General features: G+C 46.4%; 102 protein-coding genes, 3 tRNA genes, 1 other RNA gene, 5 pseudogenes and 1 riboswitch (1 of these 112 running past the window's edge). Of the genes and pseudogenes, 56 read left to right on the plus strand and 55 right to left on the minus strand.

Features of this window, described 5'->3' with window-relative positions:
* Positions 1-124: 124 nt before the first annotated feature.
* A pseudogene (locus ICN47_RS00005) lies at positions 125-973 on the plus strand (IS3 family transposase); the annotation flags it as partial.
* 67 nt (positions 974-1,040) lie between these two features.
* On the opposite strand, the gene ICN47_RS00010 reads toward ICN47_RS00005, so the two are convergent.
* From ICN47_RS00010 to tsaE, 9 genes and pseudogenes are all read right to left on the minus strand, one after another.
* A complete protein-coding gene (locus ICN47_RS00010; RefSeq protein ID WP_216217883.1) occupies positions 1,041-1,859 on the minus strand; it encodes a hypothetical protein in 819 nt (272 codons plus the stop codon).
* A gap of 25 nt (positions 1,860-1,884) precedes the next feature.
* Positions 1,885-2,376, minus strand: coding sequence for a hypothetical protein (locus ICN47_RS00015; RefSeq protein WP_216217884.1), 492 nt, complete (start codon positions 2,374-2,376; stop codon positions 1,885-1,887).
* A 146-nt stretch (positions 2,377-2,522) separates the two neighbouring features.
* Positions 2,523-3,017 (minus strand): hypothetical protein, encoded by a 495-nt coding sequence (locus tag ICN47_RS00020; protein ID WP_216217885.1) that lies wholly within the window; start codon positions 3,015-3,017, stop codon positions 2,523-2,525.
* 18 nt (positions 3,018-3,035) lie between these two features.
* The gene (locus tag ICN47_RS00025) at positions 3,036-3,326 is read right to left on the minus strand and encodes a hypothetical protein (RefSeq protein ID WP_216217886.1); all 291 of its coding nucleotides are present in this window, start codon (positions 3,324-3,326) and stop codon (positions 3,036-3,038) included.
* Positions 3,327-3,674: 348 nt separating this feature from the next.
* Positions 3,675-4,387, minus strand: a pseudogene (locus ICN47_RS00030) (transposase); the annotation flags it as partial.
* A 58-nt stretch (positions 4,388-4,445) separates the two neighbouring features.
* Positions 4,446-4,787, minus strand: a complete 342-nt coding sequence (locus tag ICN47_RS00035) for a hypothetical protein (protein ID WP_216217887.1) — start codon at positions 4,785-4,787, stop codon at positions 4,446-4,448.
* 112 nt (positions 4,788-4,899) lie between these two features.
* Positions 4,900-4,975: transfer RNA gene (locus tag ICN47_RS00040), tRNA-Lys, on the minus strand.
* Between the two features lie 86 nt (positions 4,976-5,061).
* Positions 5,062-6,405: an N-acetylmuramoyl-L-alanine amidase gene (locus ICN47_RS00045; protein ID WP_216217888.1), complete on the minus strand. Its 1,344-nt coding sequence runs from the start codon at positions 6,403-6,405 to the stop codon at positions 5,062-5,064.
* 14 nt (positions 6,406-6,419) lie between these two features.
* Positions 6,420-6,935 (minus strand): tRNA (adenosine(37)-N6)-threonylcarbamoyltransferase complex ATPase subunit type 1 TsaE, encoded by a 516-nt coding sequence (gene tsaE / locus ICN47_RS00050; RefSeq protein ID WP_216217889.1) that lies wholly within the window; start codon positions 6,933-6,935, stop codon positions 6,420-6,422.
* A 43-nt stretch (positions 6,936-6,978) separates the two neighbouring features.
* Between tsaE and queG the strand changes: the two genes are divergently transcribed.
* The 3 genes from queG to ICN47_RS00065 are packed head-to-tail and all read left to right on the plus strand — an operon-like array spanning position 6,979 to position 9,253.
* The gene (gene queG / locus ICN47_RS00055) at positions 6,979-8,082 is read left to right on the plus strand and encodes a tRNA epoxyqueuosine(34) reductase QueG (protein WP_216217890.1); all 1,104 of its coding nucleotides are present in this window, start codon (positions 6,979-6,981) and stop codon (positions 8,080-8,082) included.
* 33 nt (positions 8,083-8,115) lie between these two features.
* Positions 8,116-8,901 (plus strand): AzlC family ABC transporter permease, encoded by a 786-nt coding sequence (locus ICN47_RS00060; RefSeq protein ID WP_216217891.1) that lies wholly within the window; start codon positions 8,116-8,118, stop codon positions 8,899-8,901.
* 7 nt (positions 8,902-8,908) lie between these two features.
* The gene (locus ICN47_RS00065; RefSeq protein ID WP_216217892.1) at positions 8,909-9,253 is read left to right on the plus strand and encodes an AzlD domain-containing protein; all 345 of its coding nucleotides are present in this window, start codon (positions 8,909-8,911) and stop codon (positions 9,251-9,253) included.
* A 33-nt stretch (positions 9,254-9,286) separates the two neighbouring features.
* Here the strand turns inward: ICN47_RS00065 and ICN47_RS00070 are convergent, their stop codons facing one another.
* The gene (locus tag ICN47_RS00070) at positions 9,287-12,352 is read right to left on the minus strand and encodes an FAD-binding and (Fe-S)-binding domain-containing protein (protein ID WP_216217893.1); all 3,066 of its coding nucleotides are present in this window, start codon (positions 12,350-12,352) and stop codon (positions 9,287-9,289) included.
* The gene (locus ICN47_RS00075) at positions 12,349-13,035 is read right to left on the minus strand and encodes a GntR family transcriptional regulator (RefSeq protein ID WP_216217894.1); all 687 of its coding nucleotides are present in this window, start codon (positions 13,033-13,035) and stop codon (positions 12,349-12,351) included. The genes ICN47_RS00070 and ICN47_RS00075 overlap by 4 nt, the downstream gene beginning before the upstream one ends.
* Positions 13,036-13,211: 176 nt before the next feature.
* Between ICN47_RS00075 and ICN47_RS00080 the strand changes: the two genes are divergently transcribed.
* From ICN47_RS00080 to ICN47_RS00090, 3 genes are all read left to right on the plus strand, one after another.
* A complete protein-coding gene (locus ICN47_RS00080; protein ID WP_216217895.1) occupies positions 13,212-14,396 on the plus strand; it encodes an alanine--glyoxylate aminotransferase family protein in 1,185 nt (394 codons plus the stop codon).
* Positions 14,397-14,487: 91 nt separating this feature from the next.
* Positions 14,488-14,895 carry a heme-binding protein gene (locus ICN47_RS00085; protein WP_216217896.1) on the plus strand — a complete coding sequence of 136 codons (408 nt, stop codon included), beginning with the start codon at positions 14,488-14,490 and terminating at the stop codon, positions 14,893-14,895.
* A 6-nt stretch (positions 14,896-14,901) separates the two neighbouring features.
* Complete coding sequence (locus ICN47_RS00090) at positions 14,902-16,356, plus strand: DEAD/DEAH box helicase (RefSeq protein WP_216217897.1); 1,455 nt, start codon at positions 14,902-14,904, stop codon at positions 16,354-16,356.
* A 30-nt stretch (positions 16,357-16,386) separates the two neighbouring features.
* Here ICN47_RS00090 and gluQRS read toward each other — a convergent pair whose 3' ends face one another.
* Positions 16,387-17,337 (minus strand): tRNA glutamyl-Q(34) synthetase GluQRS, encoded by a 951-nt coding sequence (gluQRS, locus tag ICN47_RS00095; protein ID WP_216217898.1) that lies wholly within the window; start codon positions 17,335-17,337, stop codon positions 16,387-16,389.
* A 3-nt stretch (positions 17,338-17,340) separates the two neighbouring features.
* On the opposite strand from gluQRS, the gene dnaE reads away from it, so the two are divergent.
* The 5 genes from dnaE to ICN47_RS00120 all read left to right on the plus strand — a co-directional run bounded on the left by dnaE (position 17,341) and on the right by ICN47_RS00120 (position 23,917).
* Positions 17,341-20,958: a DNA polymerase III subunit alpha gene (gene dnaE, locus ICN47_RS00100; RefSeq protein WP_216217899.1), complete on the plus strand. Its 3,618-nt coding sequence runs from the start codon at positions 17,341-17,343 to the stop codon at positions 20,956-20,958.
* A 536-nt stretch (positions 20,959-21,494) separates the two neighbouring features.
* Entirely contained in the window at positions 21,495-21,794 is a 300-nt protein-coding gene (locus ICN47_RS00105) for a hypothetical protein (RefSeq protein WP_216217900.1), read from the plus strand.
* A 12-nt stretch (positions 21,795-21,806) separates the two neighbouring features.
* Positions 21,807-22,349: a TolC family protein gene (locus ICN47_RS00110; protein WP_370626238.1), complete on the plus strand. Its 543-nt coding sequence runs from the start codon at positions 21,807-21,809 to the stop codon at positions 22,347-22,349.
* Complete coding sequence (locus ICN47_RS00115; protein WP_216217902.1) at positions 22,346-22,828, plus strand: hypothetical protein; 483 nt, start codon at positions 22,346-22,348, stop codon at positions 22,826-22,828. The genes ICN47_RS00110 and ICN47_RS00115 overlap by 4 nt, the downstream gene beginning before the upstream one ends.
* 18 nt (positions 22,829-22,846) lie before the next feature.
* Complete coding sequence (locus ICN47_RS00120; RefSeq protein WP_216217903.1) at positions 22,847-23,917, plus strand: hypothetical protein; 1,071 nt, start codon at positions 22,847-22,849, stop codon at positions 23,915-23,917.
* A gap of 99 nt (positions 23,918-24,016) precedes the next feature.
* Here the strand turns inward: ICN47_RS00120 and ICN47_RS00125 are convergent, their stop codons facing one another.
* Genes ICN47_RS00125 through ICN47_RS00135 form a run of 3 tightly spaced genes read right to left on the minus strand, consistent with a single transcriptional unit; the run spans position 24,017 to position 26,708 of the window.
* Complete coding sequence (locus ICN47_RS00125; protein WP_216217904.1) at positions 24,017-25,165, minus strand: glycosyltransferase family 9 protein; 1,149 nt, start codon at positions 25,163-25,165, stop codon at positions 24,017-24,019.
* Between the two features lie 5 nt (positions 25,166-25,170).
* Positions 25,171-25,950 (minus strand): glycosyltransferase family 2 protein, encoded by a 780-nt coding sequence (locus ICN47_RS00130; RefSeq protein ID WP_216217905.1) that lies wholly within the window; start codon positions 25,948-25,950, stop codon positions 25,171-25,173.
* On the minus strand, positions 25,947-26,708 hold the full coding sequence (locus tag ICN47_RS00135) for a glycosyltransferase family 2 protein (protein ID WP_216217906.1): 762 nt from the start codon (positions 26,706-26,708) through the stop codon (positions 25,947-25,949). The genes ICN47_RS00130 and ICN47_RS00135 overlap by 4 nt, the downstream gene beginning before the upstream one ends.
* A gap of 10 nt (positions 26,709-26,718) precedes the next feature.
* Here ICN47_RS00135 and msbA point away from each other — a divergent pair, with 10 nt between their 5' ends.
* Positions 26,719-28,482 carry a lipid A export permease/ATP-binding protein MsbA gene (msbA, locus tag ICN47_RS00140; protein WP_216217907.1) on the plus strand — a complete coding sequence of 588 codons (1,764 nt, stop codon included), beginning with the start codon at positions 26,719-26,721 and terminating at the stop codon, positions 28,480-28,482.
* 21 nt (positions 28,483-28,503) lie between these two features.
* Here the strand turns inward: msbA and rng are convergent, their stop codons facing one another.
* The 8 genes and pseudogenes from rng to ICN47_RS00180 all read right to left on the minus strand — a co-directional run bounded on the left by rng (position 28,504) and on the right by ICN47_RS00180 (position 35,183).
* The gene (gene rng / locus ICN47_RS00145) at positions 28,504-29,967 is read right to left on the minus strand and encodes a ribonuclease G (protein WP_216217908.1); all 1,464 of its coding nucleotides are present in this window, start codon (positions 29,965-29,967) and stop codon (positions 28,504-28,506) included.
* Positions 29,964-30,590: a Maf family nucleotide pyrophosphatase gene (locus ICN47_RS00150; protein WP_216217909.1), complete on the minus strand. Its 627-nt coding sequence runs from the start codon at positions 30,588-30,590 to the stop codon at positions 29,964-29,966. The genes rng and ICN47_RS00150 overlap by 4 nt, the downstream gene beginning before the upstream one ends.
* Positions 30,583-31,026: a 23S rRNA (pseudouridine(1915)-N(3))-methyltransferase RlmH gene (rlmH, locus tag ICN47_RS00155; protein WP_216217910.1), complete on the minus strand. Its 444-nt coding sequence runs from the start codon at positions 31,024-31,026 to the stop codon at positions 30,583-30,585. The genes ICN47_RS00150 and rlmH overlap by 8 nt, the downstream gene beginning before the upstream one ends.
* 35 nt (positions 31,027-31,061) lie before the next feature.
* Positions 31,062-31,448: pseudogene (gene rsfS, locus ICN47_RS00160) on the minus strand (ribosome silencing factor); the annotation flags it as partial.
* Between the two features lie 45 nt (positions 31,449-31,493).
* Entirely contained in the window at positions 31,494-32,174 is a 681-nt protein-coding gene (locus tag ICN47_RS00165) for a nicotinate-nucleotide adenylyltransferase (protein WP_370626239.1), read from the minus strand.
* Positions 32,175-32,179: 5 nt separating this feature from the next.
* Positions 32,180-33,091: an oxygen-dependent coproporphyrinogen oxidase gene (hemF, locus tag ICN47_RS00170; RefSeq protein WP_216218266.1), complete on the minus strand. Its 912-nt coding sequence runs from the start codon at positions 33,089-33,091 to the stop codon at positions 32,180-32,182.
* A 47-nt stretch (positions 33,092-33,138) separates the two neighbouring features.
* On the minus strand, positions 33,139-34,416 hold the full coding sequence (gene purD / locus ICN47_RS00175; RefSeq protein ID WP_216217913.1) for a phosphoribosylamine--glycine ligase: 1,278 nt from the start codon (positions 34,414-34,416) through the stop codon (positions 33,139-33,141).
* Between the two features lie 47 nt (positions 34,417-34,463).
* The gene (locus ICN47_RS00180) at positions 34,464-35,183 is read right to left on the minus strand and encodes a YebC/PmpR family DNA-binding transcriptional regulator (protein WP_216217914.1); all 720 of its coding nucleotides are present in this window, start codon (positions 35,181-35,183) and stop codon (positions 34,464-34,466) included.
* 152 nt (positions 35,184-35,335) lie between these two features.
* Between ICN47_RS00180 and ICN47_RS00185 the strand changes: the two genes are divergently transcribed.
* Positions 35,336-35,420, plus strand: a tRNA-Leu gene (locus tag ICN47_RS00185).
* A gap of 37 nt (positions 35,421-35,457) precedes the next feature.
* Here the strand turns inward: ICN47_RS00185 and ICN47_RS00190 are convergent.
* The 3 genes from ICN47_RS00190 to lptF all read right to left on the minus strand — a co-directional run bounded on the left by ICN47_RS00190 (position 35,458) and on the right by lptF (position 38,740).
* The gene (locus ICN47_RS00190; protein WP_216217915.1) at positions 35,458-36,399 is read right to left on the minus strand and encodes a CysB family HTH-type transcriptional regulator; all 942 of its coding nucleotides are present in this window, start codon (positions 36,397-36,399) and stop codon (positions 35,458-35,460) included.
* Between the two features lie 62 nt (positions 36,400-36,461).
* Positions 36,462-37,616, minus strand: coding sequence for an LPS export ABC transporter permease LptG (lptG, locus tag ICN47_RS00195; protein WP_216217916.1), 1,155 nt, complete (start codon positions 37,614-37,616; stop codon positions 36,462-36,464).
* Between the two features lie 2 nt (positions 37,617-37,618).
* Positions 37,619-38,740: an LPS export ABC transporter permease LptF gene (lptF, locus tag ICN47_RS00200; RefSeq protein WP_216217917.1), complete on the minus strand. Its 1,122-nt coding sequence runs from the start codon at positions 38,738-38,740 to the stop codon at positions 37,619-37,621.
* Between the two features lie 149 nt (positions 38,741-38,889).
* Between lptF and ICN47_RS00205 the strand changes: the two genes are divergently transcribed.
* From ICN47_RS00205 to ICN47_RS00240, 8 genes are all read left to right on the plus strand, one after another.
* Entirely contained in the window at positions 38,890-40,500 is a 1,611-nt protein-coding gene (locus tag ICN47_RS00205; protein ID WP_216217918.1) for a leucyl aminopeptidase, read from the plus strand.
* 29 nt (positions 40,501-40,529) lie between these two features.
* Positions 40,530-40,994 carry a DNA polymerase III subunit chi gene (locus ICN47_RS00210; RefSeq protein WP_216217919.1) on the plus strand — a complete coding sequence of 155 codons (465 nt, stop codon included), beginning with the start codon at positions 40,530-40,532 and terminating at the stop codon, positions 40,992-40,994.
* Between the two features lie 2 nt (positions 40,995-40,996).
* Entirely contained in the window at positions 40,997-41,785 is a 789-nt protein-coding gene (gene lgt / locus ICN47_RS00215) for a prolipoprotein diacylglyceryl transferase (protein ID WP_216217920.1), read from the plus strand.
* A 146-nt stretch (positions 41,786-41,931) separates the two neighbouring features.
* Positions 41,932-43,236, plus strand: coding sequence for a malonyl-CoA decarboxylase (locus ICN47_RS00220; protein WP_216217921.1), 1,305 nt, complete (start codon positions 41,932-41,934; stop codon positions 43,234-43,236).
* 140 nt (positions 43,237-43,376) lie between these two features.
* A complete protein-coding gene (gene dctP / locus ICN47_RS00225) occupies positions 43,377-44,450 on the plus strand; it encodes a TRAP transporter substrate-binding protein DctP (protein ID WP_370626228.1) in 1,074 nt (357 codons plus the stop codon).
* A gap of 4 nt (positions 44,451-44,454) precedes the next feature.
* Complete coding sequence (locus tag ICN47_RS00230) at positions 44,455-44,961, plus strand: TRAP transporter small permease (protein WP_216217922.1); 507 nt, start codon at positions 44,455-44,457, stop codon at positions 44,959-44,961.
* 2 nt (positions 44,962-44,963) lie between these two features.
* The gene (locus ICN47_RS00235; RefSeq protein ID WP_216217923.1) at positions 44,964-46,322 is read left to right on the plus strand and encodes a TRAP transporter large permease; all 1,359 of its coding nucleotides are present in this window, start codon (positions 44,964-44,966) and stop codon (positions 46,320-46,322) included.
* A gap of 36 nt (positions 46,323-46,358) precedes the next feature.
* Positions 46,359-47,882 (plus strand): malonyl-CoA synthase, encoded by a 1,524-nt coding sequence (locus tag ICN47_RS00240; RefSeq protein ID WP_216217924.1) that lies wholly within the window; start codon positions 46,359-46,361, stop codon positions 47,880-47,882.
* A 3-nt stretch (positions 47,883-47,885) separates the two neighbouring features.
* Here the strand turns inward: ICN47_RS00240 and ICN47_RS00245 are convergent, their stop codons facing one another.
* The 8 genes and pseudogenes from ICN47_RS00245 to ICN47_RS00280 all read right to left on the minus strand — a co-directional run bounded on the left by ICN47_RS00245 (position 47,886) and on the right by ICN47_RS00280 (position 54,140).
* The gene (locus tag ICN47_RS00245; protein ID WP_216217925.1) at positions 47,886-48,704 is read right to left on the minus strand and encodes a sulfite exporter TauE/SafE family protein; all 819 of its coding nucleotides are present in this window, start codon (positions 48,702-48,704) and stop codon (positions 47,886-47,888) included.
* Positions 48,705-48,923: non-coding RNA, 6S RNA (ssrS, locus tag ICN47_RS00250), on the minus strand. It lies immediately after the preceding gene.
* Positions 48,924-49,022: 99 nt separating this feature from the next.
* Positions 49,023-49,244 (minus strand): annotated as a pseudogene (locus ICN47_RS13070) (cell division protein ZapA); the annotation flags it as partial.
* Positions 49,219-49,506 (minus strand): hypothetical protein, encoded by a 288-nt coding sequence (locus ICN47_RS00260; RefSeq protein ID WP_216217926.1) that lies wholly within the window; start codon positions 49,504-49,506, stop codon positions 49,219-49,221. The gene ICN47_RS00260 and the pseudogene ICN47_RS13070, both read right to left, overlap by 26 nt.
* Before the next feature lie 42 nt (positions 49,507-49,548).
* On the minus strand, positions 49,549-50,307 hold the full coding sequence (locus tag ICN47_RS00265; protein ID WP_216217927.1) for an ABC transporter ATP-binding protein: 759 nt from the start codon (positions 50,305-50,307) through the stop codon (positions 49,549-49,551).
* Entirely contained in the window at positions 50,304-51,224 is a 921-nt protein-coding gene (locus tag ICN47_RS00270; RefSeq protein ID WP_255538862.1) for an iron ABC transporter permease, read from the minus strand. The genes ICN47_RS00265 and ICN47_RS00270 overlap by 4 nt, the downstream gene beginning before the upstream one ends.
* Before the next feature lie 59 nt (positions 51,225-51,283).
* Entirely contained in the window at positions 51,284-52,177 is an 894-nt protein-coding gene (locus tag ICN47_RS00275; protein WP_216217929.1) for an ABC transporter substrate-binding protein, read from the minus strand.
* A 4-nt stretch (positions 52,178-52,181) separates the two neighbouring features.
* Positions 52,182-54,140, minus strand: coding sequence for a TonB-dependent receptor domain-containing protein (locus ICN47_RS00280; protein WP_216217930.1), 1,959 nt, complete (start codon positions 54,138-54,140; stop codon positions 52,182-52,184).
* A gap of 142 nt (positions 54,141-54,282) precedes the next feature.
* A riboswitch (cobalamin riboswitch) is annotated at positions 54,283-54,497 on the minus strand.
* A gap of 72 nt (positions 54,498-54,569) precedes the next feature.
* Between ICN47_RS00280 and ICN47_RS00285 the strand changes: the two genes are divergently transcribed.
* The 6 genes from ICN47_RS00285 to ICN47_RS00310 all read left to right on the plus strand — a co-directional run bounded on the left by ICN47_RS00285 (position 54,570) and on the right by ICN47_RS00310 (position 61,269).
* Positions 54,570-55,187 carry a Crp/Fnr family transcriptional regulator gene (locus ICN47_RS00285; RefSeq protein WP_216217931.1) on the plus strand — a complete coding sequence of 206 codons (618 nt, stop codon included), beginning with the start codon at positions 54,570-54,572 and terminating at the stop codon, positions 55,185-55,187.
* 202 nt (positions 55,188-55,389) lie between these two features.
* The gene (gene oxc / locus ICN47_RS00290) at positions 55,390-57,099 is read left to right on the plus strand and encodes an oxalyl-CoA decarboxylase (protein ID WP_216217932.1); all 1,710 of its coding nucleotides are present in this window, start codon (positions 55,390-55,392) and stop codon (positions 57,097-57,099) included.
* Positions 57,100-57,186: 87 nt separating this feature from the next.
* Positions 57,187-58,437 (plus strand): formyl-CoA transferase, encoded by a 1,251-nt coding sequence (gene frc / locus ICN47_RS00295; protein ID WP_216217933.1) that lies wholly within the window; start codon positions 57,187-57,189, stop codon positions 58,435-58,437.
* Between the two features lie 94 nt (positions 58,438-58,531).
* Positions 58,532-58,960 carry a PAS domain S-box protein gene (locus tag ICN47_RS00300; RefSeq protein WP_216217934.1) on the plus strand — a complete coding sequence of 143 codons (429 nt, stop codon included), beginning with the start codon at positions 58,532-58,534 and terminating at the stop codon, positions 58,958-58,960.
* A gap of 127 nt (positions 58,961-59,087) precedes the next feature.
* On the plus strand, positions 59,088-60,335 hold the full coding sequence (gene frc / locus ICN47_RS00305; protein WP_216217935.1) for a formyl-CoA transferase: 1,248 nt from the start codon (positions 59,088-59,090) through the stop codon (positions 60,333-60,335).
* 1 nt (position 60,336) lies between these two features.
* Entirely contained in the window at positions 60,337-61,269 is a 933-nt protein-coding gene (locus tag ICN47_RS00310; protein WP_216217936.1) for a methionyl-tRNA formyltransferase, read from the plus strand.
* Positions 61,270-61,280: 11 nt separating this feature from the next.
* Here ICN47_RS00310 and panC read toward each other — a convergent pair whose 3' ends face one another.
* The 4 genes and pseudogenes from panC to metG form a co-directional block, all read right to left on the minus strand.
* Positions 61,281-62,132: a pantoate--beta-alanine ligase gene (gene panC, locus ICN47_RS00315; protein ID WP_216217937.1), complete on the minus strand. Its 852-nt coding sequence runs from the start codon at positions 62,130-62,132 to the stop codon at positions 61,281-61,283.
* A complete protein-coding gene (locus tag ICN47_RS00320) occupies positions 62,129-63,004 on the minus strand; it encodes a ScpA family protein (RefSeq protein WP_216217938.1) in 876 nt (291 codons plus the stop codon). Before ICN47_RS00320 ends, panC begins: the two co-directional genes overlap by 4 nt.
* Positions 62,997-63,185 (minus strand): DUF3460 family protein, encoded by a 189-nt coding sequence (locus ICN47_RS00325; RefSeq protein ID WP_216217939.1) that lies wholly within the window; start codon positions 63,183-63,185, stop codon positions 62,997-62,999. Before ICN47_RS00325 ends, ICN47_RS00320 begins: the two co-directional genes overlap by 8 nt.
* A 109-nt stretch (positions 63,186-63,294) precedes the next feature.
* Positions 63,295-64,959, minus strand: a pseudogene (metG, locus tag ICN47_RS00330) (methionine--tRNA ligase); the annotation flags it as partial.
* A gap of 165 nt (positions 64,960-65,124) precedes the next feature.
* Between metG and ICN47_RS00335 the strand changes: the two are divergent.
* The 6 genes from ICN47_RS00335 (at position 65,125) to ICN47_RS00360 (ending at position 70,415) form a co-directional block, all read left to right on the plus strand.
* Positions 65,125-65,979, plus strand: coding sequence for a formate dehydrogenase accessory sulfurtransferase FdhD (locus ICN47_RS00335; protein WP_216217941.1), 855 nt, complete (start codon positions 65,125-65,127; stop codon positions 65,977-65,979).
* A 48-nt stretch (positions 65,980-66,027) separates the two neighbouring features.
* Positions 66,028-66,594, plus strand: coding sequence for a dCTP deaminase (gene dcd, locus ICN47_RS00340; RefSeq protein WP_071464932.1), 567 nt, complete (start codon positions 66,028-66,030; stop codon positions 66,592-66,594).
* A 13-nt stretch (positions 66,595-66,607) separates the two neighbouring features.
* On the plus strand, positions 66,608-67,549 hold the full coding sequence (locus ICN47_RS00345) for an ion channel (RefSeq protein WP_216217942.1): 942 nt from the start codon (positions 66,608-66,610) through the stop codon (positions 67,547-67,549).
* Entirely contained in the window at positions 67,518-69,785 is a 2,268-nt protein-coding gene (locus tag ICN47_RS00350) for an arginine/lysine/ornithine decarboxylase (RefSeq protein ID WP_216217943.1), read from the plus strand. The genes ICN47_RS00345 and ICN47_RS00350 overlap by 32 nt, the downstream gene beginning before the upstream one ends.
* 119 nt (positions 69,786-69,904) lie before the next feature.
* Positions 69,905-70,162 carry a type II toxin-antitoxin system Phd/YefM family antitoxin gene (locus tag ICN47_RS00355; RefSeq protein ID WP_216217944.1) on the plus strand — a complete coding sequence of 86 codons (258 nt, stop codon included), beginning with the start codon at positions 69,905-69,907 and terminating at the stop codon, positions 70,160-70,162.
* The gene (locus ICN47_RS00360; protein WP_216217945.1) at positions 70,152-70,415 is read left to right on the plus strand and encodes a Txe/YoeB family addiction module toxin; all 264 of its coding nucleotides are present in this window, start codon (positions 70,152-70,154) and stop codon (positions 70,413-70,415) included. The genes ICN47_RS00355 and ICN47_RS00360 overlap by 11 nt, the downstream gene beginning before the upstream one ends.
* Before the next feature lie 14 nt (positions 70,416-70,429).
* On the opposite strand, the gene ICN47_RS00365 is transcribed toward ICN47_RS00360, so the two are convergent.
* The 3 genes from ICN47_RS00365 to argH are packed head-to-tail and all read right to left on the minus strand — an operon-like array spanning position 70,430 to position 73,934.
* On the minus strand, positions 70,430-71,962 hold the full coding sequence (locus ICN47_RS00365; RefSeq protein ID WP_216217946.1) for a TRAP transporter large permease subunit: 1,533 nt from the start codon (positions 71,960-71,962) through the stop codon (positions 70,430-70,432).
* Entirely contained in the window at positions 71,959-72,510 is a 552-nt protein-coding gene (locus tag ICN47_RS00370; protein ID WP_216217947.1) for a TRAP transporter small permease subunit, read from the minus strand. Before ICN47_RS00370 ends, ICN47_RS00365 begins: the two co-directional genes overlap by 4 nt.
* A 5-nt stretch (positions 72,511-72,515) precedes the next feature.
* Positions 72,516-73,934, minus strand: coding sequence for an argininosuccinate lyase (argH, locus tag ICN47_RS00375; RefSeq protein WP_216217948.1), 1,419 nt, complete (start codon positions 73,932-73,934; stop codon positions 72,516-72,518).
* 43 nt (positions 73,935-73,977) lie between these two features.
* Here argH and hemC point away from each other — a divergent pair, with 43 nt between their 5' ends.
* Together hemC and ICN47_RS00385 are read left to right on the plus strand one after the other, a co-directional pair.
* The gene (gene hemC / locus ICN47_RS00380; protein WP_216217949.1) at positions 73,978-74,955 is read left to right on the plus strand and encodes a hydroxymethylbilane synthase; all 978 of its coding nucleotides are present in this window, start codon (positions 73,978-73,980) and stop codon (positions 74,953-74,955) included.
* Between the two features lie 18 nt (positions 74,956-74,973).
* Complete coding sequence (locus tag ICN47_RS00385) at positions 74,974-75,798, plus strand: uroporphyrinogen-III synthase (RefSeq protein WP_216217950.1); 825 nt, start codon at positions 74,974-74,976, stop codon at positions 75,796-75,798.
* Here the strand turns inward: ICN47_RS00385 and ICN47_RS00390 are convergent.
* From ICN47_RS00390 to ICN47_RS00400, 3 genes are all read right to left on the minus strand, one after another.
* On the minus strand, positions 75,795-76,367 hold the full coding sequence (locus ICN47_RS00390) for a chorismate lyase (RefSeq protein WP_216217951.1): 573 nt from the start codon (positions 76,365-76,367) through the stop codon (positions 75,795-75,797). The genes ICN47_RS00385 and ICN47_RS00390 overlap by 4 nt on opposite strands.
* A gap of 2 nt (positions 76,368-76,369) precedes the next feature.
* Positions 76,370-77,878 (minus strand): DEAD/DEAH box helicase, encoded by a 1,509-nt coding sequence (locus ICN47_RS00395; protein ID WP_216217952.1) that lies wholly within the window; start codon positions 77,876-77,878, stop codon positions 76,370-76,372.
* Between the two features lie 238 nt (positions 77,879-78,116).
* Positions 78,117-79,514 (minus strand): coniferyl aldehyde dehydrogenase, encoded by a 1,398-nt coding sequence (locus ICN47_RS00400; protein WP_216217953.1) that lies wholly within the window; start codon positions 79,512-79,514, stop codon positions 78,117-78,119.
* Between the two features lie 49 nt (positions 79,515-79,563).
* On the opposite strand from ICN47_RS00400, the gene msrA reads away from it, so the two are divergent.
* Positions 79,564-80,136, plus strand: a complete 573-nt coding sequence (gene msrA, locus ICN47_RS00405) for a peptide-methionine (S)-S-oxide reductase MsrA (RefSeq protein WP_216217954.1) — start codon at positions 79,564-79,566, stop codon at positions 80,134-80,136.
* Between the two features lie 17 nt (positions 80,137-80,153).
* Here msrA and pdxH read toward each other — a convergent pair whose 3' ends face one another.
* Positions 80,154-80,789 carry a pyridoxamine 5'-phosphate oxidase gene (pdxH, locus tag ICN47_RS00410; protein WP_216217955.1) on the minus strand — a complete coding sequence of 212 codons (636 nt, stop codon included), beginning with the start codon at positions 80,787-80,789 and terminating at the stop codon, positions 80,154-80,156.
* 22 nt (positions 80,790-80,811) lie between these two features.
* Between pdxH and ICN47_RS00415 the strand changes: the two genes are divergently transcribed.
* The 5 genes from ICN47_RS00415 to pepN all read left to right on the plus strand — a co-directional run bounded on the left by ICN47_RS00415 (position 80,812) and on the right by pepN (position 87,732).
* Positions 80,812-81,564: a ThiF family adenylyltransferase gene (locus tag ICN47_RS00415; protein ID WP_216217956.1), complete on the plus strand. Its 753-nt coding sequence runs from the start codon at positions 80,812-80,814 to the stop codon at positions 81,562-81,564.
* 223 nt (positions 81,565-81,787) lie between these two features.
* Positions 81,788-83,170, plus strand: a complete 1,383-nt coding sequence (locus ICN47_RS00420; protein ID WP_216217957.1) for an amino acid permease — start codon at positions 81,788-81,790, stop codon at positions 83,168-83,170.
* Positions 83,171-83,182: 12 nt separating this feature from the next.
* Entirely contained in the window at positions 83,183-84,301 is a 1,119-nt protein-coding gene (ald, locus tag ICN47_RS00425) for an alanine dehydrogenase (RefSeq protein WP_216217958.1), read from the plus strand.
* Positions 84,302-84,503: 202 nt separating this feature from the next.
* On the plus strand, positions 84,504-85,079 hold the full coding sequence (locus ICN47_RS00430) for a TMEM165/GDT1 family protein (RefSeq protein WP_216217959.1): 576 nt from the start codon (positions 84,504-84,506) through the stop codon (positions 85,077-85,079).
* Between the two features lie 43 nt (positions 85,080-85,122).
* On the plus strand, positions 85,123-87,732 hold the full coding sequence (gene pepN, locus ICN47_RS00435) for an aminopeptidase N (RefSeq protein ID WP_216217960.1): 2,610 nt from the start codon (positions 85,123-85,125) through the stop codon (positions 87,730-87,732).
* Positions 87,733-87,742: 10 nt separating this feature from the next.
* Here pepN and ICN47_RS00440 read toward each other — a convergent pair whose 3' ends face one another.
* Together ICN47_RS00440 and ICN47_RS00445 are read right to left on the minus strand one after the other, a co-directional pair.
* Complete coding sequence (locus ICN47_RS00440) at positions 87,743-88,126, minus strand: type II toxin-antitoxin system VapC family toxin (RefSeq protein WP_216217961.1); 384 nt, start codon at positions 88,124-88,126, stop codon at positions 87,743-87,745.
* A 2-nt stretch (positions 88,127-88,128) separates the two neighbouring features.
* Positions 88,129-88,332, minus strand: a complete 204-nt coding sequence (locus tag ICN47_RS00445) for a type II toxin-antitoxin system VapB family antitoxin (RefSeq protein WP_216217962.1) — start codon at positions 88,330-88,332, stop codon at positions 88,129-88,131.
* Between the two features lie 187 nt (positions 88,333-88,519).
* Here ICN47_RS00445 and ICN47_RS00450 point away from each other — a divergent pair, with 187 nt between their 5' ends.
* Positions 88,520-89,518, plus strand: a complete 999-nt coding sequence (locus tag ICN47_RS00450; protein WP_370626229.1) for a class 1 fructose-bisphosphatase — start codon at positions 88,520-88,522, stop codon at positions 89,516-89,518.
* Positions 89,519-89,603: 85 nt separating this feature from the next.
* Here ICN47_RS00450 and cphA (ICN47_RS00455) read toward each other — a convergent pair whose 3' ends face one another.
* Together cphA (ICN47_RS00455) and cphA (ICN47_RS00460) are read right to left on the minus strand one after the other, a co-directional pair.
* Positions 89,604-92,174, minus strand: coding sequence for a cyanophycin synthetase (cphA, locus tag ICN47_RS00455; protein WP_216217963.1), 2,571 nt, complete (start codon positions 92,172-92,174; stop codon positions 89,604-89,606).
* A complete protein-coding gene (gene cphA / locus ICN47_RS00460) occupies positions 92,175-94,367 on the minus strand; it encodes a cyanophycin synthetase (protein WP_216217964.1) in 2,193 nt (730 codons plus the stop codon). It lies immediately after the preceding gene.
* A 201-nt stretch (positions 94,368-94,568) separates the two neighbouring features.
* Between cphA (ICN47_RS00460) and ICN47_RS00465 the strand changes: the two genes are divergently transcribed.
* From ICN47_RS00465 to ICN47_RS00475, 3 genes are all read left to right on the plus strand, one after another.
* A complete protein-coding gene (locus ICN47_RS00465; RefSeq protein ID WP_216217965.1) occupies positions 94,569-96,902 on the plus strand; it encodes an ABC transporter ATP-binding protein in 2,334 nt (777 codons plus the stop codon).
* Complete coding sequence (locus ICN47_RS00470) at positions 96,899-97,375, plus strand: DUF1854 domain-containing protein (RefSeq protein ID WP_216217966.1); 477 nt, start codon at positions 96,899-96,901, stop codon at positions 97,373-97,375. The genes ICN47_RS00465 and ICN47_RS00470 overlap by 4 nt, the downstream gene beginning before the upstream one ends.
* Positions 97,376-97,390: 15 nt before the next feature.
* Positions 97,391-97,466, plus strand: a tRNA-Thr gene (locus ICN47_RS00475).
* A gap of 329 nt (positions 97,467-97,795) precedes the next feature.
* Here the strand turns inward: ICN47_RS00475 and ICN47_RS00480 are convergent.
* A protein-coding gene (locus ICN47_RS00480; protein WP_370626230.1) for an IS3 family transposase occupies positions 97,796-99,147 on the minus strand; the annotation gives its coding sequence in 2 pieces (ribosomal slippage) (positions 97,796-98,685 and positions 98,685-99,147; 1,353 coding nt in all).
* Between the two features lie 285 nt (positions 99,148-99,432).
* Between ICN47_RS00480 and oxlT the strand changes: the two genes are divergently transcribed.
* The 7 genes from oxlT (at position 99,433) to ICN47_RS00515 (ending at position 106,040) form a co-directional block, all read left to right on the plus strand.
* Complete coding sequence (gene oxlT / locus ICN47_RS00485; protein ID WP_216217967.1) at positions 99,433-100,695, plus strand: oxalate/formate MFS antiporter; 1,263 nt, start codon at positions 99,433-99,435, stop codon at positions 100,693-100,695.
* 97 nt (positions 100,696-100,792) lie between these two features.
* Positions 100,793-101,170, plus strand: coding sequence for a DUF2946 domain-containing protein (locus ICN47_RS00490; protein WP_370626231.1), 378 nt, complete (start codon positions 100,793-100,795; stop codon positions 101,168-101,170).
* 68 nt (positions 101,171-101,238) lie between these two features.
* Positions 101,239-103,428, plus strand: a complete 2,190-nt coding sequence (locus ICN47_RS00495; RefSeq protein WP_216217968.1) for a TonB-dependent receptor — start codon at positions 101,239-101,241, stop codon at positions 103,426-103,428.
* A gap of 2 nt (positions 103,429-103,430) precedes the next feature.
* The gene (locus ICN47_RS00500; protein WP_216217969.1) at positions 103,431-104,690 is read left to right on the plus strand and encodes a sialidase family protein; all 1,260 of its coding nucleotides are present in this window, start codon (positions 103,431-103,433) and stop codon (positions 104,688-104,690) included.
* Positions 104,687-105,166 (plus strand): TlpA disulfide reductase family protein, encoded by a 480-nt coding sequence (locus ICN47_RS00505; RefSeq protein ID WP_216217970.1) that lies wholly within the window; start codon positions 104,687-104,689, stop codon positions 105,164-105,166. The genes ICN47_RS00500 and ICN47_RS00505 overlap by 4 nt, the downstream gene beginning before the upstream one ends.
* Positions 105,167-105,175: 9 nt before the next feature.
* The gene (locus tag ICN47_RS00510; protein WP_216217971.1) at positions 105,176-105,508 is read left to right on the plus strand and encodes a hypothetical protein; all 333 of its coding nucleotides are present in this window, start codon (positions 105,176-105,178) and stop codon (positions 105,506-105,508) included.
* A gap of 55 nt (positions 105,509-105,563) precedes the next feature.
* Complete coding sequence (locus tag ICN47_RS00515; RefSeq protein ID WP_216217972.1) at positions 105,564-106,040, plus strand: copper chaperone PCu(A)C; 477 nt, start codon at positions 105,564-105,566, stop codon at positions 106,038-106,040.
* 73 nt (positions 106,041-106,113) lie between these two features.
* Here the strand turns inward: ICN47_RS00515 and ilvD are convergent, their stop codons facing one another.
* The gene (ilvD, locus tag ICN47_RS00520) at positions 106,114-107,805 is read right to left on the minus strand and encodes a dihydroxy-acid dehydratase (protein WP_216217973.1); all 1,692 of its coding nucleotides are present in this window, start codon (positions 107,803-107,805) and stop codon (positions 106,114-106,116) included.
* A gap of 227 nt (positions 107,806-108,032) precedes the next feature.
* Here ilvD and ICN47_RS00525 point away from each other — a divergent pair, with 227 nt between their 5' ends.
* Together ICN47_RS00525 and ICN47_RS00530 are read left to right on the plus strand one after the other, a co-directional pair.
* Positions 108,033-108,662, plus strand: a complete 630-nt coding sequence (locus tag ICN47_RS00525) for a response regulator transcription factor (RefSeq protein ID WP_216218270.1) — start codon at positions 108,033-108,035, stop codon at positions 108,660-108,662.
* Positions 108,663-108,739: 77 nt separating this feature from the next.
* Complete coding sequence (locus tag ICN47_RS00530) at positions 108,740-109,771, plus strand: helix-turn-helix domain-containing protein (RefSeq protein WP_216217974.1); 1,032 nt, start codon at positions 108,740-108,742, stop codon at positions 109,769-109,771.
* Positions 109,772-109,775: 4 nt separating this feature from the next.
* Here ICN47_RS00530 and ICN47_RS00535 read toward each other — a convergent pair whose 3' ends face one another.
* The 3 genes from ICN47_RS00535 to ppa all read right to left on the minus strand — a co-directional run bounded on the left by ICN47_RS00535 (position 109,776) and on the right by ppa (position 112,394).
* Positions 109,776-110,114: a P-II family nitrogen regulator gene (locus ICN47_RS00535; RefSeq protein WP_216217975.1), complete on the minus strand. Its 339-nt coding sequence runs from the start codon at positions 110,112-110,114 to the stop codon at positions 109,776-109,778.
* Positions 110,115-110,194: 80 nt separating this feature from the next.
* Positions 110,195-111,814, minus strand: a complete 1,620-nt coding sequence (locus ICN47_RS00540; RefSeq protein ID WP_216217976.1) for an NAD+ synthase — start codon at positions 111,812-111,814, stop codon at positions 110,195-110,197.
* A 43-nt stretch (positions 111,815-111,857) separates the two neighbouring features.
* Positions 111,858-112,394 carry an inorganic diphosphatase gene (gene ppa, locus ICN47_RS00545; RefSeq protein WP_216217977.1) on the minus strand — a complete coding sequence of 179 codons (537 nt, stop codon included), beginning with the start codon at positions 112,392-112,394 and terminating at the stop codon, positions 111,858-111,860.
* A gap of 171 nt (positions 112,395-112,565) precedes the next feature.
* On the opposite strand from ppa, the gene ICN47_RS00550 reads away from it, so the two are divergent.
* Positions 112,566-114,626 carry a sodium-translocating pyrophosphatase gene (locus ICN47_RS00550; protein WP_216217978.1) on the plus strand — a complete coding sequence of 687 codons (2,061 nt, stop codon included), beginning with the start codon at positions 112,566-112,568 and terminating at the stop codon, positions 114,624-114,626.
* Between the two features lie 67 nt (positions 114,627-114,693).
* Here the strand turns inward: ICN47_RS00550 and trxB are convergent, their stop codons facing one another.
* Positions 114,694-115,343, minus strand: partial view of a thioredoxin-disulfide reductase gene (trxB, locus tag ICN47_RS00555; RefSeq protein WP_216217979.1) — the 3' portion only. The gene runs 307 nt beyond the window's last position; only the last 650 of its 957 coding nucleotides appear in the window; the start codon falls outside the window, past its right edge; it ends in the stop codon at positions 114,694-114,696.

Below are 115,343 nucleotides of genomic sequence, written 5' to 3' on the forward strand. Positions count from 1 at the left end.
AAGAAGTGGACGATGCCGATACGGAACTGGCGGGCAGCACTGAATCGCTTTGATATAGAATTTGGAGAACGCATCGCTGTTCACCAATAACCCCGCGGTGAACTTACACAGAAATATTTACAGGGTCCGGCCATCTCGTAGGCGCGAGATGGCCAGCCAACAAGTTCACAGTGGCCGAATGAGTATCCGTTTAGCGTGCGATACCTTTGTCATTAGTCAGACTTGCTATCGCTATCACCCGAAGCTATCGACCGACAATGCCCTCATTGCCGATTGGCTGGTACGCCTCACCCAAAATCAACGGAACTGGGGTTTTGGGCTTTGCTTCTTGTACTTACGTAACGTCAAAGGCTTTACCTGGAACCATAAGCGGGTCTATCGCATCTACCGGGAGTTAGAGCTTAACTTACGCATCAAGCCCCATAAACGCTTGATATGCGAGAAGCCTGTGCCATTGGTAGTACCTGAAGGCATCAATCAAACCTGGTCAATCGACTTCATGCATGACCAGTTGCACGACGGCAGATCTATCCGCTTATTTAATGTGATTGATGACTTTAATCGGGAAGCCTTAGCCATCGATATTGATTTTTCTATGCCAGCAGCCAGAGTGGTTCGCTCACTCGATCAAGTGATTGAGTGGCGTGGAAAGCCCCTCAAGATACGCTGTGATAATGGTCCGGAACTCATCAGTAGCGTGCTTGTGCAATGGGCTGCGAAACATCAAATAGAGATAACTTATATCCAACCAGGTAAGCCACAACAAAATGCATACATTGAAAGATACAACCGCACCGTGCGTTACGATTGGCTTAATCAATACCTCTTTGAGTCAATTGATGAAGTTCAAGACTTTGCTACCGATTGGATGTGGACATACAATCATGAAAGACCGAACATGGGCTTAGGTGGAATTACACCAAAGCAAAAACTAGCACTTGCAGTACCAGCTTCTACTTTTAGCTTAAGTTAAAAATGGGGGGATTACCGTTCATAAAATATCTTTAAAGGATTGAGGATTCAAAATTAGGACTTTTAACTTAAAACTTAAAGGTAACGGCTAACTGAGGACCCTTGAAAGTAGCTTTTTCAGTTCCATTACCATTTTTCAAATCGTAGTAAACGTAACGATAAGCAAGTGATGCATCAATCCATTTTTCAAAGGTCTTGCCTACCCCAAGAATTCCCTGCCAAGTCATGTTGTTACTTCCTCCACCGCTTCCTATATCACCATAGAATGGAACATACCAAGTAGAATCAGCAATACGGTAGCGGCCTTTAAAACCAACAACAGGATCCGTGATAGAGGCTGCTGAGTAATCAACAATACTTTGTGAAAGGCCACCAGCAGACGCCTTCAATGAAATCGTAGTTGTTCCGGAGATATAGCGCACACCAATTAAGCCATCAACATAAGCATTTTGATTATTAAATACTGTGTAAGAAACCCCACCAGTAATTTGATTATGTTGAAGGGTAGCCTTATCAGCAATTTGTGTAGGAGTGGGGCCATATCTGGTAGCAAGCGTAACGTTAGCTCCACCCGTTTTTTGTATGGTTGCAGAAACGATATCGCCAAAAATACCCCAGCTTCCATAGTGAGCCTCAGCAGCAATCATGCCTCCGGATTTTAAATTGCTAACTAAATTTGTTTCTGTCAGTTGAGCAGTATCAATATATTGATCTTTAAAGAAAGTGCTAGCAGTTACTGCTGGCACCCATACATATGGGGTCACCTCAAAGCGCCACTCATTGGAGACTTGAGGAATTGGCGATAGATTCTCATCCGCATAGGCCACATTTGCACAAGTCAATGAGGCGAAAGCTAAAAGCAAAGAAGAAAGGATTTTCTGTTTCATAAGAGTGTCATTAATGTTGGGTGAATTAAAAGTTAGATTTGGGAATTGAATTCTTGGAAGTGTCTAAATACTTATTTAAGATGCCCACCATCGTAATCGTAGAGGACGATGCCCAGGCAAAAGAAAATAAACCTGAGAATGCTATAAAAGATGGAACCAAATGCCATCCACCAGGCAAGGTATAGGTGAAATTTCCGAGAGTAGTGTAGCTACTGGCACTTAAGCGCAATGCCGTCAACCAATTTGGGCAAATTCCAAGAATTAGGAGCGCCCCAGCCCGGATACACATTGAAGCCAATTGTGTGAGCGCCAGCATTTGAATGCAAAGCACAAAGAAAAATATTGCCTTCAGCATAGAGGGATAGGAGCTTGATCCAATATTCGTTTTAAAAAAGAGCATCGTGCCAATGAATCCAATGCCGTCAAAGATGAGTACCAAACTCATGATGGCAAGACCAAATGCAGTCTGCTGAATTGCATTTTGGTAAACAAGCTCGAGCGCATCGGTTGAAATCATAGATTTAGGATCAATTCAGATCAGATAACCCCAAATTATCCCCTTAAGAGGGTTCAAATAAGATAAATAGCAGTAACTTTTATCATTCTTACAATTTCCTACATGATATTGTGGAAATTGCACAACACTAAGATTTAAAAGGACTGCTAGAAGTTGAATGAGACCTTAGCATAGGTCGACCAATCGTATTGGCTGAAGGTTTGCACTAGCTGCTTACTAGCCCCTACCGCAACAACCCAATTCTTATCAAGACGATGGGTCACCATGGCATCGATAGGCACAAACCACCCCCCTCCGGCAGAGTTGTAGACCATCCCGTTTTCATCCCAAAAGCGCAGCATTGTATTTGGGGATAGCTGAAAACCCACTGTTGGGAATATCTGAAGATTTCTAGCCAATGCTGGCTGACTCGGATTCACGCTAAGGCTGTTATTTTTAGAATCAAAGCCATACATATAGCGCAACAAAGGTGAAAAATCAGTCACGTGCAATAAGGTATCTATATTCGGCTGAAAGGACCACCCCAATTGAGGGCCAACCGCCCACTGGCCATTGTTACCAAATGGAAAAATCACTCGACCACCTATGAGCGCTCCCAATGGTTTTAAAACAGTGAGGTCTTGACCCCAGACGGTAATCATCGTGTTGCCGGCACTGTACTAGCCTGAATTATTGGCTGACGAAATAGAGTTGTAATTTGATGTGTACGCAGTGTCCAGCCGGAAACGACCACGCCAGTCGCCTATTGCTAAAGGATTGTAATAACGCAAGCGCAAAGTATTTTGATAGTTATCACTACCGTCATAATTGTGATAAGCCCAAAACTCCAGCACTTTACTGTCTGTCAATTGTTGAGAGTCATTGTCAAACTTCGAGATGGGCACCAATAAATCTTCAGCATGGGCTGCTGAAATAAAAAAACTAAAAAGAAGTAATAAAAAATATCTCATACCAAATAACAATCTACCTATCTATCTATCTATCTATCTATTTATTTATCTATTTCTTTATTTATTAATGATTTTTGAACCATAACTCGTCATCGCTTTTTTGACCTCTGGTGAGTCAAAAATAATCTTCTTAGCTGCAGCCCTCAAGCGATCAACCGCTTCAGGCGGCAAAGCAAATGAGGTTGGTAGGTTATTAAGGTACTCGAATTCTGCCTTATCTTCCAGCATATTGAAAGCCACATTCACTGCATACAAATCTATATTCGGGGTATTTATAATTTTTGCCAACTCTGGATTTTTATTGGACTTAAATAATGGAGAGTCTCGTAGAGTCCGCATACTATTCGGTAAGGCTTCACGATTAAAGTCATCAATCACGTTAAAGAGGCGGATGGATCTGCCATCTTGCAACTGGTCATGCATAAAGTCCATCGACCAGACTTGGTTAATACTCAGCGGCACGACCAATGCATCTGGCTTATCTCGCACCAAACGCTTACGGGGTTTGATGCGCAGGTTGAGCTCAAGCTCGCGGTAAATCCGGTAGATGCGTTTGTGGTTCCATGTGTAGTTCTTGACATTGCGTAGATACAAATAACAAAGGCCAAACCCCCAACTGCGGTTGTTGTCCGTTAAGCGGATCAGCCAGTTGGCAATGAGCTCGTTCTGCACATTGTTCTTCGCTTCATAGTGATAGCAGGTCTCGCTCACGCTAAAGATAGCGCAGGCCAATCGAATGGGGATTGCCTTCTCTCTGACTGCCTTTTGGACCATCTCACGTCTGTGAGACGGCCTCACCACTTTTTTGTGATGGCCTCGTTTAAGATCTCCGCCTTGAGCTTCTCTTCGATGTACATCTTCTTAAGCCTGGCATTTTCAGCCTCAAGCTCCTTCATGCGGGCCATCATGGAAGTGTCCATGCCGCCATATTTAGAGCGCCACTTGTAGAAAGTAGCAGTGCTGATACCCAGTTCACGACAGATTTCTGGAACTGCTAGGCCAGCATCCACCCGTTTTAGGGCATCCATGATCTGGCTATCAGTAAATTTAGAACGCTTCATGTAGAACTCCTCTAATTGAGAAAATTCTACCTCTGAGCTCAGTTAACCTGTGGGGGGATTACCGGATGAAGTATTTGTCTATCGCTGTTATGTAGTCTTTGTATATGGCTTTGCCGTTGCCACTAGCCATCTCAGCTTTTAGCTTTTTAATGACAGCGTTAGCAATATCCTTAAACCTGCGTGTAATGGGCGCTACATTCAGTTTTTTAAGCGTATTAGCTTCCACCAAAATATCGTGCGCTTTAGCTTTAGCCTCTGCCAAGTCTCTTTCGCCTGTACTAGCCCTTTGCCAGCGCCCATCCACATTAAAACGGCATTGCCAAATAGCACTACGCTCACGCTGATAAACGATGAGTTTTCTAGCTATGAGGGTATGTGTGGTGGGCTTTTGAATGCTCATTTATCGCTCGCTAAGCCTTTAGCTTACAGGGGGTAGCGAAAATGGGCAATAGGTGTGTAAGCGGTGTGTAGCAAAAAGAAAAGCGCACTATTGTGCGCTTGTCCATACAGCTTGGTGGGTCGGGCGAGATTCGAACTCGCGACCAACGGATTAAAAGTCCGCTGCTCTACCGACTGAGCTACCGACCCAGTAAAACAAAGATTATAGCAAGAAGTTTATGGGTGTTCCTGGGTCTGCAGGGGTCTGCCTTTCAGCCCTTGTAGTTACAAGTCCCTTATGAATTTACGCGTCTGGCTACTGGTGGATTTTTGGAAAAATACTCCTTAATTCCCTTCAAAATCGCTTCTGCTATCCGGTCTTGGTAACCATCATCGTTTAATCGGGCCTCTTCTTGGGGATTGCTAATAAAAGCGGTTTCTACCAGGATGGAGGGGATGTCTGGAGCCTTTAAAACGGCAAAACTGGCTTGCTCAACTTTTCCTTTATGCAGGGGAGCAAACCCCCCAATTTGCTTCAGGATGGAGTTACCCACTTGTAGGGAGTCCTTGATTTGAGCAGTGGTCGACATATCTAAGAGTAAGTTCGCTACTTGCTGATCCTTAGTCTTGATATTGATGCCACCAATCAGATCTGACGCATTTTCTTTATTGGCCATCCAGCGCGCCATCGAGCTGCTAGCGCCAAGTTGTGAGAGTGCAAACACAGAAGCTCCTTTGGCATGAGGTTGAATAAAAGCATCCGCATGAATGGAGACAAATAAATCTGCCTCAACCTTTCTGGCTTTTTGCACACGAACATTGAGTGGCACAAAGTAATCACCATCCCGTGTTAAGAAGGGACGCATATAAGATTCACCTTCAATCTTGTCGCGCAGTCGTTTTGCAATCGAGAGGACTACATTCTTTTCCTTAGATCCCATAGTGCCAATTGCTCCAGGATCTTCGCCGCCATGCCCAGGGTCAATGGCAATTGTGATTAGACGTTTGTATTTTGCTGGTGCAGGCGCTTCTTTAATGTCGGGGATCGCTTGGGCTACTGGCGGTGCTGCTGGTGTTTTCGGTAGATCTTTCTTGGCTGCAAACTGCGCAATCAGATCGACCTCTTCATTGGACTTTGCTAATGCCGTTTCCTTGCGCGAGCTACTCTTCACTAATTCCATCAAGGGATCTGGTGGAGTGGAGGGGTAAAGATCAAATACCATGCGGTAGTTGTATTCACCAATTGGATCTAAAGTGAATAACTGCGGCTTGATAGGTTCTTTTAAATCAAACACCAAGCGCACAATGCCCGGCTGAAATTGCCCCACCCGAATCTGGGACACATAAGGATCATTTGGCTTTACCTTCGCCACCAAGTCTTTTAAGGTGGGGTTAAGCTCTAAGCCTTGGACGTCGACTACTAAGCGATCGGGATTAGTCAGAATCTGCTGGGTAATGGGAAGTGGTTTATCGGACTCTAATGTAATGCGGGTGTAATCCTCAGAAGGCCACACTCGTACTCCCAGAATTTTGGCACCCCAAGCAATATCGATTTCACCTAACAATAGAACAAAGCCCAATAACTTCCCTGAAGTTATTAGATACTTTCTTCTCGAGGGGTTGATTGCTTGCTTGCTCATCAATTGCTGGCGTGCTACTTATTCATCGCAGCGAGAATGCTCTGCCCAAGTGCTGACATGGCATTGATTTGAATATTGCGCTCATCATCTTGGGCGCCAGCGGATAAAGCAATCTGAATATCAAATGCAGGAAGTGTGCCTTCAGCTTTTTCTGGCCACTCAATCAGACAAAATCCCGGCACATCAAAATATTCTCCAAATCCCGCTTCTTGCCATTCCAATGGATCTTTCATGCGATAGAGATCAAAGTGATGCGCAGTGAATGCTATCTTATTTAGCTGAAGGGGGTAGGGCTCACAGAGTGTGTAGGTAGGACTTTTTACTTTCCCCTCATGACCCATGCCTTGAATGAGGTATCTAGCAAAAGTAGTCTTGCCGGCGCCTAAATCTCCCTTTAAAGAGATATTAAGGTGGGCATTTGGAGTCTTGTTAAGGAGTTGGCTAATAGCGGCGGCAAAGTCCTTGGCTAAGGATGCTGTTTCTGCTTCCTGCCTACAATAACGCTCAATAGATGCCTGTGTTTTACCCATTACGCTAGTTTATTCAATTATTGAGCTACATTCTGTATTCATCATGACTTTTAGTACTTCTCCCTCCCTATTAGAAGAATCCAATCTACGCGATTGGCTGGGGGAAGAGGCTGCAAAGCTCGGCTTTGATCAATTACGCATTACTGATACCTATTTAGGCTCTGCAAGTGAGCGCCTTAAGCAATGGCTTACTGATGGGCGTCATGGTGCTATGGAATATATGGAGCGTCATGCTGAGCTTCGTTCGGATCCGCAGTTATTAGTGCCAGGTACCGTCCGAGTGATCTGCGTATCCATGAGCTATCTTTTGCCTGAAGGTGATTTTGATCGGGAGTGGCAACGTTTAGAAGATCCAACGCAGGCGGTGGTATCACTCTACGCACGAGGGCGCGACTATCACAAGGTGTTACGTAATCGCTTACAAGAATTAAGCAATCTTGTTGAGAAAAAAATAGGCTCCTTTGGTTATCGCGTCTTTACAGATTCAGCTCCTTTAATGGAAGTAGAACTTGCACGTAAGGCCGGTTTAGGTTGGCGCGGCAAACACACACTCTTACTAAATCGCAATTATGGTTCGATGTTTTTCTTGGGTGAGATCTTAGTTGACATGCCATTGCCGCTAGATCAAGAGCAAGAAGACCACTGCGGCACCTGCAACGCGTGTATGACGGTGTGTCCTACCCAAGCCATCACTGCACCATATCAACTCGATGCGCGTCGCTGCATCTCCTATCTCACGATTGAAAACCCTGGAGAAATTCCGGTGGAGTTTAGGCGGGCGATGGGTAATCGTATCTACGGATGTGATGACTGTCAGTTAACTTGTCCCTGGAATAAATTTGCTAAACGCACTGAGTTATCGGATTTTGCGGAGCGTCATGGTTTAGGCCGCGCGAGCTTATTGCATTTATGGTCATGGACAGAGGCAGAGTTTGATAAACGTCATGAGGGAAGTGCTATTCGTCGCATTGGATATATGCGTTGGCGTCGCAACTTAGCGGTAGCCATGGGGAACGCGCTTGCTAGTCCAGACCTGGCGGATTCTGAAAAGGAATCCATTCGGAATGCATTGAATGATGCCTTACCCTCCGCCGAGTCTTTGGTGGCTGAGCATATCGAGTGGGCACTAGCGAGTACGTCTGCTTAGGCAGGCTTTGGCCTATGCTTTTACAATCATTACATGTCATCCGCTGATCAACCCTATATCGACCCTAGCGAAATCGCGCTAGAGGGATCGGCGGCTGAACGCTTTAAAAACCGTCATGATGCCTTTTGGTCAGGCATGCGAGATGCGGCGGGCGCTCCTTCTATGGTGCTCTTCGCTGGCATGGTGGGGTTTGGGGCCATGGGGCGAACCAATGGCGTCGATGGTTGGTTTACGACTCTCAGTAGTTTCCTGATGTTTGCCTTACCAGGACAGGTAGTCCTGATGGAGATGGTGATCACCGGCTCTTCGGTCTTGGCAATCGCATTAGCCGTGACGCTGACATCGACTCGCTTTGTCACGATGACCGTGACACTCTTTCCCCAGCTTCATGAAAAAGATCGCAATCGCAATCTCTATGCCTCTGTACATTTGCTCGCGATGACGGCGTGGGCCGTTTCGATGAAAGAGTTTTCATCAATTGAGGCCAAGCATCGTTTAAGTTATTTCTTAGGCTTAGGTTTACTGTGCTGGCTGATCTCTGTGCCGGGCACGATCTTGGGATATTTTTTAGCAGGCCTAGTTCCAGCACCAGTCACGCTCGGCCTGGTTTTTATTAATCCACTATTTTTCTTGCTGACCTTTACTGAGGTCAAGCCTTGGATTAATCGTATTGCGATTTGCTTGGGATGCCTTCTAGCGCCAATATTTACCATTCTGGATCGTGACACTAGTCTATTAACCACTGGCGTTATTGCTGGAACCATTGCCTACTATATTGATCGCAAATGGATTCGGAAGCGGGCTGGATTAATCGGATGATGCACGAATGACAAATACCGCTCTTCAAGGCTGGGGTCTCTGGTTAGCACTTGCAGGCGCATGCCTTGGTACCTATGTCTGTCGCGCTATTGGTGTGATGCTTTCTGGTCGCATTAATCAGGATAGCGAAATCTTCCGCTGGTTAGCTGCGATTACTTATGCCATGGTGGCAACCCTAACCGTTCGCCTCATCCTGTTTCCAGTAGGCATGATGGCATCAGTGCCACCTTGGATTCGCATTTTGATTTGCGTACTCAGTATTGGTGTGATGGTTTCTAAACCCACTAAGCGTTTGGTTCCAGCCTTGTTGACTGGAACCTTATTGATGGTGGGTTACGGCATCATCCGCTAATCACAACCTACACACTTGTTTCGCTTTCTAGCTTTAAAGGTGTGCCGCTAATATTTTGGCGATGTGCACAGCCTCTCTTTGAGTGCCATCCGCAATTTGATGACGACAACTCGTTCCATCCGCTACTACCCAAGCATCAGGCGCTTTACGAATCGCAGGCAATAGATTTGCTTCTGCCATTTTTTTTGAAACTTCAATATGTTCTGCCTCGTAGCCAAAGCTTCCGGCCATACCGCAGCACGATGACTCGATGAGTTTGGGCTCTGCATTTGGAATGAGTTTAAGTAATTCCATGGCTGGCGTGACTGCGGCAAATGACTTTTGATGGCAGTGCCCATGAAACAGCACCGGCTTGCTAGCTGCTTTGAGTTTCAGTTGTAGCTTTCCATCTTTCGCTTCTTTAGCTAAAAACTCTTCCAAGAGCTGGGCTTGCTTGCTGACACTGATAGCACGCTCACCAAAGCCCATAACTAGCGCCTCGTCTTTGAGTGTAAACAGACATGAAGGTTCTAATCCAATGATCGGAATATTTTTATCGGCATAGGGCGCGAGATGATCAACGAGTTCGCCTAAAGTTTCTTTGGCTTTATCCACCATACCGGCAGCTAAGTAGGTTCTGCCGCAGCAAAATTCTTTAGAGCAGGTATTTTTATTGGATTGATTCTGATCTTTGCTCTTGTGGGGAATATGTACTCGATATCCAGCTGCCTTCAGTACTTGCAGGGCCGCCTTGAGATTTTCATCTTCAAAGTAAGCGTTAAAGGTGTCAGCAAGTAGCACCACACCTTTTTTTGAGTCAGTACTCAATTGCTCTGGCGTAAATTGATGGGCATTAATGGATTTTTTCTCGCTCCAAAAGGTCTTGCTTTTCCAGACAGGCAAGCTTCTTTGTGCAGAGATTCCCATGATCCACTCTTGGAGCTTAGCAATGGGTGCGATGTGATTACGTAAGTTCAGAATAGCTGGCAAAAATGGAACATTGCTAATGGTGGCTGCATACTTTGGCAGATAGGCTACCGCTAAATCTCGTAATGAATGCCCCGTCCGCTTTTTGTAGGCTGACAGAAACTCAATCTTCATCTTGGCCATATCCACACCGGTCGGACATTCGCGACGACAGGCTTTACAGCTCACACACAACTCCATTACTTCCTTGATAGCATCACTGGCTAGTGGAGAAGTCCCTTCTTTCACATCCAATTGATTTGAAAGTGCGAGTCTTAAGGTATTGGCTCTACCGCGGGTGAGGTGTTTTTCATCTCGTGTCACGCGATAGCTTGGGCACATCACTTCTGCATCAAACTTACGACAGTGACCATTGTTATTGCACATCTCCACAGCTTTGGCCAAACCCATTGCTGGGTCACCACCAGTACCTGGAGCAGTCGTTTGTTCTGTTACTGGATCATTTTGGACATTCCAGGCTGACCAATCGAGCGCAGGTTGCAGTGGAATCACTTTATAGCTTGGTGGAAATCTAAAGTTACTGACATCATCCATCTTCGGTGGATTGATGATCTTGCCTGGATTAAATAATCCTTTGGGATCAAATGCGTATTTGATTTCAGAAAGGGCTTCGGTAATCTTGGGACCAAATTGCCAAGAGATCCATTCACCACGGCATAGACCGTCACCATGCTCACCGCTATAAGCACCTTTGTATTTGCGAACTAACTCTGAAGCTTCTTCCGCTACAGCACGCATCTTTTGGGCGCCATCTCTGCGCATATCCAAAATAGGGCGAACGTGGAGGGTGCCAACAGAAGCGTGGGCATACCAAGTGCCGCGTGAGCCGTATTTGGAGAAAACATCGGTCAAGGCTTGCGTGTATTCAGCAAGGCTTTCTAGTGGTACGGCACAGTCTTCAATAAAGCTCACAGGCTTGCCATCACCTTTAAGGCTCATCATGATATTGAGACCTGCTTTACGCACTTCCCATAAATTCTTTTGCAAGTTGGCGTCGGGCATTTTTACTACTGTGCCTGGTAAACCCAAGTCACCCATGAGTTCTTCAAGGGCTTTGAGTTTATCTAGAAGTGGGGCCTGTGATTCGCCGGAGAACTCCACCAATAAAATAGCTTCTGGTGTTTGCGCCTGCGGATTAATCAATGACGTTTCAATGGTTTTCTGAAAGCTCGGATTGCTACGTGCCAAATCAATCATGGTGCGATCGACTAACTCGACAGCAGTAGGACCTAACTTCACAATATGCTGCGCGCTGTCCATTGCCTTATAGAAGCTGGCAAAGTTCACAATGCCCAGTACTTTATGTCCCGCTAGTGGGGATAGTTTGAGTTTGAGCGATTTAAAGTAAGCAAGCGTACCTTCGCTACCAACCAATAGGTGTGACAGATTGACGCTGCCATCTTGAGTGTAGGGCAGTTCACTTTGGGGATGGAAGATGTCTAAGTTATATCCCGCAACGCGTCTGAGTACTTTCGGAAAGCGCGTTTCTATCTCTGGTTGCAGCGTATTGGCTAAATCTTTGACAAAATCGCCTAGCTGCTTAGCAACGCCAGAACTATTAGCATAGTCTGCAAATTGACCAATCTGACCATTGGCTAACCAGGCATCAATACCCAGTACGTTATGCACCATATTGCCGTAAGCAATTGAGCGACTGCCGCAAGAGTTATTGCCGGCCATACCGCCTATTGTTGCCTGACCACCGGTAGAGACATCTACTGGATACCAGAGTCCATGTTGTTTTAGTTGGGCATTGAGGTGATCCAGAACAATGCCGGGCTGAACTTCAACATAACCCTTATCGATATTGAGATCGAGAACATTTCTGAAATATTTGCTGTTATCAATAACGAGTGCAGTACCAGTCGTTTGACCGCATTGACTTGTACCACCGCCTCTTGGTAATACAGGCACATTTAGCTCAGCTGCAATCTGAATCGCGGCAGCAATATCTTCTGCGGTCTTGGGAACCAATACCGCAACGGGCATCGCCTGATAAATCGAGGCATCAGTTGCATATCGTCCACGACTCGCAATATCAGTCATTACTTCGCCAGAAGTCTCTTGCTGAAGACGCTTAGCCAATAGCGCTTGATCTACCATGACTTCTTTGATATCCATGGGCTTGTTCATGATTTGGAGACCTGTGCGATTGCTTCTGATTTCAGTAGCTGTACTACGACATTGCGTTTATTGGTAACATGAGAAATCATGACCTTACGCATCCGTGCACCATCTCTTGCTTTAAGCGCATCTAGCATTTCTTGATGTTCTTCAACTGCCTTCTCCCACTTCACGCCATCTTGATTAGAGCGAAAGCGTAATGCCTCAATGCGCGCATTCACCTGTGAGAAGAGTTTGGTCAGAATCGGATTATTGGCGGCCTGATTAATTAGATGATGAATCCCGAGATTTAGTTTGTAGTAGCTTGATAAATCGCGTCTTGCATAAGAAGCCATCATTTCATATTGGAGTGCTTCTAATTCAGAGAGGGCGCTATCACTAATATTTTGAGCTGCTAGTTCTCCAGAGTAACCTTCTAACTCGGCAATCACGTCAAAGGTGTGAATCACATCTTCTAGGCTAAGTTGAATTGCAATAGCACCACGATTGGCGATGAGTTCCACTAGACCGTCAGCCGCTAATCTGCGAATCGCTTCCCGAATGGGGGTGCGAGAAACATTGAGTCTTTCCGCCAATTCTCGTTCGTTGAGTTTGCTGCCGGGCGCGATCTTGCCTTCCACCAGTAAAGATCTCAGGGTTTGAAAAGTGGCCTCATGCAAATTCTGCGAACCTGCCTGTTCTATTACCGTCATGCTTATGCCTTAATTTGTATACAAAATAATGATAAGCCATCACAAATGATAAATAAACCCTTATTTAGGCTTTATTTGAGTCTTATAGAATATATTTTTTGCATACAAAATGGAAAAATGGCAAAAATTACCTTACACTACTGGCACTATTAACTAAAACCTCAGTGAGACAAAACATGCTGAAACTCGATAACCACCCATCAGGGCGTCACTTTTTACATATCCCTGGACCTAGTCCGGTGCCATCACGCGTCTTGCGCTCTATCAGCTATCAAACGATTGATCATCGTGGGCCAGAGTTTGGTCAGTTTGGCCTCCAGGTTTTATATGGGATCAAAAAGATATTTAAGACTGAGCAGCCAGTGATGATTTATTCCGCATCCGGCACGGGCGCCTGGGAGGCTGCTTTAGTGAATGTCCTCAATCCTGGCGACAAAGTATTGTTTTATGAAACAGGACAGTTTGCAAACTTATGGCGTGCACTCGCCAAAAGACTTGGCTTGGATGTTGAAGTTGTTGGTAAAGCAGGTCACGACACTTGGCGTTGGGGTGTAGATGCCTCTGTCATTGAAGAGCGTTTGCGTAAAGATACGCAACACGAAATCAAAGCCGTTTGCGTCGTGCATAACGAAACCTCTACTGGCATGACTTCGAATATCTTGGCTGTGCGTAAAGCGATTGATGCTGCAAAACATCCAGCGCTGATGCTCGTAGATAGCGTATCTGGCTTGGGCTCAGCGGATTATGAGCACGATAAGTGGGGCGCTGATATAACGATTTCTGGATCACAAAAAGGCTTGATGTTGCCACCAGGAATTGGCTTTAATGCAATCTCTCCAAAAGCGATTGAAGCAAGCAAGCACAATAAATTTCCGAAATCCTACTGGGCTTGGGATGAAATTTTGGAAATGAATAAGAATGGCTATTGGCCAACGACTCCAAGTACCAACCTCATGTATGGTTTACATGAAGCGATGGACATGATGATGAATGAAGGTCTGGATAATATTTTTGCGCGTCATCAACGTTTGGCTGAAGCATGTCGTCGTGCAGTAGCAGCTTGGGGTCTAGAAAACCAATGCCAAGATGCTAATGCGTATTCACCAGTGTTGACTGCCGCTGTCGTTCCAGAAGGTTTGGATGCCGATGTATTGCGTAAGCATGCATTGGAGAAATTTAACCTCTCATTGGGCACAGGACTTGGCAAACTCAAAGGCAAGATTTTCCGTATCGGCCATTTGGGCGATTGCAACGAATTGAGTCTGATGGCCGCTCTGAGCGGGGTGGAGATGAGCCTAGGTTCTATGGGCTACAAACCCAAGGAAAGCGGCGTTGTGGCTGCTCAGGAGTACTTAAAATAAGGCGCTGGCCAGGCTAGCGCCCCTATACCCCTTATAATTCATGCACTTATATTGCATTCACTGAACTACATTCGAGATAGAAAGATTACCCATGTTAGCTACTAAACCTTATTTGACACAAGCAGATGCACAAAAGATTTTGGATGCGGCAAACAAGCACGCAGCAGAAAACAATTGGGCAGTCACGATTGCTGTTTGTGATGAAGGCGGTCACATGTTAGGTTTGATTCGTCGCGATGGTTGTGCTCCATTGTCTGCTTACATTGCTCAAGAAAAGGCGCGTACTGCTGCAATGGGTAAACGTGAAACTCGCGTTTACGAAGAAATTATTAATGGCGGTCGTCACGCTTTCTTATCTGCCCCGCACGTATCAGGCATGTTAGAGGGTGGCGTCAATATCGAGGTAAATGGTTTTACCATCGGCGCAGTCGGCGTTTCCGGCGTTAAATCGGCTGAGGATGCTGCCACTGCTAAGGCCGGCATTGCAGCCATTCTGTAAGTTACCTTGATAAATACTGATACTGAAATAACTTCCTCTACAGGGGCTGGCGAATCCGCTGCCCCTATTGACACTCCTGCAGCAACAATTACGTTTGCTGACTTTGGTTTAGATCCACTGATTCAAAAAGCGGTTTCTGAGCAGGGATACACCATCCCTACGCCCATTCAAGCACAAGCGATTCCGCATGTATTGCTCGGTAGCGACTTGATGGGCGCGGCACAAACAGGTACCGGCAAAACTGCCGCCTTTGTACTACCGATCATTCAAAAGATCCTGCGCCATGCCAGCAATAGCGCCTCGCCTGCACGTCATCCGATTCGTGCTCTGGTATTAACGCCAACGCGTGAGTTGGCAGTGCAGGTTGCTGAGAATGCGGCCAGTTATTCCAAGCACACTGATTTACGCACAGCTGTTGTCTATGGCGGCGTGGATATGAAAGAGCAAGTCGCTTTGCTGCGCAATGGCGTTGAGATTTTGATTGCTACTCCAGGTCGCTTGTTAGACCACATTGGTTCTAAAGTCGCGAATTTGTCTCAAGTAGAGTTGCTAGTGCTGGATGAAGCAGACCGCATGCTCGACATGGGCTTCTTACCTGACTTACAGCGCATCATTGATTTGATTCCCGCACAAAGACAGACGCTATTGTTTTCTGCGACTTTCTCGCCAGAGATTAAAAAGCTCGCACAAAGTTATTTACGCACTCCAGTAACGGTGGAAGTGGCTCGCCAAAATGCCGCCGCAGATACCGTGAAACAAGTAGTGCATATGGTGTCATCAAGCGATAAGCAGCGCGCTATCGTCAAGGTTCTAGAAAATCGCACACGTCAAGGTTTATCACGTCAGTGCATCATCTTTACCAATAGCCGCTTAGGTTGTGCCAAGTTATCCCGCGCCTTAGAGCGTGATGGTATTAAAGCTGGCGCAATTCATGGAGATAAGAGCCAGGGTGAGCGTACTTTGACTTTAGAGGCATTTAAATCTGGTGCGATTGAAGCGTTGGTAGCAACCGATGTGGCTGCTCGCGGACTCGATATTCCGGATATGCCTTGTGTGATTAATCACGAATTGCCATATAACGCTGAAGACTTTATTCACCGTATTGGTAGAACGGGTCGTGCTGGTAGTAAGGGTGATGCGATTGCATTGGTGGATGCCAGTGAAAAGCGCTTGCTCGACGATATTGAAAAACTGATGAAGCGTAAGTTGGATGTGAAGCCTTTGCCTGAAGTCAGTGGTGGAAGCTCAGGAAGTTCTTCTTCTAGTAGAAGTTCATCAAGTACATCTGCGCCAGGAAAAATGTCTGACCCATTTTTCTATAAGCCTTATGAACCAACTGTAGTTAAAGTTGCTGATGTGAATGCGAATTCGGCATCTGCAACGCCTGAGGCTAAAAAAGTGGGTATCGTTCCTGCTAAGCCTGCAGTGGGTGCCTTGCTTGGCGGCTTTAAGAAAAAATAAGAAATTGAAGTAATTACCCCTTAAAGGTAATTACGTTCCCCAAGCTTGAGTGGCGGCATGAAGCCACTCAGCAATGGTGATGTTCTCACCATCAGGTAAATCTCTCAATCCCAAATGTTTTGCTGCTTTGCGTAATTCTGCATGGGCTTGCGCATCAGTCTGTGTCTGAATTTGCGTAGCTAGAGTTTGTTTACTTAATTTCTCGCCATATTCATCTAAGACCAATGGCAAATGTCGATAATGCGGAGTCTTAAATTCCAATACGTTTTGCAAATGGATTTGTCTGCCGGTGTTGCTGAGTAAATCTTCGCCCCGCACAATGTGTGTGATGCCTTGCAGAGCATCATCGACGACTACCGCTAGTTGATACGTAAATAAACCATCGCTGCGTTTAAGAACAAAGTCACCTACTTGTTGGTTGAGGTTTTGTTGCTGGGCGCCAAGTGCTAAATCTTCAAAGGTGATTTCAGAATGTTGAGGCAGGGCAATTCGCCAGGCAGCTTTATTGCCGTTCAGTTCGTCAGTTGTGTAGCTTGTTAATTTCTCAGGTCGACAGGTGCCTGGGTAAACCATCTCTTGATTGCGTGGCGTATTGATTCCTTGCTGCGCTAAGGTGTTTGCAATGATTTGCCTTGAGCAGGTGCAGGGGTACAGTAATTGCAGGCTATTCAGACGCTCTAAAGCCGCTTGATAGCCTTCCTGCCGCCGGGATTGCCAGGTAATCTCCTCATCCCAATGAAGGCCGCAAGCAGCCAATTGCCCCTGAATTTGCTGGTCGGCCCCAGGAACACAGCGGGGGGTATCTAAATCCTCGATTCTAAGGAGCCATTGACCGCCATTTTTTTGGGCATCTAGCCAGCTTCCGAGGGCTGCCGCCAACGATCCCGCATGGAGTGGCCCGGTCGGAGAAGGGGCAAACCGCCCGCGGTAGCCGACTGGTTGGGAAGAGGGGTTTTTGAGCTTGGACACAGCTAAAATCATCTCATGGCTTCACCCCGTTTTGTACATCTTCGCATTCATTCCGAGTTTTCGATTACGGATGGAGTCGTGCGCATTGACGATGCCGTCGCTGCAGCCGTCAAGGATGAGATGGGCGCGTTAGCCCTGACCGATTTAAGTAATTTATTTGGTTTGGTCCGTTTTTATACTGCCGCTCGTTCTGGCGGCATTAAACCGATCGCTGGCGCAGATGTTTGGGTCAGCAACCCTCAAGATCCCGATCAGCCTTTCCGCTTATTGCTATTGGTACAAAACCATTCTGGTTATCTCAATCTGTGTCAGTTGCTCAGTAGAGCCTCTTTAGACAACCAAACCCGTGGCCGGGCTGAAGTCGATATGTCCTGGTTTAGTGAGCCTGCTGCCAAGGCAGAAGATAAAGCTGCTAAACGCACGCTTGCTTATGGTTTGATTGCACTCTCAGCTGGACGTAATGGCGAAGTTGGTGTGGCTTTATTGGGTAGTCAAGAAGATCAAGCCAGGCAGGCAGCCAAGCGCCTGGAAAAACTCTTTCCAAAATCTTTTTATATTGAAGTGCAACGTGGTGGCCATCCCCAGGATGAGCAGCACTTGCAGTTAGCTTGCCACTTGGCTGCCGAGTTGGATTTGCCGGTAGTTGCCACCCATCCCGTGCAGTTTATGCAAAAGAGCGACTTTATTGCTCATGAGGCGCGAGTCTGTATTGCCGAAGGTGAATTGCTCGGCAATCCACGCCGCCAAAAGAAATTTAATGATGAGCAGTATTTCCTCTCGCAAGAGGAGATGGAAAAGCGTTTTGCTGATTTACCAGTGGCTTTGGCTAACTCAGTTGAAATTGCCAAGCGTTGTAATCTCTCTTTAGTGCTGGGTCAACCGCGTCTGCCAGATTTTCCAACGCCTAAAGGCGTTACCTTGGATGACTATTTATTGGCGCAATCGGAGATTGGCTTGGCGCGTCATATGGAACGCAACTTTCCCGATCCAGAAGAGCGCGCTAAAGAACAGCAGCGTTATCACGATCGATTGGTGTTTGAGGTCAAAACGATTTCTCAAATGGGCTTTCCAGGTTACTTCCTGATCGTGGCCGACTTCATTAACTGGGCTAAAAATAACGGCGTGCCGGTTGGGCCAGGTCGTGGATCTGGAGCGGGTTCTTTAGTGGCTTACTCACTCGGTATTACCGACCTTGACCCCTTACGTTACAACTTGCTCTTTGAGCGTTTCTTAAATCCTGAGCGGGTGTCGATGCCCGACTTCGATATTGACTTCTGCCAGCATGGCCGTGATCGCGTCATTCAGTACGTGAAGGACAAGTACGGCAAGGATGCGGTGAGTCAGATTGCCACCTTTGGAACAATGGCTGCCAGAGCGGCGATTCGTGACGTGGGTCGTGTTCTAGAGCAGGGCTACAACTTCGTTGATGGCATCGCCAAATTGGTTCCAAATAAGCCTGGTCAATACATGACTATCGATTTGGCGAAGAAGGAAGAGAAGCAGTTAGCAGAGCGCGAAAAAAATGAGGATGAAGTTCGCCAATTGCTGTCTCTAGCAGAGCAATTGGAAGGAATGACTCGAAATGTCGGTATGCACGCTGGTGGTGTATTAATTGCACCCGGACGATTGACCGATTTCTGCCCACTCTACACTCAAGAAACCAAAGATCAGGATAGTAGCTCCGTCATTAGCCAGTTCGATAAAGATGACGTCGAAGCCATTGGTTTGGTGAAGTTCGACTTCTTGGGTTTGACAACGCTGACGATTTTGGCTGCGGCTGAACGCTGGATCAAAACCTTGCATGCCGATCGTAAAGATTGGAGCATTAGCGAGATTCAGCTCGATGATGAAAAAGCTTTTGATGTACTAAAGAAAGCTAATACCGTTGCAGTCTTCCAGCTAGAAAGTCGCGGTATGCAAGGTATGCTTCGGGAAGCAAAGCCTGACCGCTTTGAGGACATTATTGCGCTCGTGGCGCTGTATCGTCCCGGTCCAATGGATTTGATCCCAGACTTTATTGAGCGTAAGCATGGCCGCCAAAAGGTAGAGTATCCAGATCCGCGTATTGAGCCCGTTCTACGCGAAACCTACGGCATCATGGTGTATCAAGAGCAGGTGATGCAGATGGCGCAGATGATTGGTGGCTACTCATTGGGTGGCGCTGATATGTTGCGTCGTGCAATGGGTAAGAAAAAGCCAGAAGAAATGGCCCAGCACCGTAAGATTTTTAGTGATGGCGCCAAAGCGGGCGGTATTACCGAAGTTAAAGCAAACGAGATCTATGACTTGATGGAGCGTTTTGCTGGGTATGGATTTAACAAATCCCATGCAGCAGCATATGCACTTTTGGCTTACCAAACAGCCTGGCTAAAAGCGTATTACCCCGCTGAATTTATGGCGGCCAACTTATCGCTCGCCATGGATGACACCGATAAGGTGAAGATTCTGTATGACGATTGCTTGGCAAATCAAATCCGGGTGTTCTCACCAGACATTAATAATGGTGTCTACGTATTCACACCTCTACGGGCTCCAGATGCGGCGCCAGATTCTCCGATTAGCCATATTCGTTATGGGCTTGGCGCAGTAAGGGGTACTGGTGAAGCCGCGATTGAGTCGATCGTCAAAGCACGTGAAGCAGGCGGACCTTTTAAAGATTTATTTGATTTTTGTGCACGAGTTGATCGCCGGCAAGTCAATCGTCGTGCGATTGAAGCGTTGATGCGTGCAGGTGCTTTTGATAGCCTCTATCGCGACAGCGTTCCTGCTGGCGGTAATCTCTATGACATTCGCTCTACCTTGCTCGCTTCATTGGCAAGAGCGATTGAAGCAGCCGAGCAAGCAGAAGCATCGATTCATCAAGTTAGTTTGTTTGAAGTTGATGGAGAAGAGAATCGCCATCTTCCAGAATTAGTGCGTGAGCCGATCTGGTCTGAGAAAAAACGCCTGCAAGAAGAAAAGACTTCACTAGGTCTGTGCTTAACGGGCCATATGTTTGATGCCTATCGTGATGAAACCTCACACTTTATTCGTCAGCCACTGTCTAAGATTTCTGAAGGCAAAGATCAGCTGATTGCGGGCATTATTACTTCGGCACGCATGTTAACGGGGCAACGTGGCCGTATGATGATTGCCACTATTGACGACGGTACTGCAGCGCTAGAAGTCACGCTCTACAGTGAAGTCTATGAACCCAATCGTTCTTGGTTAAAAGAAGATGAGTTATTGGTTACCAAGGTAAATGTCACACCAGATAAATTCTCAGGCGGTATGCGAATTGTTTCTGAGGCAGTGATGGATATCACGGGTGCAAGGATGCGTTTTGCCCGCAATGTTCATGTCTGCATTGATACAGCTACCGACTTGAAGATGCTCAGATCTCAAATCGGACCTTATCTCATGACCAATCGCATCCGAGATCCAAAGTTAGGTCCCGCCGCTGCCCCAGTTCCTGGATCGAATGATTCTGTTAAAGGCTTAATGCTTACTGCAGCAGTCACCACCAGTGGCGGCGCCTGTTTAATGCAGTTCCCGGAAGAGTTGCGGATTTATCCAGACGATGCTTGTTTGCATAGCTTGAATCAGATCTTGACATCTAAGCAAAACAATCCTGTTCAGGTTCAATACCTTTAAGACTTGTTCGAGGGCGTAATTTTTCGGAGCAGTAAATCTTATGTCTAGATAAAAGCCGCAGTACTTACCCTTATTTTTTTTGCTAATCAGAAAAATTAATATGTTGAATAGCTGGGCATAGACAATAATGCATTTATCTCTCATTTTTATATAAAAAGTTGATTCATGGAAAGATCTTTATTTCATCAGCTAGGTTTTCTAACGAGCTTGCTGTTTGCGACTCTTTCTATGGCTCAAACCTCAGTAAATAACCTTCGAGAATATGCGCCTATTTCATTAACGCAATATCTTCAGGTTGTTAAGGAAAGCAATGCGCTTATTGGTAATAAGAGACTTGCAAAAGAAACGGCAGCAGCAATTAAAGAATCTCTTGCGATTTATCAGTTTAGGCCAAGCGTAAGTTATTTCAAAGGAGATTACTATCAGCAAGTTCCATATTCCCCGTATACAACACCAGCCTCTAACACCTATGGGGTTAAGTTTATCTTGAAGGCTGGGGAAAGAGGGCGGCTCGATCGGAGTTTGGGGAGGCTGAAATGGGGCGAAGTGAAGCAGAGTATCAGGCGACTGAGGCAGATATTCAGACAGTAGCCACCTTAAGTTACATCGATGCGTTAAGAAATCGTTTACTCTTTAATTCTTATGCTGTTGCTGCAAAAAAGATCGCTTCATTACCTCAGAATGCCCAAACAAAAGATTCTTCTCAGTTCTTAAAGTATTACGAAAGCGCCTACGCCAAAGATTTGCAGTTCACCGCATTAGCTCTATTAAATTACTCCGGCGGCTCCTTGAGTAATCTCCCGCTGCCTATTGGGAAATTAAACATCCCTCCGTAAGACTTTGACCCAATTCAACTTGTTAATCAAGCATTGATTAACAGAACCGACATTTTGATACTAAATGCAGCAATGAATTCGGCAGAAAAAAATATCAATATGGTTAAGGCTAATCGGAATTGGGATGTCCAACCTTTAGTTTCCTATACCACTACACCGCAATATAATTCGAGTGGGTTTACCTATACTCCGCAAAATGGAATATCAGCAGGGCTATTAATACCTATTCCAGTAAATAACTATTTACAGAACGCAGACATAGTGCAGGCTTCTAATCAAAGGGTTGGTCTTGAACTGCAGATAAAGGATTTAAAGGCGCAGATTGAAGTTCAGGTAATGCAAGCATTATTGCAATACGAATCAGCCAAATCTATTCTCGCTCAAGCGAATGAAGCTTTTAGCATCGCTTCTAAGGTTTCTGACCAATCTTCCTCTAAGGGGGTTATGGCAATTCGAGATAAAGAGGGTTCTTTAATTGATGCACAAACCAACCATGTCAAGGCATTGATTAATGTTTGGCATCAAACAGGTAATTACAGCGCTCCAAAAATATGAAACCGTTAATAACCCTTTTACTGCTAGTGGGTACTGAAGTATTAGCAGCCGCTCCACCGGTGATAGGTCCTGAGGGCCCCACTTCCGAGCAGATTAATGCCCAACACCAGGGTAAACTTTCCATTAATGCTGCCCTAGGCATTTCACAAAATGTAGCGGGTTCTAAAGTGGATGAGTATTCAGCTATGAATCCGGGTGCGAATCAAGCAAGATTCTTATTGAATACAGTCGCATCAAATGCCATCATCCAAGCACCCCAGTTAGGGGATCGAAATTCTGGCTATTTAAAAATGGTTAATCGGGACTCGGTATTAAATCATGGGAATAGAAAGGCCATAGAAACAAGGGCTCCATTCGCCTCAAATATAACGAAAAGTCAATTACAGGGAATGGTATTTTTGAAAGGAAATCTGAGTCCCGCTTATTTCGAAAATTATTTTAATCCTACATCAAACTCTACTTCCAAAATACCAAAATAATAATTAATAAAGTCTCGCATGAAAAAAATACCTGCAATCATATTCGTAACAACTAGTGTTATCGCATTAAACGCTTTTTCTCAGCCCTTGAAAGAGAGGCCAATGCTGGATCCTGTAGCCCCGCAACCTATTCCACAGCCGCTGTTAGTACAGCCGCTGTTAGTTATGCAAAAGGCAGTGGTGGCGACGGTCATAGAACAAGGAGCGAAGGGCATAGAACAAGGAAGCGAGCAAGAGAAAAGTATAGAACAAGGCGCTCAGCAAGAACAAATAAAAAGCATAGACCAAAACATTCAACAAGAACCAATAAAAAGTATAGAACAAGGTGCTCAGCCTGTAAACGGATTAATCCCAATTCCTAAACCGGTTGTGGGTAAACAAATTCTGGATCCTGTGGTCCCGCAACCTGTGCAGATTGGCGACCGGCAAGTAAATGGATTGTATGCACCTCCTCCACCAATTCTAGATCCTGCAACTTCTAAGCTATCTGAGTCTCCCAGAGTTCCGCAACCTAATCTACAAGCGCCGTTAATTCTCCAAGGGTCAGGTGTAGCAAATGGTATTGAACAAGCAATTCTCCCAGGGGCAGCTGTAAATGGTATTGAACAAGCGAGCGGACAAGTAGCAATTGCTGAACAAGGAGCCGAACAAGGAGCTCAGCAAGCAAAGCAAGCTGGCCAACAAGGAGCTCAGCAAGAGCGGCAATTATCAAGCCAGCTCAGGCAAGCCTCAGGCTCTGTAGCGCAGTCTATGAAAACCCAAGTAAATACGGTTCATGTGGATTCGGCACAAAAGGGCGGGAGCCCTTCAGAAAATTTAACTGGCCGCTCAAGTTCGACAATAAATTCCTCTGGTTTTTTACCGCTCCCCACGACCACCCCTGGTGAGAATTCATCTAACTCCCTAACCCCTTCTCCAACTATGAGTGCTAGTAGCGCTCCAGCTTTGAATGCAGGCAACACTGTAACTGGCGCCACAGTGACTGGAACTGTTAATGCTCCATCTAGCAATTCAGGTGTTAGTCCTAGTTCTAGCGCTGGTGGTAACCCTCCAATAAACATGAGTCAGCCCACAAATAATACTAACTAAGGATATTCTTGCCTCATAGGGAATCGATAACTTCTATCACCCAAAGGTAATGAGTATGAGTCTTCGGAGCCCGCCTGTTAGATGGCTAGCGTAGCATTATTATTTTTGGAGCGCTTGCCCTACAGCTGTAATTACCTGGCTAGGTTCAAGTAAGTCTAAGCACTCACTACGACTATCGGCGCGATCATCGCAACCCGCTTTACGGCAGGGAACACACTCACCAGGACCTTGTAGGATGGTGACATTACCAACGGTTTGAGAGCGGGCGCGTAATTGGTAGGGCTGCTCTCCAATAAAACCATTTGGCCAAGGGCCAAAATTGGTCGGTGGTGTTGCCCCAAATAGAGTAATCGTAGGGGTATTGCAGGCAGCGGCTAAGTGGGTGATTGAAGTATCAACGCCAATATAGAGGGCAGCGCTACGTAAGAGAGTGCCCGCCTGTGGAATAGATAACTTACCGGCAGTATCAATCACACTGTTCCGAGTCTGCTCATTGAGTAGCGACAAAATGTCGTGATTGAGTTGTAAATCTTGCTTGGCAGGAGATGCGCTCAGGACTACTTGTAGACCTTGCTTAACGAGCCACTCAATCAGTTGTTGCCAGTAAGCCAGTGGCCAACGTTTGTAAGCGGTAAGTGGTCCTGGATGAAGAACGGCGTAGGGTTGATTGAGTTGCCCGGCGATTACTGGTGTTAAGGGTTCACCTTCAGGAGGTGTGACAGAAATAGGTTTAGCAAATAGTTCGCTAGGATTTTTGAAGAATACTTCTAGTAAGCGTAATTTTTCTGCAATGACGTGTTGGGCAAAATAATCTACCGTTACGTTATGCATAGAAATGAACTTCTTCCAGGCATTTTGCTTTTCAGTCTTACTGTTTTCTTTGCCATCCTTACCCTGGGGATGACCACCTAAAACACCTACCCGCCTCAATGCGGCGACCAAGCCATATATGTAGGCGCGATCGCTAGGTTGTGTCACGATCGCCAGGTCGTAGCGCTGAAATAAGCGATTAAAGAGGGAAAGGTATTCTGCAAAACCGGGTCGATCGGAGGTTTCAATAATCTGCGCAATATCCGGATTGCCCTTGAGCATATCGAGCTTGCCGCGGTAACCTAAAAAGTGAAATTCCGCATCGGGCCAGAGTTCACGGGCTTTGCTAATTAAGGGGGTGGTGACAAGAACATCCCCAATTTGCCGGGTGGCAATGAACAATACTTTTTTAGGTTTGAGGGATGAGAATGTCGTCATGGCAATTACATTGCTTTCGCTTGAATCATGGCGCGGACTCGACGCGCATTTTCAGCGGCATTGGTTTGATCATGAATCTGATGAAAGAGATGTAAGACTTCAGTAGACCAAGAGCCAGATTTGCGTTTAATGTGATGGCGCTGCAAACGAAAGACAAAATCAGCATCCTCATGACCCCAGCCAGTCATGCTTTCATCAAAGCCATGGATAGCCTCAGCATCGGCTTTCCAGCAAGCCATATTGCAACCTTTAATACGTCGCCATACAAACTTTTGGTAATCACGCCAGGAGCCATTGCCCAGTTTGATTTTCAGGGGCCAATATTTATTGATGCCGCCACTAAGGCGATAGCTGAGTAATTTTTCTGCAAAACGTTTGAAGCTCCAGCTTGGCCATGTAAGCAATTGGGTGGTCAGGCTTTCATCTAAAAGGACGCGGCTACCGCTCACGAGATAACCCTTTTGGGACAGCGCTCGGTGTCGCGCCACAAAATCAGGCTGCACAATGCAATCACCATCTAAAAAGACTAAGTAGTCACCATGCGCTGCGGCAATTGCTTGATTGAGAATGGCGGTTTTACGAAAGCCCTGGTCTTCTTGCCAGAGATGGTGGATGGAGATGGGATGAGTTTGTTTAATGTGCTCAATCAGATTTTTAGTTTCTGAAGTGGAGCCATCATCGGCAATGATGATTTCAAAATCGGTATCGGTTTGAGTAGCAAGCGATTCTAGACAGAGCTTGAGTGCTTGTGGCCAGTTATAGGTAGCCAATAAAACCGAAATCATTTGCGGGCATCCTGATGGAGTTGCCACAATTTCATGTAACGATAATAGGTGCCTTGACCATTGGAGATTGCCAAAGCAAATCCTTGGGGGCCGTCTAAAAATCCTGCGCGCAAAACATAGGTGCGTACAAAAGCCCACATGCCATGAAGAACTGCTTTGAATGGGCTACTGGTTTTACCTTTAGCAAAAGCCTGTTCTGCGGAAGCTGTGGAATAGCGGTTGAGCTTATCGAGTACTTGCGCGTAGTTCATGAAGCTGTAATGCAACATGGGATTTTCAAGTTTGGCGACTTGACCATTAGGGATCAGTCGCTCATGCACTAAGTCATCTGAGAAACGGGCGGTCCCGCGTCTAAATAATCGGTCTACATAATCCGGGCTCCAGCCCGAGTGGCGAATAAAGCGTCCGCAGTACCAAGACAGACGGGGGATAGCAAAGCAGTCCACATGGGCCGAATGGTGAATGGCGGTCAAGATTTCGGATCTGAGCGCTGGGGTAAGTCGTTCATCGGCGTCCAGGGAGAGAACCCAGTCGCCGGTTGCCAAATCTAAGGCACGGTTCTTTTGGGGTCCAAAACCAGGCCAATCCGCTGGGTAAGCCAGCAGTGCGCCATGCTTAGTGGCGATCTCTAGGGTCCGATCCCTACTATTGGAGTCCACCACCACAATCTGCTGGGCAATCCCCTCCAGGGAGGCCAGACAATCGTCCAAATTGGACTCTTCATTGCGAGTGATGAGTATGACTGATAAGGTGGGCATAATTCATTATATGAATGCTCAAGACCGTACTACCCTAAATCGCCTAATTCAGTACCTCAAACCCCATATTGGGCTGATTATTGGCTCATTATTGGCTATGGCAATTGTGGCTGGCTCTGAAACATCCATTCCGGCTCTCATGAAGCCATTGCTAGATAGAGGTTTTACAGGGGAGCTCAATAACAAGCTTTGGCAGGTTCCGGTTTTCTTGGTGGGTTTGGCGGTGATCCGCAGCTTGGCGCAATTTTTCTCAAACTATTTGCTGACCCGGGTCATCAATTCAGTTCTCCTTAAATTACGTGAACAAATGTTCCATACTCTTTTGCGGGCACGGACCATTTTCTTCCAACAAAATTCTGCCTCCCATTTAATCAATGCTGTCGTCTTTGAGGTGAACAATATTTTGACCATCATGGGTGGAATGTTAATTAGCTTAGTTAGAGATTCTTTGACTGTGATCGGATTAATTGGCTACCTGATTTATTTGAACTGGCAACTCACGCTGCTTGTCTTAATTATTTTCCCCATCATTGCTTTCATCATGAGCAAGATCAATCGTCGCTTGCGCGCACTCAATCGTGAGCAGCAGACATTAACCAGTGAGTTGGCGTATATCGTCGAAGAGTCAGTAGCGGGTCACAAGATTGTCAAAGTGCATGGTGCAGAGTCTTATGAGATGCAGCGCTTTATGGAAAAGGCCCATCGTCTACGCCAATTTGCAATTAAGTCTGCTGTGGCAGGTGGCCTGAATCAACCGATTACCCAATTAATCGCATCAGTCGCCTTATCAGTCGTCCTGGTGATTGCCTTGATGCAGTCTGCCACCCAAGGCACTACCGTTGGTGGCTTTGCCGCCTTTATCACTGCCATGATGTTGGTGATTTCTCCCTTAAAACATTTGGCGGATATCAATCAACCTTTGCAGCGTGGTCTGACTGCTGCAGAAATGATTTTCTCGCTGATGGATCAACCTTTTGAAGAAGACGATGACCGTAAGCTCAATATGAAATCCTTAAATAAGGCGAAAGGCGGTATTCGCTTTGAGGATGTAGGCTTTTCCTATCAGCAAGAAGCAGGGCGCCAAGATGCCTTACGGGGCATTAATCTCAATATTGCACCGGGTGAAGTAGTTGCCTTTGTTGGACCATCTGGTGGCGGTAAATCCACTTTGGTAAATTTATTGCCGCGCTTCTTTAAGCCTACTTCTGGCCATATCTATTTAGATGACATGCCGCTGGAAGATATTGTGCTGGCTGATGTTAGAAGGCAGATTGCTTTTGTGAGCCAAGACGTCGTGCTCTTTAATGACAGTATTGCCGCGAACGTTGCCTATGGTGCTTTTGATGAAAAAGGCATTGACCGTGATCGCGTCATGAAAGCATTGGAAGCGGCTAATTTAAGCGCTCTTATTAGCGAACTTCCTGAAGGAATTGATTCCCTGGTAGGAGATAACGGTAATCGCCTCTCAGGCGGTCAACGTCAACGCTTAGCGATTGCTAGGGCGATCTACAAAAATGCGCCGATTTTGATCTTAGATGAGGCTACATCAGCGCTGGATTCAGAATCAGAGCGTCAGGTTCAGGATGCGCTAGACCGTTTGATGGCTGGCAGAACCACGCTAGTGATTGCGCACCGTTTATCTACGATTGAACATGCTAGCCGTATTGTTGTGTTGGAGCATGGTCAGATTATTGAAAATGGCTCGCATGAGGAGCTCATCGGAAAAGATGGCCTTTATGCCAGCTTGCACCGCATTCAGTTTTCAAACGGCTAAACAGAGACGCTCTAAGAGCAATTAGCTCAGAACAATATCGTATTGCTCTTGGCGGAAGCTACCTTCTGCCTGGAGCGTAATCGGCTTGCCGATAAAGTCACCCAGTTGCGCTAAGAATTGATTCTCTTCTTCGAGAAAGAGATCAATCACATCGGGCGCTGCCACGATCCGGAATTCACGCGGATTAAATTGACGATGCTCGCGCACGATCTCGCGCAAAATTTCATAACAAATGGTTTGTGCAGTTTTAACTTCGCCCTTGCCCATACAGGTGGAGCAGGGCTCACAGGTAATGTGGGCCAAAGATTCTCGGGTACGCTTACGCGTCATTTCTACCAAACCCAGGGTTGAAAAATCACTTACGGATGTACGTGCATGATCTCTCTCCAGATTGCGATTGAGTTCATGCAAGACAGATTCTTGATGATCTTTGCTAATCATGTCGATGAAGTCAATGATGATAATTCCGCCTAGATTGCGTAATCGCAACTGACGAGCAATGGCTTGAGCTGCCTCTAGATTCGTTTTAAAGACGGTGTCATCTAAATTACGGGCGCCAACGTAGCTGCCAGTATTGACATCGATAGTCGTCATCGATTCTGTTTGGTCAATCATGAGATAGCCGCCAGACTTGAGATCCACTCTCCGCCCTAAGGCTTTATTGATTTCTGCATCGACATCAAATAAATCAAAGAGTGCGCGTTCGCCTCGGTGCAATGTGAGTTTGCCTAATAAATTGGGCATGTAGAGATGAGCAAAGCCCTTAAGCTTGTCAAAATTCTCTGCAGAGTCCACGCGAATTTGGGTAGTCTCTTCACCTGCTACATCACGCAATACCCGTTCTGCCAAGCTCAGATCTTGATAGAGCAGGCTCGGGGCGGGGTGGTGATTCATGGCCTCGCGAATGTTTTCCCAGGTGGTGCGAAGGTAGTGCATATCGTGTTGCAGCTCTGTATCTGAGGCATCTTGTGCACTCGTGCGAACAATAATCCCGCCTTTTTCATCGGCTGCCATCAATCCCGCAAGGCGCGCCTTAATGGCTTCGCGTTCTTCCGGTTGATCAATGCGCTGAGACACGCCAATATATTTTTCGGTAGCGGTATCGCTGCCAGCAGGCGGTAGATACACAAGATTACGACCAGCAATGCTCAGTTGAGTGGTGAGTCGTGCGCCTTTAGTTCCTAAAGGATCTTTTAATACTTGTACTAAAACAGTTTGTCCTTCAAAGAGTAATTTTTCAATCTGAGCGCTAGGATTGTTCTGGGTGATATCGGCGACGTGCATAAAAGCAGTGCGCTCCAGACCAATTTCAATAAAGGCCGATTGCATGCCAGGTAAAACACGTACTACTTTTGCTAAATAGATGTTGCCCACAATGCCGCGTTGACGGGTGCGTTCAATTTGTAGCTCTTGAACGGCGCCTTGCTGAATTAAGGCGACACGCGTTTCTTGCGGAGTAATGTTGATGAGAATCTCTTCGTTCATATGCGGGTAACTTGGGCGAGATCGAGTAATTGGATGGTTTCAAATAACGGTAATCCCATGATACCGCTATAACTACCCCGAATCGAGGGGATGAAAGCGCCCCCTAATCCTTGGATGCCATAAGCGCCGGCCTTACCGAAGGGTTCGCCGCTAGCGATATACGCTTCAATTTGTATCGGGCTGAGAGTGGCAAATTGCACTTCAGAGACTTGCACCAAGCAAGTTGGCTGTTCTGTTGGGCTGAGTGTGATGGCTACTGCGGTGAGTACTTCATGGGTCTGACCGCTGAGCATATTGAGAATACGGGCAGCATCTGCAGCATCGCTAGGTTTGCCTAAGATTTCTCCTTCGAGGCTATTGGGAAGACTAACGGTAGTGTCGGCACACAAAATAGGTGCCCATGGTAGATGCTTCGTTTTCCAGCGAGCCAAGGCAGCAATACTTTTTGCCATCGTCACACGCTCTACATAGGCGCGGGCTTTTTCTTGTGGCAAAGGGGTTTCGATACTTTCGCTATCCTCGCCTGGATTGGGGGCTAGCATTTCAAAGCGCACCCCAATTTGTTTTAACAGCTCTTGGCGGCGCGGGCTTTGCGAAGCGAGGTAGATATAAGTGTTACTCACGATGGTAGGGGTGGCCTTGCAAAATGGTCCAAGCGCGATAGAGTTGCTCAACTAATAAGACTCTGGCCATGGCATGCGGTAGTGTGAGGCTCGATAGTCGCCACATAGCCTGGGCGTTTTCCTTAAGACTGTTATCGAGTCCATCTGCACCACCAATCAGAAAGGTAATATCAAACCCCTCTTGGCGCCAGTTGGCTAATTGAGTCGCTAGATTTTGGGTGCTTTGATCTTTACCGCGCTCATCTAGGGCAATAACTCTAGATCCCTTCGGAATAGCGGCAGCAATTTTGACGGCTTCCTTAGCGGGCGTCAGGTCTGGTTTAATTTCTTTGATATCAATACTGCAATCGGCAGGCATGCGTTTGACGTAGTCATGGGTTGCCGTAGCAACCCAATCTGGCATCTTGTGACCAACCGAAACAATGGTTAAGCGCATTGATAAATGCTGTGACTGAAGTGCAGGACGACTTATTCGTCGTCGTCTGGTTCGCTAGCTTTAACAAGCCCTTTTTCGCCAGCCAATTTCACACGGACAGGCTTAGCACCCCACATGCCTTCTAGTTGATAGTAGGAACGTAGCATCGGTTGCAAGATGTGGACAACTACGTCCCCACAATCTACCAGTACCCATTCACCAGTCTCAAGTCCTTCAACCGAAATCACTTCGCCACCTTTGGCATTGACTTCTTCTTTGACGGACATCGCTAATGAACGTGTTTGGCGATTACTAGAGCCGGTCGCAATGATGACGCGATCAAATAATTCACTTAATTTAGTGGTGTCGTACACGCGAATATCTTGCGCCTTAACATCTTCTAGGGCATCAATAATGACGCGTTGTAATTTTCGTAAGTCCATGGTTTCTCAGTAATATTTTTTGTATTTAGGGTGATCTTAGCTTGATTATTGATACAAGCCCAGATTTGTAATGATTTGCAGCGTATGGGATGGAATCTGATCGGATAGAGCGGTATTCCCGGAGGACGCTTTTAGCTGCGACCGAAGTTCGGTTGAGGATAGATCGATCGCTAGGCTTTCATCGATATAGATGAGGCCAGATGGCTTATTTTCAAGGGCGGCAGGCTCTAAAGTTTGGTGTGCCTGCAGTAATTGTGTAATGGCAGGGCTCAATGCTGTCCCTAGGTCATGGTTTGGTCTACTTGCTACAGCAAAGTTCACATAATCTAGCAACTTCTCCCATGAATTCCAAGTGGGTAGCTGAATCAGTGAATCGGCACCCATGAGCCAGGTCAGACTTGCGTTAGATCCATAACGCTCACGAAGTGCTAGAGCGGTATCAATGGCATAACTTGGCCCGGCTCGATCGATTTCAAGACGATCAACCCCAATCTGTGTCGCAATCTTCAAATATAAAAATGCTCTGGCTAGATCAACCCCAGCAGCTTCAGTCAGCTGTAAACGAATTTCTGCAGGAGTAATTCCGGTGCCTTTTTGCCAAGGCTCTCCACTTGGAATGAGTAGGAGCTCATCTAATTGCAACACTTTTGCAAAATGGCTTGCAAGTTTTAAGTGACCAATGTGGGGCGGATCAAAAGTGCCCCCTAGGATGCCGATTTTTTTCACAACGCTCAAGCTAACCAATCGCGTGGTTTTAAATAGTAGTCATACAGCTTAGCCTCGGGGGTGCCGGGCTTGGGTTGCCAGTTGTACCACCACTGAACTACCGGTGGCATTGACATCAAAATGGATTCAGTGCGCCCGCCTGAGTGCAAGCCAAAGATTGTGCCTCTATCAAAGATGAGGTTGTATTCCACATAACGACCACGACGATATTCTTGGAAGGCTTTTTCTTCTGGAGTGAAGCTATCTTGATAGCGACGCTGGACAATCGGGAGGTAAGCATCAATGAAAGCATCCCCAATCGCGCGCGTCATGGCAAAGCTCTGCTCAAAACCGAGTTCATTAAAGTCATCAAAAAATACACCGCCGATACCGCGTGGCTCCTCACGATGCTTTAAATAAAAATACTCATCACACCATTTTTTAAAGCGGGGATAGAGCTCCTCGCCAAAAGGATCTAATGCATCTTTAGCGGTTTGATGAAAGTGCCTACAATCTTCATCCACACCATAGTAGGGTGTAAGGTCAAAGCCACCCCCAAACCACCAGACTGGCTCCTTGCCCGGAGCCTGTGCAATAAAGCAGCGCACGTTCATATGGGTAGTAGGAACTTTGGGATTGTTTGGGTGAAACACCAAGGACACACCCATGGCTTCAAAGCTACGACCAGCAACTTCTGGTCGATGGTGAGAAGCGGAGGGTGGCATTTGATCACCGCGAACATGCGAGAAGCCTACGCCACCTTTTTCTAAAATATTGCCGCTATCCAAGATGCAGGTGCGGCCATATCCCTTAAGCTTGCTATCCTCAGGTTTGTGCCATTCATCGGCAACAAAGGTTTTACCATCAAGCGCACTCATTGCGCTAGTAATGCGATCCTGCAGTCCTAAAAAGTAATTCTTTAGTGCTGCGATATCAATTTGGGTGTGTTGATCTGCCAAGTGTTTTCTTTACTCAATTACTGACATTATTTAATGGCGCGATAGCCGATATCTTTGCGATATTGCATGCCGTCAAATTGGATTTGATCGATAGCTTCATAGGCCTTCTGCTGGGCGCCACGAACGGTATCTGCAAGACCAACTACGCACATCACACGACCACCAGAAGTTACTAATTTGCCATCTAGTAATTTAGTGCCCGCATGAAAAGTGATCTGATCTTCAGTATCTGCAGGTATGCCGGTAATGACGTCACCATTGCGCGGTGTATCAGGGTAGTTGTGTGCAGCAAGTACTACGCCCAGAGCGGTACGACGGTCCCAGTCAAGCTCAACTTCATTGAGCGTGCCATCTACTGCATGATCGAGCGCATTCACAAGATCGCTACGAAGACGTGCCATGATGGGTTGTGTTTCTGGATCACCCATACGGCAATTGAATTCTAAAGTTTTGATTTTTCCATCAGGAGCAATCATTAGGCCAGCATACAAGAAGCCGGTGTAAGGAATGCCGTCAGACTCCATGCCTTTAACGGTAGGCATGATGACTTCGCGTAATGCACGTGCATGAATTTCTGGTGTAACAACCGGAGCAGGTGAGTAAGCACCCATGCCACCAGTGTTCGGCCCTTGGTCAGCATCGAGCAAGCGCTTATGATCTTGGCTAGTAGCCAGTGCCAATACATGTTTGCCATCTACCAAGACGATGAAGCTCGCTTCTTCACCGGTTAAGAACTCTTCAATCACAACACGAGCGCCAGCGTTACCAAGCTTGTTATCAGCTAGCATCATGTCAACAGCAGCATGAGCTTCTTCTAAGCTCATTGCCACAACAACACCTTTACCAGCTGCTAAGCCATCAGCCTTAATCACGATGGGTGCACCTTTAGCATCAATATAGGCATGCGCTTCTAATGCATTGGAGAAAGTTTGATAGTCAGCGGTAGGGATACCATGACGCTTCATGAAAGCTTTAGAGAAGTCTTTGGAAGATTCTAATTGGGCTGCCAATTGTGTAGGTCCAAAAATGCGTAGACCATTATTGCGGAAAACGTCCACAATGCCTGCAGCTAAGGGAGCCTCGGGTCCTACTACGGTTAAGTGAATTTTTTCGCGCTTAGCAAAGTCCGCTAGTTCTTGTAGTCCAGTAATCGGAAGATTTTCAATGCCGGCTGCTGTTTGCTTTGCTGAAGCAGTGCCACCATTTCCTGGTGCGACATATACCGTTTGCACTTGAGGAGATTGAGCAAGTTTCCAGGCCAATGCGTGTTCGCGTCCGCCAGATCCGATTAATAGAATTTTCATAGCAAGCTGTCTGTATTAATTAAAGTAATGATGAAAGTATGGGAAGCTTAAAGCTCAGCGTTGGTGAAGACGTCCTGAACGTCATCTAAGTTCTCAAGCGCATCGAGTAATTTCTGCATACTTTCTGCTTGATCACCTTCGAGAGCAATTTCAGTCTCAGGACGCATTGCAACCGTAGCAAGTTCAGGTTTAAGTCCAGCTTTGGTAATGGCGTCTTGCACTTTAGGGAAATCAGGAACGGGCGTTAATACTTCTAATGAACCATCATCATGCGTGATGACATCATCTGCACCTGCATCCAATGCCACTTCCATGAGTTGATCTTCATTAGTACCTGGCGCAAATAACATTTGGCCACAGTGCTTAAATAAGAAAGCAACCGAACCTTCGGTGCCCATGTTCCCACCATTTTTATTAAAAGCGTGGCGAACTTCGGCAACAGTACGGGTGCGGTTATCGGTTAAGCAATCGACAATGATTGCTGCTCCATTAATGCCATAACCTTCGTAACGAATTTCTTCGTAGTTCACACCCTCAAGTGAGCCGGTGCCGCGTTGAATTGCTCTTTGTACGTTGTCATTTGGCATGTTGGCATCTTTGGCTTTATCAATTGCCAGGCGTAAACGGGGGTTAGTCGCAATATCCCCGCCACCCATTTTGGCGGCAACGGTAATTTCTTTGATGAGCTTGGTCCAAATCTTGCCGCGTTTTTCGTCTTGACGACCTTTGCGGTGCTGAATATTGGCCCATTTTGAATGGCCGGCCATGCGGGTGAGTCCTTTTAGTAATTTGGCTAGAAGACCTCATTTTAAGGGGTTCTGGACCAAAGGGAGGGGATGCTGAGCCAATTTTTGTTACACTCTCATGTCTTAGCAGTAACAAAGCAATAAAGTCAGCAGAATTTCCACTGCAAACACCTGCCTCGGTGATGGAATTGGTAGACGTGCCGGACTCAAAATCCGGTGCCGCAAGGCGTGGCGGTTCGAGTCCGCCCCGAGGCACCATTCAAACGGCTAATCTGCCTTTGAATTTCACTGAATGCTAAATCTCGTAGGTTTCCGATTCGTTATTCATCGCCTGCTCGACAATTTTCTTAGTGAGCGTTGGGGAGAAGAGCTCAATGAAGGTGTAAACAAAAGAGCGCAGATAAGCACCTTGCTTTACGCCCAGATGAGTAACGTTATTGCCAAACAGGTGACCTACTGGGATGACTTTGAGATTGCGGTCTTTATCGGCATCGTAGGCGAGGCCTGCGACGATCCCAACACCCATGCCAACTTCTACATAGGTCTTAATCACGTCCGCATCAATCGCTTCAAGGATGATGTCAGGGCTTAAGCTGCGTTGTGCAAAAGCGGCATCAATCTTGCTACGTCCTGCGAAGGCTTTGTCATAAGTGATGATGGGATATTTAGCGATTTCTTCTAAGGTCACAGTGGCTTGATTGAGCAGGGGATGACTCAATGGCACCATGATGACGTGCTGCCATTGATAGCCTGGTAGTGCTAGTACACCAGGCGTATTGGCGATCCCTTCTGTGGCAATGGCAATATCAGCACGATCATGTATGAGGAGTTCGGCAATTTGACCTGGGCTTCCTTGCTGAATACTCACGCGTACTTTTGGAAAGCGCTTCGTAAACTCGGTAAGTACTTTTGGGAGCGCATAGCGTGCTTGGGTATGGGTAGTGGCAATCACAAAGTTGCCCTGATCTTGGCTAGCAAAATCTTTACCAACGCGCTTTAGCGTCTCTACCTCATCCAGAATTCGCTCAATAGAGCTCAAAATTCGTTTTCCCGGCTCGGTGAGTGAGCGGATCCGTTTGCCGTGACGGCGAAAGATTTCAACTCCAAGCTCATCCTCTAGCTCAATAATGGCTTTAGAAACACCAGGCTGGGACGTAAATAGAGCCTTGGCAGCAGAAGTCAGATTGAAGTTTTGTCGGACGGCTTCCCGGACAAAGCGAAATTGATGAAGATTCATAGTGACTCCTGTCTATATATCAACAAAGATATAGGAATCAAATTCTAAATGATTTTTGGGTATTAAGCCTTAGAAACCCAGCGAAGACCTATTAAAGCCAGCATGAAATAGAGCAGAGGTGGCGTTAAAGCGGTTAAGAGGGCTGGCCACGAGCCTAGCAAGCCCACATTTGAGAAGAGGGAGTTAAAGAGTTGAAAACTCATTCCCAGCATGATTCCGCCAAATACTTTAATACCTACGCTACCAGCGCGAACTTTTAGAAAGCCAAAGGGCAATGCCAGGGCCAGCATCACGAAAATAATGAAGGGGTAGACCACTTTCTTCCAAAAGGCGATGGAGTGACGTTGCGCATCTTGTTTGTTTTCTTGGAGATGGTTAATGAAGCGAGCCAAACTCAAAATGGACATTTTTTCCGGACTGATGAGCAGTACGTTCAGAATTTGAGGGGTAACCTCAGACATTAAGGTAATAGTGGGATGTTTGATGGTCTGAGAAGCGAAAACAGGATTTAGTGGGTCAGACTGTTTGGTTTCTTTGAAACGAGTCTCGGTAACATCATTCAGAGTCCACGTTCCCGATTGATCAAAAAGTCCAGAGGCTGCGGTTCTGATCGAGAGTAGGTGATAGACATCATCAAACTCATACATCCGAATATTGCGAATTTCATTGTCTTTATCAATTTTGCCAACGTTGACATAGCGCACGCCAGGGCGAACGGGGCCACTACCATCTTCATCGCGCAGGCGATCTTTAACCCAAACACCCGTTCTAAATTGCGACGAGAAAGAAGAGCCTAAGGCCTTCATTCGAATTTGATCTGACTTGGCTTCAGAGTAGGGGCCAACCCATTCACTCATGATAAGGATGAGTGCAATTAAGGGAATCGCAATTTTGGCGAGAGTAATTAAGCCCCGCTTCACATCCAATCCAGCAATGCGCAAAATCGTAAATTCGGATTGACTGGCGAGCATAGCAAAGACATAAATACTGCCAATCAAACTAGCGATCGGAATGATTTCTGAGATGCGGCTTGGCGCCTTGAGGAGCACATGCAGTAAAGCAAGCGGCAAAGTATATTGCCCTTGCACAGAGCCGAGCTCACTCAAGATATCAAAGAATAAAAATAGCGCAACAAGAGCGAACAAGATGAAACCAAAGGCAGCATATATTTGCTTGGCTAAATAGCGCTCAAAGATGTATGGAAAAATGAGCTTCATAACTAAGCTTTATTCTTCGCGAATGCAGCCGGGAGTTGGCGACGCCACCATTTTATGGAAGGATTAATTCGGTTCCGAATGAGGGCTGTAGCAATGATGAGTGCGAGGAGGTGGATGGGCCAGACCCCCACAAAGACATTGATCTTGCCTTGAGCAACAAAGTTTTGCGTCAGATTCAGTAGGTTGCTGTAAATCAAATAAATTAATACCGCATAGAACATGGCGGTATAGCTGCCCAGCCTAGGATTAACGTAAGCCAGTGGGATGGCAATCAATACCAAGCCCAAAGCCATGAGCGGCAACCCAACGCGCCACAAGATCTCGGCCCGATTGGGGTTGGCAGCAATGGGGTTAGGATCATTTAAGAGCTCGGTGATGGTCTTTTCACGGTCGCGTGGAGCTGGCGCCATGGCATCTTTACTGCGGATCTTGGTGTCATATTCATTAAATTCTAGAATTCTAAAGTTCGGCTCAGTAGGGTGACCCTCATAGCGGCGACCCCGATGAAGGACAATGGACTTTTCACCGCCCTCTCCATTTTGTACGTAGCCAGTTGAAGCTACTGCAATGCTCAAGCGCCCATTTTTATTATCAGCAACAAAAATATTCTTCACTTCGCTTTTATCAACATCCAATTCTTCAATAAAGAAGACGCGTTCCGCCTTGGCTGATTCTTTAAATTGACCAGCAGTCACCATGGAAACATCATCGCGTTGTTGGAAGCGTTGACTGATGAGTGTGGATTCTCGATTTGCCCAAGGCCATACAAAGAGTGCCAGCAGAGCAATAATGATGATGAGTGGAATTGCAAATTGCAAAATAGGACGGATTAAGTTGGTCACGCTCAAGCCGCTTGCAAACCACACAATCATTTCTGAGTCTTTGTACCAGCGCACCAACACAATTAGTGTGGCAACAAATAGGGAGACTGTTAGCAGTACTGCTAAGTAACCTAATGTTGCTAAAGCAATCAGGACTAAAGCATCCTCAGGATTAACGGCACCATTTGCAGCAAAGCCCAAAATGCGAATCACCAGTGAGGTGATCATAATGGTCACCAAAACCAAAAAAACCCCACCAGTCGTAAAGCTGAGTTCTCGGCGTAGGGCTTGTTTAAAAATCATGAGGTGCTAATGGATAGGTATCAGACGGGATATTAAGGTGATAAATAGCTTATATTGGAGCAGATACAGATGTTCATCTTCATGTCGGAGGATAATGGATAAACATCCTTTTATCCCCTTGAATTTACTTATTAATAACGCATTAAATTATGACAATTCAATTTAGTACCAAGATTTTCCCTCAAGCCGACCTGGGAAATCAAAAATCCCTTAAATCTAGCCTGAAAACCCTATTGGCTCATGCCACTGACTGTCTAGTCTTGGCTTATTCCAAGGCGGACTTAGAAGGCTTTGGTGGTAGTAAGGCCGCCAAAACAAAATCTGGGCTGTTGATGGAGCTTGATCTTTTGTTGGGAGGCTCTGTAAGTCATGCCAATGTAGTGGGCGATTTAGATGCAAAGCAGTCTTCAGTATGTATCTTGCGCGCGGAAAAGTCTTGGAGTGCAAATGGCGTAAAGGCAAAACGCGTTTTATTGATTAGCTTAGGGGATTTACACCTCACAAGTGATCGTAGTTTGACTGCTTTTTCTAAGATTGCGCGTGCAGCATTGAAATCACTCAGTGGCGGTTCAATCGAGAATGCCCTATGGTTTATTCCTAGCTTCTCACTTGCACATCAAACCAGCTTTATTGCTGATGAAGTGCGTCTCACGATTCAATACGCTGGTGATCAGGCTTATCGTTTTGGCGTGCGTCAACCTGCCATGAAATTTAAGGCTAAAGATCAAGCGGACACTTTTAAGCATTTAATATTTGCAGGCAATGATGCTTGTAGTAAAGAATTGAAGGATGCCGTAGCCCAAGGCATTGCAATGGTAGAGGGAATGAATCTTGCGAAAGATTTGGGCAATCTCCCGCCGAATATCTGCACGCCAACGTATTTAGGCAAAACAGCTCAGGGTCTCACTAAGAAGGCCGGCCTCAAGGTAGAGGTTTTAGGTCTGAAGCAAATTCAAGCATTGGGTATGGGCTCCTTTTTATCGGTAGCCAAGGGCTCTGATACGCCGCCGCAATTTATCGTGATGCGCCATCAAGGTGGCAAGGCTGGCGAAGCCCCTATTGTATTGGTCGGCAAGGGAATTACTTTTGATACAGGTGGCATTTCATTAAAGCCTGGCGAAGCCATGGATGAGATGAAGTACGACATGTGTGGTGCTGCGTCGGTTATCGGCACAATGTATGCCGCTGGTTTAATGAAACTCAAGAAGAATGTCATCGGTGTAGTTCCCACTTGTGAAAATATGCCCTCAGGTGGTGCAACGCGTCCTGGCGATATTGTTAAAAGCATGTCAGGTCAGACAATTGAGGTTTTGAATACCGATGCTGAAGGACGCCTCATTTTGTGTGATGCCTTAACGTATGTTGAGCGCTTTAAACCTAAGGCTGTTATTGATGTCGCTACGCTGACCGGCGCTTGTATTATCGCCTTAGGTCATGTACACAGCGGCTTGTTCTCGGATGATGAAGGTCTGGTGCATGCTTTAACCAAAGCTGGTCAAGCCTCTTTAGATACAGTGTGGCGCTTGCCTTTGGACGCTGCATATCACGAGCAATTGAAATCGAATTTTGCTGATGTGGCGAATATTGGTGGTAGGCCTGCTGGTAGCGTAACTGCAGCCTGTTTCTTATCGCGTTTCACTGAAAAATATAAGTGGGCTCACTTAGATATCGCCGGGACAGCTTGGAAGAGTGGCGCAGCTAAAGGATCTACTGGGCGCCCCGTGCCATTGCTTCTCAATTTCTTGCTTGAGCAACACTAAGTTTCCTGAAGGCGCTTAGTACATTCATCATGGCTCGAATTGATTTTCACAGTAATGTTGCCGATAAGTTGCAATATGCGTGTCGTTTAACTAGAAAAATCTGGAGCGATACCACCAGCGGCCAACCGGTTCGCAATATTGTGATGGTTGGCGAAAAGGCTGACTTACAAAAACTCGATGAGTTACTTTGGACATTTAGTAGTGCGGATTTTTTACCCCATTGCTATATTGATGATGAAGCTGCAGCTGAAACTCCAATAGTACTCACGGATGATTTTGCTTCTGCCGCCTTAAATCACATTCCTCATGCCGACATCATGATCCATTTAGGAATGCGTATGCCTCAGGATGTCGCGGCGTTAGTGGCGCGCTTTCCCAGAATTGTGGAAGTGGTCACAGTGAATGAGGCGGAGCGTCTTGCTGGGCGTGAGCGTTACAAGGCTTATCGTGACTTGGGTCATGAGCTGCATAACTTCGATCAGTCGAAAAGCTAATCATGTTGATTCATCCTCAGATTGATCCAGCGGCGATTCGCCTAGGGTCTTTTGCAATTCATTGGTATGGGGTGATGTACCTCTTAGCCTTTGCGCAATTTTTACTATTGGGTCGTTTGCGTATTCGGGCGCCACGTTATCAAGCATTGGGTTGGTCCTACAAGGATCTAGAAGACCTTTTATTTGCCGGTGTCTTGGGTGTCGTACTAGGTGGTCGAATTGGTTATACCTTGTTTTATATGCCAGCCCACTACCTTACCCACCCTTTGGATATTTTGAAGATCTGGGAAGGCGGCATGTCTTTTCATGGTGGTCTCTTAGGGGTGTTGATTGCGCTTTACTGGTTTGCGCACAAGCGTAGAACCACCTTCTTTGTCGTGAGCGATTTAGTGGCGCCATTGGTGCCATTCGGTTTAGCGTTTGGGCGCCTTGGAAACTTTATTAATGGTGAGCTCTGGGGAAGACCAACAGATCTCCCTTGGGCGATGGTATTTCCATTGGTGGATTCTGTTCCGCGTCACCCCTCACAGATTTATCAATTGCTGGGCGAGGGCGTCTTGCTTGGTATTGCCCTGTGGATCTACTCTGGTAAGCCACGCCGTGTAGGTCAGGTTTCTGGCTTCTTCTTGCTCGGTTACGGTGTGTGTCGCTTTCTGGCGGAATATGCTCGCGAACCTGATGCCTTTTTGGGCTTGTTGGGGCTGGGGCTTTCGATGGGTCAGTGGCTGTGCGTGCCAATGATTGTTTTTGGCATCTATCTCATGACTGCCTTTAAATCCAAATCAGCCTAAATATTCGCTAATGGCCAAACCCCGGATGGCCCCAAGCAACTTCCAGGGCCATTCAAACAAGTCTTTCTAATTTTCACTATGATTGTCATCAGTGCTTGAAATCTGATTTCATCCACCTTATGATTACCTTTCTTTGAAAGAAATACATGCTTGAGAAGCTTGCCAAAGCCCGCTATTTTTCGCGCCTGACTGGTGCTGTAAATCGCCTTATTTCTGAGCGAGGCGAGTCTAATGCAGTCAGCATGGCTGACGATGTCATTACTAACTATCGCAAGCTGTCTAAAGACCAGCACGGTAAATTTTTTACCTTCTTGTTTGAAAAGCTCAATCCCAATCCTGCTGCAGTGATGACTGCTGCGCAGCATTTTTCAGCAGAAGCGAGTGCGCGTAATTACATTAAATTACAACGTGTCACCGAACCTCCAAGACAAGAATTATTTCGTCGATTAAATCGCGCAACGAATGGCACTGCAGCTCTTGTTGAGATGCGCAGAGATCTTTTGCAGTTATTGGAAAAGCAACCAGAGTTAACTGCGGTAGATTTTGACTTGCGCCACTTACTCTCTTCTTGGTTTAATCCCGGTTTCTTGAAGATGCATCGTGTCGACTGGAAGTCGCCTGCTGAGGTACTCGAGAAGTTAATTCAGCATGAGGCAGTGCACGCCATTGATGGTTGGGATGACTTGCGCCGCCGCCTGCAGCCGGATCGTAGATGTTTTGCATTCTTTCATCCACAGCTGCCTAATGAGCCCCTGATTTTTGTGGAAGTTGCACTGCTGCCAGAAATTCCTGCAGTCATTACCCCTTTGGTGGATAAAAAAGCAGAGACTATGCATCAATCGTCTCACTATAAGGTGGCTGCTTTTTATTCCATCAGTAACTGTGAGCCAGGATTGCGGGGTGTATCCATGGGTAATTTCTTGATTAAGCGTGTTGCTGAACAGTTGCACGCCGAGTTTCCTAGTTTGAAGACATTTGTGACCTTGTCTCCTATTCCTGGATTTGTTGATTGGATAGCAGCTGGCGCAGAGATTGGCGATCAGAAGTCGACCGTGCAATTAAAGCCTGCAATTCGAACAGCACGCGAACAAGCACTCGAGACTATGGGGCTGAGTAATCGCTCATGGACTGAGCGCTTAAGTGCAGGTTGGCATCCGGACAATGCTACCGAGAAAGAAAAAGCTGCATTGCTCTGCTTGGCCAGTATTTACTTAGGACTTGGATCTGCAGGCAGAAACGGTAATCCTGTAGCGAAGTTCCATTTAGGTAACGGTGCAAGATTGCATCAAATTAATTGGGCAGGCGATCTTTCTCGAAAGGGTTTGCGCCAATCTGCTTCACTCATGGTGAACTATTTGTACGATCTATCCTCGGTTGAAGAAAATCATGAGCGTTTTACGCAAGGTGAAATCGATTATTCCAGGGCTGTTGGTCGTTTAATGCAGCCCTAGGCCTTCAAATTAAGGTAGTGGGCTTCTGAAGCGAGATATGCAGCAATTCCCTTTAGAATGTGGGGTAAAGGCTAGGGTTGTTGGATTCGATATAACAGCAATTAAATAAACATATAAAAATACTGATCTAGGAGATTGTTATGGGTAATAAATTTCATTCAGGTTCTGGCACGTCTAAGCCAAATGCTTTGCGTCGTCAATTGCTGGCCGGTTCTGCAGCGCTGCCTTTTGTTGGCGTCACCACAATGAGTTCTCCAGTAGCAGCTCAAGGTGCTACCAAAACTTTGAATATTTCCCATCAATTTCCTGGTGGCACCATCCAAGCAGGTGATTTTCGTGATCGCCTATGTCGTAAATTTGCTGAGTCAGTTGAAAAGCGTACAAAAGGCGCATTGAAGTTCCAGGTATATCCAGGATCTTCATTGATGAAAACCAATGCCCAATTTAGTGCATTGCGTAAGGGCGCTTTAGATATTTCTTTATTCCCCCTGCCATATGCTGGCGGTGAAGTGCCAGAAGTCAATATTGGTTTGATGCCAGCTCTTGTAACGAGTTATGAGCAAGCGGCCAAATGGAAAACAGCTGAAGTAGGTCGTTTATTGACTAAATCCTTGGAAGATAAGGGGATTGTGATATTGAGTTGGATTTGGCAGGCGGGTGGAGTTGCCAGCAAAACCAAATCATTGGTTCTTCCTGAAGATGCAAAGGGTATGAAAATTCGCGGTGGAAGCCGTGAGTTTGACCTGATGCTCAAAGCGGCCGGCGCCTCAGTGATTTCTTTGCCCTCAAATGAAATCTATGCCGCCATGCAAACTGGGGCAATGGACGCAGCCTATACCTCCTCTACGAGTTTTATGTCATTCAAATTAGAGGAGTTGGCTAAAGCATTTACAAGTGCTCGCAATAAATCCTATTGGTTTATGCTGGAGCCATTGCTGATGTCTAAACAAATCTTTGACGCTTTGCCTAAGGATCAACGCGATGCCTTGATGGCTGCTGGTGCTGAGATGGAAAAATTTGGTATCGAGGCCGCAAAAGATGACGATAAGACGGCTGCTTTAGCTTATGCCCGAGCGGGTAGCAAGGTAACCGATATTGATGCGACGATTGTTGATAAGTGGAGGGTCATTGCTCGTGAAAGTGCTTGGAAAGATTATTCCGAGAAAAATGAGAATTGCGCGGCATTGTTAAGAGCAGCGGAAAAAGTGGTCTAAAGCGATGATGCCACTATTACAGACTGCGGATCGCTTAGTTTCTGCCATTAATAAGTTGATGTTATTTTTAGGGTCATTGGCCTTAATTGCAGCATCAGTCATTTTGAGTTACAGCGTTGCATCCCGCGCATTGTTTGGAGCTACAACTGATTGGCAAGATGAGGCAGCAGTTTTTTGCCTAGTCGGCGCCACTTTCTTATGTGGTGCTTATGTGCAGCAATTTCGTGGACATGTTGGAATCTCTGCGATTTCCACGATGTTGCCTAAAGCGGTTAATCAATTACGGGTTGTTTTAATTGATATAGCATCATGTGCTTTCTGTGCATTCTTTGCGTGGAAATCCTGGACCTTATTTCATGAATCCTGGATTGACGGACAAGTGACTTCCTCTTCTTGGGCGCCTCCTCTATGGATTCCTTACAGCATGATGGCCTTTGGTATGTCCTTGCTTGCATTGCAAATACTGCTCCAAGTATTTGGTGATCTATCTAAGCCGGCAAAGGTTAATTAATCATGTCAATACTGGCTCTTGGATTGTTATTCGGCATTGTCACTTTATTGATTATGTTTTCGGGGATGCCTATCGCATTCTCATTAGGATCTGTGGCAGTTATCTTTATGATTTTTTTCATGCCCCTATCTTCTCTAGATACGGTGACGCAAAACGTGTATGAGGAAATGGCAAGTATTACCTTGCTTTCAATTCCCTTATTCATTATGAAAGGGGCGGCAATTGGTCGCTCAAGGGCTGGTCAGGACTTGTACGAGGCATTACATGTATGGTTGGGCAAGGTTCCTGGCGGATTGGGCGTTGCAAACGTATTGGCGTGTGCTTTATTTGCTGCGATGGCAGGCTCAAGCCCTGCAACCTGTTCTGCAATTGGCAGTGCAGGCATTCCTGAGATGCGTAAACGTGGTTATTCTCCGGGTCTAGCGGCCGGTATTATTGCTGCGGGTGGAACTTTAGGTATCTTGCTTCCTCCGTCGATTACGATGATTTTATATTCAGTGGCTGCCGAGCAATCATTAGGACGCTTGTTCTTGGCTGGAATTGGTCCTGGCTTAATGCTGGTAATCTTCTTTTCAATTTACACCGTTTTCCGTTTCCGTAAGGAATACAACCGAGCATTAGAGGTTGTGAAAGTTGGCGGTCCTCAGCAGCCTATTTTAGAACGCCAGACCTACACCATGCAGCAAAAGATGAACTCTTTGCCGCGGGTTATTCCATTCTTAGTTCTGTTAATAGGTGTGATGATCGCTCTTTATGGTGGCTACGCAACTCCATCTGAAACTGCGGGTCTTGGTGCTATTTTGGCATTCGCATTGATTGCTGGAATTTACAAAATGTGGCGTATTAAAGATATGTCACCCCTATTGCAAGCAACCATCAAAGAATCCACCATGCTGATGTTCATCATTGGCATGTCATTGCTCTTTTCTAATGTGATGAGTCACTTACACCTAAGTCAATCGGCAGCCCAAGCGATTGTTGATTTGGGGCTTGGACGCTGGGGTTTATTGGCAGCTATTTTGATTCTTGTCATTATTTTGGGATTCTTCTTGCCCCCCGTTTCTATTATTTTGATGACAGCGCCAATTTTCCTTCCACCCTTAAGATCTGCAGGGTTTGATTTGGTTTGGTTTGGTGTGGTGATGACCATAGTGATGGAAACTGGCTTGATTCATCCGCCAGTAGGACTCAATATTTTCGTGATTAAAAATATTGCTCCAGATATTTCCCTCAATGAGATTATTCGTGGTGTATTTCCATTCGTTGTAATCATGATTCTTTCTGTAGTGTTGTTGTGCTTTGTGCCAGAAATTGCTACAGGCTTATCTGATCTCGTAATGGGTCCTCCAAAGGCGTATTGACATATTTTGCAAAAGATTTGACTGAGGAATGTTTTCATGAATTTGTATTCGTTGCTGGAAAAAGGTTTTCCAAAAGATAAAAAAGCATGTGCTCTTGAAACGCATGATGGCTTGTATTACTCCTGGAGTGATCTTGAGCGCGCCACTGCCAAGATGGCAAATTTACTCAAGGGTCTTAAGCTCCCCGCCGGTGCAAGGGTGGCGGTGCAGGTAGAAAAGTCACCTGAGGCGCTGTTTTTGTATTTAGCAACCATTCGTGCGGGCTATGTATACCTTCCTTTAAATACCGCTTACCAAGCAGCTGAAATTCAATACTTCCTGGAGAATGCCGAGCCAGCAGTGGTGGTATGCAGCAGCAAGAATTTCTCTTGGGTATCTAAGGTGGCCTTTAAAGAAGGTACTAAGCATGTCTTTACCTTGGATGAGGATCGTACCGGAACCTTATTGGAGCGCGCAGGTGGTCTAAGCGATCAATTCAAAACGGTCGCTGCCAAAGATGATGACCTCGCAGCTATTTTGTATACCTCTGGTACGACTGGCCGTAGCAAGGGCGCTATGCTCACGCACAAAAATCTGGGTAGCAATGCTCAGGTATTGCAAAAATTTTGGGGTTGGAAAAAAGGCGATGTGCTCTTGCATGCTTTGCCAATCTTTCACGTTCACGGTTTATTTGTAGCAGCCCATGGCGCACTGATTAATGGTAGCAAGATGATTTGGTTGCCACGCCTCGATACTGCGCAGCTCATCAAGCATATGCCTGCATCCACAGTCATGATGGGCGTACCAACATTTTATGTTCGCTTGTTGGCTGATAAGACGTTCACCAAGCAAGTAACACGCAATATGCGTTTATTCATTTCAGGTTCTGCACCTTTATTGACTGAGACCTTTAACACTTTCAAAGAAGTGATTGGCCAGCCGATTCTCGAGCGCTACGGCATGAGTGAGACCGTGATGCTGGTTTCCAACCCTTATCAAGGTAAACGTGTCGGTGGCTCTGTTGGTTTACCACTACCTGGAGTTAAGGTCCGCGTTGTTGGTGAAGATGGCAAGCCATGTAAGGTAAATGAAATTGGTAGTATCCAAGTCAAAGGCCCGAACGTATTTAAGGGCTACTGGCGCATGCCGGAGAAGACTGCCGAAGAGTTCACTAAAGATGGTTGGTTTAAGACTGGTGACGTTGGCCGCTGGGGCGGTGATGCAAATGGCGGTAAAGCGCCTCAGGAATACTTATGCATCGTTGGCCGCAGCAAGGATCTGATTATTTCCGGTGGCTATAACGTCTATCCTAAGGAAATCGAAGGCTTTATCGACGATATGGATGGTGTGGATGAGAGCGCTGTTATCGGCATTCCACATCCTGATTTTGGTGAGGCCGTAATGGCAGTCGTTGTGCCCAAGGCTGGAGCCAAACTCAATGCCGAAGCGATGATTACTACTTTGAAATCACAAATTGCAAACTTCAAGATTCCGAAGCGTTTAGAAATTGTTGCTGACTTACCGCGTAATGCCATGGGTAAAGTGCAAAAGAATATTTTGCGTCAGCAATACACGAAGTAAGCTTTAGAAACCAAATGCCTTGCGGCTTTCATTAAACATGAAGGCTGCAAGGAAGAATAGCAAGATACCAAACACTCTTTTGAGTTGGGCGATATCGAGTTTTCTAGCCATCTTTGCGCCATAAGGGGCAGTAAAGATGCTTACCCCCACAATGCAGGCAACAGCCGGTAGGTAAACAAATCCTAGGGAGCCGCTGGGGAGATTCGGGTTTCCCCAACTGCCATACATATAGCCAATCGTAGCAGCCGCAGCAACTGGTAAACCTAGTCCAGATGAGGTTGCCATAGCAGTGTGTGGTTTGACGTTACACCAAAGCATGAAGGGTACTGTGATGAAAGCGCCGCCTGCACCCACCAAGCTGGCTAAAGCTCCTGCAAATGCTCCAAACGAAAATAGACCTAAGTTACCTGGCAGATCTCTACCTGCTTTAGGTTTCTTATTTAATAGCATCTGAATCGATGTGTAGACTATAAAAATAGCAAAGAATAGTGATAGCCAAGAAGTTTTGAGAGCCTCAAATAGTTCGCTGCCTCCAATGAGTCCGCCAAAAATCATTCCTGGGCTTAGTGAGGCAACTAACTTCCAGTCAATGGAGCCATGTTTGTGATGTGCCCAAATAGCAGAAGAGGTTGTGAACAAAATCGTGGCCATGCCAGTAGCAATCGCCATATGCACAATGACTGTTTGGCTAAAACCCAGATGATTAAAAACCAAAATCATGAAGGGCACCAAAAGCATTCCGCCGCCAATACCAAGAAGTCCTGCTAAAAATCCAGAGGCTGCGCCGCACAACATCAACATGAAGATGTCACTTAAAGACATGAATTCCCCGCCTTAGCCGCTAGGCCGTCATCCTGAACCCTAAGGTTCAAGGTGGAACGGCTACTCTGCTTTGGGTGCATTAAGCAGCTCAGGGAGTGACCAGCTCGAGGCTGGCACTGTGAACTATCGAAACGCTCACGCCCGCAAGGTAAAGATCGTTCCGGATGCTTGCGCATCGGTTCAAGGAACTATTGGCCTTGGCGAACCAGGCAGGGAAAGGGTTTGCATCAAAGTATCCACCTGCTCTTCAAGCGCGCGAATTTCGCCATGAAGTCGTGAAACCTCATTTGCGCTGACATTCGAAGAGGGGCTTTGCTGCGTTTCTAAATTTTGTAGTTTGATGAGATCGCCAGCAATTTTGAGTGCTGCCATCATACTAGCGCGTTCAATACTGCGGTTACCACCACCGATGGCCAGTTTGATTTGTTCATCTACAAGCACACAGGCCGCGCGCAAGAGTGGTTCATGTTCAGTGCTGGTGGCCAGAGTAATTTTTTGGCCAGCGAGAGTTACTTCAATGCGTTGTTGGCTCACTATCATCCTCTGGGTTATTTGGTGGAATAGCTTCACCAAGTAAATTCATTTGGCGACCATCACTTTGTTCTGGTAGGCGACTCAAAATATGCTGGATCCGTTTTTGAGCGTCTTCAATTTTGCCTTCAAGCTGAGTGCGGTTCTGATGAAGATTTTTAACGGCCTCAGTGATTAATTGAACTTTTTCGGATACGCGTTGAACGGATGCGCTTGCCGCATCTAAGTCAGCATCGTTATTGCTTTGGGGGAGTGTCGTTAGCTCGCTCATATTGGCATTGTAGCCTTAGGAAAAGCTGGGGTGGGGCGCTTTTCAGGCGGGAAGGCTAACCCATTCATTCCCAAGCTTTTCTAGGCGAATACGACCCTCGAAAAGCGCAATTAGGGCTTGTTGGGTGGCAGGGTCATTGCTTGCGCCCGCAAAATGCAATTTTCCTTGGCCAATCATGATGATATGGTCGGCCCTCAGGGCATATTGAACTTCATGTAAGACGGTGACTAGCGTTTTACCCTGGGCAAGAAGCTCGCTTTGCCACTTGAGCCAGTCTGCTTGATGCGGGGGATCAAGGTTGGCTAATGGTTCATCCATCAGTAAGATCTCTGCCTCTACTGCCAACAGACGAGCAAGTAAGACGCGCTGCTTTTCTCCTCCGGAGAGTTCATGTAGATAACGGGTAGCAATTGATTGTGTATGGGTTTTGATTAAGACTTGCTGTACTACCTGATGATCTCTATCGCTCGGTAGGTGAAGCCATCCTTGATGCGGAATGCGGCCTAACATGACAGTGTCGTAAACCGTCAGCTCGCTAAATTCTTCAGCAGCATCATTATTTTGCGCTAGCCACGCAATCGTTCTTGCACGCGCTTTACTACTCAGGGTTTGGATATCAATCCCATCAATACTGATCCGACCTTGAATAGGGAGGATATTAGTAATACCTTGGAGGAGGGAGGACTTCCCTGCGCCATTGGGCCCAACAATGCTAGTCCATTTTCCTTTTGGAATTTCGATGGAAAGATTGCGTAGGACCTCACAGGGGCCGCGATATACGCTCAGGTCTTGGAGTTTCATTTCCTCATTCCAATCTGCCCGCGACGCAAGAGAAAGAGAAGGTAACTTCCACCCAGTACGGCAGTAATGATGCCAACTGGAATCTCCATGGGGGCAAAAAGACTCCGCGCTAGAAGATCAGATCCTAAGAGCAAAATACCACCGGAAATAGTGGAGAGCATGAGTTGCGCTCGTTGACGTCCACCAGAAATATGGCGTACTAAATGGGGGGCAGCTAGTCCAACAAATGCAATCAAGCCCGTTTGCGCCACTGCAAATCCTGTTGCTAAAGCTAAGACTGCGATTAATAAGAGTCGAAGTTGATCTAAGGGCAGCCCTAAAGTGCGCGCAGTATTTTCGCCAAGCGAGAGCGCACTTAATACGGGGCTGAGCAATAGAGTGAGGAGTACGCAGATTACTAAAGCGATCCCCATCAGGAGTGTGGCGTTCCAAGTAATCAATGCGGTATTACCCAGCATGAATGATTGAAGGCTTTGATATAAATCTGGGCGAACAAAAGTGAGAAGGGAGTTGGCGGCACCAAAGATCACGCCAATGACTACACCAGAGAGTAAAAGGCGCAATGAACTTTTATAACCACCTGCCAATAAGAGGGCAGTTAAAACGCCAAATAAAGCACCAATAAATGCTCCACCATTGATGCCGATCAGAGTAATGAGAGAGGGCTCTCCAACATAAGAGAGGCACAGAATTATTCCAACACCTAGTAGTGCACCCGAAGCACTTCCCAGTAAATAGGGGTCCGCCAACGGATTACGAAATAAACTTTGGGCAATAGCGCCAGCCAAGCCGAGCAATGCTCCCGCAAGATATGCGCCAATAGATCTTGGTAAGCGGATTTCATAAAGAATAGTGCGATTCGCGTCTGCAAAATGCCAATCGACACCGGTGCTCCCAAGAATACTTCCAAGTGCCATGAGTGCTGCACTAAGACTGAGTAGGATAATTAGCTTGAGAGGTAGTTGATTGGATGGCATCACTTAGCTAATGATACTTTTTCTGCAATGCATTGCGAGAGTATGAGGGCTGCTTGACCCATTCTTGGGCCTGGCCTGACGAGAATATCGCTTTGTTCTTTGCTAAAGGCACAGATGCGATCTTTGCTAATCGCTGGAATAGAACTCCAGCCTGGACGTTTTTTCATGTCAGCAAGTCTCGTTTCACTCAGCATGATGATGTCTGGTTTAGCTTGCACTACAAACTCAGGATTAATTTTTGGAAATGTACCTAGGGAATCAGGAATGATGTTGTTGAGTTCGAGCCTGCTTAATAGTTCGCCAATAAAAGAAGTACGTCCTGCGGCATAGGGAGCAGAATTCACTTCAAAATACACCTTCATATTTTTCTGAGAGCCATCTAGCTGTTTATTGGCCCGGGTAATTTCCGCTTGAATTTGTTTCCATACCCTGTCGGATTCATTGCTGCCCAAAGCTAGCCCCATTTTTTGTAAGGCGCGCTCTTCATCCGCCATGGTTTTAATATCAAAGGTCATTACGGGAATATTCAATCCCTCTAAGCGCGCAATGATGGGCGATGATCTGTCTACAAGAACCAGATCGGGCTTGAGTTGTACGATGCCTTCTAAATTGCTATCGCTGATGCCACCGAGTTTGGGTAAGGTTTGGATTGATAGCGGCCAATTTGAGAAGCGATCAATACCTACGAGATTGCTGCATTTTCCAAGGGCACAAATAGATTCCGTCAGAGATGGCAAAAGACTGATTAAGCGTTGGGGTGGAGAGTTTAGGGCAATCGACTTACCGCGATCATCTATTACTTGGATCGCTGCCTGAGTGAGGCATAAAAATCCAAACAACACTACACCTAAACATAGTTTGAGTGATGAGTAAGGCAGTGTTATGTGTTTCATGGTGTTACTTCATGGCGTAACGGGCGCCAATGTAGATATTGGATCCAGGAGTGTTATATCCATAAGTTAATTGATAGTCCTTATTGGTAACGTTGTTCCAGCGTCCAAAAATGCTCCAATCTTTAGTTACATCATAGTTTGTATATAGATTGAAGATCGCATATCCACCAAGTCCAGTATTGCCATAGTCATAGCGTTGCCCAGAGAAGGTTACGCCAGCACCCGTTGTCAAAGAACCTGCACGATATTCCACAGCAGCGTTACCAAACTGACGAGCACGCTTTAATAGTACTGTGCCAGTATTTTGGTTAATCGGATTTTGTTGGTCAAAAGAACCCTTCACATTGAAGTTATCTAATTGCTTGCTAGCGCCCAAGGAGGCACCATTAATTTTGGCATTAGCCACATTTGATGCGCAACCAAAATATCCCGGAGGACAACCAATACTGGAGTATTGAATTAAGTTCGTAATGGTGTTGGTATATCCGACTAAGTGCAATTCATAAGTGGCCTCTTCGTAATGAAGGCCAGCTTCGGTATTCCGGCTCTTTTCAGCTTGCAAGGAAGGGTTGCCATAGCCTGGATAGTACAAGTCATTGAAGGTAGGAGGTCTAAAGCCAGTGCTGTAGTTGATATTTCCTCTGAAGGCTTTAGTGAAGAAGTAACCATACGCAGCGCCTCCAGTCGTTTGACTGCCATAGCCTGTAATGTTGTCATTACGCAGCGATAGGTTTGCTAAATGCGCACCACGTTTTAATTGGTAGGCACCTGCTACAGAATTTGTATTACGCGTTTGATTAAAGTTTTCTGGCAAATACGTCGTGTTGTAATTTATTTGATTCGTGAACACGTTTTGTGATCTTCTCTCACCTAAAATTTGCAGTAAATCCGGTCCGATTGCAATGTCGTTTTGCCAAGTCAAAATATTTTGTTTGGTGTTATTCACGGGATTGGTAGTTGGTGTTAACTGCTGACCGTTATCAATGGATTGGGCTGCCTGCAAAAGACTCTTCCAGCTTTGAGTCAGTTGATTCTTGGAGTAAACAGAATAGGTTCCCAGATCATTAATGTTGTTCATGGTTGCGGGAGCATATGTATCTGGAGCATTGCCTGGGTATTGATTGTTTAAGCGACTTTGTAAAAATTGCACGCCCAACTCTTGGCCCTGCATCCACTCTTGCGATGCTCTACCAGTAATGCTGTCTTGTCCATAGCCGGTTCTATTAGTTGGTAATGCGCCATAGAAGCAGTTTTTAGCGATGGATTTTTTGGACTGCGTACTTGGGTTGCAGGGATTGTTATCTGCGACAGTATTAAATCCCATAGATAAGTTTTGACTGGCGCTTAATGAATAGCGAATTTTTTGTTCGCCTTCAGTGGCGCCATAAATACTGGCTTCTGTAATCGTGGTGCCATAAGTGCCGTAACCAGTAGAAGCGCTTACCTTGGCTGGACCCTCTCCTTGTTTGGTAAAAATCTGCACTACACCGCCAATAGCATCGGCACCATAGAGACTACTTTGTGGTCCAAAAATAATTTCAATATGATCAATCAGCGCTAGTGGAATGGCTTGCCAACTAGGGCCACCGGTAAATCCAGAATCAGTGCGTACACCATCAATCAGAACTAAGCTTTGTGCATTGCTAGTGCCGCGCAAAAATACGCTGGCGATAGAGCCACCGGTGCCGTAGCTTGAAATCTCAACACCACGCTGTCTTTGGAGTAATTCAACTAAGCTGGTCTGGCCTGCTTGAGCTATTTCTTCTGGGCCAATGTAATCGTAATCAGCGAGCACATTGCTAGCTGCTGTTGGGGTCCTATTGGCCGTCACGATGACCGGGTTCATGGTGTTGGGTCCCACTGAAACCGAGACATTCGAGCTTTGAGCTTGTGTGAGACTGCTAAGTAATGCCGTACTAAGAATTGCGCTAATTAGGGCTAAGCGCATTTTGGATTGATTCATGGTTGCTTTCTGTTATCGATTGCCTGGCTAACTTCCCCGTTAGCCGGGTCGAACAGAATTTCGCAAGTGGGGGATCGAGCGTCAATTAGGCGGCCAACCGAAGGGTAGGGCGCTGTCATCGGCGCGCGAAGGTCCCCGTCCGCAAAATTCCACCTGTCTTGGCCGGTATCCGGGCTAGTAAATCTCAGAATCTGGCCTTCCCATGCATTGACGCGCACAGTGGCTTTTTCAGACTCCTGACGCCTTTACCTTGAGATAAAGGTGCATTTACTTACCGTTGCGGGGGCAGCACACGTTTAGTGTTTCCCGTTTAACTTTATTGCATTGCAATAAAGCACCACGACCCCTCAATTCTAGCGTATGACGTATTCGCGACCCCACTTTTTGGCACAAAAAAGCCTACAATACAAGGTCTAGGATGAAGGATTCATGACCGTATTAGATAAGCACCCCGAAAAAAACCTGATTCGCCTGCAACTCAGTCAAAACGCTGTACTGAAGAGCTTGGATCCGGCGGCCATGGCTGATTTAGAGCGTCATCTAGAGATTTCAGACCTCAAAAAATCAGAAATATTGCTACATCAAGGTGATCACCAAATGGAGCAGTACTTTGTTTTAGATGGCATTCTCAAGCGGATTGTTTCTAGCTCTGATGCAAAAGAGATGATTTTGCGTTTTGCGATCGAAAAAGATATCGAAACAAGCTATGCAGCGTGGCGCCTTAAAACAGCAGCCCCTTACAGCATTGCCTGTGTCACCAAGGCCCGTGTGGCGCGCATGCCCCTTATGAAGTGGGCTGAATTCTTAGAAGAGCACAAGCCACTCAAAGAAAGCTTTGAGTTTGAAGTGATGCGACTCATGAGTGAAATCATGGCGCACACCATTACGTTGCACATGCTCGATGCGCCTGGTCGAGTAGAGCGCTTTTTACGGAAATATGAGGACTTATTTGAGCTTCTCCCTAAAAAAGAGCTGGCGGCATATCTAAATCTCTCTCCTGAGACTCTGAGTCGCCTCAAAACCAAGCATAAAGAGCTTTTTATCTAGGCAATACCGCTTTGGGACGCGGGATTTAGGGGAAATTGACCAAAGTCAATGATCATCCTAACCCCCAAGCCTAATATTCATTTCTGCCTAAGCCGGGTTGAAACTCGGTGTGCCATAAATAACTAAATTGGAGACAAATAGCGAAAGCGAAATTACAGCGGTTGCTAAGTTAAGCGCCCTTTGTGATTTATAAAAAATTTCTATGACAACAGATAACCAAAACACACAATTAACCGACGGCTTTCATCTTGTAATTGATGCCTTAAAGGCAAACGACCTCAATACTATTTTTGGTCTCGTTGGAATTCCAATTACTGACCTTTGCCGTCTAGCTCAAGCTGAGGGTTTACGCTTTATTGGTTTCCGTCACGAGCAGCATGCCGGTAATGCAGCTGCAATTGCCGGTTACATGACGCAGAAGCCTGGTATTTGCATGACCGTTTCTGCGCCTGGATTCTTAAATGGTTTAACAGCGCTTGCTAATGCAACCGTCAACTGCTTCCCAATGATTTTGATTAGCGGCTCTAGTGAGCGTGAAATCGTTGACTTGCAACAGGGTGACTATGAAGAAATGGATCAGCTCAATGCAGCTAAGCCATATTGCAAAGCTGCTTACCGTATTAATCATATTGAAGATATCGGCATTGGTTTTGCTCGCGCCATTCGTGCTGCTGTATCTGGTCGCCCAGGTGGCGTGTACTTAGATTTGCCAGCGCAGTTATTGGCACAAACTATGCCAGTTGAAGAAGCGAAGAAATCTATTTTCAAAGTAATTGATCCAGTACCTCGCCAGATCCCAGCGGCTGATGCTGTTGAGCGCGCCTTAAACGTGTTGAAGGGCGCAAAGCGTCCGTTGATTCTGTTGGGTAAAGGAGCTGCATATGCTCAAGCTGATGCTGATATCCGTGCTTTGATTGAGAAGTCTGGTATTCCTTACTTACCAATGTCGATGGCAAAAGGGTTGTTGCCTGATAACCATCCGCAGTCAGCTTCTGCGGCGCGTTCATTTGTATTGGCTGAGGCTGATGCGGTGATGTTGGTTGGAGCGCGCTTGAACTGGTTGCTCGCACACGGTAAGGGCAAGACCTGGGGTAAAGACCCTAAGAAATTTATCCAGATCGATATCCAAGCAAACGAAGTCGATAGCAACGTTCAAATTGATGCACCACTGATTGGTGATATCGGTTCTTGCGTTGGCGAACTCTTAAAAGGTATCGCTGCTGTTCCTAAGCCAAGTGCTGAGTGGATTACTGCAATTACGGAGAAGAAAGATAAGAACACTGCGAAGATGGCAGAGACATTGGCTAAAGAAGCAAATCCAATGAACTTCCATGGTGCTCTGCGCGTGATTCGTGATGTGATCAAGAAGAACCCCGACGTCAACTTGGTAAATGAAGGTGCAAATACACTTGACTATTGCCGTGCAATTGTTGATATGTATAAGCCTCGTAAGCGTTTTGACTCTGGTACCTGGGGCATTATGGGTATTGGTATGGGCTATGCTATTGGTGCTGCTGTAACCAGCGGCCTACCAACCGTAGCAGTTGAGGGCGATAGCGCATTCGGCTTTAGCGGTATGGAGCTCGAAACCATTTGCCGTTACAACTTGCCAATCACGACAGTTGTTTTCAATAACAATGGCGTATACCGCGGTACTGATGTGAACCCAACGGGTGGTGCTGATGTTGCGCCGACAGTGTTTGTCAAAAACGCACGTTACGACAAGATGATTGAAGCATTTGGTGGAGTGGGTTATTACGTGACTACTCCAGCGGAATTAGAAGCAGCGTTAACAGAAGCGATTGCTGCCGGTAAACCAGCCCTCATCAATGCTGTTATTGATGAAACCGCAGGTACTGAAAGTGGACGTTTAACAAACTTAAACCCATCTACTGCAGCTGCTAAGAAATAAGATTCTAAGTAACGAAACAGTAATAAAAAGTTAATATTTTTAGACTAAATTAAGTAATAAATAAGAAACACTCAAGGAGAAATAAACATGACTAAACCATTAGACGGTATTCGTATCATTGACTTCACCCACGTACAAGCAGGTCCTGCATGTACTCAGCTTTTGGCTTGGTATGGTGCTGACGTGATTAAAGTTGAGCGTCCAGGCTCTGGCGATGTAACGCGTAGCCAGTTGCGCGATATTCCAGGTGCGGATGCTCTGTACTTCACTATGTTGAACGGTAACAAGCGTTCTTTGACATTGGATACCAAGACTCAAGAAGGTAAAGAAGTTTTGGAAAAGATGATCAAGACCTCTGACGTCATGGTTGAGAACTTTGGTCCAGGTGCTTTGGATCGCATGGGCTTTTCTTGGAAACGTATTCAAGAATTGAACCCAAAGATGATCATGGCTTCTGTAAAAGGCTTTAGCGATGGTCACTCATACGAAGATTTGAAAGTGTATGAGAACGTTGCTCAGTGTGCTGGTGGTGCTGCTTCTACTACCGGTTTCTGGGATGGTCCTCCTACAGTTTCTGCTGCTGCTTTGGGCGACTCCAATACTGGTATGCATTTGGCAATTGGTATTTTGACTGCATTGATGCAGCGTCAAAAAACAGGCAAAGGTCAAAAAGTTTCTTGCTCAATGCAAGATGCAGTATTGAATTTATGCCGTGTTAAGTTGCGCGATCAACAGCGTTTGGACAAAATTGGTTATTTGGAAGAATATCCACAGTACCCACACGGTACTTTCTCTGATGTAGTTCCACGTGGCGGTAACGCTGGTGGTGGCGGACAGCCAGGTTGGGTGTTGAAGTGTAAGGGTTGGGAAACAGATCCAAACGCATACATCTACTTCACTATTCAAGGGCACGCTTGGGAGCCAATCACACGTGCGATTGGTAAGCCAGAGTGGGCAACTGATCCAGCGTACATGACTGCTGAAGCTCGTCAAGATAAGATTTTTGACATCTTCGCAACAATTGAAGAGTGGCTCAAGGACAAGACTAAGTATGAAGCGGTGGACATCCTCCGCAAGTTTGATATTCCATGCGCCCCAGTTCTCTCTATGAAAGAATTGGCTGCATCACCTGACTTGCGCAAGAGCGGTTCGATTGTTGAAGTTGACCACAAGGTACGTGGTAAATATTTGACTATTGGTAGCCCAATCAAGTTCTCTGATTTGGAAATTGAAGTTGGTCCATCACCAGTATTGGGTGAGCACACTGATGAAGTGTTGGCTGACCTTGGCTACAGCGCTGACGATATCGCTAAGTTGCATACAGCCAAAGCAGTTTAATAACAATAAATCATTGCTGTTATTTGAAGGTGCTCCTCGTGGGCGCCTTTTTTATTTCTGCACTTTGCATTGAATATTTCTGTAGACTGAATGTATGAATACAAATATCGATTTACATCAACTGGTGGGGTGTATTGGCGACGCGATTGTGGTTGCAGATGCCGATGAAAAGATTGTGCTGTGGAATCCTGCAGCTACTCGCATCTTTGGATACTCTGAGGCTGAGGCGCTTGCAAGTACCTTAGATTTAATTGTTCCGGACCGTCAGCGACAAAAACACAATGAGGGTTACAGCAAGTCCATGGAGACTGGTACTACTCGTTATGGCGCCTCTCTTTTGAAGGTGCCTGCAAAGCACAAAGATGGCAGCACCATCTCCATAGCATTTACGGTAGGCATGCTTTTTGATGAAAATCACAAGGCAAATGGGGTGGTAGCAGTGATCCGTGATGAGACTGAGCGTTTCTCTCAGGAGCGCGCCCTAAAAAAACGCCTCGCCGAACTTGAAAACCCCCAGTCTTAACCCCATCTAGTCCTGATAAGGCTTTGGTGGAGCCTATGCCCAATAATTGGGCATGCCATATTTGCTGTATTTCCCCGCTGGTAAAATTGCTCCAATTCAAAATTTCATTCTTATTAGGACTTAAATCATGGCAAAAGCACTAGAAGGGGTCAAAATCCTCGACTTTACGCACGTACAATCTGGGCCAACTTGTACGCAGTTGTTGGCTTGGTTTGGAGCGGACGTTATTAAAGTAGAAAAATCGGGTGAGGGTGACGCAACGCGCGGTCAATTACGTGATATTCCAGATGCGGATAGTTTGTATTTCACGATGCTGAACCACAATAAGCGTTCCATTACGGTCAATACCAAAACCCAAAAGGGCAAAGAGATTCTTGAGCGCTTGATTAAAGAGTGTGACGTACTGGTAGAGAATTTCGCTCCTGGTGCATTAGATCGCATGGGTTTTTCTTGGGAACGTATTCAAGAGCTCAATCCGATGATGATCATGGCCTCAGTGAAGGGCTTTGGTCCCGGTCCTTATGAAGATTGCAAGGTATATGAGAACGTAGCGCAATGTGCTGGCGGTTCTGCATCTACAACGGGTTTTGATGATGGACCTCCGATGGTGACTGGTGCTCAAATTGGAGACAGTGGTACTGGTCTACATTTGGCTCTGGGTATTGTGACTGCGCTATATCAACGCACCCATTCTGGACGCGGTCAAAAAGTATTGGCAGCAATGCAAGACGCGGTATTGAACTTATGCCGTGTGAAGTTGCGTGATCAACAGCGTTTAGAGCGTGTTGGTGTGATGCAAGAGTATCCACAGTATCCAAACGGTGAGTTTGGCGATGCTGTACCCCGTGCTGGTAATGCCTCTGGTGGCGGCCAGCCTGGTTGGATCGTGAAATGTAAGGGTTGGGAAACCGATCCAAACTCTTACATGTATGTGATTGTGCAAGCCCCAGTTTGGGAAGCCATTTGCAAAGTCATTGGACGCGAAGATTGGATTACAGATGTGCGTTTTGCATCACCAATGGCGCGCTTACCTCATCTGATGGAAATCTTTGGTGAGATTGAAAAATGGACTATGACTAAGAATAAGTTTGAAGTCATGGATATTTTGAATAAGTACGACATTCCTTGCGGCCCAATTCTATCGATGAAAGAGATAGCTGAAGAGCCTTCCTTGCGCGAGACTGGTACCGTAGTTGAGGTAGACCATCCAATTCGCGGGAAGTACCTCACTGTTGGTAACCCAATTAAATTATCAGATAGCCCAACGGAAGTTGAGCGTTCACCTTTACTTGGTGAGCATACTGATGAGATTCTCAGTGAGCTGGGTTATTCCACTGATGAATTAATTTCATTACGTCACGATAAGGTAATCTAAGATGCGGGTTGCGTTGATTGGGAGTGCAGATTTTGGCAAGGCAGCATTGGAGGCTTTTTTAGAGCGCGGCGATGAAGTCGTTGCTGTTTTTTGCCCGCCTGACAATCCCAAATCTACTAAACCTGAAGTTCTTAAAGAGGCTGCAATTGCAAAGGGTATTAAGCCTTTGCAATTTGCTTCCCTGAAAGGCCCGGAGGCTTCTCAGGCCATGATTGATGCCAATGCTGATATCTGCGTTATGGCCTATGTACTGCAATTTGTGCCCCAGGAGTTGGTCAAGATTCCAAAGCACGGCACGATTCAATATCACCCATCACTTCTACCAAAATACCGTGGTCCTAGCGCTATTAACTGGGCAATTGCCTTAGGCGAAGAAAAAACTGGACTTACTATCTTCCGCCCCTCTGATGGTTTGGATGAAGGCGAGGTGATTTTGCAAAAAGAAGTGGCTATCGGCCCCGATGACACCCTCGGCAAAATATATTTTGATTACCTGTTTCCAGTTGGCATCACCGCTTTATTAGAAGCGGCTGATTTGGTGGTGGCAGGCAAACATCAAGAAGTTGTTCAAGATGAATCACAAGCAAATTACGAAGGATGGTTTGATGCTAATGCTGCCAAAATTCATTGGGCAACGCATATTGGTCAAATCTACAATTTGATTCGTGCCTGCAATCCAGCGCCAGGTGCCTGGATAAAGTTTGGCGAACAAAAGGTGCAGATCTATGATTGCCACAAGCATGTAGTAGCAACCTTTGGTGCGGTAAAGGGTAAGCCAGGCGAGATAACGCAGATTACTCTGGATTCATTCTTTGTGGCCTGTCACGGCGGACAAATAGAAGTGCTTAAAGCTAAAGGTGCAGCAGGTAAGGTGAGTGGTGCTGAATTAGCTAAAGAGCTTAATTTAGAAGTCGGGCAATTCTTCGCCCTTTAAATCTAACTAGATTAAATCTCTAGGTTATCAATCAAGCGCGTTTGACCAAGCTTAGCTGCCGTCAGAATGACTAGCGGCTCTCCAGCCTCCAGGCTTGCGTCGGTAGCTGGCGCTAAGTCGCTTTGCTGACGAATAGCAATGTAGTCTGGCACCCAGCCGCGCTCAGTCAGTTTTGCTTCAGCCAATTTTTCAATTTGGGTAAGCGCTTGGGTAGTGCGAGTTCCTAAATCGAGGACTTGGCTGCGCACCACTTGAAGCGCTTTTTGAAGCTCTGGCGCTTCAGCACGTTCTGCAGTTGTTAGGTAACCATTGCGTGAGGAAAGGGCTAGCCCATCTTCTGCACGAATCGTTTCACCAGGAATGATGTCTACTGGAAGTGCAAACTGTTTTGCCATTTGACGAATGATCATCAATTGTTGGTAATCTTTTTTCCCAAAGATTGCTACCTTCGGTTGTACGCATGAAAAGAGTTTCAAGACGACTGTACAGACGCCTTTGAAAAATCCAGGACGAAACTCACCTTCTAAGATATCGCCCAGCTGGTGAGGTGGGTCTACGCGATATTCCTGTGGCTGAGGATAGAGGTCACGCTCAGTTGGGGCGAATAATATGTAAACCCCTTCGCGCTCCAGCTTTTCAATATCATCTTGCATCGTGCGCGGATAACTATCGAAGTCTTCATTTGGGCCGAACTGTAAGCGATTGACGAAAATGCTCGCAACAACTGGATCACCATGTTGTCTGGCAAGACGCATGAGTGATAAATGACCTTCATGCAAATTGCCCATTGTTGGGACAAATGAGGCGCGGTTTTGCCCACGTAGATGGTCGCGTAATTCCTGTATATCGCTAATGATTTTCATGCAACAGGCGTGTAGGCAAGGCGAACATAGATTGGTGCATAGGGCTCGGCTTGGGTAATCTCCACCAACGCTTCGCGGGATAGTTCTAGCATTGCAATAAAGTTCACGATGACAACCGGTATGCCATTGCCAGATTTAATGGCATCCTCAAATAGCTCGCCAAACTCCACAAATTTAGTGCTTTGTAAGCGACGTAAGATGCGTGTCATAAAGTCACGAACCGATAATTCTTCACGAGTAATGGTGTGATGCTGATTCAGTTTTGCACGATGTAGGACATCACGCCAAGCCATCTGCAGATCATCCAAATTCACTTCTGGCCAAGTGATCGCAACTGTAGTGTCTACATAGCCGTGAGCAATTTGGAAATCACGCCCATGCTGTGGAATTTGATCAAGCTCTTGTGCGGCAAGCTTCATACGTTCGTATTCAAGTAGGCGACGAACTAATTCTGCGCGCGGATCTTCTACTTCTTCTTCGCTATCTGCTTTCTTCATCGGTAGCAGCATGCGAGACTTGATCTCAATGAGCATCGCTGCCATGAGTAAATATTCAGCAGCAAGCTCAAGATTGGTATGGCGAATCTGATCAATATAGCTAAGGTACTGTTGGGTTACCTGCGCCATAGGAATATCAAGAACATTGAAATTCTGCTTACGAATCAGGTAAAGCAATAGGTCTAGAGGTCCTTCGAATGCCTCTAGAAAAACTTCTAGCGCATCAGGCGGAATATAAAGATCGGTAGGAAGCTTGAAGAGGGGCTCGCCATATAGCTTGGCGAATGCCGATGACATCCCATCGGTAACTGCTGGGGTGCTATCTAATAGATCAGGTAATGGCTGAGCGCCTGACTCAATTCCCGGATTAGTCATTCGAGTAGACGTAAGCGCGTTGTTTCAATTTAGCGGCTTTTGCACGACGCTGATCTTCCACGCTTAAAGGTTCTTTATCCCAAAGCAGTGCGCGACCAGCTTGTTGGTCGGCTTCGAGGTTTGGCTTCTCGGTTTTCAGCTCGCTTAAGAACTGGGTGAATTCAGACTGGTATCTTGCCATGGCATATCCTAGAATACTCAATAAATTCAATGACTTATGACAATTCGTACACAAGTCATTGGGGGACTACAGCCACCATTATAGGGGCTTTTTAAGGCCTTTTTTACAAGTTTGCAGCCAGCAAAGCCTCAATTTGTGGGGCTTCCACTCGGGTCATGAGGTGCCTATAGGCATTGATGGGATTCTTGCTGGAAAGCGGGATAGCAATGTCACCCCAATTTAATGGCGTCAAGGACAGGAATTCTTCAACCCCAGCGGCAACTTGTGGAATCACAGGCTTGAGGTAGAGACTTAGCATCCGGAATGCTTCTAGGGTAATACTACAGACGCGCTGAAGATCCGCTTCGCGGGCAGGATCTTTGGCGATGTCCCAAGGTTTATTTTCATCTACGAAACCATTGACCTTATCTGCCAGCTCCATGATGGTACGCAAAGCCTTTGCATATTCACGGCTTTCATACAACTGCGCAATTTTGTCGCTTGCTCCAGCGATTTCTTTTAGCAATGGATCATTCATGGCTTCATCTGAAACGATGCCACCAAATCGCTTGACTAAAAATCCTGCGCTGCGACTCGCAATGTTGATGTATTTACCTAATAGATCGCTATTCACGCGAGCAACAAAGTCTTGAAGATTTAAATCTAAGTCTTCCATGCTGTCATTGAGTTTTGTTGCAAAGTAATAACGGAACCACTCTGGATTAAAGCCACATTCAATCACGCTGTTAGCGGAAATCAGAGTGCCACGTGACTTACTCATCTTCTCGCCATCTACGGTTAAGAAGCCATGAGCAAATACATTGGTTGGGGTGCGGTAGCCTGCAAACTTCAAGGTAGCCGGCCAGAACAATGTATGAAAATACAGAATATCTTTGCCAATAAAGTGGTACTGCTCCGTAGTGGTGTCAGGCTTGACCCACTCATCAAAGTTCATTCCCTTGGATTGGCAGTAATTCAGAAAGCTGGCGTAGTAACCAATTGGGGCGTCGAGCCATACGTAGAAGTACTTGCCAGGTGCGTCCGGGATCTCAAAGCCAAAGTAAGGGGCGTCACGGGAGATGTCCCAGTCGCCTAGCTTGCTCTCACCAGGTTGTCCAACCCATTCTTTCATCTTATTGCGGGCCTCGGGCTGCAATGGTGTTTTTACTTGAGTCCAGTCGCGCAAAAATTCTTCGCAACGCGGATCTGATAACTTAAAGAAGTAGTGATCAGAAATCTTTTTGATTGGCGTTGCACCGCTCACCACTGAAAAAGGATTTTTTAGATCGGTAGGTGAGTAAGTGGCACCACATTTTTCACAGTTGTCGCCGTATTGATCTTTAGCGCCACACTTAGGACACTCGCCTTTGATAAAGCGATCCGGTAAAAACATTTCTTTAACAGGATCGTAAGCTTGTTCGATGGCGCGCTTTTCAATGAGTCCAGCATCGCGTAATTTCAGGTAAATACTTTGCGATAGCTTTTCGTTTTCAGGACTATCGGTGGTGTGGTAGTTATCAAATGAAATGTGGAAGTTGTCAAAGTCGCGCTTATGCTCCTTCCAAACATTAGCAATCAGCTCCTTCGGGGTGAGACCTTCCTTTTCAGCGCGCAGCATGATGGGGGTGCCATGGGTATCATCAGCGCCGACGTAGTGAACCTCATGTCCACGCATCCGCTGAAAGCGAACCCAAATGTCAGTCTGTACATATTCCACTAAATGGCCAATATGAATTTGACCATTGGCATAAGGCAGGGCTGATGTGACTAGAAGGCGACGTGGGGAGCTACTCATGTAATGCGGACTTAAATAAGAAGATTAAATGGGATCAATGTAGGATTATGCTGGGTCTAATGTATTGATTAAGCAGTAATTTTAGTCTGCAGTTAAAGTAAAGCTCCGCAGAGCATCGATAAAGACCGATAAACTCTAATTTAAACCCGTTTTCGAAAGCGTTTTATGGCAGTAAAGCCTCATATCCAGATGTCAAATGCCTCCGTGCCCTTGGTGCATGAGGTGGAGGTTATGGATGAGATGGGGCGGACCAAGTTAACCCACGTTCCAGGGGAGCGTCCGCTGACCATTTATCTGGATAAGCGTGAAGTGGTTACCTTAATGACGCTCGGCAGTGCTCCTGAGGCTTTAGTTCTGGGTTATCTGAGAAATCAGCGCATGGTGGAATCTCCTGGCGATATCGAAAGTATTCAAGTGGATTGGGAGACTGATTCAGCTGCCGTTAAAACACGGCGCAGCACTGTTGATATTGATGCCTTGACGAGCAAGCGGGTCGTTACAACGGGGTGCGGGCAAGGCACCATGTTTGGTGGGTTAATGGACGAGATGTCCGAGATACAACTTCCAAATGGACCTCAGTTATCCCAAGAGGCAATTGTGGCTCTGGTAGATACCATTCGGGTTCATGACACAATTTACAAGAAGTCTGGGTCCGTTCATGCCTGTGCTGTCTTTGAACGACAGGGAGACCACTCCGTCAAGCTGCTGCACTTCATTGAAGATGTGGGTAGACATAACGCCGTTGATTCCATTTCGGGCTTGATGTGGTTAGCCGATAAGCCTGGCAAAGACTTGGTTTTCTTTACCACCGGACGACTTACCTCGGAGATGGTGATTAAGGGTGCTCAAATGGGTATTCCCTTCCTCCTAACGCGCTCTGGAGTCACTCTGATGGGTCTCGAGTTGGCCCGTAAAACCAATCTCACCATCTTGTCCCGCTGCTCAGGAAAACACTTCGAGATCTACAACGCCCCTGAGCGCGTAGTTTTTAGCCAAAATCCCTCATTTTTAGCTACCTAGGCCCTATAAATATTGGGCAGTCGTCGGCTAAGGTTTTACAATTCGGCCATGACTATTAAATCTGACCACTGGATCCGCCGCATGGGCGAGCAAGGCATGATCAGCCCATTTGAACCTGGGCAAGTTCGCCAAGACGCTGCCGGCAACAAAATCGTAAGTTATGGCACTTCAAGCTATGGCTATGACATTCGTTGTGCAGACGAATTCAAGATATTTACCAACATCAACAGCACAATTGTTGACCCTAAGAATTTCGATGAACAATCCTTTGTAGATTTCAAGGGTGATGTTTGCATCATTCCACCGAATTCTTTTGCATTAGCCAGGACCGTTGAGTACTTTAAGATTCCTCGTAGTGTTCTAACTGTCTGCGTTGGTAAGAGTACTTATGCGCGTTGCGGAATTATTGTGAACGTCACTCCATTCGAGCCTGAATGGGAAGGTTATGTGACTCTGGAATTTTCTAACACCACACCATTGCCTGCAAAAATTTACGCGGGTGAGGGATGTGCACAAGTATTGTTCTTTGAGAGTGATGAAGTTTGCGGAACCTCGTATAAAGATCGTGGTGGTAAGTATCAAGGTCAGCGGGGCGTAACCCTGCCTAAGACCTAAGCCATTTCCGGCAGTGCGTAAATTTCATTTCAGTCCTAATCCTGCACGGATTAACCTGGAAGAATATCGCGCATCGCTCACGCGCTCCGCAGTAGCCCGCCCTGAAAATAATTTCTACCATTGGCTGTTGGGCACCAGTTGGGCAAGCTTCCTATTACTGGTAATCCTAGTTTATTTAGGCACCAATCTTTTATTTGCCTTTGCTTATCTCGCCTGCGGCCCAGGTGCCATTACAAATACCAAATCAGGTTCCTTAATTGATGTTTTTTATTTCAGCGTGCAAACCATGGCAACCATTGGTTACGGTCAGATGACCCCAGTAGGTCATTGGCCAAACTCGATTGTGACCTTTGAGGCATTTTTTGGCATTGTGTATTCAGCATTAACAACCGGTTTGGCATTTGCGCGCTTTACAAGGCCGACTGCTGGTGTACGGTTTTCAAAAGTTGCCGTTGTGGGCAATCATGATGGCACAAGAACACTCAAGTTTCGGGTTGCCAATGATCGTAGTTCCCACATTGTGGAGGCCCAACTTCGGCTCTGGCTCATTGCTGAAAGTATGACCTCTGAAGGTGAGCGCTATCGCCGTTCGGTTGAGCTACCCTTACACCGTTCCGAAAGCCCCGTATTCTCTTTAACGTGGACAGCGATGCATAGCTTAGATGAAACCAGCGCTTTAAAAGAATACTTGGATAATTCGGCGATGGAGCAGCAATGGCATCTATTGATCACCTTTACGGGTTATCACGAGAGCTTAGCCAACCAGGTTTATGCGCGACATGTTTACTTGCCAAGAGATGTGCAGCAAAATGCGACTTTTGTCGATATAGTCACGGTTTTGCCAGATGGTGGACGAGTCATCGATTTGTCCAATTTTGAGAAGTGGGTTCCGAATACATCGGACAAGTTAGCAGGGGGTATTTATGAAATTTCGTTTCCCAATCATCATTATTGATGAGGACTTCCGTTCCGAAAATATTTCGGGTTCCGGTATTCGTGACTTAGCGGAAGCTATTGAGAACGAAGGCATGGAAGTCATTGGCCTCACCAGTTATGGTGACCTCACTTCCTTTGCTCAGCAAGCATCCCGCGCTTCTTCTTTCATCGTGTCGATTGATGATGAAGAATTTGTTACTGACTCTGAAGATCAGGATCTACCAGCCTTAAATAATTTACGTGCCTTTATTACTGAAGTTCGTAAACGTAATGAAGATATTCCGATCTTTTTGTATGGCGAGACGCGTACTTCACGCCATATGCCAAACGATATCTTGCGTGAGTTGCATGGCTTTATTCATATGAACGAAGACACTCCAGAATTCGTGGCACGCCACATCATTCGTGAGGCAAAGGTCTATCTCGATTCATTAGCGCCACCTTTTTTCCGCGCGCTGACCAATTACGCATCTGAAGGATCGTATTCTTGGCATTGCCCTGGACACTCCGGTGGAGTGGCGTTCTTAAAAAGCCCAGTAGGACGAATGTTCCACCAATTTTTCGGTGAGAACATGTTGCGTGCAGACGTTTGTAACGCTGTAGAAGAGCTGGGGCAGCTACTGGACCATACCGGCCCGGTATTGCAGAGCGAGCGTAATGCTGCGCGCATCTTTAATGCAGACCATTTGTTCTTTGTCACTAACGGTACCTCGACCTCAAACAAAATCGTTTGGCACTCTACTGTAGCCCCTGGCGACGTAGTACTGGTTGACCGTAATTGCCATAAATCTGTGATTCATTCCATCACGATGATGGGCGCGATTCCGATTTTCTTGATGCCTACCCGCAATCACTTAGGCATTATTGGTCCAATTCCAAAAGAAGAGTTCGAGTGGAAAAACATCAAGAAGAAAATTGATGCCAATCCATTTATTAAGAATAAAGATATTGTGCCACGCGTCATGACTTTGACTCAGAGTACTTATGACGGCATTGTCTATAACGTAGAGATGATTAAAGAAATGCTCGATGGCAAGGTAGACTCTTTGCACTTTGATGAGGCTTGGTTGCCACATGCGGCATTCCACCCCTTCTATAAAGATATGCATGCCATTGGCGCTGATCGTAAGCGCACAAAAAAGAGTTTGATGTTTGCTACCCAGTCGACACACAAGTTGCTTGCTGGTTTGTCGCAAGCCTCTCAGGTGTTGGTACAGGATGCCGATGAGCATAAGCTCGATCGCGATTGCTTCAATGAAGCCTACTTGATGCATACCTCCACAAGTCCGCAATACGCGATTATTGCTTCGTGTGATGTATCCGCAGCGATGATGGAATCTCCAGGTGGTACTACGCTGGTAGAGGAGTCGATTGCTGAAGCGATGGACTTCCGTCGCGCGATGCGTGAAGTTGATGAAAAGTTTGGCGCCGATTGGTGGTTTAAGGTTTGGGGTCCAGACCACTTGGCTGAAGAGGGTATTGGCGAGCGCTCAGACTGGATCTTAGAGCCTTCAGCTTCATGGCATGACTTTGGTAAGTTGGCTAAAGATTTCAACATGCTGGACCCAATTAAGGCCACTGTTGTCACCCCAGGTTTGGATATTGAGGGTAACTTTGGCTCAATGGGTATTCCAGCGAGCATCGTCACCAAGTATTTGGCTGAGCATGGTGTGATCGTGGAGAAGTGCGGTCTGTACTCATTCTTCATCATGTTCACGATTGGCATTACAAAAGGTCGTTGGAATACTTTAGTTACTGAGCTTCAGCAATTTAAAGATCACTTCGATAAGAATGCGCCTTTATGGAAAGTCTTGCCGGAGTTTGTGGCAAAGCACCCACGCTATGAGCGCGTTGGCTTGAAGGATATCTGCCAGCAGATTCATGAGTTCTATAAGAGCCGCAACGTTGCTCGTATGACAACGGAGATGTATACCTCTGATATGGAACCCGCAATGATGCCATCGGAAGCGTGGGCTAAGATGGCACACAAAGAAGTAGATCGTGTTCCGCTGGATAAATTGGATGGTCGTGTGACGGCAATGTTAGTAACGCCATATCCACCAGGGATTCCGCTTCTCATTCCAGGTGAGCGTTTTAATAAGCGGATTGTGGACTATCTCTACTTTGCCCGTGACTTCAACGAGAAGTTCCCTGGCTTTGAAACCGATATTCATGGATTAGTGAAGGCGGATGTTGATGGACGCAGCGAATACTACGTCGATTGCGTAAGGCAAGAGCCAGATATTACTTTGTAATCCTATGATCCCTGGTTTTAAACGCTAATACCCTGCATTTGCAGGGTATTTTTTTACTTGCGACCGAAAGAGCTTGCATTTATACTTGTACAATATATAGAACAAGTAGGGGGGATAGAATGCGAGTAATCAATTTTTCAGATGCCAGAAGTCAATTCAAGCAAGTTATTGACCAAGTTGTATCGGATTGCGATGTTGCCATTATTTCTCGCAGAGATGCCGAGGATGCTGTGGTCATGTCCTTGAATACCTATAACAGCATGATGGAAACACTCCATTTATTAAAATCACCTGCTAACGTAAAACACTTGGAGAAATCAGTGGCGCAGTATCGCAAAGGTCAGGTGAAAGAGAAGGCTTTAGTGGATGCTAAGTAGGTTGGTTTGGACTAGTGCAGCTTGGTCAGATTACGTTTATTGGCAAGGGCAAGATAAAAAAACTTTAAAGCGTATAAATATTCTTATTAAGGATGCGCTGAGAAACCCCAAAGATGGCATTGGAAAACCAGAGGAGTTGAGGGAAAGTCTTTCAGGGTTTTGGTCAAGGCGTATTGATGATGTCCATCGACTGGTTTACGCAATTGAAAAAAACCAATTAGTGATTATTGCGTGCCGCTATCACTATGAATAAAGTCTTTACCAGCCCTACTTACCTGGCTTATCCAGCTGAAAGTTCACCGGAGCATCCTCATCCACTTTGTTTGAGCTTACCTCTGGTTTACTGTCATCACTGTTGGTGAAATTAAATTCCTGACTTTGTACCACTGCTGCAGGCTTATCGAGGAGAGTAGTGACCAGGGCAGGGAATGCCATCACCACAACGACCATCACAAGCTGCAATCCTACCCAAGGTAATGCGCCCCAGTAGATATCACTACTCTTGACTTCTTTTGGCGCTACGCCTCTGAGGTAGAACAGCGCAAAGCCAAAAGGCGGATGCATGAAGGAGGTTTGCATATTAACGCACAGCATCACGCCAAACCAGACTAAGGCTGCGCTAGCTGCGGCCTGAGGGTTACCATTCATGGAGTCTAGTAAGACTGGTGACAGTAGCTTTACCGCTACTGGTGCAAGCATGGGCACTACGATAAAAGCAATCTCAAAAAAGTCTAAGAAGAAAGCCAGGAAAAAGACAAAGAGGTTAACCACAATTAAAAAGCCTACCCAGCCACCTGGAAGGTTGGAAAAGAGTTCTTCAACCCAGCGTCCGCCATCTACACCTTGGAAAACAACCGAGAAGCAAGTGGATCCTATCAAAATAAATACGACCATAGCGGTAATGCGCATGGTGTTTTGATACGCCTGCTGAATAAGGCCTTTGAGATTGGGGATGCTGGCCCTCCGCAGCCAAGCCAAGAGTAAAGCGCCCATCGCGCCCATCGCACCAGACTCCGTTGGTGTGGCAATGCCAGTCATGATTGTGCCTAAGACCAAGAAGATCAGCACTGCTGAGGGAATAATGCCCATTAAACATTTTTTCCAGAGCGCCCATCCTGTAAGGGTGAGTTCACTCTCCGGAACGGCGGGTAAATAGTCTGGACGAAAGCGGCTCAAAAAGAAGGTATAGAGCGCAAATAGTGCTATCTGCAAAAGAGACGGCCCCCAAGCACCGAGATACATGCTGCCAACATCGGCACTGCCACTTTGGGTTTTCAATTGATCGGCCAACACAATCAAGACTAATGAAGGGGGGACGAGCTGCGTAATCGTTCCTGAGGCTGCTAAGACGCCTGTGGCATAACGCATGTTGTAACCATAGCGCACCATCACTGGTAAAGAGATCATGGCCATGGCGATCACCTGAGCGGCAACTGTGCCGGTAATGGCACCCAAGATAAAGCCAACAATGATGACGGAGTAGCCTAAGCCACCTCGAATACGTCCAAACAGTTGACCCATCGAGTCGAGCATCTCTTCGGCGAGACCACAGCGCTCAAGTATCGCCCCCATAAAGGTGAAGAAGGGGATAGCCAAAAGAAGATCATTCGCTAGGACGCTGCCAAAGATGCGTTGTGGAATGGCCTGTAAAAAAGACATGCCAAAAAAGCCTTCGCTCATAGCAATAACTGAAAAAAATAAGCCCGCAGCCATTAAAGAAAATGCCACCGGAAAGCCGATCAACATAAAGACAACTAGGCCGCCAAACATCAAAGGGGGCATCCACTCTAACGGAATCATTGGGTAGGTTTTTCGTAACGAAGATCTTCGGTAGGCAATGTAATCTCACCCCTGAGAGCGCCGATGCGCTTGATGATTTCAGAGAGGCCTTGCAGGCTCAACATAAAAAATCCAAACGGGACGACAAATTTAATGGGATAGCGCGCCATACCTCCGGCATTGAGCGAATGCTCCATGACTAACCAAGAGGGATAAAAGAGCGTTGTCCATGACAGCCAAGTAAAGAGAATGCAGGCGGGCATGAGAAAGAAAATCAACCCTAGCAAGTCCACCCAAAGACGACCATGATCCGATAGATGCGAATAAATTAAGTCAACTCGCACGTGCTCATTACGCTTGAGGGTGTATGAGGCACCTAACATGACTGCGGCACTAAAGAGATACCACTGAAGTTCTAGGGGCCAGTTGTTGCTGATATCTAGGCCGTAGCGAAGTAATGCATTTGCCGCTGAAACGACACAGGACAACAAAATCATGATGCTGGCAGCACTGCCCAGCAACTGATTGATGCGATCGATGCCTGAGGAGAGCTTAGACCAGAACCCCATGCGTTTTAGAAGTCTGCACGACCTCTTTTGATGGCGGCAAGAACTTGTGATGGTGCCGTGCCCCCAGCATGTTGCCGAGATTGCACTGAGCCATCCACCGTTAATAAGGCAAATACATCATCGCTCATGAGTTCTGGGCGGTTATCTAGGCCACAGGCAAAGCGCAGTTCAGAGAGGCTAAGATCCGTCAGCATGCAGTTTCTGCCAACGCAAGCCTTTACTGCATGAGCAACCGCTTCGTGTGCGTCACGGAAAGCTAACCCTTTTTTCACTAAATAATCCGCTAAGTCAGTAGCGGTAGCAAAACCTTCTTCAGCGGCCGCCTTCATCACTTCGGCCTTCACTTCAATATGGGGCACCATATCAGCGAAGATCCGCAAGGTATCTTGCACAGTATCTACTGCATCAAACAAAGGTTCTTTATCTTCTTGATTATCTTTGTTGTAGGCCAGTGGCTGCCCCTTCATGAGTGTCAGTAAAGAAATCAAATCGCCATAGACACGCCCAGTCTTACCGCGGGCTAACTCGGGAACGTCTGGATTCTTTTTCTGCGGCATGATCGAGCTACCAGTGCAAAAGCGATCTGGTAAATCGATAAAGCCAAAGCGCGGGCTAAGCCAAAGAATTAATTCTTCAGACAGGCGCGAGACGTGCATCATCAAGATGGAGGCAAACGCACAGAACTCAATAGCAAAGTCGCGATCAGATACGGCATCTAATGAGTTGTTGCAAATACCGTCAAAGCCTAAAGTGCGGGCAACTTGTTCGCGATCAATCGGGTAGGTGGTACCAGCCAGGGCTGCAGCGCCGAGTGGCAAGCGATTAAAGCGTGCACGCAAATCAGTTAAGCGCGTAGCATCACGGCTAAACATTTCGTAATAAGCCATCAAGTGGTGGCCAAACGTAATGGGCTGCGCTACTTGTAAGTGAGTGTGGCCAGGCATGATCGTGGCAGCATGCTTCTCGGCTAAATCCAAGAGGGCAGTACGTAAACTTTTTAAGGTAACCGCAATATCGTCAACACTACCGCGCAACCAAAGACGTAAGTCAGTGGCTACTTGATCGTTACGTGAACGACCGGTATGTAAACGCTTGCCAGCATCACCAACTAATTGCGTGAGGCGCGCTTCAATATTGAGGTGAACATCTTCTAGCGCTAGTTGCCAGTCAAATTGACCGGCTTCAATTTCGCTCTTAATTTGGGCCATACCCTTTTGAATATCGGCCAAATCTTGGGCGCTGATGATTTTCTGGATCGCCAGCATTTCTGCATGGGCCAAGGATCCAGCAATATCGACCATAGCAAAGCGTTGATCAAAGCCAATGGAGGCTGTATAACGCTGTACAAGTTCGTCTACCGGTTCGGCAAAACGGGCCGACCAAGCTTGGGCTTTGTTGGCTAAGGAATTTTTAGATGAGCTCATAAACACAGTATATTGGTGTAGGTCTTTGATTATTTTAAATGTTATGTCCCAAACCCCGAATTCTTCATCCTCGTCCGCTACCTTAGGCACCCCAAAACGCTTGGTAATTGCCTCCCGTGAAAGTCGCCTAGCCATGTGGCAGGCCGAACACGTCCGAGATTGCCTCAAAAAGCTCTATCCAGAGTGTGATATTCAGATTTTGGGCATGACCACCCGTGGCGACCAAATTTTGGATAGAGCCCTCTCAAAAGTTGGCGGCAAAGGTCTTTTCGTAAAAGAGCTGGAAGCTGCCTTAGAGGATGGTCGCGCTGATTTGGCTGTGCATTCCCTCAAAGATGTCCCAATGGTGATGCCAGAGGGTTTTGATCTATCTTGCGTAATGGAAAGAGAAGATGCGCGCGATGCATTTGTTTCTAATGACTATGCCAGCCTCGAGGCTCTCCCAAAGGGATCGATTGTTGGAACTTCAAGCTTGCGTCGTGAATCTGTATTGCGCTCTAAATTTCCACAGATAGAGATACAAGCTTTGCGGGGGAATTTAGATACCCGCATGGGCAAGCTAGATCGTGGTGAGTATCAGGCCATCATTTTGGCCGCCGCAGGATTAAAGCGTCTGGGTTTAGAGAGTCGTATTAAAGCGTATCTCCCTTATGATCCCTATACTCCTGCTGCAGGTCAAGGCGCTTTAGGTATCGAGACATTAAGTAAGCATCCCAATATTAAGCGCTGGCTTGCGCCCTTAAATGACATGCCAACTTTATTAGCGGTCTCTGCAGAGCGCATGGTGTCTCGTCAGTTAGGCGGCTCTTGTGAAGTGCCTTTAGCTGCGCATGCTATTTGGGATAACCATCAGATGCAAATTCGATCTTTTGTGGCGAGTACGGACGGTAAGGCAATATGCCTAGCGAATGGCAATGCAGTCGTTCGGTCAGTTGAGGATGCTGAAGCCTTGGGGCTTGCTGTAGCGCAAGATTTATTGGCACAGGGCGCAGCAGATCTCATTCCAAAAATCTCCAAATAGATTGATTGAAGTTAAGCGATGAGTGCTAAAACCATCATTGTGACGCGGCCTAGCGGACAGGCTCGCCAGCTCATTGAAGTATTAACAAAAACTATTGAGCTCAGTGGCGTTGCTAAGCGCAGCTTCCCAGAAATTCTTTCCCTGCCTTTATTAACGATCGTTCCAAAAACCGATGAGGTATTAGCAGACCGCATTGCCAGTATCCTAAAAAATGCCGATCTTGCTATCTTTGTTAGCCCTAATGCTATTGAGTGTGTGATGCGCTTGCTAGAGCGCGATTGGCAGGACTTCTCAAAAAGCATTATTCCCATTGGTGTGATGGGGGGCAGCAGCAAATTAGCTTTGAATAATCATGGAATCGGATTAGAAATAAAGCCCACACCGATTGTGATGCCCCAGGATAATGAGCAGTGGGACTCCGAAGGTTTGTGGCATGAACTGCAAAGCTTAGGCTGGAATTGGCAAGATCAGAAAGTAGTAATTTTTAAAGGTGAGGGTGGGCGCGATTGGTTGGCCGATACCTTAAAAAATGCTGGCGCTCAGGTTGAGGCGATCTCTACTTACACTCGCGTACCTTTAGATATTGATAACCCTGCATGGCAAGTAATTCACGATCTGGATTTTTCTAAATCACTATGGCTATTAACGTCATCAGAAGCAGTACGTTATTTAGGCAGCGTTATTCGGGATCAATTTACGCAGGGCTTAAGTAGCGCCAGCGCACTTTGCCCACATCACAATATTGCAGATGCCGCCCAAGAGATTGGATTTGGTGAAGTGTTTACTACTGAACCAGGTGATGAAGCGCTGATTAAGGCCAGTTTGGCTTGGTTAATGCTTTAAGCTGCAGGGTAACGTAGCAACTCTGGCAAGAAAATCTCATTAACCAAAATAGGATGACCTTTGAGTTGATAGAGGGTGCGACGCGCCCATAACGGCGAGCTCAGGCCTGAATAATTCTTAGAGCATTTTTTCCATAGAGGGCTTTGTTTATCCAAGCGAGCGATATCGCGTGGCGCCTTTGATTTGGAGCGCTTTCCTTCTTTGGTAAATAAGACGGCGCCCAAGGGTTTTTTGCCTAAACGCAAGATGGGGTGGTTACTCCCGCTAGAACTTAAAGTGGGGATCACACTATGCGCCATCACCAAAGGGGTGCCATTGAAACAGAGCAGAACTTCCCGCACACGACAACGCCTGATGCGGAAATGAAAATAGCGACTTTCGTCGCTATTGAGGGTTTGAGGGCAATCGCGCAAAACCTGAACTTCCAGTTTTTGACCAATTGCTTTCTCAATTTTTTGGGTAAGAGACCCCGTATCGCTAAGCCAAGGTTGCCACTCTCGTGGCGCCCCATGAATTTCACCGGAACCGACTCGATTCCATGCAGAACGGCGACGATAACGGTGAATCATTTTTAGCTTCCGCTAAAGTTTCTGCGTTGGCCGCCAGCTTTTGGTTTAGCAAAACGTGGACCGGCAGGACGTGAATCCGCAGTGCGTGCAGGACGTGAGTCAGCAGAACGCGCAGGACGTGAATCCGCGGAGCGTGCAGGACGAGAGTCAGATGAACGACCACCGCCAGTACCGCCACCGCCAAAGCGCGATTCAGAACGTGCACCCGAACCATAACGACCGCCACCACCACCGGAGCGATTACCACCGCCACCGCCACCAGAGCGACCACCAGGACGTCCACCGCCACCACCAAAGCTAGGCTTGGCTTGTGGCTCAAGGCCAGCGATCACTGAAGCAACGATATCTTGCTGTGTAAAGCGCTCGATATTGCGGATCTTAGCGCGATCACGATGTTCTACCAAAGTGATGGCAACGCCATTACGACCAGCACGACCAGTACGACCGATGCGATGCGTATAGTCCTCAGGTTTCATTGGCAAGCCAAAGTTAATCACGTGACTAATACGTGGCACATCGATACCGCGAGCTGCTACGTCAGTCGCAACCAAAATCTTGGTGTGACCTTTACGTAAAGACTCAAGGCGACGCATACGCACAGCTTGAGGCATCGCACCGTGAAGGGCGCTTGCTTCGTAGCCATTCGCACGTAGGGTGTCAGCGATTTTTTCGCTTTCAACTTGAGTGCTTGCAAACACAACTGCTTGGTCCAAAGTGGCGTCAGCCAAAATATGCTCGAGCAATTTATGCTTGTGTGACATGCTGTCAGCCCAATGTAACTTCTGTTCGATATTGGCGTGCTTTTCGCCTGCGTGAGCAAGTTCAATACGCTTAGCATCTGTAGTTAATGCATTAGCCAAAGACATAATCTTTGGTGCAAAAGTTGCAGAGAACATCAAAGTTTGGTTACGTCCAGCGCAACGCTTATCAATTGCCTCGAGATCGTCCGCAAATCCCATGTCAAGCATGCGATCGGCTTCATCGATAACGAGTTGTTTTACATCGTCAAGGCGAATAGCTTTGCTATCGGCCAGATCGAGTAAACGACCTGGAGTTGCAACAACTAACAATGCACCTTTCAGAGCCTGGATTTGCTTGCCATAAGGCATGCCACCCATAACAGTTGCGATACGGATACCTTTCATACCGCGAACTAAATTCACTGCATCAGCGGCAACCTGTTGGGCTAATTCACGAGTAGGGCAGAGCACTAACACTTTAGGTTGTGCGCGACCTGGTACTGGTGAGCCGTTTGGGTTGTCTTCGATGAGTTGATTAATCAAAGGCAATAAAAAGGCTGCGGTTTTACCGCTACCGGTTTGGCTGCTGACCAATAAGTCACCACCAGCTAAAGCAGCAGGAATAACCTGAGCTTGAACAGGAGTGGCTTGGGTGAAACCCAGTTCAGCAACGTTTTTAAGAAGTGGCGCCGCGAGGGCGAAAGACTGGAAGGTACTTCCAGCGTGTTTTGAGTCTTGCGACTCGTGATTAGTTTCTTTAGAAAAAGTCATGCTCTTACACATCCCCTTTAAGGGATGTCTCCGTATGTTGCACCCATTGTTTTTGTAGGGTGCGATGGTCAAAGGCATCGACCATCAGACAGGCGGCAGCGCGTTTTTTGAACTTCGGTGTTTATGACTTCTAAACGGTACGCTGAAATATAGCTGGGGGGCGATGAATCAAATTGCTTAAAAAAGCCTCTCAGTATGGCAGATTAGGGCCTAAATTGCAAGGGTTTTCCCGAATTAATTACTTGAGAAAGCGCAACAGGCGCTCAACACCTTTGCCGTAGGGTGGGCGTGCAAGTCTGCTGCCTTTCCATAAATTGAAACCTAAGAAGCCACGCACTTGTATAACAGATTTGCGATGACTAAAAATATCAAAGCCTGCTTTGCCGTGATACGCCCCTATGCCGCTTGAACCTGTCCCGCCAAATGGGAGCGACTCTACGGTCGCATGCAAGAGTGTTTCGTTAATGGTGACGCCACCAGAGCGAGTTTCTTGTAAAACTTTTTGTAGGTTCTTTTTATCTTTACCAAACCAATAGAGTGCGAGTGGGTTGGGTTTGTTGTTCACGAATTGAATTGCTGCATCAGTATTTGCAATGGTCACGATTGGCAATATTGGTCCAAATACTTCTTCGTGAAGAACGCGTGCATCGGTAGATAAATTCGTCAGGGCGATCGGCTCAAATCTTCTAGCGCCAGCTGAAGGATTGCTTAATAGTGGAATTGCTTTGGCGCCACGATCTAGCGCATCAGCGACAAGGTGTTGCCAATACTGCAGTTGTACATCGTCTATTGGTCCAGTTAATTCTTCTGGGTTAGAGAATTGCACTTGCGCTGCAGTTTGTAATTCAGTGATAAAGCTATCAAGCTGTCCTTGCTCAATCAAAACATAATCTGGGGCAATGCAGGTTTGACCGCTATTCAGTAGCTTGCCATAGGCAATGCTTCCTGCTGCCTCTTTTACATTAGCAGAGGAATCGATAATCGCAGGCGACTTACCACCAAGCTCCAAGGTGATGGGAGTCAAATGCTCCGAAGCGGCGCGCATCACTTTCTTGCCGATACTTTCAGCGCCGGTAAATAAGAGATGATCAAACGGCAGTGCACTAAATTGCTGAGCTACTTCAGCATCACCAGTAGTGACGCAAAACTCGGTAGGGTGAAAATATTCTTGAATCAAATTCGCGAGAAATCCTGAGGTACGTGAGCAGCGCTCTGAGGGCTTGAGCCAAACACGATTCCCGGCAGCAAATGCGGCAATTGCTGGTAGAAGTGCTAATTGCACAGGGTAATTCCAAGGGCTCATGATTCCAACAACACCAAGCGCTTGACTTTGAATCCAGGCATTCGAAGATCCCATTGAAATGGGTGTCTCGACTTGCGTTACCTGCATCCATTCTTTGAGGTGTTTGCGGGTGTATTTGCAGGCTTGATAAATCATCTGAAATTCTGCCAAGCGCGTCTCAATGGGGTTGCGCACCCCAAAATCTGCCATCAGGACTTTGCAGATTTTTTCTTCATTAGCCTCGATCATTTTTTCAATTCGACCTATCCGCTCTAGTCTGACTTCTAGTGTGGGATTGGGTTCAGTGGCAAAAGCAGCCTTAATTTCATCAAGTTGGAGCGTAAAACGATTCATGGCGTATTCGAGGTTGGCAGAGATTGGAATAAGGCATTAGGATAAAGCCATGAGTGAAATATTAAATAAATCCCCATCTGAATTAGAGCGCGCCACCTTAGGTGGCGGATGTTTTTGGTGTCTTGAGGCTGTTTATCAGCAAATTCAGGGCGTTCATTCAGTTGTCTCAGGCTATGGCGGTGGCGCACGCCCCAATCCTAGTTATGAGTCCGTTTGCACTGGAGCAACTGGGCATGCGGAGATTGTGGATATCCTTTTTGACCCCCGAGTGATTTCTTTTCGGGACTTATTGGAAATCTTTTTTGTGATCCATGATCCGACTACTTTGAACTATCAAGGCAACGATCATGGGACCCAATATCGTTCAGTCATTTTTACGCATAGTGATGCACAGACCAAGGTCGCTCTTGAGGTGGTTCAAGAATTAGAGGATTCAAAGATTTATGCTGCGCCAGTAGTGACGCAGATTGATGCTGCGCCAACCATTTATCCTGCCGAGGCGTATCACCAGAATTACTTTGTGCAGCATCCTAATCAAGGTTACTGCATGGCAGTGGTTGCCCCTAAACTTGCTAAATTTAGAGCAAAATTTAAATCACTCATAGCGCCCCAATATTCTTAGTCAAAAGAAGTGGATTGCTAGGGGGCTAGACGATTGATCTTCCAGCTAGAACCTTCAAGCTGGTAATGAATACGATCATGAAGTCTAGATGGGCGTCCTTGCCAAAATTCAATTTCGGTTGGCCGTAGTCGATAACCACCCCAATGTTCGGGGCGAGGTGGCGCATCGCCAAAATCAGCTTTAAACCGTTTCTCTGCCTCTTCTAAGAACTCTCTGCTGGGAATAGCCTGGCTCTGGGGTGAGGCCCAGGCGCCAATTCTGGAGGCAGAAGGACGGGAATGAAAGTATTCATCGCTTTCTGCTGCTGTAACCCGCTCAACGATCCCCTGAATACGTACTTGGCGCTCTAATTCATGCCAATGAAAAAGCAGGGCTGCTTGGGGGCGAATCGCTAAATCTCGTCCTTTTTGACTTTCGTAATTGGTAAAGAAGGTAAAGCCGTTCTGATCGGCCCCTTTTAGTAAGACAATACGAGCTGATGGATCACCTGCCTGATTGGCGGTGGCTAAAGTCATGGAGTTAGGTTCAGGACACTCCGCTTTAACGGCCTGGTCAAACCAAAGCTGAAAGAGGTTGAGTGGATTGTGCGGAACCTCAGTTTCAGAGAGTTGGCCGAAGGTATAGTTTTTGCGAAGTTGTGCAATAGGGTCCATTTGTTCAGTATAAAGAGAAGCTATGGCAGAAGACAAGGTAGAAGACAGCATAGAAAGTAGACGTTTCGGGGGTGTATCGAGGCTCTATGGTCCAGAGCTGCGTGAGCGATTTCATCAATCTACGGTAGTGGTTGCCGGTTTAGGTGGTGTGGGCTCTTGGGCAGCTGAGGCCTTGGCTCGAACGGGTATTGGACACTTAGTGCTAGTTGACTTTGATCATATTGCTGAGAGCAATACCAATCGTCAATTGCATGCTTTAGAAGGGCAGTATGGAAAAGCAAAAGTACAAGCGATGAGTGAACGTATTAGGCAAATTAATCCTGATATTCGCTTAACTGTCTGCGATGAATTTCTCGAGCCGGGAAATTTAGATCTTCTCGTGCCTCCTGAAGCACTAGTGTTAGATGCTACTGATTCAGTGCAAACCAAAATTGCTTTAGTACTGTGGGCCACTCAAAATAATCGATTGCTTGTCATGTGCGGCGCTGCGGGCGGCAAAACGGATCCAACCTCAGTGAGGTGTGATGACCTCTCTCGTACTGAGCAAGATGCTTTATTGGCAAAGGTAAGGCAGGGCTTAAGACAGGATCATGGCTTTTCCAGAAATCTAAAAAAGAAAATGGGGGCACGAGCTATCTACTCTCATGAGCCCCGCGCAGGCGCCTCTAGTGGCGGACTGGCTTGTTCTGGATATGGCTCTACTGTCATGGTCACGGCAGCTTGTGGTTTGGCTGCAGCTGCTGAGATCTTAAATCTGATTGCTGCTCAGCCTTAAATCCTTAAGGGGAATCCCTGTAGGAAATTACGGATTCTTTTGCCGTCAACAATAAAAAATTGCATCACAGAGTCTTGATTTATATGGGCGCATTATTTTGAAGTGCTCATTTTTATTTGTTTGATCACATTCGATATTTTTAAGCCCTAGTGCTTACGCAAACTCCTCCCTAGACTTTGCCTCGTTGGTATCTCGCCAATGACAAATCGAAAGGAGGTCTCTTTTGCAGACTGAACACAATGGCTTAAAACGCCACCTTAAAGTCCGGCATATTCGCCTGATGGCCTTAGGCTCAACGATTGGCGTTGGCTTATTTTTAGGCTCAGCTAGTGCCATACAAATCGCAGGACCCTCCATATTGCTAGGCTATTTACTGGCAGGGATCGTGGCATTTATTGTGCTGCGAACGCTTGGTGAGATGGCTGTTCATGAGCCGGTTGCGGGTTCATTTGCAGCCTATGCCAATACCTATGTTGGACCATTAGCGGGTTATATGGTGGGCTGGGGGTATTGGACCTACTGGATTGTTGTGGGCATTGCCGAAGTAACGGCAGTAGGAATTTACATGGGTATCTGGTTTCCAGAAATGCCTCAGTGGATATGGGCGCTTTCATCAATTCTCTTGATGGGTCTTATTAACTTGATTGCCGTCAAAGTATTTGGTGAATTTGAATTTTGGTTTGCCTTAATCAAAGTTGTGGCAATAGTTGCCATGATTGCATTAGGCGGATCAGTCATTCTTTTTGGTTTTACGAATGATTGGCAACCTATTGGCTTAAGCAATCTTTGGCAGCACGGTGGATTTTTCCCGAACGGTATTGGTGGCATGCTGCTGTCATTGCAAATGGTTCTATTTGCTTATGTCGGAATAGAAATGATTGGACTGTCTGCTGGTGAGGCGGAGAACCCACGCAAAACCATTCCTATGGCAATTGATTCTTTGGCCTGGCGCATCTTGATTTTCTATATGGGCGCGATCTTAGTCATTCTGGCTATCTTCCCTTGGAATGAGGTAGGTCAACAGGGCAGTCCATTTGTTGTGATGTTTGAGCGCATTGGTTTGCGCGAGGCTGCCGGCTTAATTAATTTTGTAGTGATCACAGCTGCACTCTCCTCTTGTAATGCGGGCATCTTCAGTGGGGGCAGATTGCTCTATGCGCTATCAGTCAATGGCTATGCGCCGGCACCATTTGCAACATTGTCTCGTTATGGCGTACCCCATCGCGCAGTTATGGCCACAGTAGCCGTCTGTATGACTGGAGTGGTACTGAATTACTTTGTTCCTGATAAAGCTTTTCAATACATTATGGCTGCCGTCACTTTTGTGGGCTTAATGGTGTGGATTGCCATCTTATGCACTCAAATGAAATTCCGCCGCTCATTGACTAAAGCACAAATAGCCGAGCTTAGTTATCGCGCGCCTTGGTGGCCCTATTCCTCGTGGTTTGCTCTAGCGTTTATTGCATTGGTAGTTGTGCTGATGGGCTTTCATGAGGATGCACGGATTGCATTGGTATTAGGTCCGTGTTTATTGGGCGTGTATCTAGCCATGTTTTATGTTGTTGGCTTACATCGCAAAACAAAAACTAGTCGTGAATTTAAATAACTGGAGATTGCAATGATTATTGGTGTACCTCAAGAAGTAAAAAATAATGAGTTTCGGGTGGGGTTGACGCCCGGCAATGTGAGTGGCTTATGTAGACAAGGCCATTCGGTTTTAGTGCAACGTGGCGCTGGTGAGCAGATTGGCTTAAGTGACGAGTCTTATCGTATTGCTGGTGCGACTTTAATTAATAGTGCGGCAGAAGTGTTTCATAAAGCTGAGATGATTGTGAAGGTAAAGGAGCCTCAAGCGCAGGAATGCGCCATGTTGCGAGAAGATCAAATTCTCTTTACCTATCTTCATTTGGCGCCAGATCCTAAACAAACTAAAGCTTTGCTGGATTCAGGCGCTACTTGTATCGCCTACGAGACGGTGACTTCTATGAATGGTGCATTACCGCTCTTAGCTCCCATGAGTGAAGTTGCTGGCCGCATGTCTATCCAAGCGGCAGCTTCTCATCTCGAAAAATCACATGGTGGCTTAGGCGTCCTCATGGCGGGAGTTCCTGGAGTATCGCCAGCTAAGGTGGTAATACTCGGCGGGGGTGTAGTGGGGCGCAACGCATTACAAATTGCGGTAGGCATGGGTGCGGATATTTGTATCTTCGATCGGGATATTGAGCGCTTACGCCAAATCGATTCCTTATATGGCAATCGTGTGCGTACTTTTTACTCCGACAGTCTATTGATAGAGCAAGAGGTATGCGAGGCTGATGTGGTCATTGGTGCTGTTTTACTTCCAGGTGGCGCAGCTCCTAAATTAGTCACTCGGGAAATGGTGAAGAAAATGAAAACAGGCGCAGTAGCAGTCGATGTGGCAATCGACCAGGGCGGCTGTTTTGAAACCTCAAAACCCACTACACATGCTGACCCCACATTCTTGGTTGACGGTGTGCTGCATTACTGTGTTGCTAATATGCCAGGGGCAGTCGCCAGAACCTCCACCTTTGCTTTAACCAATGCGACCTATCCTTATGTTGAGGCATTAGCCAATCGTGGTGTGATTCAGGCTTTATCAATCGATCATCATTTGCGCAATGGTCTTAATGTCCACAAAGGTGTTTTAACTTCTCAGCCAGTTGCTCAAGCTCAGAAATTAGACTTTGTGCTTGCCGAGGAGTTCTTTACTGCTTAGGCATTTATTCATTCGATAGTTCAAGAGTAAAGAGGCGGATGCTTCCGTTGGGGGGTGCTTGCTCAGATCCATCGGCTGAGCGTCTGCCTTATTTATTTTGCTCAATCTGGGCATGTGCGTCCAAAGCCTCTAAACTAGCCTGATGCATTGTCATTTCAATGCCCGATCATTTCCGATAGACAACTTCTAAGCTGCTGAATTTATGGACTTTTCCGCCTTACTCCTCTCTACCGGCGTGGTTGCTTTGGCTGAAATGGGGGATAAGACCCAGCTACTGTCGTTAATGTTGGCCGCCCGTTACCCTAAGCAGGCCTTGGCAATTATTGCAGCCATTTTCATAGCCACTATTGCAAATCACGCTTGTGCAGCTTTGCTTGGTCATTGGTTAACGACCTTACTTTCCCCGGATGTCATGCGCTGGGTTTTAGGCTTGAGCTTTTTGGGGATTGGTTTATGGCTTTTGGTGCCCGATCATATTGATGATGCTGCAGGATCTAAAGTTGCTGATAGGGCATTACAGGTTTTTCTACTCACCGTAGGCCTATTCTTTTTGGCAGAGATGGGTGACAAGACGCAAATTGCGACTATTGCCTTAGGCGCGCGCTACGAGGATGTGTTTTCAGTGACCGTTGGCACCACTTTGGGGATGATGTTAGCCAATGCGCCAGCGGTTTGGATCGGGCAGAAATTTACCAAGCGCATGCCCATTAAGTGGGTGCATGCTGTTGCAGCAATCACCTTCATTGCGATTGGTATTGCAACCCTGATTTGGACTTAACTCACGCATCACCAACTTTTTGCTCAAGACTTAAAATCAATCCATGAAAACTGATCTGCCACAGAGCTTTCGTAGGCTCGAATACCGCCCCCCTGTATATACCTTTGATCAAGTCGAGCTAGATATTGCCTTGGACCCGGCTCGCACAATTGTGAAGAGTCGTATTGAAGTGCTTCCGGGGCTTGCTTTCGAGGTCGGATCACCTCTGGTATTGGTGGGGCAGGAACTGGAGTTTGTCAGCCTGCGAATTAATGGCGAGGCTCATCGTCAGTTTGAACTAACGCCAGAGACGTTGACGATTCAGGGTTTGCCTAATGAGGGTAAAGATAAATTCATCCTGGAAATTATTTGCGTGTGTGTTCCAGAGAAAAATACGACCTTAATGGGGTTGTATGTCTCTAATGGAAATTTCTTTACGCAGTGTGAAGCAGAGGGTTTCAGAAAAATGACTTACTTCCTAGATCGCCCTGATGTGATGGCGCGCTATCGCGTCACCTTGCGGGCGCGTGAAGCAGAATGCCCAGTCTTGTTGTCGAATGGTAATTTGTTAGGGACTGAAAAATTACCTAATGGTTGGCATAGCGCTACTTGGGTTGATCCATTTCCGAAGCCATCTTACCTATTTGCTTTAGTGGCTGGTAAGTTGGAATGCATTGAAGAGACTATTACCACTAGCAGTGGTGCTAAGAAGTTGCTCCAGATATGGGTGGAGCCGCATGACTTGCCTAAAACGCGCCATGCCATGGATTCTTTAATTGCTTCTATTCATTGGGATGAAAAGCGCTTTGGTTTAGAGCTTGATCTTGAGCGCTTCATGATTGTTGCAGTCAGTGACTTCAATATGGGCGCGATGGAGAACAAGGGGTTGAACATCTTCAATACTAAGTTTGTCTTAGCGCAACCAGAAACTGCGACTGATTCAGACTTTGCCAATATCGAGAGCGTGGTTGCTCACGAATACTTCCATAACTGGACAGGAAATCGCGTTACCTGCCAAGATTGGTTTCAGTTGTCACTTAAAGAAGGTTTAACTGTTTTCAGAGACCAAGAGTTTTCTGCCGATCAAATGGGTAGTGAATCCGGTAGAGCGGTAAAGCGGATCGAGGATGTGAGATTGCTGCGTCAATTGCAGTTTCCAGAAGATGCGGGTCCAATGGCGCATCCGATTCGTCCGGATGAATATCAAGAGATCAATAATTTTTACACCGTAACCGTTTACGAAAAGGGGTCTGAAGTAGTGCGGATGTACCAGACATTATTGGGTAGAGATGGTTTCCGTAAAGGTATGGATTTGTACTTTAAGCGTCATGATGGCCAAGCTGTGACCTGCGATGACTTTTTGGCGGCAATGGCTGATGCCAATGGCCGTGATCTTTCGCAATTCAGAAATTGGTATAGCCAGGCGGGAACGCCGCGTGTGAAGGTACAGGAGCAATACGACGCCGCCAAAAAACAATTTCATCTCACGTTGACGCAAAGTTGTGCGCCAAGCCCTGGGCAGCCTGAGAAAAAACCTTTCCATATTCCATTGAAGATGCGCTTGATTACCAAAAGCAATGAACAGGTGGAAAAGTTACTGGAATTAACCCAAACAAGCCAGACTTGGACCTTTGACAATATTGAAGAGCGTCCAGTGCTATCGATTAATCGTGACTTTTCTGCCCCGATAAATTTAGACTTTGAGCAAAGCGAAGCAGACCTTTTAACTTTATTCACCGGCGATGATGATCCCTTTAATCGCTGGGAGGCTGGCCAAAAATTAGCCATGCGCATGATTTTGAATAATCGTCTGCCTGATGCGAAATTAATTGAGGCTTATCGCAATTTATTGCTTGATCCAGATTTGGATCCTGCTTTTAAGGATTTGGCCTTAACACTTCCTGCGGAAACTTATTTGTATGAGCAGTGCGCTTCTGTTGATCCCCAGCAGATTTTTACGGCACGCCGCGCCTTCCGGAAAGAGATTGCCAAGCAATTGCAGCTCGAGTGGGCTGCTTTGTATCAGCAGATGCAAACGCCAGGACCTTTTAAGCCGGATGCTGTGAGTGCCGGTAAGCGAGCCCTCAAGAATTTAGCGCTCAGCATGTTGCTTGATGCTGATGTAAGCACTTGGGCAGCGATGGCGGTTAATCAATATCGCATTGCTGACAATATGACTGATCGTTATGCGGCTCTATCAGCATTAGTATTAAATGGTGCCAAGGCTGCTCAAGAATGCTTGACCGATTTCTTTAGCCGCTTTGCAAATGATGCTTTGGTGATTGATAAGTGGTTTGCGCTTCAATCGAGTAGGCCGCCGGTAGATGGCCTCGATTTAACTTTGGTAGATGTAAAGCGTTTGCGCGAGCATCCAGCCTTTAAGTTGAATAACCCTAACCGGGTGCGCAGTGTGATTCATGCGTTTTGTTCAAATAATCCCGCAAGTTTTCATCAGGCCGACGGCAGTGGCTATGAATTTTGGGCAGATAGTGTTTTGGCCTTAGATCCCATTAATCCCCAAGTAGCCGCCCGATTGGCTAGGGCGCTTGATCGCTGGCGTTTATTTGCTCAGCCCTACCAAAACAAGATGAAGGCTGCCTTGGAACGCGTTGCTGCCTGTCAGACCCTATCTCCAGACGTCAGGGAAGTGGTCGGTAAGGCCCTGGGAAACTAATTTAATGGGCTCAATGAAGCTGGCTGTTGTAGGATATTCCCAGAGGGGTTGCTAGCGACGCAAGATGTTTATCTAGCGTCCAAAGTAAGGCATTTTCTGATATCAGTGTGGAGGCGAGTAGAGAAACATCAATCGCGCCACAGCCTGATTCAAAAAACTTGTACTTTTCAATGAAGTCTAGGATTTCATTTGGCGTTGCTACTTTTGCTTGCTGCAATCCCTTGAGATAGAGAAGTGTTTTTGATCTCGGTGAGGGTGGGCTTCCACAGGCAATTTCCATTAAGACCAGTGGGTGGCAGAGAACTTGATCATTGAGCAATAAGCTCTCAAGGATTGGATTTGATTTTCTAAAGTGGGCGACCCAGACGGATGTATCCGCCAAAACTACTGGCATCGTTAAATTCCGCTCTTTGGTTTACGTCGCGGAATGCTCTTCATTTGTGGCGATTTTCCACCTAGGGCTGCTAAACGTTTCCCTATTTGAACTCTTACAAAAACATGGATTGCTTCACGAAATAAGTCGGCCTTATCCATACCTGGGTCTGCAAGCTCGAGCCCCTGTTCGTATAAATCATCATCAATGGTTACGGTGGTTCTCATCTTTTGGCCTCATCAATTTAGATGCATTTTAGCATCAATATAGTTATCAAACCATCATAAACGCCTTTAAATGAAGGGGGTATTGCGAAATAGGCGCTTAAAACATCCTTATTCCCAGTGGATATGCAAGAACAAGGCAAAATAGAGTCCAATAGATTACTTTGGTATTCAAAACGGAGACTTTCCTGTGTCAACCAGTTCCAATACAAATTTCAAGCACTATTTAGAAACGGCTAAGCCAAAAGGTGCGGTTGTACCTGCCGGTTTGCAAGAGCTCCTAACGGCTGTTGTGAATACCTGCTCCACCTTGAGCCATGAAGTTGCTCAAGGCGCTTTAATTGGCTTATTGGGTTCTGCTGGCACGGGTAACGTGCAAGGTGAGGTTCAGCAAAAGCTCGACATCATTGCGAATGATTTGTTGATTGAAGGTGTGCAAGCTTGTAAATCGCTAGCAGGGCTGGCATCTGAAGAGATGGAGTTACCAGTTCCAGTTCAAGGTACCGGAGATTACCTGCTGCTGTTTGATCCGCTCGATGGTTCGTCCAATATTGATGTCAACGTTTCGATTGGAACCATTTTTTCAGTTCTAAAAAAACAAGATCCCAAAGCACCACTAGAGACATCTGATTTCTTATTGTCTGGGCGTCATCAGGTTGCTGCAGGTTACGTTGTATATGGCCCCCAAACAACGATGGCTCTCACTTTAGGTGATGGCGTAGTCATGTTTACTTTGAATAAGGTTACCGGCGAGTTTCTGTTAATCAAAGATGCTGTCACCATTGCTCATTCAACTAAAGAATTTGCTATCAATATGTCAAACATGCGTCACTGGGCTGAACCTGTGCGTCGCTATGTCGATGAGTGTCTAGCAGGCGTGAGCGGGGCGCGTGATAAAGACTTTAATATGCGTTGGATTGCCTCGATGGTTGCTGATGTGCATCGCGTACTTTCTCGCGGTGGTGTCTTTATGTATCCATGGGATCAACGTGAACCTCATAAGCCTGGTAAGTTGCGCTTGATGTATGAAGCAAATCCTATGAGCTTCCTGGTAGAGCAGGCTGGTGGCGCATCAACCAATGGCACTGAGCTCATTATGGATATGCAGCCTACTGATTTGCATGAACGCGTTTCTGTGATGCTGGGATCTAAAGAGGAAATTGATCGATTGCAGCACTACCATTCATAAAGTAGACTACATCTGTTAATAAAAAACCCAATCAATCGATTGGGTTTTTTATTAACAGACCATCTATTAAATTAGTGGCTAGATATTAAGGCCTTACCTGCTGCTTAAGATAGGCAAGTGATTCCTCAACTTGGTCAATCAGGATTAAGCAAATATCGCCAGCATCTAGGTCATTGAGTGCCGTATCAATTGCAATAAATTCCCCGTGAATTTCTTTCACTTGTTTTGCTTTAGTGGCGCCAACCAAGCCTTCTTGCAAAAGTTTTAATACTTCACCATCCTCACGACCACGCTGACAGGCATCCTGGTAGAGAATGACATTATCAAAGGCGTTGCCAAGAATACGCGTGAGGTCACGAATATCTTCATCTCGTCGATCACCTGCACCGCTAATCACAACATGGCTCTTCTTAGGTTTCATGGCCTGAATTGCGCTAGCCAAAGCACGCATTGCATCGGGATTATGACCATAATCGGCAATCACGGTTGCACCTTTGTGCTGGAATTGGTTAAAGCGTCCTGGAACAGCATTAGCAGTGCTCTCAAAGCTATGCAGACCTCTGGCAATTTTTTCCGCATCAAGTCCAAGCGCCCATGCAGCACCAATAGCAGCCATAGCATTCTCAATTTGGAAGCCCAGCACGCCATTCTGCGTTAACGGAATCTCACTCACAGGGAAGCGATACATCACTCGTGAGCCTTTAGAGGCGACGATATAGGCGCCATCAAAGTAAATAACTTTTTTGTTTTTGGCGCGATGTGCGGCAATCACGGGGTGGTGCTGATTTTGGGCGAAGAAGATGACGCGGCCTGCGCACTTATCACCCATTTTGACCACGATAGGATCTGCTGCATTTAATACGGCAGCACCAGTAGGGGCTACGTTTTGCACAATGACGCGCTTTAGAATCGCAAGGTCTTCTACGCTGGCGATGTAGTTTAATCCTAAGTGATCACCTTCACCAATATTAGTAACAACGGCAACCTCGCAGCGATCAAAGCCTAAGCCTTCCCGTAGCAGGCCGCCGCGGGCAGTCTCTAAAACCGCAGCATCCACATCTGGGTGCATTAATACGTTGCGTGCACTCTTAGGCCCACTGCAATCGCCGGTATCAATGAGGCGATGATTGATGTAAACGCCATCAGTACCAGTCATGCCAACTCGAAGGCCGGTCTCATTCAGTAAGTGAGAGATCAGACGTACAGTAGTGGTTTTGCCATTGGTGCCAGTGACGGCAACAACCGGAATACGACCATCTTCGCCGGGAGGGAACATCATATTGATGATGTCTTCTCCAACGGGACGACTTTTGCCGTAGGAGGGTTTTAAATGCATACGTAAGCCGGGCGCTGCGTTTACTTCAACGATGCCACCACCTTGCTGCTCTAGTGGTTTGTAAATCGCCTCACAGAGGATGTCAACACCAGCGATATCTAGGCCAATCATTTGCGCGGCAGCGACTGCACTTGCTGCAACATCAGGATGAACATCATCAGTAACATCGGTAGCAGTGCCACCAGTGCTGAGGTTGGCGTTATTGCGCAAGAGCACACGCTCACCAGTTTTAGGAACGTATTCCGGAGATAATCCGGAACTTGCTAGATGGGCTAGGGCAATATCATCAAAGCGAATCTTGGTGAGCGCTGTGGCATGGCCATCGCCTCTCAATGGATTTTTATTTTCCATTTCTACCAACTGCGCAACAGTGTGTTTGCCATCGCCAACCACTTGAGCGGGTTCACGACGTGCTGCTGCTGAAAGGCGATTACCAACTACGAGTAAGCGATAGTCAGCACCAGGAAGGTAGCGCTCAACGATCGTCTCACGACCAAAAGCTTGCGTGACGATAAAACCAGCACGTACATCCGCTTCGGTTTGAATATTGGCTACTACGCCTTTACCTTGATTGCCGTCTTTTGGTTTTAGAACAATTGGGCCACCAATTTTTTGGGCAGCGCGCCATGCGTCATCCGCATTTCTAACGACTTCACCAATCGGTACTGATACGCCAGCTGCAGCGAGTAAATTTTTGGTAAGCTCTTTATCTTGAGCAATCGCTTCAGAAATGGCGCTGGTATCACTGGTTTCTGCCGCCTGAATGCGCTTCTGTTTGCTACCCCAACCAAACTGCACCATACTACCTTCGGTCATGCGGCGGTAGGGGATATTGCGTTGAATTGCTGCATCGACAATCGAGCCAGTACTTGGACCAAGACGAACATCTTCGTAGAGTGCCTCTAATTCTGAGAGGGCGGCGGTTAAATCAAATGGCGCGTCATTCAGTGTTGCTTGTATTAATGCAAAGCCAAAGTCAAACGCCATGCGCCCAACAACTTCTTCGATGTATTCAACAACTACTTGGTACACGCCATCATCAATAGTTTGAACGGTTCGACTAAAGGTAACGGGGCAGCCAGCTTGCGCTTGCAGGCCGAGTGCAGCATGCTCTAAAGCGTGTGCTAGAGATAAGACTTCATTTTGCCCACCACGACGCATGCTACCGAGTTGCGGAAAACGTTCGCGAATTTTATTTTCAAACTGGGGAATGGAATCAATGGAGCGCTCCGTCTTTTCACAAGAGACGATTGCTTCTAAGGCGGTATGGCGGCTCCAAAGATTGGGGCCACGCAACATGCGAATACGGGTAATTTCCAATTAAGCCCCTGCTACGGTGGTGGTGTCGGTGACAAATGTTTCAGCGCCAGCTTCAATGACGTTAAATGGTATCTCAAGCGCCCAAGCTGCGGCTATGGCAGCGCCTAGATTCATGGCCTTCCATGGAGAAGCAGTATTGGACTCAGAGTGGCGTGGAACAGGGATGCTTTTTTGATCAAGCTTGCCGGATTTCAGTGTGATTTGCTGTTTGCCAACCAATACTGCGCGACCACCATTTTGAAGATGGGTTTTAACAAGCTCAGAATCTGGATTTTCAGTAAAGAAAATAACTTCACCATCACAGAGTTCTGCCATTTGTGCCACCATCGCATCATCAGCATTTAATACGCCAACACCATTTGGTAGTACTACATCAATTTGCGTGCGCACAACGCTAAAGACTTGATCTTCATCATAGATTGCGTATTGAGGGAAATTGGCGGTCGGGTCAATATTGAGTACAACCCCAACTTGGCAGCGATCGTAAGCTAAACCTTCAATCAACATGGATAAATGATTGTTTTCAACAACCGCGGCTTCGACGGCGCGATTTAATAAAGTGCGGCGAGCGTTTTCCCAATTTGATGCATTCGAATTGGGAATGGCTCTATTACCAAAATACAAACCCTTACTGCATGAGAGGCCTACATACAGATTGGTTAAACGTAAAAAGTGTGCAACCATTTCTGCTACTGATGTTTTGCCTTTTTCGCCACAAATGCCGACAACGGGAATGCGGAAATCAACGCCAGGAGGGAATAAATGATTCGCAATCTCTTTACCTACAGGTTGAGGTGTACCGCTTGCTGGTTTCAAATGCATCAGTAGGCTAGGGCCAGCGTTCACTTCTACAATGGCTGCATTCTGTTCTGCCATAGGCTTGCTGATATCTTGCGCAACTAAATCTATGCCGGCAATATCAAGGCCAACAACTCGAGCAGCTAAGGCTACTTGGCTGGCCACATCTGGGTGGACTAAGTGAGTAACATCGAAAGCGACGTTACCGTTAATCTGGATCAACACTTTTTGGTCGTTGACGGGGATGCTATCCCCGGTTAATTTTTGGCGGGTAAGTTCAAGCTCCACTGCGGAATCAATTCTCGCGGGATTCAGAGGGTGTTCTTCCGATGTGCCGCGTCGTGGGTCAGAATTAATTTGAATATCAATTAATTCGCGAACGGAATGTTTACCGTCACCGGTCACCCAAACACTTTCGCCTTTAGCTGCGGCAACTACTTTGTTACCGACAACCAAGACTCGGTGCTCATCTCCAACAATATGGCGCTCAACCAATACTTCGCTGCCTTCTTCAATGGCTACGGCGTAGGCCGCTTCAATTTCTGCTTGGGTATAGAGGTTGATAAAGACGCCGCGTCCATGATTGCCGTCGATCGGCTTTACGACTACTGGCAAGCCGATATCTTGTGCAGCCTCCCATGCATCATCGGGGCTGGTCACGGTCCGGCCTTCAGGAGTAGGAACCCCAGCGCTGGCTAATAAACCCTTGGTGAGATCTTTATCTCTTGAGATGGTTTCGGCAATAGCGCTAGTGCTGTCAGTCTCTGCTGTCCAGATACGACGCTGTTTTGCGCCATATCCCAGTTGAACTAAATTACCTTCGGAAAGACGAATGGAAGGAATGCCGCGCTCTTCAGCTGCGTTCACAATACAAGCGGTACTCGGGCCTAGCAGTAGGTCATCACTCAAGTCACGCAATTGCTCAATAATCTCTTCGACAAGAGCAGCCGGATCTTTTGTGTCTTGTGCCAAAGCCAAGTACAAATCACGTGCATATTTGAGTGCAGTCAGTGTGACCTCTTCATTGTTTGCACTCACCATGACTTTGTATACGCCGCGACGATCCCCATCACGGGCTTTGCCAAATCCACCAGGAATGCCTGCTAAGTTTTGTAGCTCCAATGTGAGGTGCTCAAGAATATGAGCAGGCCAAGTGCCTTCTTCCACGCGTTTGAGAAAGCCGCCTGCCTCACCATAGCTGCAGCGATGTTCTTGAAGACTTGGAAGCGCTTTGACTAATCGATCGTAAAATCCGGGGATGAGATTGGAAGGGAAGTCTTCAAGGTCACCAATATCGAGCCAAACTTCGAGGACGGGGTGGTAGGTCCACATATTGGGACCGCGGAGATGCTTAACGCTCAGAATCTCAATGTATTTATCTAGTAATTGGGGCATTTACGGTATTACGAGGCTCAGCGCCATATTTGGCGGGGATGCGTCAGACGGTCTCTCGATTTCTAGTTGTTATTGAAAATCCACAAAATTAGCAAAAATACATAAAAAGGCTCACTTTGCTAATTTAACGGCTTTTGGACCCCAAAAGTTGACATAGCGAATAAATCTAAAAAAGCTTGCTCCACTATACTTTTAGGATCAATGAAGCCTGAATTCCTACCTTTTACTCCCTTAGTGCCTAGTTACTGGCAAGCTGTATTGGAGTTTATGAAATCCCCGGTGCCCAATCTTGAGGCAGCGCTAGCATGGGTGGAGTTGGATTTAGGTTCGGACCTACGCTTTGAAAAGAGCCTGCTTTTACTGACTGAGAAGGGTCTCTTTTGGACGGACGGTAAAAGTCTTGAAACCTGGCCGATCGATCGCGGTGAGCATCTGGTTCATGGAGATCACGCTGGAGTAGGTCATCTCAAGCTTGAGTCTGATGAGCGCTTACTCAGAATCTGGCATTTCACCTTGGCGGTAAATCCACAGGTTTTGCGTCTTCAATCTAGCTTTCGACAGTTGACGAAGGGGCACCAAGATAAACCAGCTGAGGTAACTGAATACGATAAACAAGTTTGTTCAGTTTGCTTAAGCCCAAAGCCTGCAAATTCAGATGTATGCCCCACTTGCGATCCTGAGGACGACAAGCCGCCGTCTACGTGGACCTTATTTAAATTATGGCGTTTTGCTAAGCCGTATAAAAAACAGCTTCTACTGGGTTTTGTGTTGACCTTGCTCTCCACCGGTGCAACCTTGATCCCGCCGTACCTCACCATGCCCTTAATGGATCACGTATTGATTCCCTACGAAAAAGGTAATCCCATTGATTTCCATTTAGCCAGCTTGTATCTATTTGCACTATTTGGTGCGGCCATCATTGCCTGGGGCCTAGGTTGGTGGAAGACGTATTTGCTGGCATTGGTTAGTGAGCGCATCGGTGCTGATTTACGTAACACTACTTTTGAACATTTACTCAAATTGTCTTTGGAGTACTTTGGAGGCAAGCGCACAGGTGACTTGATCGCTCGCATTGGCGCTGAAACAGACCGTATTTGTGTATTCCTATCGCTTTATGCCTTAGATTTCGTGACAGATGTTTTGATGATCACGATGACTGCAGCGATCCTCTTCTCGATTGATCCACTCTTGGCTTTAGTAACGCTTGCTCCTCTGCCATTTATCGTATGGATGATTCACGTAGTACGCGATAAGTTGCGTTTTGGATTTGAAAAGATTGATCGGATTTGGTCGGAAGTCACCAATATTTTGGCTGATACGATTCCGGGAATTCGGGTTGTGAAAGCCTTTGCTCAAGAAGATCGTGAGCTCAATCGCTTTGTTGATTCCAATAAACACAACCTACAAATTAATGATCGTGTCAATCGCGTATGGGGCCTGTTCTCACCAACAGTGACGCTGCTGACTGAAACTGGATTATTAGTCGTTTGGGGATTTGGTATTTGGCAGGTTGCCCATCAAAAGGTAACGGTAGGTGTGTTGATTGCCTTCTTGGCTTATATCGGCCGTTTTTATGTTCGATTAGATTCCATGAGCCGGATTGTTTCTCACACCCAAAAGGCAGCAGCTGGTGCAAAACGAATCTTTGATATTTTGGATCACGTCTCCAGTGTTCCTGAACCAATTAATCCAGCTCCCTTAGGAGAAGTCAAAGGGCGCATTAATTTAAAGGGTGTGGGCTTTCGGTATGGCAACCGCGCAGTGACCAAAGGAATTGATCTTGATATCGTTCCTGGTGAAATGATTGGGCTGGTAGGTCATAGCGGATCTGGCAAAAGCACTTTAGTCAATTTGATTTGCCGTTTTTATGATGTCAGCTCAGGATCGATCTCTTTAGATGGTCGTGATATTCGCAGTATTGGTATTGCTGACTATCGCAAATGTATTGGTTTAGTTTTACAGGAGCCATTCTTGTTCTTTGGAACGATTGCTGAAAATATTGCCTACGGCAAACCAGATGCTTCGCGCGAAGAAATTATTGAAGCAGCACGAGCTGCGCATGCCCATGAATTCATTTTGCGCTTGCCGCTTGGATATGACTCCTTGGTGGGTGAGCGCGGTCAATCATTATCTGGGGGTGAGCGTCAGCGTATCTCGATTGCACGGGCGCTCTTAATTAATCCAAGTATTTTGATACTGGATGAGGCTACCTCTTCAGTAGATACAACAACCGAAAAAGAAATTCAGCGGGCTTTAGATAATCTCGTTAAAGGCCGCACTACTATTGCGATTGCCCATCGCCTCTCTACCTTGCGTAAGGCTGATCGCTTGGTTGTTTTGGATAAAGGTGAGATTGTTGAGATTGGCTCGCATGAGCAATTAATGGAAGCTCAGGGCGCTTATTACACCTTGTACCAAGCGCAATTACGACATGCTGCTGAATTAGTAGAGGGTGGCGCCATCGGCGAAAGTCTTGAAGAGCAGGAAGAAGAGCAGTTACAACAAATCGCCAAAGATGTAGGAGGTGGCGTGTGAGTCATCAGAACAAATCTCATTTACTTGAACGTGATGAATTAGGGCGACTGGTATTTATTGGACCCAATGGCGGGCGTCATATCGGCGTGCATCCTGTGCGTGCTTTTCCCATCACGGCGCCTGGCGCAGGCATTGGCATCATGGATACCTCTGGTAAGGAGTTATGGTGGTACCCAGATGTTTCTGCCATTCCCGAGGCAGAGTTAGGATTAATTGAAGAAGAACTCGCGGCCCGAGAATTTATGCCTGTCATCGAGAGAATTACCAGAGTCTCAACCTACGCTACGCCTAGTATTTGGGATATTGAGACAGATCGTGGGCCAACCCGTATTCGTCTCAAAGGGGAAGAGGATATTCGCCGAATCGCCGGCAATACTTTATTGATTGCAGATTCAAATGGTTTGCAGTTCCTGATCAAAGACTCTACCGCTCTAGATAAGTTAAGCAAAAAGCTCTTAGATCGGTTCCGCTAGAATCATCTTCAAGTCGCCGCTTTAGCTCAGTTGGTAGAGCAGTTCATTCGTAATGAAAAGGTCGCCAGTTCGATTCCGGCAAGCGGCACCAGTCTTTTGAATCCCCTATTTGATAAATATCCAATAAAAACAATAAGATAGGGGTATTTACGCTTATTTGAATGTCTGATTTGAGGCCTTGCATTGTCTATTGCAGCGCAATAATATTAGGGTTATAATCTAGGTACTAACCCTTAAGGAGATTCAAATGACTGTTTTATTGAATATGATCAACCAGCTTTTTACTGAAAGCAAAACTAGCCAAGAGCAGACTGCTCGTCACTATGATTTCGACGGCGCATATCGCGGCATGTAATTCATCAATTACTGATTTATTAAAAGCCACCCTCTGAACTGACCCCCAGTAGTTGGACAGTTTAGTTAGGTTAGCACGAGGGATTGAGTTCGGTATTGCACCGGGCTCAATCCCTTTAGCTTTTGTTTAATTCGGTCATGGTTGTAGTAGTGGATATATTCCTTAAGTTCAGCTTTAAATGATTCGATACTTTCAAATCTCTTCCGATAGAAGAACTCTGTTTTCATAATCCCAAACCAGTTTTCCATGACTGCGTTGTCTAAGCAATTACCTTTTCTAGACATGCTTTGAGTAACACCTTGCTTGCGTAAGGTCTGTTGATAAAGCCCCATTTGATATTGCCAGCCCTGGTCTGAGTGCAGCATGGGTTTGTCTTTTGGTCCCAGTTGTTTAAATGCGCTTTGAAGCATCTGCATTACTGAGCTAATCTGTGGCCGATCAGCAATCTCATAGGAGATGATCTCTTGGTTATAGAGGTCTAAGATCGGTGATAAGTACACTCGCTCGCCCTTGATATTGAACTCAGTCACATCGGTTACCCACTTTTGATTGGGTGCTTTAGCTATAAAGTTGCGCTCTAACAAGTTGGGGGCTGCCTTGCCCACAGACCCCTTATAAGACTGATAGCGCTTAGGTCTCACAGTCGATTTAAGTCCTAATTGAGTCATGAGCTTTTGCACTGTCTTGTGGTTTAAATGTTGATGTTGATTACGTAGCTCTAAATGTACCCGCCGATAGCCATAGCGACCCCGATGGGCATTAAAGATCTGGGTGATATGCTCTTTAGCCCCCTGATAAGGATCAGCTTTACTACTGGCTGCCCGCCAGTAGTAGTAAACGCTTTTAGCCATCTTGGCGATAAGTAGTAAGTCTAGCAAACGGTAATGCGGCCTTAGCTCAGTAATTATTTGGGCTTGTTCTCTTTTGTTGCTTTGCTCTGAGCTAAGGCTTCTAACTTTTTTAGGTAGGCAGCCTGTGCTTCGGCATACTCCAAACGTCTTCGCAACTCTGCCGGCGTGAGCTCCGAGATAGGCTTTTTGAGTAATGCTTTGATATTAAATTGGGACATAGGCGGTTGTCCTCTCTGTCGATTGGCAAGGGCTGTAATACCGCCTTCATTGTAGAGTTTTTGCCATTGCAAAATGGTGGTCATACTACCAATCCCAAAGTGGGCAGCAGCTGGCCTTGCTGATATCTGGTGCGCAGCCATGTGCTGCAGAACTTGGACTTTAAAATCTGGGGAGTAGCGTTGGAAGCTGGGGTTAAGACCGCTATGACCATGGGCTTGATAGGCTAAAGCCCATTTGCGGACATCTGAGTGACTAATCTCAAATAAGTGACTTACCCGCTTAAGACCGCCTGACTTTAGAAACTCTTTAACTACCTTTAGCTTGAACTGCTTGCTGTACTTGCTCATAAAACAAAACCCCCTTGGTTGGACATAACGTCCAACTTTTGGGGGTCAGTTCATTCGGGTGGCTTTTTCTTTGTCATCTTCATGTTTGGTAAGAGTATTGGTTGCGCATTCCTGGGGAAGTAAAGCTTAAATTTCAAAAGGTTATAGGCAGGGTAATCACTAGTGTGGAATTGAGTAAAACTTGATTACTGTCAAGTAATCCATTGTGTAAATGCTTAAAAATCAGATAGCCCAATTTTTGGGACTCATAAGTATTTATAAAAAGTAAAAAAGAGGAGATTTAAGATGAGCGGCGAGAAAACTGCAGGGCCTTTAGGGGGTCGTTGGTTTCAGCTACTAATCGGCATTATCTGTATGTCGATGATTGCAAACTTGCAATACGGTTGGACTTTATTCGTCAATCCAATTGATGCGAAGTTTGGATGGGGACGTGCAGCGATTCAAGTTGCTTTCACCATTTTCGTATTGACAGAAACTTGGTTGGTGCCAATCGAGGGTTATCTCGTTGATAAATTTGGCCCACGCCCAGTAGTATTTTTCGGCGGTATCTTGTGCGGCATTGGCTGGATGATGAATGCCCATGCTGAAACATTGACAATGCTGTATATAGCTGCTGCTGTTAGTGGTGTTGGTGCAGGTGCTGTATACGGTACTTGCGTAGGTAATGCGCTCAAGTGGTTCCCAGATCGTCGTGGTTTAGCAGCTGGTATGACTGCCGCAGGTTTCGGCGCTGGTTCTGCATTGACCGTGATTCCAATTGCCAACATGATTGCTAATCAGGGTTACCAAGAGGCATTCTGGTTTTTCGGTATTTGGCAGGGCTCAATCGTAGTAGTGCTGAGCTTGCTGCTCTCTAAGCCTATCAAGAGTGCTATCACTACTGTCAAGGCTGCTGTTGCTCAGACTCGTAAAGATTTTCGTCCAATGGAAATGGTCAAGCAACCTGTGTTCTGGATCATGTATCTAATGTTCGTGATGGTAGCTGCGGGTGGCTTGATGGCTACTGCACAGTTAGGCCCAATTGCTAAGGACTTCCAGATTGCTGGTGTAACAGTCAGTTTGATGGGATTGGCCTTGCCTGCACTGACATTCGCATTGACAGTTGACCGCGTATTAAATGGTTTGACACGTCCATTCTTCGGTTGGGTATCTGACAAGATTGGTCGCGAACAAACGATGACACTTTGCTTCACATTTGAGTGCTTAGGTATTCTTGGTTTGTATTACCTTGGTCGCGATCCTGTGTTGTTTGTTCTGTTGACTGGTTTAGTCTTCTTTGCTTGGGGTGAGATTTATAGCTTGTTCCCATCAACAAACGCAGACACCTTCGGTTCAACCTATGCTGCTGGTAATGCAGGTCTACTCTACACAGCAAAAGGTACGGCTTCATTGTTGGTGCCTTTGTCTAGCGTATTGGTAACAATGACTGGCGGTTGGGAGGCGGTATTCTGGGTTGCGAGTTTCTTAAATGGAACAGCTGCAATCTTGGCTTGGTTTGTATTGCGCCCAATGCGCCGTAAACTGATCGAGCGCTCTGCTTCAATGTAATTCAGGTTAAAAGCCTAGTAAAAGGGGTCTTCGGGCCCCTTTTTTATTGGTCCTAGCTCAGTAAGACAAAAAAAGTGGGATCGGATACAATTTCCCTGTGTTGAACTTCTCCAAAAACCGCCTTATTCACTGGATTGCTGCTTTAGCGATCGCAATGAGTGCACTGGCACCTGCAATGTCACAAGCAGTATCGCTTGCTCAGGGTGGTCAAGGATTTGCTATGGAGATTTGTGCGGTCGATGGCAGTAAGATGCAAATTACCATCCAGACTGATGGTCAGTTAGATCAGGTAGAGCAAGCTCAGCCTTGTCCTTATTGCCTAGTCCATAGCGCCATTACTCCTGCATTTAATACCAATCTTAGCTTTGGGGCGCCGCAATCCTTTGCATTCTTGCCCCAGCTTTTCTACCAATCACCCAAGCCGCTCGCCGCATGGGTAACGCCTCCTTCAGCAGCACCTCCAGCACAAGCCTAAATCTATTTAGGTCATAGCTTAGCTATGTTTTGGCAACTCAGTTGCCATCAAGTTGATTGGAGAATTTGATGTTGTTAAAGCAAAAGAAACTCAGTGCTTGCGTTGGGATGTTTTTTGGATCTATTTGCCTAAGCGTGCAAGCGCAAATTGCACCCCCACCAGACTATAACCAAAAGTTGGGTGATGTTGTGGTGAGTGCTACACGTTCAGGCACACCCTTAGATGAGATTCCATTGAATACCACCATTCTGACTAAAGAAGCTTTGGAAGTATCACCAGATCAGACGATCGATCAAGTGCTCAAGAATGTCCCGGGTGTGATTCTGAATGACACCCCTTATTACCAAAAAGACCCAACAGGGCAAAGCATTAATGTGCGCGGTTTGGGTAATGCCAGAACACTAGTATTGATCGATGGTTTGCCTGCTAATGATGCGTTTTATGGAACAGTGCAGTGGAACTTGGTGCCGATGTCTGCAATTGATTCAGTTGAATTTATTCGCGGCGGGGTATCGAGCCTGTGGGGCAACTATGGTATGGGCGGCGTGATTAATATCAAAACAAAAAACCCAGTCAATAGTCAGCAAGATGCATCAGCAAGTATTGGTGCATTTGGCACGTATAACGTTGCGGCCTCAAAAGATATTATTGCATCAGAGGCTTTGCAATTAAGATTCTCGGCAGATTATTTCAATACCAATGGTTATCAAAATATCTCTACCTTAGCGCCTGCCGCAGCCAACAGCATTAAAAATGGTCAAGGTGATGCTGCTTCACATAACTCAAACGTCAGATTGCAGGGCTACTTTAAGGCGACGCCAGATACCAATGGATTTTTCCGCGTGGGCTATCACACCATGTCGGACCTATCTTCGGGATACTCCTTTGCAACAAATTTGATGCAAGAAACTGATGTAGCAGCGGGCACCACTACAAAGTTGGCTGATCGAGCAAAAGTAGACGTGAACTTTTTCTATGAGAACACTAACTTCAATAAGCAAAATGGTTCAACGACTACTACGAAGTCAAACAATATTGCCGCCAACACGCCATACGTCAATGCCACCTATAAAGACCCCTACAGCACTGTTGGTGCTTCAGCGCAGTACACCAAGGAACTGACTGGGATCATTGATCAATACCTGATCGGGGTGGATGCTCGCAATATTTCCGGTTCAAATCTGACCAATAATCTCAATAACAATGGCACAGTTGCCGCGGTTAATTATGGACAGGGTTCGCAAACCTTCTTAGGCCTCATGGGACAATTGAAATCAAAAGCGCAGTCAGCTCCAATTGAGACTACCTTAGCGGCGCGGGTTGATCAGTGGAGCAGTCAAACGCCGACGAGTTATAACGCAGGTATCAATGGCGTAAATCCACAGTATCAAAACGTACCGAATCAGAGTAAGACACAAATAAGTCCAACCCTAGGCTTCTTATATAAGGCTACAAACAATTGGGATTTGAGAACGGCTGCTTATCAAGCATTCCATGCGCCAGGTTTGAATAACACTTTGCGCTCCTATGGCTCATCTAGTGGTTATAGTTTTGCAAATCCCAATTTAACCCCGGAAACCATGACGGGTTATGAGGTCGGTACTGACTATCGCTGGAAGGGTGGCTTTGCGCAGCTAACAGCATTTAATAACTATATTCAGAATGCAGTGGCTACATATAGCCTTTCTTCCAAGAGCTCCTCAGATGTGGCTTTAGCTAAGAGTTTGTGTGGCGCTTCTGGAAATCCGCTAACAGGTAGCGGTAATGTGGGCATCTGTAATTCCAGTAATATTAGCTACTACACTAATAATCAAAACTTATTGAGTCAAGGACTTGAGTTTCAGTTCCACCACGATATAAATGCTCAGTGGGCCACAGATGCAAACTATGCATTTACTAGCACCAAGCTGACAATGAGTGCTACAAGCGACCCAACTGGCAGGCAAGTTGGCGGTGTGCCGCAAAATATTTTGGGTGGAGGCTTAACGTACTACCCGATACCTAAGGCGAGTTTGACGGCGACAGTGCGTTACGTAGGTAGTTCTTGGCTTAATACAGCCAATACCTTGCCTGTTGCGTCTTATGCTGTAGTAGGATTGCGTGCGAACTATGAGTTCGATAAGAACACCACCGTTTATGCTTCTGCAGTGAACTTATTGAATCGTCAATACAATACCTTTGGTACAGGGGGTAGTAATACCAGCTATACCCTAGGTTCCCCGCAGGCAATTAGTATGGGCGCGCGTATCATCTTCTGATCATGAAAAAGTTTATTTCGTTTCCGTTATATGCACTCTTTGCTAAAGCATTCTTTTGGAGTGTTTTGGGAGGGAGTATTCAAGCGAATGCACAAACAGAGCACTCATCCCATTCGACAATGAGCGCTCCCTCCAAAGGGGCTAATGTCTGTCAGGGAGTCGGCCTTGAATGTGCTAATGCCGCCACTCCTTTTATTGCAAAGGACGGTAAATTGCTTTTAGCCTGGACCGCTGGTGGAGTGGTTTCAGTAGCGCAATCGGAAGACAATGGAAAAACATTTTCTACCGCTGTCAAAATTGCTGAGCATGGCAAAGCGCTTGACACGGGTAGCGATGCACGTCCACAGATTGTTTCAGACTCTAAAGACAATGTGTTTTTGGCCTACGCATTTTTCAAGGACGCTAATTGGAATGCGCAAATTAATACAGCTCGCTCTGTGGATGGAGGTAAGACCTTTAGTGCGTCCGAGTCACTCGTTCGCGATAGCTCAAGCCAACGATTCCCATCGCTCTTAATAAAGTCCGATGACTCTTTATTCATCACATGGATTGATAAGCGACTGGTAGCCGCTGCAAAGCAGGGGAGTGTGCCACGACTTGGCGGATCTATCGCTTACGCATCTTCAGTAGATGGCGGAAAAACCTTTCAGGCTGAGAAGTTTGCAAATGAAAGCAGTTGTGAGTGTTGTCGTATTGGCGCAAGTCTTGATCCAAAGAATCAGGTGGCGATTGCCTATCGCGCAATCTTTCCTGGCGGTATTCGAGATCAAGCAAGCCAAGTCATCACGCCTAAAGGGGCTGAAGCAATTAGACGAGTTGCAGATGATGATTGGAAGACGGATGCCTGTCCTCATCATGGGCCCTCTATAGCAGTCTCTGGCACTGGAAAATTTCATGTGGCTTGGTATACACAGGGCACTAAACGCTCTGGTGTGTTTTATGCCAGCTCTAGCAATCAAGGCGTCACCTATTCAAAGCCTGCCCGAATTGGAGCCGAGAGTGCAAATGTAGCTCGCCCTTATCTTTTAGCATCAGGCAAGCAAGTGTGGATGGTGTGGAAAGAATTTGATGGTACATATTCCTCAATTTATATGAAGCACTCTAGTGATGACGGCAACACTTGGTCTGAGGCTAAATTAGTATCGAAGACGAGTGGCTACAGCGATCATCCACTCTTAGTAAAACGAGATCGAGAGATATTGCTATCTTGGCTTACTCGTATCGATGGTTATCAATTTATTCAAGTTGGGAATATCCAGTGAAAAAATATTGGCTTAGTTTCATTTTCTTGATGACATTAGCAATGCAGACAGTTAATGCTGATCCAATGCGTATCAAGCCCTATCAAGCGGGCGATTGGTCTGGCCTAGTGAAGACGGCTAATGGAGCGCCAATGGCCATCCATTTTTGGGGTGTGACATGTCCAGCCTGCGTCAAGGAAATGCCTCAGTGGGGTACGTTCTTAAAGCGCAACCCCAGCGCCAAAGTGATTTTTATTCAGGTTGATGATGTCACTCCTGAAATGATGCAAAAGATGTTGAGTAAGGCCGGCCTGGAAAAAGCCAACAATTATTATGTTGCTTCACCATTTGATGAGCGATTGCGTTATGAAATTGATCCGAAGTGGCATGGTGAAACTCCAACCACGATATTTATTGATCAGAACGGCAAGACCTCCAGAAAAACTGGCTTGATTCATTTTCAGCAGTTACCGTCTTTAGTGGGAGTGGGTTCTTAAGGAGCCTTAATGAAAACCATGAAACAGTTAAATAATCCTGTATCTAATAATCTTTATTTAAGAACCTTGTTAGGAATATTGTGTTTAATGCTGGGAGCGTGTGCTTCCCAATCTGGTTTGTGGATTAAGGATAATTCGAGCCAACTTCAGGTAGATCAAGATAACTATGCCTGTCTTCAGCAATCACAACAGCCGTATGGATATAGTGATGGCGGCTTTGGTTGGGGGCCTGGTTGGGGTGGCTTTAATGCCTACTCTGGCGTTCAGACAAATCAAGAGCTTTATTCAGCCTGCATGAAAGCGCGAGGATATCGCTGGCAACCCGACAAAGTCCCTCAATAAATTCCCAATCATTAATTTATTTAAATACCGTAAGAGCCTACTAGAAGGATTTAATATGAAAAGTAATACATTCGTAAAAACAATGCTGATTGCAGCGATTGGCTTTGGCATGAATAGCTTGGCATGTGCTCAAAATGCACAGCTTGGAAAACTACAAATTGAAAACGCTTATACGCGTGCCACTGTTCCCGGACAGCAAGTTGCAGCGGGTTTTATGAAAATAGAAAATAAAGGTGCAGTTGATCAATTGCTTTCAGCTAGCTCACCAGCGGCTAGTGAAGTGCAATTACATGAAATGTCCATGGAGGGCAATGTTATGAAAATGCGCCAAGTCAAAGATATTGCAGTGCCAGCTGGTGGCGTTGTTGAGTTAAAGCCAGGTGGCCTACATTTGATGTTTATGAACATCAAGGCGCCATTGACTGCTGGTCAGACAGTTCCCGTCAAACTCAAGTTTGCCAAAGCGGGAGAAATAGAAGTGAAGGTTCCAGTCAATGCGATGGGACAACACGGCGATGGCATGAAGCATTAAGTCATCAGACTTGGCCAAATAAAAAGCCCCCAGGGTTATCTAGGGGCTTTTGCTTTCTGCTTCAGCTTATGGCTTATTCATCCAGGTTTAGGTCGGTGACAGCACCTTTACTAGCAGTACTTGCAAGACGTGCATATTTTGCTAGTAAGCCACGGGTATAACGAGGCTTAGGTTGCTTCCAGCTTGCGCGACGCTTGGCGATTTCCGCATCATCCACATTCAATTGAATCAGTAGCTTGTGGGCATCAATTGTCACGGAGTCGCCTTCATGAATGAGGGCAATAACACCGCCTACATAAGCTTCTGGCGCTACGTGACCAACTACCATGCCCCAAGTACCACCAGAGAAGCGACCGTCTGTGATGAGTCCTACAGACTCACCTAGACCTTGGCCTACCAAGGCGGAGGTAGGTGCTAGCATTTCGCGCATGCCAGGTCCACCTTTAGGGCCCTCATAGCGAATTACGACGATATCGCCATCTTTGATCTTTTGCGCCATGATCGCTGCCATCGCATCATCTTCAGAATCAAACACGCGTGCAGGGCCTGTGATCGATGGGTTTTTGAGGCCGGTAATTTTGGCAACACAACCTTCTGGGGAGATGTTCCCTTTTAGGATTGCTAGGTGACCTTGTTTGTATAGCGGATTGTCTAAAGTGCGAATCACCTTTTGATCAGCGCGCGGTACGGATGGAACATCCTTCAAAACTTCCGCAATGGTTTTGCCAGTGATGGTGATGCAATCGCCATGCAGGAGCCCACCATCTAACAAAATTTTCATGACCTGTGGAATTCCACCGGCTTGATGCAGGTCTGTAGCCAAATAGGTGCCAGAGGGTTTCATATCCACAATGACTGGCACGCGCTGACGAATACGTTCAAAGTCATCAATCGTCCAGTCAATTTCTGCAGCACTAGTAATTGCTAAGAAATGCAATACCGCATTAGTAGAGCCACCAACTGCCATGATGACGCTCACTGCATTTTCAATTGATTTTTTAGTAATAATGTCGCGGGGACGCAAATTCTTTTTAATGGCTTCAACCAATACGATGGCAGATTCGTGCGCGCTGGCAACTTTTTCAGCATCTTCGTTGGCCATCGTGGAGGAGTAGGGCAAGCTCATCCCTAAGGCTTCAAAAGATGAACTCATCGTATTGGCGGTATACATACCACCGCAAGAGCCGCTACCTGGGCAGGCATGCTGCTCAACACCTTTGAGGTCTTCTTCGCTTAAGCGTCCAGAAGTAAATTCACCCACCGCTTCAAATGCGGAAACAATATTAAGTTCTTTGCCTTTGAAGTGGCCCGGTTTAATCGTGCCGCCATAAACATAAATGCCGGGTACGTTGGTGCGCGCCAAGGCCATCATGCCGCCTGGCATATTTTTATCGCAGCCACCAATCACCACTACGCCATCTTGCCAGAGGCCATTTACACAAACCTCAATACTGTCAGCAATGACTTCGCGAGATACGAGAGAATATTTCATGCCCTCGGTGCCCATACCAATTCCATCTGAAACGGTCGGGGTTCCAAATAATTGTGCTTTTGCGCCAGCTTCCTCCAGCGCAGTAACGGCAGCGTCTGCTAATTTTTGTAAACCACTATTACAAGGAGTGATAGTGGAGTGACCGTTAGCAACACCAACCATTGGCTTCGAAAAATCCGCCTCCTGATAACCCATTGCGTAATACATTGAACGATTAGGTGCGCGAGCAACCCCTTCGGTGACCATGCGCGAGCGTTCATTAAGGCGTTTCATGCTTATTACTCCAGAAAAGGTTTGTTTCGAAAGGCTCTATTGTGCCGTGAGATGCCAGAAAGAGGCGGATCTCTGTTGAGGGCAAAAAGATCTTGCTATATGGTGCAGTGCAACATCAAAAGAACTATTTTTGTTGATTTAAGTCGTAATTATTAGCTTCTAAGCTAATAGCTTACAGAAACTTACTACAGTACATTAGTCCATCTACACTTTTTCCTTTGAATTCAATGACTAAAGTCGGCCATATCTACTTAATCGATGACGATGAGTCTATGCGCACATCCCTCACTCGGATGCTCCGAGAGCTGGGTTATTTGGTTAAGGACTATGCATCAGCAATCGATTTTTTTGAGAAATTGGTTCCGGTATCACCAGCAGTTATTCTTTTGGACATGCAGATGCCTGATATGACAGGCCTGGAATTGCAAGAAAAGTTAGTCAAACTCGGTCGTAAGACGCCTATTGTGTTTGTCAGCGGACAAAGTCACCCCCATCAAATCGTGCAGGGGCTTAAAAAGGGCGCCGTAGACTTTTTATTCAAGCCTTTTAATTTGGAAGAGCTTCTGAAGGCAGTATCTGATGCGATTGATTTTGATAGTCGCCAATTAAAGCGTGTTTCCATAGATGTCGAGACAAAGCGTGATTATGAAAGCCTCACCCCTAGAGAGCGCGAAGTTTGTGGCTGGTTGGTTGAGGGGCTTCTCAATAAGGACATTGCAGTGAAGTTAGGTACTACTGATGCCACTATCAAAGTGCACAAGGCACGCGTAATGAGCAAAATGCATGTAGATTCAGTGCAGACCTTGGTGAAGAAGTATCTCGAGTCAGATTTAAGTAATCACCCATTAAATAATTAGCCTCAAAGCGAATTACCGAGATACCAATATGGGATTAGTATCGAATTCTTTATTTTTAACTGATACAGTTGCTATAAGTGAACAAAACCAACAAATTCCCTGAGATTCGCAAAGAGGCTTTTGCAAAAGCCAGGGAAAGTCTTGGTTTGACTACTCAGGATTTAGCAGCCAAAGCTTGCTTATCTAATCGCCAAATTGAGCAGATTGAGAATGGTGAAATGGGTTCCTTTTATGGAGCTCAAATTAAATACACTGCTGCCAAAAAAGTCGCCAGTATTTTGCAGCTCACTGAAGATCAAGCATTTGATTTTGGGATAACAGCGCCTCTCGTAAAAGCGGATGCATTGTCGGAGGAAAAACCCCCTGTATCCAATATGCAAGAGATCAAAGTCCCGCCCGAAAAAGAGAGTGCGGCTAAGGTTAAAAAACCTCAACCAGAAAAGGTAAAACCTGTTGAAGCTGCTGCTCCAATTGCAAAACCTCAGATGGCTATGGAGTTGCAAGATGTTGTGCTAGAAAAAAATACCAGCAAAACAGCTTCATCAGCTTCTAACTCTAAAAAGAAATTAATACTGCTCTTGAGTTTGGCTGCAGCAGTTATCTTTTCAGTAATTAATTTACGACCACTGTTTTTTCCTGAGCAGCCCAAAGAAGAATTGATTGTGATTCAAGAAGTCGCTCCAGCAGAGGCCACTGCAAGCGCGACTCCTGCCGCGGAAGAAAAGGCAAGCGCTCCAGCGCCAGTGGTTTCAGCTATTGCATCCTCCGTCACCACGGATTGCCCTGCTGCAGAGTCTGCACCCACCACATACAGACCGGATGCCCCCAAAAAGCCAGGCGATATGGTCTATCTGCAGTCCAAGTCTGTGCAAATGGTTTGCGTGATTGATGCTATGGGTAAAGTTCAGAATAAGCAGCTAGAGCCCGGAGTAGGGGTTAGCGTTTACGGCAAAGCGCCTTTAAGGGTGCTTACTGCTGGCTTAGATCAAGTAGATTTGTTTTACCAGGGGGCTAAGGTGCGCCCATCAAACCCTAGTGGTAAAACTATTGTGCTGGAGTCGGCTGAATTTACTCAGCCTTTGACTCCATCAGATTCTCAGCTGCGTTAATAAATTAAACGGCTGACTCGTTCATTTCGCCAGTGCGAATACGAATAACTTGCTCAACTGCAGTAACAAAAATCTTTCCATCACCAATTTTTCCAGTACGAGCAGCTTTTGTAATCGCTTCAAGTGCAACTTCAACGCGATCACTTGGAACAACAGCTTCCACTTTGACCTTAGGTAAAAAGTCCACTACGTATTCAGCTCCGCGATAGAGTTCAGTGTGACCTTTTTGACGGCCAAAACCCTTAACTTCGGTTACGGTCAATCCAGTAACGCCGACTTCAGCTAACGCCTCACGAACTTCATCGAGCTTGAATGGTTTGATGATTGATGTGATTAATTTCATTTGTTCCCCCTAATACACTAATCATACCTAGAACTTAAGTCTGCTTGCAAATTCAGTCAATTTTCGTATAAAGACTCTTCTTAAGCTCTAAATTGCGAGGTGATGGGGTAGCGCCAATCGCGCCCAAAGGCTCTCGTAGTAACGCGGACCCCAGGAGGTGCCTGGCGCCGCTTATATTCGTTGAGTTTAATGAGGCGAGTTACTTTCTCAACACTTTCAGAGTCAAACCCAGCGGCGATGATTTGGGCAATAGATTGGTTTTGCTCCATATAGCGCTCAACAATGCCATCGAGCACTTCATAGGAAGGTAGGCTATCTTGATCAGTTTGGTCGGGACGTAATTCGGCAGAAGGGGCGCGAGTCAAAATCCGCTCCGGAATGATGGGTGAGATTTGATTGCGATAGGCGCAAAGACGATAGACCAAGGTTTTGGCAATGTCTTTAATTACTGCAAAGCCACCAGCCATGTCGCCATACAGCGTGCAATAGCCAACAGCCATCTCACTCTTGTTTCCGGTTGTTAACACTAGGCGACCGGTTTTATTAGAGAGTGCCATGAGTAATGTGCCGCGCACACGTGCCTGGATATTCTCTTCCGTAGCGTCAAGCTTCAAGCCTTTAAATTGTTCTGATAACGATTGCTCAAGTGCATCGACTGGACCGCTAATTGGAATCTCATCGTATTGCACACCAAGATTGTGAGCCATTTCACGGGCATCAATCCAAGAGATATCGGCCGTGTAGCGTGAGGCCATCATGACAGCGCGCACATTATTTGCGCCTAAGGCATCCACGGCAATCGCTAATACCAAAGCAGAATCTACGCCACCCGATAAACCAATGATGACGCCGGGGAAACCATTTTTATTGACATAGTCCCGCACGCCTAGGACAAGCGCCTGATATGCCTGTGCTTCGACGCTTTGAGGCGGAGCAATGAGACCTTGTTCAAGTTGCGCAGCAGAATTAATTTCTACAGTGCCTAACCCCACTTCAAATTGGGGCATGGCCATCACAACCTCACCTTGGCTATTTAATGCAAAGGAGCCGCCATCAAAAACCAACTCATCCTGTCCGCCAACCGCGTTGACATAAATCAAAGGCATCTTGATGAGAGCAATATGCTGTCGTAATACTTCAATGCGTAAGGCTTCTTTTTTGAGGTGATAGGGTGATGCATTTGGAACGAGCAATACTTGTGCGCCTGCAGCGTGTGCTTGTTGTGCAGGACCGGTATGCCATGCATCCTCACACAAAATGATGCCGTAGCGAATGCCTTCACTTTCAAAAACACAGGCTTGATTGCCGGGCACAAAATAGCGTACCTCATCAAAGACTTCGTGATTGGGTAATTCTTGTTTGGCGTAACCAGCAATGATCTTGCCATTTTGTAAAACGGATGCAAAGTTCTGTAGGCCTGTAGCAGTTTGCTTTGGGTGCCCAACAATGACAGTGAGATCGCGATGTTGTGCAAGCTGTTGCATTAAGAGCTCAAGCTCGTGTGCAGCAGCTTCAATAAAAGCAGGGCGGAGTAATAAATCTTCAGGAGGGTAGCCGGTGAGCGAGAGCTCTGGCGTAACTACTAGCTTTGCCCCTAGGGCATAGGCCTCAAGTGCGGCTTTGTAAATGAGCTGCGCGTTGCCAGCCAAATCGCCCAAGAGCGGGTTGATTTGGGCTAGAGCAATTTTCTGCGAGCTCACTCTGATTCACAAAGCCTTTTCTAATGATTGAATAAGTAAAAAATTACTTAGTTTCTTTGTTGTAACGATCGATGCCTTCAAGAATTTCTTTATGAGCATCAGCAACGCCACCCCAACCACTGACTTTTACCCACTTACCTGGTTCGAGATCTTTGTAGTGCTCGAAGAAGTGTTGAATTTGGTTTAAGCGTAATGGGTTGATATCTTCCGGTTTTTGCCAGTGAGTGTAGATTGGCAAAATCTTATCTTCAGGAACGGCTAATAACTTAGCGTCTTGTCCGCCTTCATCTTCCATTTGTAAAACGCCAATTGCACGGCAACTAACAACTACACCAGGAATGAGTGGAAATGGAGTGATGACGAGAACGTCAACTGGATCACCATCGCCTGCAATGGTTTTATTAATATAGCCATAGTTGCAGGGATAGTGCATTGCAGTACCCATGAATCGGTCAACGAAAATAGCGCCACTTTCTTTATCCACTTCATACTTGATTGGATCCGCATTCATTGGGATTTCAATAATGACGTTGAAGCTCTCAGGGATCTTTTTGCCAGGCTTGACGTTGTCGAGACTCATAAATACTCCGAATAATGATTAGTAAATACCCTGATCCTTACTAGAGGATGCAGGGGTGATTCTGTTACATACTGGAACAGCTTAAAGACCCTAGTTTAAAGCTTTCGAAAACTGGTGGACCTAAGCGCTAGTTATACAAAACAAAAAAGATCAACTTTAGGGAGTTCAAGCATGAGTAATGTCACTTTAGGCTTGTATTTTGCCTTAGCGTGCGGTGTCCTGGCCGTGATTTACGGTTTTGTGATGCGCAGCTGGATTTTGAAGCAAAGTACGGGTAATGCCAAGATGCAAGAGATTGCAGAGGCTATTCAACTGGGGGCAGCAGCCTACCTATCTCGCCAATACAAAACCATTGCGATTGTCGGCGTCGTTCTGACGATTTTGATGGCACTCTTTTTAGACTTTGCTACTGCGATTGGGTTTGTAGTTGGCGCAGTACTTTCTGGTGCCTGTGGCTTCATTGGAATGAACGTCTCAGTTCGTGCGAACGTTCGCACTGCGGAAGCGGCAACGAAAGGTATGAATGAAGCCTTAAACGTAGCCTTTAAAGGCGGTGCCATTACTGGCATGTTGGTTGTCGGTTTAGGTCTTCTCGGTGTGGGCCTATTCTTCATGTTCCTTGTATCGATTGGTGCTGGCCAAGACCTTTCTTCGGTGCTGCATCCGCTGATTGGATTGGCATTTGGTTCTTCCTTGATTTCTATCTTTGCTCGACTAGGTGGCGGTATCTTTACCAAGGGCGCTGACGTTGGCGCAGACTTGGTTGGTAAAGTCGAAGCCGGCATTCCAGAGGATGACCCTCGTAACCCAGCCGTGATTGCTGATAACGTTGGCGACAACGTAGGTGATTGCGCTGGTATGGCAGCAGACTTATTTGAAACCTATGCAGTGACATTGATTGCAACGATGGTGCTCGGTTCCTTGATGGTTACTGGTGCACCAGTGGCTGCGATTGTTTACCCATTGGTTTTGGGTGGCGTATCGATCATTGCTTCCATCATTGGTTGCTCCTTTGTTAAAGCAACGCCTGGCATGAAGAATGTCATGCCAGCTTTGTATAAAGGCCTCATCATCGCTGGTGGATTGTCATTGATTGCTTTCTACTTTGTGACTAACTTCATCATGCCGGACGATGCACTAGGCATTCCTGGAAGCCAGTGGCGTTTGTTTGGTGCGACTGTAGTAGGCCTCTTACTTACAGCCGCTTTAGTATGGATTACTGAGTACTACACCGGGACGCAGTTCAAGCCTGTTCAACATATTGCCGAAGCTTCTACTAAAGGCCACGGTACCAATATCATTGCTGGCTTGGGTATTTCCATGAAGTCGACAGCTTATCCAGTGCTCTTTGTATGTGCGGCTATTTATGCAGCCTATTGGTTAGCTGGTTTGTACGGCATTGCGATTGCAGCGACTGCGATGCTGTCCATGGCAGGCATTGTGGTGGCATTGGATGCTTATGGCCCGATTACCGATAACGCCGGTGGTATTGCAGAGATGGCTGGTTTGCCACAAGCAGTGCGTGACATCACTGATCCATTAGACGCAGTAGGTAACACTACTAAAGCAGTGACTAAAGGTTATGCGATTGGTTCTGCTGGTCTTGCATCATTGGTGCTGTTTGCTGACTATACCCATGCCTTAGAAGGTATTGGTCAACAAGTTTCTTTTGATCTCTCCAATCACATGGTGATCATTGGCCTCTTTATCGGCGGAATGATTCCTTACTTGTTTGGTGCGATGGCAATGGAGGCGGTTGGTCGTTGCGCAGGTGCGGTGGTTGAAGAAGTGCGCCGCCAGTTCCGCGAGATTCCGGGAATCATGGAAGGTACTGCGAAGCCAGAATATGGCAAGGCAGTAGACATGCTGACATCGGCAGCGATTAAAGAAATGATCATTCCTTCACTTTTGCCAGTAGTGGCTCCGATTGTGGTTGGTCTCTTGTTAGGACCTGCCGCATTGGGTGGCTTATTAATGGGCACGATCGTGACTGGTTTGTTTGTAGCGATCTCCATGTGTACAGGTGGCGGCGCTTGGGATAACGCGAAGAAATATATCGAAGAAGGTAACTTCGGCGGTAAAGGTTCTGAAGCGCATAAAGCAGCGGTGACAGGTGACACGGTAGGCGATCCCTACAAAGACACCGCTGGTCCTGCAGTGAACCCACTCATTAAGATCATTAATATTGTGGCGCTCTTGATCGTGCCACTCTTGCCAGTGATTAGTCGCTAAGCACCAAGCGCATTAAGCAAAACGCCTAGCAATGCTAGGCGTTTTTTTATTCCTAAATTTTTAAAACTTAGGATAAAGTTTCCAGATAACGCTGTGCATCTAGTGCTGCCATACAACCTGTACCTGCACTCGTAATCGCTTGACGATAAATATGGTCTTGTACATCGCCGGCAGCAAACACGCCAGGGATATTGGTAGCAGTAGCATTACCTTCCAGACCCGAGCGGGTTTTAAGGTAGCCGTTGTTCATATCCAGCTGTCCAACAAAGAGTTCGGTATTGGGTTTGTGACCAATCGCGATAAAAGCACCAGTCACTGCAATATCTTCAGTGCTGCCATCTTGTTTTTTAATACGCACACCAGTAACGCCTTTTTCATCGCCGAGCACTTCATCTAGAGTGGAGTTCAATTTGAGCTCCACCTTGCCTTCAGCAACTTTGGCCATGAGGCGATCATTCAGAATTGGTTCGGCACGGAATTTATCGCGACGATGAATGACGGTTACTTTCTTTGCGATACCAGTGAGGTAGAGCGCTTCTTCAACTGCAGTATTGCCGCCACCCACTACGCAAACATCTTGATTGCGATAGAAGAAGCCATCACACGTAGCGCAACCAGAAACCCCGCGACCCATGAATGCTTCTTCACTAGGCAAGCCAATATATTGTGCGGAAGCGCCTGTAGAAATAATGAGGGCATCACAGGTATAAGTGCCTG

The organism is Polynucleobacter sp. AP-Latsch-80-C2 (assembly GCF_018882185.1).
In the GTDB taxonomy this organism is placed as follows: domain Bacteria; phylum Pseudomonadota; class Gammaproteobacteria; order Burkholderiales; family Burkholderiaceae; genus Polynucleobacter.

Coding starts and splice junctions, on each gene's coding strand:
- ICN47_RS00010 (WP_216217883.1), bottom strand. CDS start 1,859: ATGAAACAGAAAATCCTTTCTTCTTTGCTTTTAGCTTTCGCCTCATTG.
- ICN47_RS00015 (WP_216217884.1), bottom strand. CDS start 2,376: ATGATTTCAACCGATGCGCTCGAGCTTGTTTACCAAAATGCAATTCAG.
- ICN47_RS00020 (WP_216217885.1), bottom strand. CDS start 3,017: ATGATTACCGTCTGGGGTCAAGACCTCACTGTTTTAAAACCATTGGGA.
- ICN47_RS00025 (WP_216217886.1), bottom strand. CDS start 3,326: ATGAGATATTTTTTATTACTTCTTTTTAGTTTTTTTATTTCAGCAGCC.
- ICN47_RS00035 (WP_216217887.1), bottom strand. CDS start 4,787: ATGAGCATTCAAAAGCCCACCACACATACCCTCATAGCTAGAAAACTC.
- ICN47_RS00045 (WP_216217888.1), bottom strand. CDS start 6,405: ATGAGCAAGCAAGCAATCAACCCCTCGAGAAGAAAGTATCTAATAACT.
- tsaE (WP_216217889.1), bottom strand. CDS start 6,935: ATGGGTAAAACACAGGCATCTATTGAGCGTTATTGTAGGCAGGAAGCA.
- queG (WP_216217890.1), top strand. CDS start 6,979: ATGACTTTTAGTACTTCTCCCTCCCTATTAGAAGAATCCAATCTACGC.
- ICN47_RS00060 (WP_216217891.1), top strand. CDS start 8,116: ATGTCATCCGCTGATCAACCCTATATCGACCCTAGCGAAATCGCGCTA.
- ICN47_RS00065 (WP_216217892.1), top strand. CDS start 8,909: ATGACAAATACCGCTCTTCAAGGCTGGGGTCTCTGGTTAGCACTTGCA.
- ICN47_RS00070 (WP_216217893.1), bottom strand. CDS start 12,352: ATGAACAAGCCCATGGATATCAAAGAAGTCATGGTAGATCAAGCGCTA.
- ICN47_RS00075 (WP_216217894.1), bottom strand. CDS start 13,035: ATGACGGTAATAGAACAGGCAGGTTCGCAGAATTTGCATGAGGCCACT.
- ICN47_RS00080 (WP_216217895.1), top strand. CDS start 13,212: ATGCTGAAACTCGATAACCACCCATCAGGGCGTCACTTTTTACATATC.
- ICN47_RS00085 (WP_216217896.1), top strand. CDS start 14,488: ATGTTAGCTACTAAACCTTATTTGACACAAGCAGATGCACAAAAGATT.
- gluQRS (WP_216217898.1), bottom strand. CDS start 17,337: ATGATTTTAGCTGTGTCCAAGCTCAAAAACCCCTCTTCCCAACCAGTC.
- dnaE (WP_216217899.1), top strand. CDS start 17,341: ATGGCTTCACCCCGTTTTGTACATCTTCGCATTCATTCCGAGTTTTCG.
- ICN47_RS00105 (WP_216217900.1), top strand. CDS start 21,495: ATGGGGCGAAGTGAAGCAGAGTATCAGGCGACTGAGGCAGATATTCAG.
- ICN47_RS00115 (WP_216217902.1), top strand. CDS start 22,346: ATGAAACCGTTAATAACCCTTTTACTGCTAGTGGGTACTGAAGTATTA.
- ICN47_RS00120 (WP_216217903.1), top strand. CDS start 22,847: ATGAAAAAAATACCTGCAATCATATTCGTAACAACTAGTGTTATCGCA.
- ICN47_RS00125 (WP_216217904.1), bottom strand. CDS start 25,165: ATGACGACATTCTCATCCCTCAAACCTAAAAAAGTATTGTTCATTGCC.
- ICN47_RS00130 (WP_216217905.1), bottom strand. CDS start 25,950: ATGATTTCGGTTTTATTGGCTACCTATAACTGGCCACAAGCACTCAAG.
- ICN47_RS00135 (WP_216217906.1), bottom strand. CDS start 26,708: ATGCCCACCTTATCAGTCATACTCATCACTCGCAATGAAGAGTCCAAT.
- msbA (WP_216217907.1), top strand. CDS start 26,719: ATGAATGCTCAAGACCGTACTACCCTAAATCGCCTAATTCAGTACCTC.
- rng (WP_216217908.1), bottom strand. CDS start 29,967: ATGAACGAAGAGATTCTCATCAACATTACTCCGCAAGAAACGCGTGTC.
- rlmH (WP_216217910.1), bottom strand. CDS start 31,026: ATGCGCTTAACCATTGTTTCGGTTGGTCACAAGATGCCAGATTGGGTT.
- purD (WP_216217913.1), bottom strand. CDS start 34,416: ATGAAAATTCTATTAATCGGATCTGGCGGACGCGAACACGCATTGGCC.
- ICN47_RS00180 (WP_216217914.1), bottom strand. CDS start 35,183: ATGGCCGGCCATTCAAAATGGGCCAATATTCAGCACCGCAAAGGTCGT.
- ICN47_RS00190 (WP_216217915.1), bottom strand. CDS start 36,399: ATGAATCTTCATCAATTTCGCTTTGTCCGGGAAGCCGTCCGACAAAAC.
- lptG (WP_216217916.1), bottom strand. CDS start 37,616: ATGAAGCTCATTTTTCCATACATCTTTGAGCGCTATTTAGCCAAGCAA.
- lptF (WP_216217917.1), bottom strand. CDS start 38,740: ATGATTTTTAAACAAGCCCTACGCCGAGAACTCAGCTTTACGACTGGT.
- ICN47_RS00205 (WP_216217918.1), top strand. CDS start 38,890: ATGACAATTCAATTTAGTACCAAGATTTTCCCTCAAGCCGACCTGGGA.
- ICN47_RS00210 (WP_216217919.1), top strand. CDS start 40,530: ATGGCTCGAATTGATTTTCACAGTAATGTTGCCGATAAGTTGCAATAT.
- lgt (WP_216217920.1), top strand. CDS start 40,997: ATGTTGATTCATCCTCAGATTGATCCAGCGGCGATTCGCCTAGGGTCT.
- ICN47_RS00220 (WP_216217921.1), top strand. CDS start 41,932: ATGCTTGAGAAGCTTGCCAAAGCCCGCTATTTTTCGCGCCTGACTGGT.
- dctP (WP_370626228.1), top strand. CDS start 43,377: ATGGGTAATAAATTTCATTCAGGTTCTGGCACGTCTAAGCCAAATGCT.
- ICN47_RS00230 (WP_216217922.1), top strand. CDS start 44,455: ATGATGCCACTATTACAGACTGCGGATCGCTTAGTTTCTGCCATTAAT.
- ICN47_RS00235 (WP_216217923.1), top strand. CDS start 44,964: ATGTCAATACTGGCTCTTGGATTGTTATTCGGCATTGTCACTTTATTG.
- ICN47_RS00240 (WP_216217924.1), top strand. CDS start 46,359: ATGAATTTGTATTCGTTGCTGGAAAAAGGTTTTCCAAAAGATAAAAAA.
- ICN47_RS00245 (WP_216217925.1), bottom strand. CDS start 48,704: ATGTCTTTAAGTGACATCTTCATGTTGATGTTGTGCGGCGCAGCCTCT.
- ICN47_RS00260 (WP_216217926.1), bottom strand. CDS start 49,506: ATGAGCGAGCTAACGACACTCCCCCAAAGCAATAACGATGCTGACTTA.
- ICN47_RS00265 (WP_216217927.1), bottom strand. CDS start 50,307: ATGAAACTCCAAGACCTGAGCGTATATCGCGGCCCCTGTGAGGTCCTA.
- ICN47_RS00270 (WP_255538862.1), bottom strand. CDS start 51,224: ATGGCACTTGGAAGTATTCTTGGGAGCACCGGTGTCGATTGGCATTTT.
- ICN47_RS00275 (WP_216217929.1), bottom strand. CDS start 52,177: ATGAAACACATAACACTGCCTTACTCATCACTCAAACTATGTTTAGGT.
- ICN47_RS00280 (WP_216217930.1), bottom strand. CDS start 54,140: ATGAATCAATCCAAAATGCGCTTAGCCCTAATTAGCGCAATTCTTAGT.
- ICN47_RS00285 (WP_216217931.1), top strand. CDS start 54,570: ATGACCGTATTAGATAAGCACCCCGAAAAAAACCTGATTCGCCTGCAA.
- oxc (WP_216217932.1), top strand. CDS start 55,390: ATGACAACAGATAACCAAAACACACAATTAACCGACGGCTTTCATCTT.
- frc (WP_216217933.1), top strand. CDS start 57,187: ATGACTAAACCATTAGACGGTATTCGTATCATTGACTTCACCCACGTA.
- ICN47_RS00300 (WP_216217934.1), top strand. CDS start 58,532: ATGAATACAAATATCGATTTACATCAACTGGTGGGGTGTATTGGCGAC.
- frc (WP_216217935.1), top strand. CDS start 59,088: ATGGCAAAAGCACTAGAAGGGGTCAAAATCCTCGACTTTACGCACGTA.
- ICN47_RS00310 (WP_216217936.1), top strand. CDS start 60,337: ATGCGGGTTGCGTTGATTGGGAGTGCAGATTTTGGCAAGGCAGCATTG.
- panC (WP_216217937.1), bottom strand. CDS start 62,132: ATGAAAATCATTAGCGATATACAGGAATTACGCGACCATCTACGTGGG.
- ICN47_RS00320 (WP_216217938.1), bottom strand. CDS start 63,004: ATGACTAATCCGGGAATTGAGTCAGGCGCTCAGCCATTACCTGATCTA.
- ICN47_RS00325 (WP_216217939.1), bottom strand. CDS start 63,185: ATGGCAAGATACCAGTCTGAATTCACCCAGTTCTTAAGCGAGCTGAAA.
- ICN47_RS00335 (WP_216217941.1), top strand. CDS start 65,125: ATGGCAGTAAAGCCTCATATCCAGATGTCAAATGCCTCCGTGCCCTTG.
- dcd (WP_071464932.1), top strand. CDS start 66,028: ATGACTATTAAATCTGACCACTGGATCCGCCGCATGGGCGAGCAAGGC.
- ICN47_RS00350 (WP_216217943.1), top strand. CDS start 67,518: ATGAAATTTCGTTTCCCAATCATCATTATTGATGAGGACTTCCGTTCC.
- ICN47_RS00355 (WP_216217944.1), top strand. CDS start 69,905: ATGCGAGTAATCAATTTTTCAGATGCCAGAAGTCAATTCAAGCAAGTT.
- ICN47_RS00360 (WP_216217945.1), top strand. CDS start 70,152: ATGCTAAGTAGGTTGGTTTGGACTAGTGCAGCTTGGTCAGATTACGTT.
- ICN47_RS00365 (WP_216217946.1), bottom strand. CDS start 71,962: ATGATTCCGTTAGAGTGGATGCCCCCTTTGATGTTTGGCGGCCTAGTT.
- ICN47_RS00370 (WP_216217947.1), bottom strand. CDS start 72,510: ATGGGGTTCTGGTCTAAGCTCTCCTCAGGCATCGATCGCATCAATCAG.
- argH (WP_216217948.1), bottom strand. CDS start 73,934: ATGAGCTCATCTAAAAATTCCTTAGCCAACAAAGCCCAAGCTTGGTCG.
- hemC (WP_216217949.1), top strand. CDS start 73,978: ATGTCCCAAACCCCGAATTCTTCATCCTCGTCCGCTACCTTAGGCACC.
- ICN47_RS00385 (WP_216217950.1), top strand. CDS start 74,974: ATGAGTGCTAAAACCATCATTGTGACGCGGCCTAGCGGACAGGCTCGC.
- ICN47_RS00390 (WP_216217951.1), bottom strand. CDS start 76,367: ATGATTCACCGTTATCGTCGCCGTTCTGCATGGAATCGAGTCGGTTCC.
- ICN47_RS00395 (WP_216217952.1), bottom strand. CDS start 77,878: ATGACTTTTTCTAAAGAAACTAATCACGAGTCGCAAGACTCAAAACAC.
- ICN47_RS00400 (WP_216217953.1), bottom strand. CDS start 79,514: ATGAATCGTTTTACGCTCCAACTTGATGAAATTAAGGCTGCTTTTGCC.
- msrA (WP_216217954.1), top strand. CDS start 79,564: ATGAGTGAAATATTAAATAAATCCCCATCTGAATTAGAGCGCGCCACC.
- pdxH (WP_216217955.1), bottom strand. CDS start 80,789: ATGGACCCTATTGCACAACTTCGCAAAAACTATACCTTCGGCCAACTC.
- ICN47_RS00415 (WP_216217956.1), top strand. CDS start 80,812: ATGGCAGAAGACAAGGTAGAAGACAGCATAGAAAGTAGACGTTTCGGG.
- ald (WP_216217958.1), top strand. CDS start 83,183: ATGATTATTGGTGTACCTCAAGAAGTAAAAAATAATGAGTTTCGGGTG.
- ICN47_RS00430 (WP_216217959.1), top strand. CDS start 84,504: ATGGACTTTTCCGCCTTACTCCTCTCTACCGGCGTGGTTGCTTTGGCT.
- pepN (WP_216217960.1), top strand. CDS start 85,123: ATGAAAACTGATCTGCCACAGAGCTTTCGTAGGCTCGAATACCGCCCC.
- ICN47_RS00440 (WP_216217961.1), bottom strand. CDS start 88,126: ATGCCAGTAGTTTTGGCGGATACATCCGTCTGGGTCGCCCACTTTAGA.
- ICN47_RS00445 (WP_216217962.1), bottom strand. CDS start 88,332: ATGAGAACCACCGTAACCATTGATGATGATTTATACGAACAGGGGCTC.
- cphA (WP_216217964.1), bottom strand. CDS start 94,367: ATGCCCCAATTACTAGATAAATACATTGAGATTCTGAGCGTTAAGCAT.
- ICN47_RS00465 (WP_216217965.1), top strand. CDS start 94,569: ATGAAGCCTGAATTCCTACCTTTTACTCCCTTAGTGCCTAGTTACTGG.
- oxlT (WP_216217967.1), top strand. CDS start 99,433: ATGAGCGGCGAGAAAACTGCAGGGCCTTTAGGGGGTCGTTGGTTTCAG.
- ICN47_RS00495 (WP_216217968.1), top strand. CDS start 101,239: ATGTTGTTAAAGCAAAAGAAACTCAGTGCTTGCGTTGGGATGTTTTTT.
- ICN47_RS00500 (WP_216217969.1), top strand. CDS start 103,431: ATGAAAAAGTTTATTTCGTTTCCGTTATATGCACTCTTTGCTAAAGCA.
- ICN47_RS00510 (WP_216217971.1), top strand. CDS start 105,176: ATGAAAACCATGAAACAGTTAAATAATCCTGTATCTAATAATCTTTAT.
- ICN47_RS00515 (WP_216217972.1), top strand. CDS start 105,564: ATGAAAAGTAATACATTCGTAAAAACAATGCTGATTGCAGCGATTGGC.
- ilvD (WP_216217973.1), bottom strand. CDS start 107,805: ATGAAACGCCTTAATGAACGCTCGCGCATGGTCACCGAAGGGGTTGCT.
- ICN47_RS00525 (WP_216218270.1), top strand. CDS start 108,033: ATGACTAAAGTCGGCCATATCTACTTAATCGATGACGATGAGTCTATG.
- ICN47_RS00535 (WP_216217975.1), bottom strand. CDS start 110,114: ATGAAATTAATCACATCAATCATCAAACCATTCAAGCTCGATGAAGTT.
- ppa (WP_216217977.1), bottom strand. CDS start 112,394: ATGAGTCTCGACAACGTCAAGCCTGGCAAAAAGATCCCTGAGAGCTTC.
- ICN47_RS00550 (WP_216217978.1), top strand. CDS start 112,566: ATGAGTAATGTCACTTTAGGCTTGTATTTTGCCTTAGCGTGCGGTGTC.